At 68.0% G+C, this 111,616-nt stretch carries 106 protein-coding genes and 2 tRNA genes (2 of these 108 cut by a window edge); 63 read left to right on the plus strand and 45 right to left on the minus strand.

Translation table 11 applies throughout. The features are described from left to right. The 7 genes in view from pknB to AC5RVZ_RS08985 are tightly spaced (at most 37 nt apart) and all read right to left on the minus strand, a layout consistent with a single transcriptional unit that may run on beyond the window. Positions 1 to 1,589 carry the 5' portion of a Stk1 family PASTA domain-containing Ser/Thr kinase gene (gene pknB, locus AC5RVZ_RS08955; protein WP_494065382.1) on the minus strand. 334 nt of this gene lie to the left of the window's left edge, so the window shows 1,589 of its 1,923 coding nt (coding positions 1–1,589); it begins with the start codon at positions 1,587 to 1,589; its stop codon lies beyond the left edge, outside the window. 37 nt (positions 1,590 to 1,626) lie between these two features. Beyond that, the gene (locus tag AC5RVZ_RS08960; protein WP_494065383.1) at positions 1,627 to 3,402 is read right to left on the minus strand and encodes a protein kinase domain-containing protein; all 1,776 of its coding nucleotides are present in this window, start codon (positions 3,400 to 3,402) and stop codon (positions 1,627 to 1,629) included. Continuing rightward, on the minus strand, positions 3,399 to 4,847 hold the full coding sequence (locus AC5RVZ_RS08965) for a peptidoglycan D,D-transpeptidase FtsI family protein (protein WP_494065384.1): 1,449 nt from the start codon (positions 4,845 to 4,847) through the stop codon (positions 3,399 to 3,401). The genes AC5RVZ_RS08960 and AC5RVZ_RS08965 overlap by 4 nt, the downstream gene beginning before the upstream one ends. Then, positions 4,844 to 6,262, minus strand: a complete 1,419-nt coding sequence (locus AC5RVZ_RS08970) for an FtsW/RodA/SpoVE family cell cycle protein (protein WP_494065385.1) — start codon at positions 6,260 to 6,262, stop codon at positions 4,844 to 4,846. The genes AC5RVZ_RS08965 and AC5RVZ_RS08970 overlap by 4 nt, the downstream gene beginning before the upstream one ends. Before the next feature lie 3 nt (positions 6,263 to 6,265). Beyond that, the gene (locus tag AC5RVZ_RS08975) at positions 6,266 to 7,795 is read right to left on the minus strand and encodes a PP2C family protein-serine/threonine phosphatase (protein ID WP_494065386.1); all 1,530 of its coding nucleotides are present in this window, start codon (positions 7,793 to 7,795) and stop codon (positions 6,266 to 6,268) included. Between the two features lie 2 nt (positions 7,796 to 7,797). Further along, positions 7,798 to 8,274 (minus strand): FHA domain-containing protein FhaB/FipA, encoded by a 477-nt coding sequence (locus tag AC5RVZ_RS08980; protein ID WP_493978260.1) that lies wholly within the window; start codon positions 8,272 to 8,274, stop codon positions 7,798 to 7,800. Further along, positions 8,274 to 9,011, minus strand: coding sequence for an FHA domain-containing protein (locus AC5RVZ_RS08985; protein ID WP_494065387.1), 738 nt, complete (start codon positions 9,009 to 9,011; stop codon positions 8,274 to 8,276). Before AC5RVZ_RS08985 ends, AC5RVZ_RS08980 begins: the two co-directional genes overlap by 1 nt. A gap of 363 nt (positions 9,012 to 9,374) precedes the next feature. Here AC5RVZ_RS08985 and AC5RVZ_RS08990 point away from each other — a divergent pair. After that, positions 9,375 to 9,457, plus strand: a tRNA-Leu gene (locus AC5RVZ_RS08990). Between the two features lie 117 nt (positions 9,458 to 9,574). Here the strand turns inward: AC5RVZ_RS08990 and AC5RVZ_RS08995 are convergent. Beyond that, a complete protein-coding gene (locus tag AC5RVZ_RS08995) occupies positions 9,575 to 9,925 on the minus strand; it encodes a DUF5997 family protein (RefSeq protein ID WP_494001331.1) in 351 nt (116 codons plus the stop codon). Between the two features lie 60 nt (positions 9,926 to 9,985). Here AC5RVZ_RS08995 and AC5RVZ_RS09000 point away from each other — a divergent pair, with 60 nt between their 5' ends. The 3 genes from AC5RVZ_RS09000 to AC5RVZ_RS09010 are packed head-to-tail and all read left to right on the plus strand — an operon-like array spanning position 9,986 to position 12,461. Then, positions 9,986 to 10,795: a LysR family substrate-binding domain-containing protein gene (locus tag AC5RVZ_RS09000; RefSeq protein ID WP_494065388.1), complete on the plus strand. Its 810-nt coding sequence runs from the start codon at positions 9,986 to 9,988 to the stop codon at positions 10,793 to 10,795. Positions 10,796 to 10,845: 50 nt separating this feature from the next. Beyond that, positions 10,846 to 11,625, plus strand: coding sequence for an inositol monophosphatase family protein (locus tag AC5RVZ_RS09005; RefSeq protein WP_494065389.1), 780 nt, complete (start codon positions 10,846 to 10,848; stop codon positions 11,623 to 11,625). A 38-nt stretch (positions 11,626 to 11,663) separates the two neighbouring features. Further along, positions 11,664 to 12,461: an enoyl-CoA hydratase/isomerase family protein gene (locus tag AC5RVZ_RS09010; RefSeq protein ID WP_494065390.1), complete on the plus strand. Its 798-nt coding sequence runs from the start codon at positions 11,664 to 11,666 to the stop codon at positions 12,459 to 12,461. A 24-nt stretch (positions 12,462 to 12,485) separates the two neighbouring features. On the opposite strand, the gene AC5RVZ_RS09015 is transcribed toward AC5RVZ_RS09010, so the two are convergent. After that, complete coding sequence (locus tag AC5RVZ_RS09015; RefSeq protein WP_494065391.1) at positions 12,486 to 12,908, minus strand: hypothetical protein; 423 nt, start codon at positions 12,906 to 12,908, stop codon at positions 12,486 to 12,488. Between the two features lie 66 nt (positions 12,909 to 12,974). Further along, a complete protein-coding gene (locus AC5RVZ_RS09020; protein WP_494065392.1) occupies positions 12,975 to 14,663 on the minus strand; it encodes a nuclease-related domain-containing DEAD/DEAH box helicase in 1,689 nt (562 codons plus the stop codon). A gap of 226 nt (positions 14,664 to 14,889) precedes the next feature. On the opposite strand from AC5RVZ_RS09020, the gene AC5RVZ_RS09025 reads away from it, so the two are divergent. Beyond that, entirely contained in the window at positions 14,890 to 15,486 is a 597-nt protein-coding gene (locus tag AC5RVZ_RS09025; protein ID WP_494065393.1) for an SRPBCC family protein, read from the plus strand. 26 nt (positions 15,487 to 15,512) lie between these two features. On the opposite strand, the gene pstS (AC5RVZ_RS09030) is transcribed toward AC5RVZ_RS09025, so the two are convergent. Beyond that, a complete protein-coding gene (gene pstS, locus AC5RVZ_RS09030) occupies positions 15,513 to 16,628 on the minus strand; it encodes a phosphate ABC transporter substrate-binding protein PstS (RefSeq protein ID WP_494065394.1) in 1,116 nt (371 codons plus the stop codon). 42 nt (positions 16,629 to 16,670) lie between these two features. Beyond that, a complete protein-coding gene (locus AC5RVZ_RS09035; RefSeq protein WP_494065395.1) occupies positions 16,671 to 18,176 on the minus strand; it encodes an FAD-dependent oxidoreductase in 1,506 nt (501 codons plus the stop codon). Positions 18,177 to 18,300: 124 nt separating this feature from the next. Here AC5RVZ_RS09035 and AC5RVZ_RS09040 point away from each other — a divergent pair, with 124 nt between their 5' ends. Further along, entirely contained in the window at positions 18,301 to 18,867 is a 567-nt protein-coding gene (locus tag AC5RVZ_RS09040) for a cysteine hydrolase family protein (protein WP_494065396.1), read from the plus strand. A 13-nt stretch (positions 18,868 to 18,880) separates the two neighbouring features. On the opposite strand, the gene AC5RVZ_RS09045 is transcribed toward AC5RVZ_RS09040, so the two are convergent. Continuing rightward, positions 18,881 to 19,471 carry a TetR/AcrR family transcriptional regulator gene (locus AC5RVZ_RS09045; protein ID WP_494065397.1) on the minus strand — a complete coding sequence of 197 codons (591 nt, stop codon included), beginning with the start codon at positions 19,469 to 19,471 and terminating at the stop codon, positions 18,881 to 18,883. Positions 19,472 to 19,824: 353 nt separating this feature from the next. On the opposite strand from AC5RVZ_RS09045, the gene AC5RVZ_RS09050 reads away from it, so the two are divergent. Continuing rightward, positions 19,825 to 21,441 carry an MFS transporter gene (locus tag AC5RVZ_RS09050; protein WP_494065398.1) on the plus strand — a complete coding sequence of 539 codons (1,617 nt, stop codon included), beginning with the start codon at positions 19,825 to 19,827 and terminating at the stop codon, positions 21,439 to 21,441. Between the two features lie 91 nt (positions 21,442 to 21,532). Here the strand turns inward: AC5RVZ_RS09050 and AC5RVZ_RS09055 are convergent, their stop codons facing one another. From AC5RVZ_RS09055 to AC5RVZ_RS09065, 3 genes are all read right to left on the minus strand, one after another. Beyond that, positions 21,533 to 23,011, minus strand: coding sequence for an MDR family MFS transporter (locus tag AC5RVZ_RS09055; protein ID WP_494065399.1), 1,479 nt, complete (start codon positions 23,009 to 23,011; stop codon positions 21,533 to 21,535). 96 nt (positions 23,012 to 23,107) lie between these two features. Beyond that, on the minus strand, positions 23,108 to 23,587 hold the full coding sequence (locus AC5RVZ_RS09060; protein WP_494065400.1) for a MarR family winged helix-turn-helix transcriptional regulator: 480 nt from the start codon (positions 23,585 to 23,587) through the stop codon (positions 23,108 to 23,110). 128 nt (positions 23,588 to 23,715) lie between these two features. Beyond that, complete coding sequence (locus tag AC5RVZ_RS09065; protein WP_494065401.1) at positions 23,716 to 25,455, minus strand: CocE/NonD family hydrolase; 1,740 nt, start codon at positions 25,453 to 25,455, stop codon at positions 23,716 to 23,718. A 216-nt stretch (positions 25,456 to 25,671) separates the two neighbouring features. Here AC5RVZ_RS09065 and AC5RVZ_RS09070 point away from each other — a divergent pair, with 216 nt between their 5' ends. Beyond that, on the plus strand, positions 25,672 to 26,613 hold the full coding sequence (locus AC5RVZ_RS09070; RefSeq protein WP_494065402.1) for an MBL fold metallo-hydrolase: 942 nt from the start codon (positions 25,672 to 25,674) through the stop codon (positions 26,611 to 26,613). 77 nt (positions 26,614 to 26,690) lie between these two features. On the opposite strand, the gene AC5RVZ_RS09075 is transcribed toward AC5RVZ_RS09070, so the two are convergent. From AC5RVZ_RS09075 to AC5RVZ_RS09095, 5 genes are all read right to left on the minus strand, one after another. Further along, positions 26,691 to 27,617: an alpha/beta hydrolase gene (locus AC5RVZ_RS09075; RefSeq protein ID WP_494065403.1), complete on the minus strand. Its 927-nt coding sequence runs from the start codon at positions 27,615 to 27,617 to the stop codon at positions 26,691 to 26,693. Continuing rightward, a complete protein-coding gene (locus AC5RVZ_RS09080; protein WP_494065404.1) occupies positions 27,614 to 28,735 on the minus strand; it encodes an FAD-dependent oxidoreductase in 1,122 nt (373 codons plus the stop codon). The genes AC5RVZ_RS09075 and AC5RVZ_RS09080 overlap by 4 nt, the downstream gene beginning before the upstream one ends. Before the next feature lie 110 nt (positions 28,736 to 28,845). Continuing rightward, positions 28,846 to 29,799, minus strand: coding sequence for a phosphotriesterase family protein (locus AC5RVZ_RS09085; RefSeq protein ID WP_494065405.1), 954 nt, complete (start codon positions 29,797 to 29,799; stop codon positions 28,846 to 28,848). 49 nt (positions 29,800 to 29,848) lie between these two features. After that, entirely contained in the window at positions 29,849 to 30,835 is a 987-nt protein-coding gene (locus tag AC5RVZ_RS09090) for a phosphotriesterase family protein (protein WP_494065406.1), read from the minus strand. A 292-nt stretch (positions 30,836 to 31,127) separates the two neighbouring features. Next, positions 31,128 to 31,871 carry a GntR family transcriptional regulator gene (locus tag AC5RVZ_RS09095; protein ID WP_494065407.1) on the minus strand — a complete coding sequence of 248 codons (744 nt, stop codon included), beginning with the start codon at positions 31,869 to 31,871 and terminating at the stop codon, positions 31,128 to 31,130. A 148-nt stretch (positions 31,872 to 32,019) separates the two neighbouring features. On the opposite strand from AC5RVZ_RS09095, the gene AC5RVZ_RS09100 reads away from it, so the two are divergent. Next, positions 32,020 to 32,262, plus strand: coding sequence for a DUF2630 family protein (locus AC5RVZ_RS09100; RefSeq protein ID WP_494065408.1), 243 nt, complete (start codon positions 32,020 to 32,022; stop codon positions 32,260 to 32,262). Between the two features lie 61 nt (positions 32,263 to 32,323). Here the strand turns inward: AC5RVZ_RS09100 and ku are convergent, their stop codons facing one another. After that, entirely contained in the window at positions 32,324 to 33,178 is an 855-nt protein-coding gene (ku, locus tag AC5RVZ_RS09105; protein ID WP_494065409.1) for a non-homologous end joining protein Ku, read from the minus strand. Between the two features lie 82 nt (positions 33,179 to 33,260). On the opposite strand from ku, the gene AC5RVZ_RS09110 reads away from it, so the two are divergent. The 5 genes from AC5RVZ_RS09110 to AC5RVZ_RS09130 all read left to right on the plus strand — a co-directional run bounded on the left by AC5RVZ_RS09110 (position 33,261) and on the right by AC5RVZ_RS09130 (position 39,645). Next, positions 33,261 to 35,804 (plus strand): ATP-dependent DNA ligase, encoded by a 2,544-nt coding sequence (locus tag AC5RVZ_RS09110; RefSeq protein WP_494065410.1) that lies wholly within the window; start codon positions 33,261 to 33,263, stop codon positions 35,802 to 35,804. Positions 35,805 to 35,938: 134 nt separating this feature from the next. Continuing rightward, entirely contained in the window at positions 35,939 to 37,018 is a 1,080-nt protein-coding gene (locus tag AC5RVZ_RS09115; RefSeq protein ID WP_494065411.1) for a LacI family DNA-binding transcriptional regulator, read from the plus strand. Positions 37,019 to 37,041: 23 nt separating this feature from the next. After that, entirely contained in the window at positions 37,042 to 37,827 is a 786-nt protein-coding gene (locus AC5RVZ_RS09120; protein WP_494065412.1) for an alpha/beta hydrolase, read from the plus strand. 41 nt (positions 37,828 to 37,868) lie between these two features. Continuing rightward, positions 37,869 to 38,783 (plus strand): carbohydrate kinase family protein, encoded by a 915-nt coding sequence (locus AC5RVZ_RS09125; RefSeq protein ID WP_494065413.1) that lies wholly within the window; start codon positions 37,869 to 37,871, stop codon positions 38,781 to 38,783. Positions 38,784 to 38,820: 37 nt separating this feature from the next. Beyond that, positions 38,821 to 39,645 carry an HAD family hydrolase gene (locus AC5RVZ_RS09130; protein ID WP_494065414.1) on the plus strand — a complete coding sequence of 275 codons (825 nt, stop codon included), beginning with the start codon at positions 38,821 to 38,823 and terminating at the stop codon, positions 39,643 to 39,645. A gap of 20 nt (positions 39,646 to 39,665) precedes the next feature. Here the strand turns inward: AC5RVZ_RS09130 and AC5RVZ_RS09135 are convergent, their stop codons facing one another. Next, positions 39,666 to 40,346 (minus strand): hypothetical protein, encoded by a 681-nt coding sequence (locus tag AC5RVZ_RS09135; protein WP_494065415.1) that lies wholly within the window; start codon positions 40,344 to 40,346, stop codon positions 39,666 to 39,668. A gap of 114 nt (positions 40,347 to 40,460) precedes the next feature. Between AC5RVZ_RS09135 and AC5RVZ_RS09140 the strand changes: the two genes are divergently transcribed. Genes AC5RVZ_RS09140 through AC5RVZ_RS09150 form a run of 3 tightly spaced genes read left to right on the plus strand, consistent with a single transcriptional unit; the run spans position 40,461 to position 42,851 of the window. Further along, positions 40,461 to 41,198, plus strand: a complete 738-nt coding sequence (locus AC5RVZ_RS09140) for a glycerophosphodiester phosphodiesterase family protein (protein ID WP_494065520.1) — start codon at positions 40,461 to 40,463, stop codon at positions 41,196 to 41,198. Beyond that, positions 41,195 to 42,316 (plus strand): glycerate kinase, encoded by a 1,122-nt coding sequence (locus AC5RVZ_RS09145; RefSeq protein ID WP_494065416.1) that lies wholly within the window; start codon positions 41,195 to 41,197, stop codon positions 42,314 to 42,316. The genes AC5RVZ_RS09140 and AC5RVZ_RS09145 overlap by 4 nt, the downstream gene beginning before the upstream one ends. Before the next feature lie 28 nt (positions 42,317 to 42,344). Then, a complete protein-coding gene (locus AC5RVZ_RS09150) occupies positions 42,345 to 42,851 on the plus strand; it encodes a hypothetical protein (protein WP_494065417.1) in 507 nt (168 codons plus the stop codon). A gap of 49 nt (positions 42,852 to 42,900) precedes the next feature. On the opposite strand, the gene AC5RVZ_RS09155 is transcribed toward AC5RVZ_RS09150, so the two are convergent. The 6 genes from AC5RVZ_RS09155 to pgm form a co-directional block, all read right to left on the minus strand. After that, positions 42,901 to 44,556 (minus strand): SulP family inorganic anion transporter, encoded by a 1,656-nt coding sequence (locus AC5RVZ_RS09155; RefSeq protein ID WP_494065418.1) that lies wholly within the window; start codon positions 44,554 to 44,556, stop codon positions 42,901 to 42,903. Beyond that, a complete protein-coding gene (locus AC5RVZ_RS09160) occupies positions 44,553 to 44,957 on the minus strand; it encodes an ArsR/SmtB family transcription factor (protein ID WP_494065419.1) in 405 nt (134 codons plus the stop codon). Before AC5RVZ_RS09160 ends, AC5RVZ_RS09155 begins: the two co-directional genes overlap by 4 nt. A 180-nt stretch (positions 44,958 to 45,137) precedes the next feature. Continuing rightward, a complete protein-coding gene (locus tag AC5RVZ_RS09165; RefSeq protein ID WP_494065420.1) occupies positions 45,138 to 45,392 on the minus strand; it encodes a hypothetical protein in 255 nt (84 codons plus the stop codon). Positions 45,393 to 45,537: 145 nt separating this feature from the next. Continuing rightward, positions 45,538 to 45,747, minus strand: a complete 210-nt coding sequence (locus AC5RVZ_RS09170) for a dodecin (RefSeq protein ID WP_494065421.1) — start codon at positions 45,745 to 45,747, stop codon at positions 45,538 to 45,540. A gap of 137 nt (positions 45,748 to 45,884) precedes the next feature. Continuing rightward, positions 45,885 to 47,210 carry a uracil-xanthine permease family protein gene (locus AC5RVZ_RS09175; RefSeq protein WP_494065422.1) on the minus strand — a complete coding sequence of 442 codons (1,326 nt, stop codon included), beginning with the start codon at positions 47,208 to 47,210 and terminating at the stop codon, positions 45,885 to 45,887. Positions 47,211 to 47,344: 134 nt separating this feature from the next. After that, positions 47,345 to 48,991 (minus strand): phosphoglucomutase (alpha-D-glucose-1,6-bisphosphate-dependent), encoded by a 1,647-nt coding sequence (pgm, locus tag AC5RVZ_RS09180; RefSeq protein WP_494065423.1) that lies wholly within the window; start codon positions 48,989 to 48,991, stop codon positions 47,345 to 47,347. Positions 48,992 to 49,136: 145 nt separating this feature from the next. On the opposite strand from pgm, the gene AC5RVZ_RS09185 reads away from it, so the two are divergent. Then, positions 49,137 to 49,580 carry a DUF4190 domain-containing protein gene (locus tag AC5RVZ_RS09185; RefSeq protein WP_494065424.1) on the plus strand — a complete coding sequence of 148 codons (444 nt, stop codon included), beginning with the start codon at positions 49,137 to 49,139 and terminating at the stop codon, positions 49,578 to 49,580. Positions 49,581 to 49,771: 191 nt separating this feature from the next. On the opposite strand, the gene AC5RVZ_RS09190 is transcribed toward AC5RVZ_RS09185, so the two are convergent. From AC5RVZ_RS09190 to AC5RVZ_RS09200, 3 genes are all read right to left on the minus strand, one after another. Continuing rightward, positions 49,772 to 51,265, minus strand: coding sequence for a peptide MFS transporter (locus AC5RVZ_RS09190; RefSeq protein ID WP_494065425.1), 1,494 nt, complete (start codon positions 51,263 to 51,265; stop codon positions 49,772 to 49,774). Positions 51,266 to 51,368: 103 nt separating this feature from the next. Continuing rightward, the gene (locus AC5RVZ_RS09195; protein WP_494065426.1) at positions 51,369 to 52,751 is read right to left on the minus strand and encodes an amidase; all 1,383 of its coding nucleotides are present in this window, start codon (positions 52,749 to 52,751) and stop codon (positions 51,369 to 51,371) included. A 120-nt stretch (positions 52,752 to 52,871) separates the two neighbouring features. After that, positions 52,872 to 53,615, minus strand: coding sequence for a Type 1 glutamine amidotransferase-like domain-containing protein (locus AC5RVZ_RS09200; RefSeq protein WP_494065427.1), 744 nt, complete (start codon positions 53,613 to 53,615; stop codon positions 52,872 to 52,874). Between the two features lie 131 nt (positions 53,616 to 53,746). On the opposite strand from AC5RVZ_RS09200, the gene AC5RVZ_RS09205 reads away from it, so the two are divergent. From AC5RVZ_RS09205 to AC5RVZ_RS09215, 3 genes are all read left to right on the plus strand, one after another. After that, positions 53,747 to 54,073, plus strand: coding sequence for a rhodanese-like domain-containing protein (locus tag AC5RVZ_RS09205; RefSeq protein WP_494065428.1), 327 nt, complete (start codon positions 53,747 to 53,749; stop codon positions 54,071 to 54,073). Beyond that, complete coding sequence (gene pheA, locus AC5RVZ_RS09210) at positions 54,073 to 54,999, plus strand: prephenate dehydratase (protein ID WP_494065429.1); 927 nt, start codon at positions 54,073 to 54,075, stop codon at positions 54,997 to 54,999. The genes AC5RVZ_RS09205 and pheA overlap by 1 nt, the downstream gene beginning before the upstream one ends. 82 nt (positions 55,000 to 55,081) lie before the next feature. Continuing rightward, the gene (locus tag AC5RVZ_RS09215) at positions 55,082 to 55,411 is read left to right on the plus strand and encodes a hypothetical protein (RefSeq protein WP_494065430.1); all 330 of its coding nucleotides are present in this window, start codon (positions 55,082 to 55,084) and stop codon (positions 55,409 to 55,411) included. A 99-nt stretch (positions 55,412 to 55,510) separates the two neighbouring features. On the opposite strand, the gene AC5RVZ_RS09220 is transcribed toward AC5RVZ_RS09215, so the two are convergent. Then, positions 55,511 to 56,605 carry a diacylglycerol/lipid kinase family protein gene (locus AC5RVZ_RS09220; RefSeq protein WP_494065431.1) on the minus strand — a complete coding sequence of 365 codons (1,095 nt, stop codon included), beginning with the start codon at positions 56,603 to 56,605 and terminating at the stop codon, positions 55,511 to 55,513. Positions 56,606 to 56,703: 98 nt separating this feature from the next. On the opposite strand from AC5RVZ_RS09220, the gene serS reads away from it, so the two are divergent. Both serS and AC5RVZ_RS09230 read left to right on the plus strand, forming a co-directional pair. Then, positions 56,704 to 57,993 carry a serine--tRNA ligase gene (gene serS / locus AC5RVZ_RS09225; protein WP_494065432.1) on the plus strand — a complete coding sequence of 430 codons (1,290 nt, stop codon included), beginning with the start codon at positions 56,704 to 56,706 and terminating at the stop codon, positions 57,991 to 57,993. Between the two features lie 188 nt (positions 57,994 to 58,181). Continuing rightward, positions 58,182 to 59,024: an HAD family hydrolase gene (locus AC5RVZ_RS09230; protein ID WP_494065433.1), complete on the plus strand. Its 843-nt coding sequence runs from the start codon at positions 58,182 to 58,184 to the stop codon at positions 59,022 to 59,024. Positions 59,025 to 59,117: 93 nt separating this feature from the next. On the opposite strand, the gene AC5RVZ_RS09235 is transcribed toward AC5RVZ_RS09230, so the two are convergent. The 3 genes from AC5RVZ_RS09235 to AC5RVZ_RS09245 form a co-directional block, all read right to left on the minus strand. Next, complete coding sequence (locus tag AC5RVZ_RS09235) at positions 59,118 to 59,543, minus strand: DUF1761 domain-containing protein (protein WP_494065434.1); 426 nt, start codon at positions 59,541 to 59,543, stop codon at positions 59,118 to 59,120. Between the two features lie 100 nt (positions 59,544 to 59,643). Continuing rightward, positions 59,644 to 60,270: a hypothetical protein gene (locus AC5RVZ_RS09240; RefSeq protein WP_494065435.1), complete on the minus strand. Its 627-nt coding sequence runs from the start codon at positions 60,268 to 60,270 to the stop codon at positions 59,644 to 59,646. A 199-nt stretch (positions 60,271 to 60,469) separates the two neighbouring features. After that, positions 60,470 to 60,955 carry an inorganic diphosphatase gene (locus tag AC5RVZ_RS09245; RefSeq protein WP_494001923.1) on the minus strand — a complete coding sequence of 162 codons (486 nt, stop codon included), beginning with the start codon at positions 60,953 to 60,955 and terminating at the stop codon, positions 60,470 to 60,472. Between the two features lie 166 nt (positions 60,956 to 61,121). On the opposite strand from AC5RVZ_RS09245, the gene dacB reads away from it, so the two are divergent. The 21 genes from dacB to AC5RVZ_RS09350 all read left to right on the plus strand — a co-directional run bounded on the left by dacB (position 61,122) and on the right by AC5RVZ_RS09350 (position 82,720). Continuing rightward, positions 61,122 to 62,537: a D-alanyl-D-alanine carboxypeptidase/D-alanyl-D-alanine endopeptidase gene (dacB, locus tag AC5RVZ_RS09250; protein WP_494065436.1), complete on the plus strand. Its 1,416-nt coding sequence runs from the start codon at positions 61,122 to 61,124 to the stop codon at positions 62,535 to 62,537. Positions 62,538 to 62,686: 149 nt separating this feature from the next. Continuing rightward, positions 62,687 to 63,850 carry a zinc-dependent metalloprotease gene (locus tag AC5RVZ_RS09255; protein WP_494065437.1) on the plus strand — a complete coding sequence of 388 codons (1,164 nt, stop codon included), beginning with the start codon at positions 62,687 to 62,689 and terminating at the stop codon, positions 63,848 to 63,850. Positions 63,851 to 63,894: 44 nt separating this feature from the next. Next, positions 63,895 to 64,959, plus strand: coding sequence for a tRNA lysidine(34) synthetase TilS (gene tilS / locus AC5RVZ_RS09260; protein ID WP_494065438.1), 1,065 nt, complete (start codon positions 63,895 to 63,897; stop codon positions 64,957 to 64,959). Positions 64,960 to 64,974: 15 nt separating this feature from the next. Continuing rightward, positions 64,975 to 65,526 carry a hypoxanthine phosphoribosyltransferase gene (gene hpt / locus AC5RVZ_RS09265; RefSeq protein ID WP_494001927.1) on the plus strand — a complete coding sequence of 184 codons (552 nt, stop codon included), beginning with the start codon at positions 64,975 to 64,977 and terminating at the stop codon, positions 65,524 to 65,526. Positions 65,527 to 65,682: 156 nt separating this feature from the next. Next, a complete protein-coding gene (gene ftsH, locus AC5RVZ_RS09270; protein WP_494065439.1) occupies positions 65,683 to 67,722 on the plus strand; it encodes an ATP-dependent zinc metalloprotease FtsH in 2,040 nt (679 codons plus the stop codon). 58 nt (positions 67,723 to 67,780) lie between these two features. Beyond that, entirely contained in the window at positions 67,781 to 68,341 is a 561-nt protein-coding gene (folE, locus tag AC5RVZ_RS09275; RefSeq protein WP_494065521.1) for a GTP cyclohydrolase I FolE, read from the plus strand. Positions 68,342 to 68,366: 25 nt separating this feature from the next. Continuing rightward, a complete protein-coding gene (gene folP, locus AC5RVZ_RS09280; RefSeq protein ID WP_494065440.1) occupies positions 68,367 to 69,272 on the plus strand; it encodes a dihydropteroate synthase in 906 nt (301 codons plus the stop codon). Between the two features lie 8 nt (positions 69,273 to 69,280). Next, positions 69,281 to 69,664: a dihydroneopterin aldolase gene (gene folB / locus AC5RVZ_RS09285; protein WP_494065441.1), complete on the plus strand. Its 384-nt coding sequence runs from the start codon at positions 69,281 to 69,283 to the stop codon at positions 69,662 to 69,664. Further along, positions 69,661 to 70,170, plus strand: a complete 510-nt coding sequence (gene folK, locus AC5RVZ_RS09290) for a 2-amino-4-hydroxy-6-hydroxymethyldihydropteridine diphosphokinase (protein ID WP_494065442.1) — start codon at positions 69,661 to 69,663, stop codon at positions 70,168 to 70,170. The genes folB and folK overlap by 4 nt, the downstream gene beginning before the upstream one ends. Before the next feature lie 22 nt (positions 70,171 to 70,192). Next, positions 70,193 to 70,690, plus strand: coding sequence for a DUF3180 domain-containing protein (locus tag AC5RVZ_RS09295; RefSeq protein ID WP_494065443.1), 498 nt, complete (start codon positions 70,193 to 70,195; stop codon positions 70,688 to 70,690). Then, a complete protein-coding gene (locus tag AC5RVZ_RS09300) occupies positions 70,683 to 71,195 on the plus strand; it encodes a PH domain-containing protein (RefSeq protein WP_494065444.1) in 513 nt (170 codons plus the stop codon). Before AC5RVZ_RS09295 ends, AC5RVZ_RS09300 begins: the two co-directional genes overlap by 8 nt. Next, positions 71,192 to 72,853, plus strand: coding sequence for a PH domain-containing protein (locus AC5RVZ_RS09305; RefSeq protein ID WP_494065445.1), 1,662 nt, complete (start codon positions 71,192 to 71,194; stop codon positions 72,851 to 72,853). The genes AC5RVZ_RS09300 and AC5RVZ_RS09305 overlap by 4 nt, the downstream gene beginning before the upstream one ends. Beyond that, a complete protein-coding gene (locus AC5RVZ_RS09310) occupies positions 72,837 to 73,754 on the plus strand; it encodes a Rossmann-like and DUF2520 domain-containing protein (RefSeq protein ID WP_494065446.1) in 918 nt (305 codons plus the stop codon). Before AC5RVZ_RS09305 ends, AC5RVZ_RS09310 begins: the two co-directional genes overlap by 17 nt. Next, positions 73,751 to 74,656, plus strand: coding sequence for a pantoate--beta-alanine ligase (gene panC / locus AC5RVZ_RS09315; RefSeq protein WP_494065447.1), 906 nt, complete (start codon positions 73,751 to 73,753; stop codon positions 74,654 to 74,656). Before AC5RVZ_RS09310 ends, panC begins: the two co-directional genes overlap by 4 nt. A gap of 65 nt (positions 74,657 to 74,721) precedes the next feature. Then, complete coding sequence (lysS, locus tag AC5RVZ_RS09320; RefSeq protein WP_494065522.1) at positions 74,722 to 76,239, plus strand: lysine--tRNA ligase; 1,518 nt, start codon at positions 74,722 to 74,724, stop codon at positions 76,237 to 76,239. Positions 76,240 to 76,241: 2 nt separating this feature from the next. Beyond that, positions 76,242 to 76,400: a hypothetical protein gene (locus AC5RVZ_RS09325; RefSeq protein WP_494065448.1), complete on the plus strand. Its 159-nt coding sequence runs from the start codon at positions 76,242 to 76,244 to the stop codon at positions 76,398 to 76,400. 221 nt (positions 76,401 to 76,621) lie between these two features. Then, positions 76,622 to 76,954: a histone-like nucleoid-structuring protein Lsr2 gene (locus AC5RVZ_RS09330; protein ID WP_493978319.1), complete on the plus strand. Its 333-nt coding sequence runs from the start codon at positions 76,622 to 76,624 to the stop codon at positions 76,952 to 76,954. Between the two features lie 164 nt (positions 76,955 to 77,118). Next, a complete protein-coding gene (locus AC5RVZ_RS09335) occupies positions 77,119 to 79,617 on the plus strand; it encodes an ATP-dependent Clp protease ATP-binding subunit (protein WP_493978320.1) in 2,499 nt (832 codons plus the stop codon). A 155-nt stretch (positions 79,618 to 79,772) separates the two neighbouring features. After that, complete coding sequence (locus AC5RVZ_RS09340; RefSeq protein ID WP_494065449.1) at positions 79,773 to 81,893, plus strand: S9 family peptidase; 2,121 nt, start codon at positions 79,773 to 79,775, stop codon at positions 81,891 to 81,893. A 9-nt stretch (positions 81,894 to 81,902) separates the two neighbouring features. After that, a complete protein-coding gene (locus tag AC5RVZ_RS09345) occupies positions 81,903 to 82,412 on the plus strand; it encodes an amino-acid N-acetyltransferase (RefSeq protein WP_493978321.1) in 510 nt (169 codons plus the stop codon). A gap of 98 nt (positions 82,413 to 82,510) precedes the next feature. Further along, positions 82,511 to 82,720, plus strand: a complete 210-nt coding sequence (locus AC5RVZ_RS09350; protein ID WP_494065450.1) for a hypothetical protein — start codon at positions 82,511 to 82,513, stop codon at positions 82,718 to 82,720. Positions 82,721 to 82,781: 61 nt separating this feature from the next. Here the strand turns inward: AC5RVZ_RS09350 and AC5RVZ_RS09355 are convergent, their stop codons facing one another. Next, positions 82,782 to 83,747, minus strand: a complete 966-nt coding sequence (locus tag AC5RVZ_RS09355) for an HhH-GPD family protein (protein WP_494065451.1) — start codon at positions 83,745 to 83,747, stop codon at positions 82,782 to 82,784. Between the two features lie 86 nt (positions 83,748 to 83,833). On the opposite strand from AC5RVZ_RS09355, the gene AC5RVZ_RS09360 reads away from it, so the two are divergent. After that, a complete protein-coding gene (locus AC5RVZ_RS09360) occupies positions 83,834 to 84,463 on the plus strand; it encodes a hypothetical protein (RefSeq protein WP_494065452.1) in 630 nt (209 codons plus the stop codon). Positions 84,464 to 84,479: 16 nt separating this feature from the next. Here AC5RVZ_RS09360 and disA read toward each other — a convergent pair whose 3' ends face one another. The 3 genes from disA to AC5RVZ_RS09375 form a co-directional block, all read right to left on the minus strand. Further along, complete coding sequence (gene disA / locus AC5RVZ_RS09365) at positions 84,480 to 85,553, minus strand: DNA integrity scanning diadenylate cyclase DisA (RefSeq protein ID WP_494001944.1); 1,074 nt, start codon at positions 85,551 to 85,553, stop codon at positions 84,480 to 84,482. Between the two features lie 103 nt (positions 85,554 to 85,656). Next, entirely contained in the window at positions 85,657 to 87,024 is a 1,368-nt protein-coding gene (gene radA / locus AC5RVZ_RS09370; protein ID WP_494065453.1) for a DNA repair protein RadA, read from the minus strand. 29 nt (positions 87,025 to 87,053) lie between these two features. Further along, on the minus strand, positions 87,054 to 88,181 hold the full coding sequence (locus tag AC5RVZ_RS09375; protein WP_494065454.1) for an FUSC family protein: 1,128 nt from the start codon (positions 88,179 to 88,181) through the stop codon (positions 87,054 to 87,056). Positions 88,182 to 88,484: 303 nt separating this feature from the next. On the opposite strand from AC5RVZ_RS09375, the gene pstS (AC5RVZ_RS09380) reads away from it, so the two are divergent. From pstS (AC5RVZ_RS09380) to pstB, 4 genes are all read left to right on the plus strand, one after another. Further along, on the plus strand, positions 88,485 to 89,597 hold the full coding sequence (gene pstS, locus AC5RVZ_RS09380) for a phosphate ABC transporter substrate-binding protein PstS (RefSeq protein WP_494065455.1): 1,113 nt from the start codon (positions 88,485 to 88,487) through the stop codon (positions 89,595 to 89,597). Positions 89,598 to 89,746: 149 nt separating this feature from the next. Beyond that, positions 89,747 to 90,673 carry a phosphate ABC transporter permease subunit PstC gene (gene pstC / locus AC5RVZ_RS09385; protein ID WP_493978329.1) on the plus strand — a complete coding sequence of 309 codons (927 nt, stop codon included), beginning with the start codon at positions 89,747 to 89,749 and terminating at the stop codon, positions 90,671 to 90,673. Then, the gene (pstA, locus tag AC5RVZ_RS09390; protein WP_494065456.1) at positions 90,673 to 91,788 is read left to right on the plus strand and encodes a phosphate ABC transporter permease PstA; all 1,116 of its coding nucleotides are present in this window, start codon (positions 90,673 to 90,675) and stop codon (positions 91,786 to 91,788) included. The genes pstC and pstA overlap by 1 nt, the downstream gene beginning before the upstream one ends. Positions 91,789 to 91,813: 25 nt before the next feature. Further along, a complete protein-coding gene (pstB, locus tag AC5RVZ_RS09395) occupies positions 91,814 to 92,593 on the plus strand; it encodes a phosphate ABC transporter ATP-binding protein PstB (RefSeq protein ID WP_494001949.1) in 780 nt (259 codons plus the stop codon). Positions 92,594 to 92,680: 87 nt separating this feature from the next. On the opposite strand, the gene AC5RVZ_RS09400 is transcribed toward pstB, so the two are convergent. The 3 genes from AC5RVZ_RS09400 to AC5RVZ_RS09410 form a co-directional block, all read right to left on the minus strand. Then, a complete protein-coding gene (locus AC5RVZ_RS09400; protein WP_494065457.1) occupies positions 92,681 to 93,691 on the minus strand; it encodes an inorganic phosphate transporter in 1,011 nt (336 codons plus the stop codon). Then, on the minus strand, positions 93,692 to 94,309 hold the full coding sequence (locus tag AC5RVZ_RS09405) for a nuclease PIN (protein WP_494049146.1): 618 nt from the start codon (positions 94,307 to 94,309) through the stop codon (positions 93,692 to 93,694). Between the two features lie 490 nt (positions 94,310 to 94,799). Beyond that, positions 94,800 to 95,447 carry a hypothetical protein gene (locus tag AC5RVZ_RS09410; RefSeq protein WP_494065458.1) on the minus strand — a complete coding sequence of 216 codons (648 nt, stop codon included), beginning with the start codon at positions 95,445 to 95,447 and terminating at the stop codon, positions 94,800 to 94,802. Positions 95,448 to 95,637: 190 nt separating this feature from the next. Here AC5RVZ_RS09410 and AC5RVZ_RS09415 point away from each other — a divergent pair. The 4 genes from AC5RVZ_RS09415 to AC5RVZ_RS09430 all read left to right on the plus strand — a co-directional run bounded on the left by AC5RVZ_RS09415 (position 95,638) and on the right by AC5RVZ_RS09430 (position 98,822). Next, positions 95,638 to 95,710: transfer RNA gene (locus AC5RVZ_RS09415), tRNA-Lys, on the plus strand. 774 nt (positions 95,711 to 96,484) lie between these two features. Continuing rightward, on the plus strand, positions 96,485 to 96,901 hold the full coding sequence (gene ectA, locus AC5RVZ_RS09420; RefSeq protein ID WP_494065459.1) for a diaminobutyrate acetyltransferase: 417 nt from the start codon (positions 96,485 to 96,487) through the stop codon (positions 96,899 to 96,901). 133 nt (positions 96,902 to 97,034) lie between these two features. Next, on the plus strand, positions 97,035 to 98,306 hold the full coding sequence (gene ectB, locus AC5RVZ_RS09425) for a diaminobutyrate--2-oxoglutarate transaminase (protein WP_494065460.1): 1,272 nt from the start codon (positions 97,035 to 97,037) through the stop codon (positions 98,304 to 98,306). 117 nt (positions 98,307 to 98,423) lie between these two features. Then, a complete protein-coding gene (locus AC5RVZ_RS09430; RefSeq protein ID WP_494065461.1) occupies positions 98,424 to 98,822 on the plus strand; it encodes an ectoine synthase in 399 nt (132 codons plus the stop codon). A 131-nt stretch (positions 98,823 to 98,953) separates the two neighbouring features. On the opposite strand, the gene AC5RVZ_RS09435 is transcribed toward AC5RVZ_RS09430, so the two are convergent. After that, the gene (locus AC5RVZ_RS09435) at positions 98,954 to 99,982 is read right to left on the minus strand and encodes a LacI family DNA-binding transcriptional regulator (protein ID WP_494065462.1); all 1,029 of its coding nucleotides are present in this window, start codon (positions 99,980 to 99,982) and stop codon (positions 98,954 to 98,956) included. Between the two features lie 148 nt (positions 99,983 to 100,130). Between AC5RVZ_RS09435 and AC5RVZ_RS09440 the strand changes: the two genes are divergently transcribed. From AC5RVZ_RS09440 to AC5RVZ_RS09480, 9 genes are all read left to right on the plus strand, one after another. Further along, positions 100,131 to 101,777 carry an ABC transporter substrate-binding protein gene (locus tag AC5RVZ_RS09440; protein ID WP_494065463.1) on the plus strand — a complete coding sequence of 549 codons (1,647 nt, stop codon included), beginning with the start codon at positions 100,131 to 100,133 and terminating at the stop codon, positions 101,775 to 101,777. Positions 101,778 to 101,789: 12 nt separating this feature from the next. Continuing rightward, positions 101,790 to 102,731 carry an ABC transporter permease gene (locus AC5RVZ_RS09445; protein WP_494065464.1) on the plus strand — a complete coding sequence of 314 codons (942 nt, stop codon included), beginning with the start codon at positions 101,790 to 101,792 and terminating at the stop codon, positions 102,729 to 102,731. Next, positions 102,728 to 103,603, plus strand: coding sequence for an ABC transporter permease (locus AC5RVZ_RS09450; RefSeq protein WP_494065465.1), 876 nt, complete (start codon positions 102,728 to 102,730; stop codon positions 103,601 to 103,603). Before AC5RVZ_RS09445 ends, AC5RVZ_RS09450 begins: the two co-directional genes overlap by 4 nt. Then, entirely contained in the window at positions 103,603 to 104,493 is an 891-nt protein-coding gene (locus AC5RVZ_RS09455) for an ABC transporter ATP-binding protein (RefSeq protein WP_494065466.1), read from the plus strand. The genes AC5RVZ_RS09450 and AC5RVZ_RS09455 overlap by 1 nt, the downstream gene beginning before the upstream one ends. Continuing rightward, complete coding sequence (locus AC5RVZ_RS09460) at positions 104,490 to 105,350, plus strand: ABC transporter ATP-binding protein (protein WP_494065467.1); 861 nt, start codon at positions 104,490 to 104,492, stop codon at positions 105,348 to 105,350. The genes AC5RVZ_RS09455 and AC5RVZ_RS09460 overlap by 4 nt, the downstream gene beginning before the upstream one ends. After that, positions 105,343 to 106,461, plus strand: a complete 1,119-nt coding sequence (locus AC5RVZ_RS09465) for a C45 family autoproteolytic acyltransferase/hydrolase (RefSeq protein WP_494065468.1) — start codon at positions 105,343 to 105,345, stop codon at positions 106,459 to 106,461. Before AC5RVZ_RS09460 ends, AC5RVZ_RS09465 begins: the two co-directional genes overlap by 8 nt. Beyond that, the gene (locus AC5RVZ_RS09470; RefSeq protein WP_494065523.1) at positions 106,461 to 107,696 is read left to right on the plus strand and encodes a saccharopine dehydrogenase family protein; all 1,236 of its coding nucleotides are present in this window, start codon (positions 106,461 to 106,463) and stop codon (positions 107,694 to 107,696) included. The genes AC5RVZ_RS09465 and AC5RVZ_RS09470 overlap by 1 nt, the downstream gene beginning before the upstream one ends. Before the next feature lie 196 nt (positions 107,697 to 107,892). Then, on the plus strand, positions 107,893 to 108,489 hold the full coding sequence (locus AC5RVZ_RS09475; RefSeq protein ID WP_494065469.1) for a hypothetical protein: 597 nt from the start codon (positions 107,893 to 107,895) through the stop codon (positions 108,487 to 108,489). 122 nt (positions 108,490 to 108,611) lie between these two features. Beyond that, complete coding sequence (locus AC5RVZ_RS09480; RefSeq protein ID WP_494065470.1) at positions 108,612 to 110,081, plus strand: glycosyltransferase family 2 protein; 1,470 nt, start codon at positions 108,612 to 108,614, stop codon at positions 110,079 to 110,081. A gap of 22 nt (positions 110,082 to 110,103) precedes the next feature. Here the strand turns inward: AC5RVZ_RS09480 and AC5RVZ_RS09485 are convergent, their stop codons facing one another. Then, positions 110,104 to 111,006, minus strand: a complete 903-nt coding sequence (locus AC5RVZ_RS09485) for a LysR family transcriptional regulator (RefSeq protein WP_494065524.1) — start codon at positions 111,004 to 111,006, stop codon at positions 110,104 to 110,106. A 183-nt stretch (positions 111,007 to 111,189) separates the two neighbouring features. Here AC5RVZ_RS09485 and AC5RVZ_RS09490 point away from each other — a divergent pair, with 183 nt between their 5' ends. Further along, positions 111,190 to 111,616, plus strand: partial view of a bifunctional proline dehydrogenase/L-glutamate gamma-semialdehyde dehydrogenase gene (locus AC5RVZ_RS09490; RefSeq protein ID WP_494065525.1) — the beginning only. It continues 3,002 nt past the right edge of the window; only the first 427 of its 3,429 coding nucleotides appear in the window; its start codon is at positions 111,190 to 111,192; its stop codon lies off the right edge, out of view.

The raw sequence follows: 111,616 nt of genomic DNA on the forward strand, positions 1-111,616 counted from the left end.
CCGTTCGAGATGACCAGGTCCACCGTGGAACCGGTCTTGACCTTCTCGCCCGGAGCGGGCTTGGTGGTCACCACATTCCCGCGCGGCATGGTGGCGCTGTTCGCCGGGACGTTTTCCCCCGGTTCCAGGCTCAGGTTCCGGAGCTTGTCCCGGACCTCCGCTTCGGTGCGGCCGGCCAGGTCCTTGGGAATGGTGGCAAATTCGCTGCCCTCGGAGATGTAGACAACGACCTGGCTGCCCGGTTCCAGCTGTTCTCCGACGTCCGGATCGGTTCGGGTTGCCATGCCCGCCTCGACGTCGTCGCTGAACTCCTGTTCGACCCGTGGCTGCAGGTCAGCTGCCCAGATGGCGTTGGTGGCGGCGTTTTGGTCCATCCCCGCCACAGCCGGAACCGCAACCGTATCCGGGACGGCGTTCTGCACCAGCATGTTGTAGACGTAGTAGCCCCCGCCGACCAGGACCAGCAGCAAGGCAATGATCAGCGTGACGATCCATGCACGGCGCTTGGCCCGGCGCTCGGGTTCGATGTCGTGTTCACTGCCCACGGCCAAAGCCGTGGGAAGCTGCCCGCGGTCGTAGGAGGCCGTTTCCGGCCCGGCGTCGTCTTCAGGCGAGTAGGCGGTGTGGGACAGTTCCGATGTTTCCCCTGCCACGACGTGGGCCGGCTGGGTGATCAGTTCTGTGGCGGGAGCCAGTGCGGGAAACGCTTCCGTCGCCGGCCCGGCCGCCTGGTGCGGCGTCCCGCCCAGGGCCGCACGCAGCGCGTCCGCGAATGCGGCGGCCGTCTGGAACCGGTCCGCCTTGTCTTTTTGCAGCGCATGTTCCAGCACGGAATCCAAGGCAGGAGTGACGTCAGGATTGAAGCGGCTGGCCGGTTCGGGGAGCTCGCGGACGTGCTGGTAGGCCACGGACACCGGGCTGTCACCGATGAAGGGGGGACGGCCGGCAAGCATTTCGTAGAGCAGGCAGGCGGCCGAGTACAAGTCGCTGCGCGCGTCCACGGCTTCACCCCGGGCCTGCTCCGGGGAAAGGTACTGTGCGGTCCCCAGGACCGCCTGGGTCTGCGTCATCGTCGCGGCCGAATCGGCCAGCGCACGTGCGATGCCGAAGTCCATCACCTTCACGCTGCCCTCGTGCGTGACCATGACGTTGGCCGGCTTGATGTCGCGGTGCACAATGCCCGAGCGGTGGCTGTATTCGAGCGCGGCCAGGACGCCGAGGGCGTAGCGGACCGAGTCCTCGATGCTCAGCTCGCGGCCCTTGATGAATTCACGCAGCGTCCGGCCCCGGACGTACTCCATCACGATGAACGGGACCTTGACGTCGTGCTCCGCCGCGCCGGGAAGATCCATGTCCCCCGTGTCGTACACGGCAACGATTGCCGGGTGGTTCAGTCCGGCCACCGCTTGGGCTTCGCGCCGGAACCGGGACTGCAGCATCGGGTCGCGGGCCAGGTCGGTCCGCAGCTGCTTGACCGCCACCGAGCGGCCCAGGCGGATGTCACGGCCCAGCAGCACATCGGCCATCCCGCCGCGTCCGATGAGTTCCCCCACCTCGTAGCGGCCAGCCAGGATGTGCGGCGAGTCCACTGGTTGTCGTCCTTCCATCAGACCGACCAGGATCCGGTCACGGCTTACCGCCGCGCGTGTCGGGAGCGGAGGTCGGCAGGCCCTTGGCATCCGGCGAGCCCGTCTCTGTCGGCGGCGCCGGAGTTTCCTCTTCTTCAGGCCCGCTGGAGACAACGTAGCTGACGGTGGACCCGACCGGAACGTCACCGCCGTCGGGAGACAGGCTGAGCACGGTGCCGGCCTCTTCATCGCTCGGCTGCGCGCCGGATTTCTGCGGAACCAGGTTCAGTCCGATCAGGGCCTCGCGGACCCGCTGCTCGGACTGCCCGGCCAGACCGTTGGGAATGGTGACAGTCCCGGGGCCGGTGGAGTAGGTGACGGTGATCGCTTCGCCAACGACGACGGCGCCGGTCGGTGCGATGTCGATGACGGTATTCTCGGCTTCGCCGCTTTCCACCGGGTCGGGAACCACCTGGTAGCCCATGTTTTCGAGCTCGGCCCGGACGTCGCTGAAGGGCCGGCCTAAAAATGCATTCGCCGTCAGCTGGTTGGTCTCCGGCGTTGCCGTTTCGCTCGGTTCCTCGGTCTCTTCTTCGGTTGGCGTGGCGGAGGTGGTCTTCGTCGCCGGCTTGGTGGTCGAGCTCGATGCGGACGACGACGACTCTGTACCGCCGGTGGGGGTCAGCATGGGCAGCAGGATCGCACCGGCCACTGCGAACAGAACCAACAGGATCAAACCGACCAACGGCCAGGTCCAGGGACTGCGTTTTTTCTGCTGGCGGCGCGGGGCTTCTTCAGGCTCATCGCTGTCCAGATCCTGATCGGTCCAGTCCCGTTCGGCGCCGAGGCCCGCTGCGGCTGCTGCACCGCCGACGGCGGGCAGCTGGGAGGTCCCGGCGCTGACGGCGCGGGTCGGAGCGGTTCCGGGGGCGGGGACCGGAGCAGTCATCAAACCGGTGCTGTCGTCCCCACCGAACAGCAACATCCCTGGGACAGCTGCCTCGGCGGCACGGATATTGCCGGCACGGATGGCGTCGGCCGCCTCGGCGAGCTTTTCCGCGTTGGCCGGCCGGTCGGCCGGGTCCTTGGCCAGCATGGACATCAGCAGAGCGCGTACCGGCCGGGGCAGGGACTCGGGCAGCGGCGGGGGAGTGTCGTTGACCTGGGCCAAGGCAATGGCAATCTGCGATTCACCGGAGAACGGCCGGGAACCGGAAAGGCACTCGTAGCCGATGACGCCGAGCGAATAGATGTCGCTCTGTCCGGTGGCAGTCTGTCCCGTCGCCTGCTCCGGCGCCAGATACTGGGCGGTGCCCATGACCTGCCCGGTCGCGGTCAGCGGGACCTGGTCGGCCAGCCGCGCAATGCCGAAGTCGGTGATCTTGACCCGGCCCTCGGGCGTGATCAGCAGGTTTCCGGGCTTGACGTCGCGATGCACCAGGCCCTGGGCATGGGCGACGGCCAGAGCCTTGGCGGTCTGGGTGATGATGGACAGCGTCCGGTCGGGCGAGAGCACGCGCTCGCGCTCGATGATGGCCGAGAGCGGATGCCCGGGCACGAGTTCCATCACGAGGTAGGCGGATCCGGCCTCTTCGCCGTAATCAAAGACATTGGCAATACCGGTGTGGTTCAGCAGCGCGGTGTGCCGGGCCTCTGCGCGGAAGCGGTTGAGGAAGCCCGGGTCGCCCGTGTACTCCTCTTTGAGGACCTTGATGGCGACGATGCGGCCGAGGACCTGGTCCTGCGCCTTCCAGACCTCACCCATGCCGCCGATGGCGATACGTTCAGTGAGCTGGTACCTGCCGCCTAAGGTGATACCCGAGGTAGGTCTCACTTATTTAACACCGCCTCTAGGAGTTGCCGAGCACTTGGACTTGAGAGTGAAGAACCGGTCGTTACATCGACGTCCTCGAAGACGACGGATACGACGGCCTGGGGGTCATCCGCCGGTGCGAATCCGGTGAACCACGAGTTGTTGCCTGCTTCGCCGGCCAGCAGTTCTGCCGTGCCGGTCTTGCCGGCCACCTCGACGCCCGGAATGGCGGCCCCGCCGCCGATGCCCCTGCTGACCACATTGACCATCCAGTCCTGAATCAGCCGGGCGTTGTCTGCGGAAAGGGAACGTTGCAGTTCCTGGGGTTCGGGGCTGTCCATGACGCGCAGGTCGGGCGCGCGCACGGTGCGCACGAGGTTCGGCTTCATCAGGACGCCGTCGTTGGCGATCGCACTGGTCATCATGGCCACCTGCAGGGGGGTCACGCGGACGTCGTACTGGCCGATGGCCGACTGGGCGAGCAGGTCATCGCTCATGCCGGTCGGGAACTGGCTCGCGGTGACGTGGGTGGGGATCTGGTAGGACTCGCCGAATCCGAACTTGGCGGCCTGCTCCGCAATGGCGTCTTCCCCCAGGTCCATGGCGATCTGTGCGAAGGGCGTGTTGCAGGATTGCTCCAGGGCAAAGGAGAAGCCGACGGTGGTCCGCGCCGCACAGCCGCCGTTGACGTAGTTCGGCAGCTCAACGTTGGTGCCGGGAAGCGGCAGCGTCGGAGGATTGTCGAGCTTGCTGTCGGCGTCGTACTGGCCGGATTCCAAGGCCGCAGCCGTCACCGCGAGCTTGAACACGGAGCCCGGAGCCAACAGGCTCTCGGTGGCGGGGTTGGTGAACGGAGACAGGCCCGGCACCTTCTCCAGTTCGGCCATGTTCTGCGTGACCTCTTCGGTGTTGTGCCCCGCCAGGTCATTCGGATCGAAGCTGGGCTTGGAGACCATCGCGAGGATGTTGCCGGTGTCCGGTTCCATCACCACGATCGAGCCCTTCACGCCGTCGGGAATCAGGTCCCAGGCCAACTGCTGCAGCTCGGCGTCCAAGGTCAGCTCCACCGAGGCGCCCTCGACCTGGCCGCCGGAGAACATCTGCACGATCTGTTCGTAGAAAAACTCGTCGCCGGAACCGGAGAGCTGATCGTTCATCGCCGACTCCATCTGGGTGGAGCCGTATACCAACGAGTAGAAACCGGTGATCGGCGCGTACAGCGCGGGCTCGTTGTAGACGCGCTGATAGGCGAACTCGTCGTCCGAGGGAACCGATTCGGCGATCGGCTCGCCTCCCACCAGGATGGCGCCCCGGTTCTTGTCGAAGTCTTTGTAGATGGTCCGGCTGTTCCACGGGTTGGCATTGAGGTTTTCGGCCTCGAAGAATTGCACGACCGTGAGCGATCCAAACAGCAGCGCGAACATCGCGATGGCGACGATCCAGGTATTGCGGATGGCCTGGTTCATGGTTGGATCACCTCCGTGGATCCGGTGTTCCGTGCTTCGGTCTGGTTGCGTCGCGCCGGCCGGTCACCCGGCGGACGCCGGCCGGCGGCCGGGCCGGTCAGGGCAGGCCGGCGCGCGGCGTCGGAAATCAGCAGCAGCAGGGCGACGATCAGCCAGTTGGCCAGGAGGGAAGAGCCGCCGGCAGCCAGGAAGGGTGTGGTCAGGCCGGTCAGCGGAATCAGGCGGGTGACGCCCCCGATCACCACGAAGCACTGCAGCGCCAGGGTGAAGGAGAGTCCCGTGGCCAGGAGCTTGCCGAAGGCGTCCCGGCTGCCCAGCGCCGCCCGGATGCCGCGGCTGACCAGGAGGATGTAGAGCATCACGATGGCGCTGAGTCCGATGAGCCCCAACTCCTCGCCGAGTGCGGCGATGATCATGTCGCTGTTCGCGTAGGTCACCAGGTCCGGCCGGCCCTGCCCGAGCCCGGTGCCGGTGAGCGCGCCGCTGGCCAGGCCGAACAGCCCCTGGACGATCTGGTGGCTGCCGCCGATCCGGTTGTAAACCTCGGGGTCGAACGCGTTGATCCACCCGTCGATACGTGCGGTGACGTGCGGGAACAGCCGGAAAGCCACCACGCCGCCCACGGCGATCATGAGCAGGCCGATCAGGACCCAGCTGACGCGGCTGGTGGCCACATAGATCATGGCCATGAACAGGCCAAAGAACAGGATCGAGGAACCCAAATCGCGCTGGAAGACCAAGACGCCGATGCTGACCAGCCAGGCCACCACCATGGGCCCCATGTCCTGCCAGCGGGGCAGCTGCAGCGGGCCGATCTTCTTGCCCGCGAGCAGGATGAGGTCGCGGTTCGTCGATAAATACCCGGCGAAGAATATAGCGAGGGTGATCTTCGCGATTTCGCCCGGCTGGAAGGTGGCGAACCCCAAGCTCACCCAAATCCGGGCGCCGTTGATTTCCATTCCGATGAACGGCAGCAGCGGAAGGATGAGCAGGATGGCGCTGGTGATCAACGATATGTAGGTGAAGCGGCGCAGGACGCGGTGGTCGGGCAGCAGCCAGATGACGGCGACCACGGCGGCGATGGCAACGCCGGTCCACAGGAGCTGGCGCCCCGCGGCGGAGTCGTTGTTGGCAATGTCCAGCCGGTGGATCATCGCCAGCCCCACCCCGTTCAGGGCGGTCACGATCGGAAGTATTACCGGGTCGGCATATTTGGCGCGCAGGCGCAGGACCACGTGTACCACGAGGACCAGCACCACCAGGGTGCCGCCCTGGGTGAAGAAGTCGCTGTCGAAGGCCCGGTCCTGGTCGAGCCCTACCAGCATGTTGGCTCCGATGCCGACGATCAAGGCCAGCACGAGCAGGAGCAGTTCGGTGTTGCGCCGGGAACGCGGCACTGTCTGGATGTTACTCATGGCTTATCCACCTACACATTCCGGCGGCACGCTGGGCTGGGGGCTGGCAACGGGCCCCGGCGTCGCCCCCGGCGAGCCGCTGGGCCGGTCCGTCGGAACGGCACTGGGGCTGGGTTCGGGTTCCGGACAGTTCCGCTGGCTGCTGATCCGCAACTGTTCAACGATCTCCTCGGCATGCCCGAGGTCGCGTGCGGAGATGCTGGAATCCAGCCGCTGTTGTTGGTAGGCGGGCAGGCTTTCCAGCGGGATGTTGTAGACCGTGTCCACGTGGGAAAGCGCGATCGGCCCGAAGTTCTGGGAGACGCCGTTGAAGATGGCCACCCGTCCGTCCGCCGAACCCACGAAGTACTGGGTCTGCGTCCACAGGTAGCCAAACCACATGACCGCCACCAGCAGCAACGACATGACGGTCAGGAACGCCGGGATCAGCCAGGGCTTGCGGGCCGGGGCCGCGGTCTCGTTCTCGGGTGTTTCCGGTTCGTCCGGGGCCTTGTGGGTCAGCATTGCGGCCGCCCGGCGCTTGTTGGAGTGGGCCGTGACGATGGGGATCTGTCCGGTCTCGGTGGCCAATGCCGCGGCGCCCACCAGCACATGCGGGCGGGTCTCCAGCTCGCGGCGGATGGCGTCGGCGCGGATCGCCTCGTGCGGCTGAAGCTGTTCGTCGTCGGCGCCCGCTGCCGCCTGTGCCCCGGGAGAGGCTCCGTCGGCGGGCATTGCCGCGACAGGGGAGGCGGCGCCGTCGTGCTTTAAGGCCGATGCCTTCGGTCGTTTCGGGGCGAGGCCGAGGGAGGCGGTGTCAGCCGCCTCCGGCGCCGCTTCGGCGACCTCGATCATCACGATGGTCACGTTGTCCGGGGAACCGCCGTCAAGCGTTAGCTCCACGAGCTGATCGACGGCGTCCTGCAGCGTGGGCGCGTTGCGCACCACGGATTCCACCACACTGTCCGGCACGACGGCGTTGAGCCCATCGGAGCAGAGCAGCCATTTTTCCCCCGGCTCGGCCTGATGGCTGGCCAGGTCGAGTTCGGGACTGGCATCGACGTCGCCCAAGACGCGCATCAGCACGTTGCGGTGCGGGTGGATTTCGGCTTCCGCGGGAAGGAGCCGCCCTTCGTCGATGAGCCGCTGGACGAAAGTGTGGTCGACGCTGATCTGCTCGAAGACGCCGTTTTTCAGCCGGTAGGCACGGGAATCGCCGATATGGGCGAATTCGAGCCTGTCGTCATGCAGCAGCACGGCGGTGACGGTGGTGCCCATGCCCGCCAGTTTGGGACTGGTCTGCACCAGCTCCGAAAGGATGGAATTGGCGGTCTGGATCTCGTCGGCCAGCACGTTGGCCGGGTCCTGATGGCCCGAGCGGTCCAGGTGGACCAGGTCCAGCACCGTGGACGCCGAGGCCACGTCACCGCCGGCATGGCCGCCCATGCCGTCGGCCACCACGGCAAGATAACGCCCGGCGTAGGCGGAATCGTCGTTTTTGGACCGTGCCTTACCCACGTCAGACCGCGCCGCATAGCGCAGAACCAGAGCCACCGTCAGGGCCTCAACTCAATGACCGTCTTGCCGATCCGGATGGGAACGCCGGGATCAACGGGCAGCGCCCGCGTCAGCTGGTTCTCCGCCAGGTAGGTGCCGTTGGTGGAGCCGAGGTCCTCGATGAACCAGCGGCTGCCCTGCGGAAAGAGGCGGGCGTGCCGGCCGGAGGCGTAATCGTCCTCCAGCACCAGCGTTGCTTCCTGGGCCCGGCCCAACAGGATGGGGCTCGCGGCCAGTTCCAGCGAGTGACCCGCCAGCGGCCCTTCCGTGACCACCAGGCGGCGCGGAGCCACCCGGGGTGCCGGAGCGTCCGCCAGGTCGGGATTCTTCCGGACTTCGCGCGCGGTGGGGGATCCGGTGCGGCTGCGCTTGCCGATCTGCAGGTCCCGCCGCAGTGCGGAGACGATGCTGATGATCATGATCCAGAGGAGGATCAGGAAACCGAACCGCAGCGCGGTGACGACAAGCTCGCCCATTAGGCCCCGCCGCCCCGTGTCGGCAGCAGGCGGAAGGTAATGCGGGTGCGGCCCATCGTGATGACGGAGCCGTCGGTGAGGTCAATCCGGCCGTCGATCTTCTGGCCATTGACATAGCTGCCGTTGGTGGAACCGAGATCCACGGCCACGGCGGACCCGCCTTCGGTGCGAATCTCCAGATGGCGCCGCGAGACCCCGGTGTCGTCCACCATGATGTCGGCCTCGGAGGAGCGTCCGAGCACGATCGATGGCGCGTTGAGCGAGTAGCGCTGCCCGTTGATTTCCAGCACGGGCGTCAGCAGAGTGGGCTGGCGTGACGGCGCCGCGGGGGCACTGCGCTGCGTGGGCTGCGGCTGGTGGCCGTCGGACTTGACGACGGTGGCCTCGACTTCGAAGTCGCCGCCCTTGAGTGCGTCGTCCTTGGTGAAGGAAACACGCACCGGGCCCTGCAGGGTGTACTTCTGGCTGTTGACGTGGCGGATGACCACGTCGCACAGTTCTTCGGCCAGGGTAGCGCCCCATTGTTCAGCCATGGCGTAGTCGGAATCGCCCAGCCTGACGTCGAAGACGTTGGGAGCCAAGGTGCGGCCCTGGGCCAAGGTGATGGAACCGTTGTCCAGTTCGCGGCGCAGGCGGCTTGCGATCTCCACCGGCTGCACTTGGCCCTTGCCGCCGACAGAGAAGGCGCCGCGGACCATCTTTTCGATGCCGCGCTCCATACTGTCCAGAATGCCCATCGGGCCGCCTCCTCCCAGAGTTGTGGTCAGGTCTGCCCCCGCTGCGACAGCGGACAGGGCACACCTGTCTGGCGATTCTTCCCTTCGATACTACTTGGGCGTGTCCCAAAAGGCCCCATTCGGCAGCGATCGCCGCTGGCGCGGCGGCGCCGAGGCGTGGTGAAGCTCACCCTCACGGAATCACGACGGCGGGGCGTGCGGCCCGCGGCGCAGGCCCTCCGATCCCCGTCACTGCGCGGTATCCGGGGGGTCCGGCGCCCCGATTGGGAATTTGGGACTGTTTCACGCTACTATTGATCTCGCTGTTCTTGAGGAAAGCGGACCGGGAAACCGGATGGCTCGCCAAGAGGGCAGGCGAAATGCGCGCGAGTGGCGGAACGGCAGACGCGCTGGCTTCAGGTGCCAGTGTCCGAAAGGGCGTGGGGGTTCAAATCCCCCCTCGCGCACGCAGAGCAAGAGCCCCGGTCTTCGGACCGGGGCTCTTGGCGTTAACGGATACCGGCCCTCTCGCAACCCCTTGATCAGCGGGGGAGGAGGGGGCCGGTGCGCTTGGCGCCTGCTGATCAGCCTTGCTTGCCGGCGGCCTTCACGCGCTGCTCCTCGGCGCGCACGGCGGCGAACGAGGCACGTTCCGCCACCAGCCATTCCGGCGGATCCTGCAGCAACGCGGTGATTTCCGCCGTCGTCAGCGGCTCCGTGATGCCGCCGCGTGCCAGGCCGGAGATGGAGACGTTGAGTTTACGGGCTACCTCCGGCCGCGGATGCGGACCGTTGCGGCGCAGCTCCGCCAGCCATTCCGGCGGATCCGATTGCAGCTGATTGAATTCCTCCCGCGAGATCAGGCTGTCCTGGAACTCCTGCGGGGCCGCGGGCAGGTAGATGCCCAGTTTCTTGGCGGCCGTGGCCGGTTTCATGGACTGTGCCGATTTCGCGCTCATAAGTCCAGCCTAGCCGCCCTGCGCTACGGTGATGAAGTGCAGGATGCAGACCAGGAGCCGACGACCACGGCCCAGTTGGCCGGACTGAAGGTCGGCTATGTCCCGGGCGTGACACCGGGGAAGTGGACCCGCCGATGGGCGGAGCGGCTGCCCGACGTCCCGCTGACCGCCTTCCAATGCGGCGAGGAGGAGCAGACGGCCATCCTGCGCGACGGCCGGGCCGACCTGAGCTTCGTCCGGCTGCCGGTGGACCGCGAGGGCCTGAGCGTCATCCCGCTGTATGCCGAACTGCCCGTGGTGGTCGCGCCGAAGGAACACGATGTGGCCCTCTACGACGAGGAAGTCCCGTACCGGGAGATTGCGCACGAGAACTTCCTGGACCCCGGGGAAATGGGCGGCGCCAAGACCGGCATCGAGGTGGTGGCGTCCGGGGCGGGACTGATGATCCTGCCCATGTCCGTGGCCCGGCTCTACAACCGCAAGGACGTGGTGTACCGCACGGTCACCGATCACCCCGAGACGCAGATCGGCCTCGCGTGGCTGACCGACCGGACCGAGGCCGCCATCGAGGAGTTCATCGGGATTGTCCGCGGCCGCACGGCGCGCAGTTCGCGCCAGCCCTCGGTGCAGGAACAACAGGGCAAGGGCAAGACCCGCAAGACCACGGCGAAGAACGACGGCGGAGCCCCCGGCGCGGGGAAGGGCGCCGCCGCGGGAAAGGGCTCCGCATCGGGGCGGACGCCGGCATCCGGCAAGGGCGCGAACAAGCCGTCCGGCCAGGGCAAAGGCAGGCCGGGCGGCGGCCGCACGCCGAAGGGCCGCGGGCCGCGGCGGGGCCGCCGGTAGCAACTGCCCCCGCATGCCGTGTTCGCCGCGCCGTTGGCTAGGCTTCAGATATGACCGTGAGCAGCCCTGACCATCTAAACGACACCGAACTCGCGGCCTGGCTGGTGCGCGCCGCCGGAACGCTGGCCAACGGCATGCGGTCGGGGGTGACCACGTTCGAGGAGAAGACGAGCATCTCCGACGTGGTCACCGCCGCCGACCACGCCGCGGAGAAACTGGTCGTTGACACCCTGCGCGAGCTGCGGCCGGAGGACGCGATCCTGGGCGAGGAAGGCTCCAGCCACGAGGGGACCTCGGGCCGGACCTGGGTCATCGACCCGGTGGACGGCACCTACAACTTCTTCACCGGCGGGCACTACTGGTGCTCCGCGCTGGCGCTGACGGATGGGGCGGGGAGCCGGCTGGGGGCGGTCTACCACCCCGCCGAGGACGTCCTGTGGATCGGCGGACGCGACCTGCCCACCACCCGGAACGGCTTGCGCGTGGGCGAAATCGCCAGCGCTCCCTTGGCGTCCAGCTGCGCGGCGGCGTACCTGCATCACACGTATTTGCGCGACGACGCCGCGGGCGAGCCGTACCTGCGCACCCTGCTCGGTTCGGCCACCTACCGTACCTGGGGGTCGGCATCGTGTGAACTGGCGGCAACCTCCGCCGGGATTTTCGGCGTCTGGTACCAACAAGGGCTGCCGGACTGGGACTGGCTTCCGGGCAAGACCCTGGTCGAAGCGGCCGGAGGTTCCACCGCCGTCCTGGAGGTCGACGGCTACCGCTGGTCGGTGGCCGGGGGACACCGGCAGGTGGCCGACGTGGTCGCCCTGCTGGGGGGATGACACATCCGGTCTGGGGCCCGGCGTGGCATAGTGGGGCTGTGGAAAAGACCTACGAAACGATTCAGCTTGAATGCCTCGGCGAATTGGCCACCATCGTCATCAACCGCCCCGAGTCGCTCAACTCCCTGAACACCCAGGTCGTGGCAGACCTGGCGCAGTTCGCCGCGGACATCCGTTCGCCGGAAGGCCGGGAAGTGCGCAGCATCCTGATCACGGGTGCCGGCGGGAAGGCCTTCGCCGCCGGAGCCGACATCCGGGAACTGGCCTCCATGGGGCCGGCCGAAGCGGAAGCACACAGTGCGGCCATGCAGGACCTGACCCGGTTGCTGGAGACCCTGGACCTTCCGGTGATCGCCTGCGTCAACGGGTTTGCGCTGGGCGGAGGCTTGGAATTGGCGTTGGCCTGCGATTTCATCTACGCGACGGCCAACGCGAAGTTCGGCTTGCCGGAAGTCGGCCTGGGCCTCATTCCGGGCTTCGGCGGGACGGTCCGGCTGCCGCAGCGGGTGGGCCCCGGAATGGCCAGGGAACTGATTTTCACGGGCCGCAGCATCGGCGCCGAGGAAGCCCTGCGGATCGGGCTGGCCAACGCCGTCTTCGCCAGCAAAGACGACATGCTCGACGCCGCCGCCGCCACCTGCCGGGAGATCTCCGCCAAGTCCCCCGCCGCCGTGGCAAATGCGAAACGAACGGTCGATGCGGCGCTGGGCCGTCCCACCGCCGACGGGCTGCAGGTGGAGCGCCGGGCCTTCGGGCAGGCCTTCACCACTGAAGACTCGCGCATCGGCCGGGATGCCTTCCTGGCCAAGGAGGCGCCCGCCTTCACCGGGCACTAAAGGCGGGCGCGGGCAGGGAATTGATCAGCGACGGCGGTGCCACGCCGGATCGTACTGGGTGGCCAGCCGCGCGAGGGTCAGTCCCGCCAGCAGCAGGCCGACGTCACGCAGTGCCACGTCGTAGAACCCTGACAGCGTCAGCAGGTTGACGATGATGCCTGCCAGCCAGAGGGAAACGATGTTGGCGCCGTACCGCGGCTTGAACCAGACGACCAAACCCGCGGCTATTTCCACCACGCCGACGATCAGCATGGCGGTGTGGGCGCTGAAGGGCAGCAGGTTAACGACCCAAGGGGCCAAATACTGTTCCCAATCAGTGAGCAGATTGAAGAACTTGTCCAGCCCCATCAAAATCGGCAGGACGGTGAAGCCCAGCCTGAGCATCCAGAAAGCACCGTAGGCGGGCTCGGTCCGGACCCGTTGCAGCGCAGGAGTGGTGGTTGCCATGGGAACCTCCGGTAAATTCTAAAAACCGAATAAGTAGTTTTAGAATGCTCCGCTGCGGCGGGAAAGTCAATGGCCGTGCTGTTGCCGCTCAGGATCCCAAGATTCGGTCTGGGTCAGTCTCTTGACCAGGGCGGGGCTGCCGACACTGGTGAGGGCCGATCTTTCGCCCACGATGACCAGCAGGCTGCGCGCGCGGGAGAAGCCTGAATAGAGCATCTCCCGCGCCCGCTCAGGATCGCCGAAGCCGTTGACCGCCAGGACCACCACCGAGCGTTCGAGTCCCTTGAAGCCGAGCACGTCGCCGTAAAACACACCGTCGTCGTCAAAAAAGGCGTCCCAGTATCCGCGCCAGCCCAATGCGTCCACCGCTTGCTGATGGGCCGGATGCTTGCGCTTCGTGGTCAGCAACGCCACCTGCTGCGGGGCCCAGCCTTCACGCTCGACCAGCTGCGCCACCGCGTCGTCGGCCCGCTGGATGACGGTCCCGGCCGTCGCCTCCACCAGCCGGATGCGCGGGCCGGAGAGGCCCCGAGGAATCGACAGCTCGGTGGACAGTGCGCCGCAGAGCGCCGCGATCTGCTTGGTATTGCGCAGGTTTTCATTCAGCACCAAGGGAGGCACTTCAATCGGCGGCCAGCCGTCGCGGCCGAAAAGGCGCTGGTCTTCGTCCATAAACACATACAGGCCGCCGGCAGCAGGTTCCTTCAGGCACTCCAAGACGGCCTCCCACCACAGCGTGCCGAAGTCCTGGCCCTCGTCGACGACGATCGCGTCGAAGAGTTCGCGGACCGGCTGGTTCTTGGCCAGCCGTCTGAGTGTCCGGGGGAGGTAGTGCTCGTAGTACTGGTTGGTGAGCAACCGGGGATCCAGCGGATGGTGCGCGGCCCAGCGGACCGGCAGGTCATAGAACATGCCCACGTGTTCCGGGCGTTCTGCCGGCTTCCACCCGGCCGTCTCGGTCTCGAAGTACCGGGCCAGGCCGCGGCTGGAGCACAGCAGCGCCACCCGCTTTCCGTCGCGCGCCAACCGCCGGGCCTGTTCCAACGCGAGCCAGGTCTTGCCCGTGCCCGCGCCGCCGATGACGCGGGCCCGCGGCTGGTCCTTCAGGACATCAAGGATCGCCGATTGGTCCCGCGTCATCTGCTCGGCGCGGCTTTCGTGCTCGGCCGCCGCCGAGAGCGCCCCGTCGTTCGGCCGGGGGCGCGTCAACCATGCCACGATGCGGTCGGCGACATCCGGCGCAGTTTCGCCGTCCCCGTCGCCGCAGAAGTTGATGGCTTCCCTGACCGTGTCGTCCGGATACTTCAGGTCCTCGCTGCCGATCACCATGGAACGCCTGAGGCCGGGGATGTCCCAATGGCGCGGAAGCCGCGTCTCCGGAAAGGCCAGCAGGTGGGCGAACCGGACCCTGCGGCTGAGCCCCAACTGGGAGCCGAGGTAGCGCTGGAGCATGTGCCGGGCGTCCTGGGCGTGGACCAATGGATCCTTGATGCGGTGCTGCCGGCCGTTGCCGGACTGGTACCACTGGCCCGCGTCGTAGCTGATCTGCCCGCCTTTGACCTCGATGGCCGCGATGCCGACGCCGGGCCAGACAACGAGCAGATCGATCCGCCGGGCGGCGCCGTTTTCGACGATGTCGACCGAATGCAGCAGGGCGGCGGACGGCGGCAGGGTTCGCTTCAGCGCCTCCCAGACCTGCCGTTCGCCAGGCTGGTCCCGGCCGAACTCGGGCTGTTCCGGAAAACAGCGCGGCATACCGCCCCCTCAACATCAACGCAGTGGTTTACCACACAGACTACCCAATGCAGGACATCCTTCCTTCCGCCCCGGAACGCGGGGCCCGGTTGCAGCCAACCCTCCCGCGTGTGGAGGCGTGGCCGTTCATTGCCGCGCCACGGGCCGTTCTGTAGCGTTAACTGCAGGTGGCAACTCATGGAGGCGGTGCCTGCGGCGCCGTTCCCTCGGCGGAATGAGGATCATCATGGCAACCATCGAAGAAACAGTCGAGATCTCGCTGCCCGCCGCAAAGGTTTATGACGAGTGGCTGCGCTTCGAGTACTTTCCCTCCTTCATGCACGGCGTGAAATCGGTGATCCGGACGTCCGACACCACGCACCATTGGGTCACGAAGGTCGGCGGCGTGCAGCGCGAATTCGATACGGCCGTGACCGAGGACGAGCCCGGAGAGCGGATCGTGTGGAGGAGCGAAGGCGGAATCAGGCACAGCGGAACCGTGACGTTCGGGAGAATCGACGCCGACACAACGTCGATGCACGTCCACCTCGATTGGGAGCCGCATTCCCTGCTAGAAAAGGCCGGTTCCGGACTGGGATCGGACCACCGGGAGGTGCGCAACGAGTTGTGGCGCTTCAAGACATTCGTCGAGTCCGGGGGATCGGACATGCACGAGCCGGGCAACCAGCAGTTCTACGGCGGAACCTTCGCCGGCGGATTTCCTCCCTCAGCCTCGGCCCAGCCGGACATTCCCCGAAACGAGGACGCCAACGCCTACGACCGGGAGCCGGACGTCCAGGAGCCTGAGGACCGGGAGAACCGCAGGCCGGGTTCCGGCAGCTAGCCCGCCGCTCGGGCGTGCGGCCGCTGTCAGGAACGCGCGCTGATCCGCTCCACGGAATCCACGGCACGCTTCGACAACTCCTCGGACAGCGGCGCGCTCTTGGCCGAGTCCGCCGCGTCGGTTTGGCCCTCGGGGCTAAGGACATACTGCGCGAACGCCTTGACCAGGTCCACCTTCTCCTGGTCCTCGTACGTGGTGCAGTAGATGTGGTAGGAGACCAGCATCAGCGGGTAGGCGCCGGCGGCCGTAGTCGTCCGGTCCACTTCCAGGGCCAGATCGTATTCCGGCCGCCCCTCGACGGGTTTGGCTTCGTCCAACGCCTTCGCTGCCGCTTCCGCGCTCACCGGGACATAGTCCTGGCCAACCTTGAGGTTGACCTTGCCCAGGGGATCCCCGACGGCGGAATCGTCCGCATAGGTGACGGCGCCCGCCGTGCCGGCGACCATGCTCACAACGCCGGTAGTACCCTGCGCGTTTTCCCCGGCGTATTCTCCGGGCCAGGTATCGCTCGGCTCCGGCGTCCAGACCTCGGGAACCACGGCGTGCAGGTACTCGGTGAAGGTCTCGGTGGTGCCGGAGTCCTCGGAACGGTTGACGGGAGTGACCGCAAGATCGGGCAGCTCCACGCCCGGGTTGTGTTCCGCGATGGCAGGGTCGTCCCAGGACCGGATTTCGCCCTGGAAAATCCTGGCGATGGTTTCGGCGTCCAGGTTCAGCTCGGTGATGCCCGGAAGGTTGAACGCCACGGTGATGGGGGAGATGTAGGACGGGACGTTGAAGCCGCCCTCGGGGCCGCAGACCTTGCGCGACTGGTCAACTTCTTCGTCGTCCAGGTAGGCATCCGAGCCGGCGAACTCGACGGCGCCGGCCAGGAAGGCGGTTCGTCCTGCGCCGGAGCCGTCCGGCGAATACTGGACCTGCGCGTCGGAATGGAGCAGGCCGAAGCCGGCCACCCATGCGTCCATCGCCGCGTTCTGGGATGATGCTCCGGCTCCTGTCAGCGTGCCCGACAGGGAGGAGCCCTGCCGGGCGGCGGCTTCCTGGGCCGGACCCAGCGGGTAGTCGGAGCCGCAGGCGGCCAGGGACAAGGACAATAAAGCGGCGGTACCAAGGGCGGCCGCGCGGCGTTTCAACTGAGGCATCCGCACTAGACTACCGGTGCGGCGGCGTCAGTCCCAAGGGGGCTACCGTGCCTCGAGGTCCTTGACGGCGGGGCCTTCCAGCACCTTGCCGTCCGCGCTGAAGCGGGACCCGTGCAGGGGGCAGTCCCAGCTGCCCTCCGCGTCGTTCCAGGACAGCACGCCGCCCAGATGCGTGCAGACCGCGCTGACCCGGTGCGTGGCGGAGCCCACGGTACAAATGCCCACCGGCCGCGAATTTTCCCGCACCACAGTCCCCTGACCTTCCGGCGGTGCCGCATGCGTGGTCCGGGTCAATCCACCCAGCCATCCGGACAGCAATTCCAACCCGACGGACAAATTGGTGCCGGCCGTGCTGGCGGCGTCCCGCCCGGAGATGCGTGACTTATAGAGATCCTTGGCCCAATGATTGTCGCCGCCCAGGATCGAGGCCGACAGCGCCAGTGCCGCCGCCACCCCGTTGGTCATGCCCCACTTGTTGAATCCGGTGGCCACCATGATCCGCTTTTCTGCGGGCAGGATCGGACCCACGTACGGCACCGCACCGGCCGGTTCATAGTCCTGCGCCGACCAGGTATGCGTGGGCTGGGAACCCGGAAAGTGCTGTTGGGTCCAACGGATCAGGTCATCGACCAGGCCCCGCGTATGGCCGTGGCGGCCGACGACGTGGCCGTTGCCGCCGGCCAGCAAGACCTCCCGGTCGCCGTGGCGCGCGGTCCGCAACGAGCGGGTCGGCCCGTCGATGGACAGGTACATCCCGGACGGGATGCGCCCGGGCACCGTCAGGGCGGCGGCGTAGGAACGCATGGGCTTGAGCACGCTGAAATGTCCGCCGCGGTTAAGCATGGGCGTCCCGGTAGCCAGCACCAGGATGCCGGTCTTAAGGTCGCCCAACCCCGTGCGCACAGTGAGGTTTCGCGGCCCCGCCCCGGCACCGCCGTCGTCCGCGCGGCCGATGCCCGTGACCCGCATGCCCTCGAAGATCAGGCCTCCGCGGCTGCGCAGTTCTGCAACCAGCGCCGCCAGGAGGTGCATCGGATGGAACTGGGCCTGGTCGGCCAGCCGCAGCATCCCGGTGACCTCGAACGGCAGCTCGCCGGCACCGGAGACTTTTTCGACCGGCAGGCCGGCGGATTCGCTGGCGCGCTGCTCCGCCGCCAGATCCTCGGCGCCCTGGGGGGTGGTGGCGTAGGTGAAGGCGTCGCGCCGGTCGTATTCCACCCGGTGTTCGTCGCAGTACCGCAGGATCCACGCCTGGGCTTCACGCTGGCCGGCAACATAGGCTGCGGCGGTGCCGGAATCGTGATGGTTCGCGATGCGCGAAAGCTGGCTGCCCTGCAGCAGGGATACCTTGGCGGTCGTGTTGCCGGTAGTGGCGGCCCCGACCGACCGGGCCTCCGCCACGGCAACCCGCTGCCCGGCCCGCGCGAGCAGGACAGCAGTGGTGAGGCCGGTCAGCCCGGCTCCGGCGACGACGGAGTCGAACCCGGTCTGGCCGGAGTACGTGTCAACCGGAATCTCTTGGGCGGTATCGAGCCAGAGTGAATGCATGACGCTGTCCTTTCGGCCGGATGGTAGTACACACCACACCCTGTCCCTGCTGGCGCGTCAAGACCCAAACTGCGGGTGCACCTGACAGGATGGAAGCGAGGACGACCGGCGGAAGGCGGAGGGCATGAAAACTGCGGTGCTGATGATCGACTTGCAGAACGCGTACTTCGAGGACCCTGCCTTGGCCAAGCGGCAGGAAGCCGTGGTGGAGTCAGCCAATCTGTTGATCAGGACCGCGACGGCGGCGCAGGTGCCGGTGCTGCTCGTCTACACGCAACACCGCAGGGACCGTTCGACCTGGACCCTCAGCATGCTCGACGATGACCAGGGATTCCTGTTCGAGGGGACCGAGCAGGCCGAATTCCTGCCCGGGCTGCAAACAGAGGGCCTCGAGCGCGTCGTCAAGACACGCGACAGCGCGTTTTTCGGTACGGGCCTGGCCGAGCGGCTGCGGGACGCCGGGGTGGAACGGCTGGTCCTGGCAGGCGTGGCGACCCACAACTGCGTGGCGCAGACGGCGGCTGATGCGTTCGCCCACAACTTCCGGGTGGTCTTCGCCAAGGACATGATCGCCTCGACCAATGAGGACTATGCCGGTTCCATGCTGCAGATCCTCAGCGATGAGTACCGCCAGCCCGTGCTGGGCCGCGGCGCGCTGGCCGAATTGCTGGCGGGCGCGCGCGAAGGGTGATCCTGCCTCAGGCTTACCCCTCCGAGAGCAGGTGGCACCAGGAATCCGTCAAGGTTTCCAGGCACATCTCCCGGTCCATGATCCAGCCCGTCCGGATCCACCGCTGCGAGAGGTATTCCAGCTGGCCGAAGGCGAGGACGCAGCGGACCTGGCGGCTGGCCGGGTCGAACCGCCCCGACCGATCCAGCCCGGACGTCATGTCCGCCGCGACATCGCGGAACCAGTCCTCCATGACCTTTGCGACCTCGGGCTCGACCGGGGCCGCCTGATAGACGGCATGCAGATAGGGTCGGGTTGCTTCCCATTGATCGAATTTCCGGCTGATCCAGGCGCGGATCAGGTCGCGGGTACCCAGTTCCACCACGGTCGCTAGGGCCGGGTCGTCCACGCTGGTGAGAATGGAGTCAACCGTCTTCACGACGTCGCCCATCAGCTGCGCCTTCGACGCGAAGTGCAGGTAGAAGGTCGTCCTCGTAGTGCCGGCACGGGCGGCAATGTCGTCGATCGTGGTGGCCGCGTAGCCCTTGGATTCGAAGAGGTCCAGGCCGGTGTCCAAAAGAAGTTGCCTGGTCTGCTGTTTCTGAGCCTCGCGGAGTGTTGCCATGCCACACAGAATAGCCGGTGGCCGCGGCTCCTCCGGACCACCCGGGGCTCCCCTCCGAATTTCCCCGCACCGCTGCAGCACTACCGCCCGCGGTTTGTGGCTCGGAGGCCTTTGAAATGACATGTTGAACCTTCACTTGACACTGTGTATTCCGAATCACTACTGTTAGCCCCATCACGATGAGCCTGTCGCCTGCATCACAGGATGCCGCGGGCAGCACAGGGCGTTGCGGCAGGGTCTCGTCGACCAACCGGTTTCAGCGAGTGCGGACGAATGCGGCCGCCATGCCCCGACCGGTTCCGCCGAGCACCACCCGTTCACCACGCAGCTCACACCATGACAAGGAAGTTCATATGAGCCAGGACCAGGGGACCCACACGTCATCGCCGCAGTCCTATCCGCCGCCCCAGGCGCCGCCCGTGCAAGTCACGCCCGCGCGCACCAGAGGCACACTGGTCGCCGCATCGTTGGCGGTCATGGTGGCGCAGATCGCCAACGCGCTGCCCGGCGCGCTCAATGGCGAATTCCAGGTCACCTTCAACACGTTCGGTTCCCAGCTGACCTGGATCACCGCCGCGTTCATGATTCCGGTGGTGGTTTTCGAGCTGACCTTCGGTGTGCTCGGTGACAAGTATGGCCACCGCAAGCTCGTCGTGGGCGGGGCCGTGCTGGTCATGATCGGCTCGCTGGTCTGTGCCATATCCCCGACGGTCCAGGCCATGTGGATCGGCTCCGCCATCAACGGCCTGGGTGCGGGTGCGATTTTCCCCGCATCGTTGGCCTTGGTTGCTTCCGTGGCGCGCTCCATGCAGGAGCGTGTGCGCGGCATCGCCATCTGGGCGGGCTTCCTTTCGGCCGGTTCGGCCCTGTCGCCCTTGCTCGGCGGCGTGTTTGCCGGCTTCGGCTGGTGGCGAGGGGCCTATGCGGTGGTGGTGCTGACGGCCCTCGCCGCACTGCTGCTGACCGCCCTGCGCTCCGCCGAGGCCAAGGTGGCCCGGGAGCGCCGGATGGACATCTGGGGCCAAATCACCTTCGCACTGGGCCTGATCCTGGTTCTCTTCGGGCTGGTACAGGGTCCCGAAGACGGCTGGACCAGCACCCACGTGGTAGCCGCCCTCGCCGCCGGTGTGGTGCTGTTGGCGATCTTTGTGGCCATTGAACTGCGCGTCGAGTCCCCGCTGCTGGAGCTAAGGCTGTTTTTGAACCGCCAGTTCGCCATCGCGTCGATCGTGGCCGTGGTCGGCATGTTCGCTTTCCTGGGCGCCTGCTTCTCCACGAGCATGTGGCTGGGGCCGGTCCAGCACCAGAACCCGCTGTACCTCGGCCTGCTGTTCCTGCTGCTGCAGGGGCCGGCCTTCGTGTTGATCCCCGTGCTGTCCAGGCTGCAGGCCCGTGTCTCGTCCCGCTGGCTGATGACGTTCGGATTTCTGGCCATGGCGGCCGGCGCGCTGATCAACTCCACTGCCGATGTCACCAGCCGCGACGTGACCGCCTTCATCCTGCCGTCCCTGCTGGTCGGACTTGGTTTCGCCTTCACGCTGAGCCCGATGACCGCTATTGCCGTGAACTCGGTGCCGCGTGAGATGACCGGCATGGCCAGCGCCACCACCAACCTGCTCCGCGACCTCGGGTTTGCGCTCGGACCGGTGCTGGTGGGCGCCATTGCCCTCTCCACCGCCGGCGGAAAGCTCATGACCTCCCTGCAGACCTCCGGTTTGGCTCCGGACCAGCTGGGTCCGGCGATGGGCATTGCGGAAGCGGGCGGTCCGATCGCGCTCAACAGCATCCCCGAGGGCGTTCCCGGATCGGGCGGCACCCAGTTCGCGCTCGAGGCCCTGGGCAGCGGATTCACGCAGGCCTTCCTGGTGGTCGCCATCGCGGCCCTGGCCGCGGCATTGCTCAGCTTCTTTGGGTTGCACGGCGTCAAGGAAACCGAACCGGAAGCAGCGGCACCGCATACGGCCGCGTAGCATCCCGCGGCGCGCGACCGAGACACAGGAAGCCGGCCATCCCGTGGGGGTGGCCGGCTTCCTTTGAGCGTGCGGGCGGGGCAATCGGGCCCTAGTGGTCGGCGTTCTCCTGCAGGCGCCGAACGAACGGTGCGCACACGACGGCCACGAGGCCGAGGATGCCGCCGACCGTGAAGGCGACCCGGACGCCGTCGACCAGGGCGACGTTCGCCGCGATGCCGCTGGGGGCGGCTGCCGCCGCCGTACCGATGGTCATGGCGGCAATGAGAACCGCTGTACCCGCGGCGCCGGCCAACTGCTGCAGGGTATTCATGATCGCGCTGCCGTGGCCGTACTGCGCACGCGGCAGGGCACCCAGGGCCACGGTCATCAGCGGGGTCATCAGCATGGCCATGCCGACGCAGAACACAGTATGGAAGATGACGATCGTCGTCACCGGGGTATCAATATGGACGCTGCCCAGCAGCCACTGCCCGCCGGCCAGCAGGAAGGCGCCGGGAATGACGATGGGCCGGGGTCCCACCTTGTCGTAGATGCGGCCCACGATCGGGGACACGATGCCTTGGATCAGGCCGCCGGGCAGGAGGGCCAGGCCGATGGTCAACGTGCTCAGTCCCATGCCGTTCTGCATGAAGATCGGCATCACCATGACCGTGCCCAGCATGGTGGCCATGGCGATCATCACGATGATGACCGAGATGCGGAAGTTGTGCACCTTGAACGGACGGAGGTCCAGCAGGTCGGACTCGGTCTTGCGCAGGGCACGCTGGCGCTGAATGAAAAGGACCAGCGCGACGGCGCCGACAACCAGTGCCACGACCGGGGCCCAGGAGCCTTCCATCAGGTCGGCGATCGAGGACAGCGCATAGACGATGCCGCCGAAGGCGAAAGCGGAGAGGATGACCGAGAGGACATCCAGCGGAGCCTTGCGCGTCTCCTTGCCGGTCTTGATGGCAATGACGCCGAAGAGGAAGACGATGATGGTCACCGGGACCATCAGGCCGAAGACCCAGCGCCACGTCAAGGAGTTGATGACGGCGCCGGAGAGGGTGGGGCCGATGGCCGGAGCCACGGAGATGACCACGGAGTTAAGGCCCATGACGGTGCCGCGGTGCCGGACCGGCACGGAGGTGAGCGTGGTGGTCATCAGCAGCGGCAGAATGATGGCCGTGCCGGACGCTTGGACGATGCGCGCGATGAGCAGCACCGCGAACGTCGGGGCGATGGTCGCCAGCGCCGTGCCGACGATGAAGAGCAGCATGGCACTGACGAAGAGGCTCTTCGTGGTAAACCGCTGAAGCATGAAGCCGGTGGTCGGAATGACAACGGCCATCGTGAGCATGAAGCCCGTGGTCAGCCACTGCGCCGTTGTGGCCTGGACGCCCAGGTCCGCCATCAGGTCGGGCAGGGCGACGGTCAGCACGGTCTCGTTGAGGATCATGATCAGCGCTGACAGCACCAAGGCGGTGATCACGGCGGCGATGCGCTTGGGCGAGATCCTTTCGGGCTCCACGGCCTCCGCCGCCTCCACCTCTCCGGGCGGAATTTTCTCCTCTAGGACGTCTTTCATGGACACCTTTTCTGGTTGTGGGGTGCGGGCAGACACGGCTCCGCTAATACTTACAAAAGTATAAGTATAACGAAAAACTAAAGCCTGCCCGACGGTTCAGCGCTGGTCCGGCTCGTTGATCAGTGCCGCCAGGCGCTGGAGGGCGGGCAGGCTCGCGGCGATCTGCTCCCGTTCCCCGGGGTGCAGCCTGGCTGCCGCCGTCCCGAGGGTTTCCGCCCACGCGGTTTCCAGCATGATCCTGATCCGCTGGGACTCGTCGGTGGGGTGCAGCGTCACGTAGCGCTTGTCCGCCTCGTCGCGTCTCCGCGTCACGAGCCCGCGGGCCACCAGTTCGCGCAGCTGGGTGCTCACGTTGCTGAACTGGCGGTCGAGCCTGGAGGCGACCTCGGCCACGGTTATGCCCGGGTGCGCTTCGATGACCCGCATGATGTCCACCATGCCGTTGGGCAGCAAGGGGACGCCGGAATTCTCGTGGGATTTTCGGCGGACATCGGAGGAGATGTCGATCAAGGCCACCGCCAGATCGCGGTTTTCCTCGACGGCTTTCCGCGCCTTGCCGCGCTCGGTTGTTTCCATTACCCAAGGATAAGAGGTGCGCAGGGCACCTCCGGCCGTGACGTTCAGGATCGCTGATCACCACGGCCGGGGTGAGGTCCTAGGTGCACCTCGAGGGCGGCCGGCCGGCAGTCGGGGCTGCCGTCGCGTCAGTTCGCCTCATCCTCCGCCGTGCGGGCGGTGAAGGGCAGGACCAGTCGGGACCGGTGCGCGGCGTCGCGGTAGATCTTGTGCGTGACGGGGCGTCCCACCGGGAGGTGGAAGGCGTCCGGCGGCAGCAGTGCGTTGTGCTCGTCGGCCAGCGGCTCGCCGTTGGAAAGTTCGGCCACCAGCCGGTGTCCCGGCTTGAAGGTGTTCGCGAACGGATAGAGGCGCAGGACGTACTCCTCGATCTTCCCCGGCTCCACCGGCACGGCACGGGTGTGCGGGTGGATCGGGTTGCCCTCGCTGGTGCGCTCCTCGTCGAGCTCGCGGTGCGAGGCCTTGAGGTACCCGGTGGTGATCAGCTGTCGCTTGCCGTTCGGGGCGTAGTCCCACAGGCGCAGGATGAAGTTCGAGTCCGGCTGGTCAATCTCGGCGAAAATGTGCGCGGCGCCGGTGCCGATCATCTCCGTGTCCTCTTCGAACGGCCCGGTGCTCCAGCTGATGATTTCCACCTTGTCGGTCACCGTCAGCGGCGCTTGGTAGAAGCCGTCCGGGGCCGCGTACTCGACGCCCATCAGCTCCGGCTCGGCCGACAGCTTGTGGCGCGGACGCAGGTAGAGGGATTTGTACTCGATCTCCTTCGGCGGCCACTGGTCCGCCTCGACGGTCTCGCGGGAGCCTTCCACGAAAACGCTTACGGCCGGCTCGTCCATCACGCCGTTGTCGATGCCCTTGATCCAGTAGTCGTACCAGCGGAACATCTTGTCGTGCTCCTCGATGAAGGGGCGCGACTGCATGGGCGGGTAGGGGCCGATGGTCAGCTTCTTGGGTCCCTTGAGCGAGTTGTACAGCTCGATGGTGCCGTCCATGGTCCAGCCGCGGCCCTGGTCGATTTGGAGCCAGACCGGGATGTCGATGTTCGGGGCGAGCGTGATCGGGTTGCGCTCCTCGTACCACTCGCCGTCCAGCTCGTTCATGACAATGTCGAACCAGGCTTCGTGGTTCTTGGGGTAATGCAGCACGTGGACCAGGTTCGGCCACGCGGCGACGTCCGGGTCCTCGAGGCGCTTGGCGACCAGCTTCTTGAGCTCCTCGGGCGGGTACTTTTCGATCATGCGGGACTTGACGCCGTCGGTGAAGGCCCAGCCGGAGTCTCCGCCGCGGCCTTCGCGGGCGGCGCGGGGCATGAACCACATGATGCCGCCGTGGTAGGTGGTTTCGTAAAAGTCATAGTGGCCGCCGCTGACGAAAATCGCCTTCAGGTGGGGCGGGCGTTCGGCCGCGGCCAGCACTTGCATGGAGCCGAAGTAGGAGATGCCGACCATGCCGACGTTGCCGTCGCACCACGGCTGTTCGGCAACCCATTCGATGAAGTCGTACGCATCCTGGCCCAGCGATACGCCGCCGGCGTTGTAGTTGCCAATGTGCTCGCCGCCGGAGTCGCCGGACCCGCGCAGGTCGCCGATGACGTGGACGTAGTCCTCCTTGACGATGCGGGCGATGTCGCCGGCCTCGATGCACCCGTCCCACATCGGGCTCGGACGCCGCTGCGGGGGAGTGGTCAGCGCCAGCGCCTGCAGCTCCTTGCCGTACGGGCTCAGGGCCACCAGTGCCGGCCGGGGCTTGTCCTCAAGGCCCTGGTAGGTGTCCGCGGCGAGCTCGACGCCGTCGCGCATCGGGATCCGCAGGTCCTTGCGGATCTTGATCGTCTCCCCACCGGCATTCCACGTCGTGAAATCAGTCATGAGTGTGCACTTCCTTGGTGACGTTCGAGTGCCAGGTGTCCCGCTGGCAGGCGTGCTCTCCAGAGCGTGGCTCGATTATATTATTATAATAAAGTGCGTGCAAACGATGGCGACCCCAGGTCCGGGCCGCGACGCCGAAAGGCCGCGCGAGGGCAGGGGTCCGCGCGACCCGTACCATCAGGACCGTGAACGGGTCCCGGAGCTGAGGAGAGAACAATGACGCAAGAAGTGACCATCCATCCGCTGGTCTCGCCCTGGGGCCGCTTCGGTCTCTACAGCTTCTTCATCGACGCGCCCGGGCCGGCCATCGTGGACACGGGCATCACCACGTCACCGGCCGAGGGCATGGTGCCGCAGCTGGAGAAGCTGGGCCGGCGCATCGAGGACGTCAAGTGGATCCTGCTGACGCACGGCCACATCGACCACCTCGGCGGCGCCCACGCCCTCTGGGAGCTCACCGGCCGGAAGGCAAAGGTCGTCATCCACCGGGCGGACGCCCCGTTGCTGCGCTCCCGGCAGGCGCACGTGCAGAACTACCTCGACGTCCGCCGGCAGTACCTGGACAACCCGAACGCCGTCGAGGAGCAGACGAAGGCAGCCGGGCATGCCATCTCGGGCGAGATGGAACCGGACATGCTCCTGGAGGGCGGCGAAACCCTCAGCCTTGGCGGGGACGTCACGGTCTCCGTGCACCACATCCCCGGCCACACCGCCGGCTCCGTGGCCTACGTGGTGGACGGGCAGGACGCGGTGTTTGTCGGCGACTCCGTCCAGGTCCACGGTGCCGCCAACCACTTCCCGGGCTACGAGGACCCGGATGCCTACCGGACCAGCCTCCGCTACCTGCGCGACGAGATCCGTCCCCAGCGCCTGTACCTTGGCCACCCCTACCGCAACACCGAGGGCGTCCCCTTCGACATCGGGATGGACGGCAGCACGGCCCGGCAGGCCCTGCAGGAGAGCCTGGACATCGAGGCCCGGGTCCGCGCCGCCGCGCGCCGCTCCGTGGAGGGCGGCCTGCGGGAGACCGGCTCGCCCTATTCGCCGTTCGCCTCGGTGGCCGAGGAACTCGGCTACACCGGCGATCCGACGCTGGAGCCTTCCCCGTTCTTCACGACGCTGCACGGCTACCGCAAGCTGTACGGCAAGACCGCCTGACCGGTCCCACGCCCCGAACGACGACGGCGGCGCGCACCTGTGGGTGCGCGCCGCCGTTGCGTTCGGGCTGGGTGGGGTCAGCCCCGGTTGAGGAACTCGCCCGTTTCCTGGTAGGCCCGGTACATGTCCGGGATCCAGAAGAAGTTCTGGACGAAGCCGTGGTTGGCGCCCGCGTAGCGGCTGACGGTGGTGTCCACGCCGGCGTCCTTCAGGCGCCGGCCGTAGAGTTCGCCCTCGTCGCGCAGGGGATCGTACTCGGCGGTGATGATCAGGGCCTTCGGCAGGCCGGTGAGGTCCTCGCGCTTGATCGGGGAGACCAGCGGGTCGGCCGGGTCCGCGCCGCTCTCGAGGTAGAAGGAGTTCCACGGCTTCAGCGCCGGGGTCTCCAGGCCGTAGCCGGTGGCGTTCTCCCACAGCGAGGAGTAGCGGTCCTCGTCGAAGTCCAAGTCCAGCGACGGGTAGTACAGGACCTGGTGCGTGATCCGGTCGAAGCCCTCGTCGTGGGCCATCGCCGTCACCGCCGCCACGAAGTTGGCGCCGGAGCTGTCGCCGGCCAAAGCCAGGTTCTTGCCGTCCCAGGCCAGGCTCCCGCCCTGCTCGACGGCCCAGCGGACCACGCCGTAGCACTCCTGCAGGCTGGTCGGGAAGGCGGCCTCGGGTGCCAGCTGATAGCCGACGGAGATGACCTTGTAACCGCTCTCCTTGGCCAGCGCCCGCGCGACATGGTCGTGCGTTTCCAGGCTGCCGGAGAAGAATGCGCCGCCGTGGAAGTACACCAGCAGCCCGTAGGACTCCGCCTCCGCCGGGGTGTAGATCCGCACCGGGACCTCGCCCGCCGCAGTGGCTGCAACGGTGTCCTCGACCGAGTGCAGCGGCAGCCGGTCCTCCAGCGGGGCGACGAACTGCAGGTCTCCGGCGCGCTTAGCCTCGGGGTCCGGCCGGGTACCGTGGTCGAACGGCGGCAGCGTGGCCAGGAGTTTGCCGATCTCGGGGTGGATGGTCACTCGACACCAGCTCCTTTCTCGAAGGACGTGGTCTCCGGGAAGGAGTCGCCGATGTCGAACGGCTTGCGGGAGATGTCCTGCAGCACGTCGGTGATCGGCTTGCGCTTGGCCTGGTAGGTGCGCAGGGCGTCCTGCAGGTCGGCGCCTTCCTTGATGGCGTCTGCCAGCCAGGCGGCGTCCTGCATGGCGGAGTTGGCGCCCTGGCCCTGATGGTGCAGCATGGCGTGCGCGGCGTCGCCCACCAGGGCAACGCTGTTGGTGTGCCAGGTCGGCTGCTTGTCGATGTCGTAGACGCCGCGGTTGGTCATCGAGGCGATGTCCAGCTCCTGGCCGATCTTCTGCAGCCGCTCGTCGAAGCCCTCCAGCAGCTGGCCGATGTACTCGTGGGTGACCTCCGGGGCCCAGGCGGTGTCGTCGCTCGGGGCGGTGATGTCGAAGGACACCTGGTTGCGGTGGCGCAGCGGCAGGAAGTATACGGTGGTGCCGTTCTGGCCCACGTAGACGCGGAAGTTGTCGTTCTCCACCAGGCCGTAGGCATCGTCGGCGGAGATGACGGCGCGCATGGCGATGGTGTGGGAGAACACCGGCTGGACCTCGCCGAAGATCTGGTTGCGGACGCTGGAGCGGATGCCGTCGGCGCCCAGGACCAGATCGGCGGTGACCTCGACGCCGTTCTCGAACTTCACGGTGGCGGAGTCGCCGTTGTCGGTGACGGTGATCATCTTGTGGCCGATGTGCACGCGCTCGGCCGGCAGCAGGCGCAGCAGGGTTTCGATGACGTCGCCGCGGTGGACCATGCGGCAGTGGTTGGTCTGCTCGTACTCGTTGATGCCCGGCCACGGATCGCGGGCGATCAGCTCGCCGTTGGCCTGGTAGACCTCGATGGCGTCGGAAGGGGCGGAGACCTTGGCGAACTCTTCAAACACGCCCCACTTGCGCAGCACCTCGACGGTCGGCGGCCGCAGGCCGATGCCGGCGCCTACTTCACCAAGCTCGGGGGCCTGCTCGTAGACGTGCACGTCGGCGCCGAGCTGCAGCAGTGCCAGGGCAGCGGAAGCGCCGGCGTAGCCGCCGCCCACGACGGCCACCTTCAGGTTCTGGATTTCGGAAGTCTGCATTGTTCTGTTGTTCCTTCACTGGACGCCGCGGGGCGACCTCGGGGGTGAAATTAATGGTGGGGTCCCGCAGCCGTCGTCTGTGGCGGGGCGGGTGGATGAATAGTTGGGGCTTAGGCCTTGATGGACAGGAAGTCGGCCGGGTTGTCCTCGAGGAGGAGCTTGATGGTGGCGTCGTCGATGCCGGCGGCGCGCATGTCCGGGAGCATGTCATTGAAGATGTAGTTGATGGTGTGGCCCTTCACGCCCGGCCAGCCCAGCGGGCTGCAGTTGGCGTCGGCCGAGACGAGCAGCTTGTCCGCGTAGCCCTTGTTCACCAGCTTGACGAAGTGCTCCATCCGCTCGGCGCGTTTGCGGCCCCAGAACGGCGGGTCGGGCAGTTCGAGGTCGTAACCGAAGGTGTCGAAGCCGATGCGGCCGCCCTGCTCGTAAATCCAGTCGTGCGGCGTGATCGGTGCGTTCAGGCCGTCGTCGGCGTGGCCGAAGAGGACGCGATCCAACGGGAGGCCCTCCTCGTTAAAGATGTTCACGGCGGGCTCGGGGTCGATCGCCAGATGCGTGAGGATCGGGACCCCGGTGAGGACGGCGGCGCGGGCGGCCGCGCGGTAGATCCGCTTGTCGAGTTCGGTCATCTTGCCGCCGCGGCTCACGCCGACCTTGATGACGCCGGCCTTGGCGCCCGTGTTGCCGATCCCCACCGTGATTTCGTGGATGAACACCTTCGCCAGGTAGTCCACCGACGCCCGTGCGAAGTGCGGCAGGGCGGTGTCGCCGCCCACGAAGCCGGTGCAGGCCACGATGTGCACGCCGGTCTTGGCCGACAGGGACTTGTAATAGTCGACGTCGCGGCCGTTGCAGATGCCGGTGGCGTCCACGAAGGTGCCGCCACCGTTTTCGCGGAACCTGCGCAGCTTCGGCACGGTTTCCTCGTAGGCCTGCTCCGGCGACTTCCACCATCGCGTGTCGAGCTCGGAGCCGGGCATGCCGTAGCCGATGTGTTCGTGGACTGCCACGATTTCCAGTTCTTCAGCCGGGATTGTTCCCAGCACGGTGTTGACCTTGGTCATTCCTTCACCTCAGGGGTATCGAAAGCTTGTTGATGGCGGGCCGCGGTGCTCAGCGCACAGCCAGCAGGTTGCGCGGATTGTCCACCAGGATGCGGCGGGCGTCGTCGTCGCCCAGGCCCAGTGATTTCAGGAAGGGGACGAAGGTGGTCAGCACATGGCTGAACGGCAGGTCGTAGTCCGGGTGTCCCTTGGCCACGCCGATCGCGTTGGACGAGAGGATGATCTGGTCCGTGTGGCCGGCCCTGACCAGCTCGAGCACCAGTCCGGCCCGCTCGCGGTCGGTGACGTAGCCGCCGTCGTCGTCCAGGCCCACGTGGTCCAGGCCCACGAAGGCGCCGCGGCGGGCCACCTCAAGCGCCGCGCCGGCGTCCGCGGCGTCCCGGCGGTCCAGGCCGCCGACGAGGACCCGCCCGGCGGGCAGTCCCTCGTCGAGGACGACGTCGAGGTCGTGCAGGGCGTCGGCGCCGTAGCGGATGGAGACCGGGATGCCGGTGGTCAGGGCGGTCCGGGCCGCCCCGCGGAACAGGCTCTCGTCGGTGGGGGTCATGCCCTCGCGGGTGGCGGTGCTGGTGACCAGACCGGCGGCTCCGCGGCGCTCGACCCGCGGGACCACCATGCCCTCGCTGACTTCCTTCGAGAAGAGGTCGGCGAACTTTTCGGCCGGCCACGGGGTCGGCGGGTTGGTCTGCGGGGTGAGGAAGTAGCCGCCGAGCATTTCCTCCGGCCCCATGCCGGTGGAGGCGATGATGTGCACGCCGGTCGAGCGCGAGAGCGCCTCGTACAGCTTCACGTCGCGGCCGTGGAACATGCCGGTGCTGTCGACGATCGTCTGGCCGCCGGCCCTGCGGAAGTCGGTCAGCTTTCCGGCCAGGACCTCGAAGATCTCCGCCCGGTCCATGCTGATGTCCGGGGCGTACTGGGCTCCCGGGACCACCGAGAGCAGGGCCTCGTGGACCGCGACCACACCCAGTTCGTGGGCGGGAACGGGGCCAAGAACGGTATTGGCCGTCGGGTGGGGGGTTGTTGTATCCGTCATGGCACAACCTTTCGTCTGACGCCACGCCATGGCAGACGTCACGCGGGGAAGGATCATGCACCGCGACCTCTGGATTCATTCCTCGCCGAAACCGGTGCAGGCGGTAGTAAACGAAGGAGGCAGTCCATCGGGGGGCCTGGCGTTCCGCTACCGGCCGCGGGCCTCCCGCTGATGTGACCTTGATTACCTGTCAACTAGGTTTACATGATGTAGTGCCAAAGTCAAGGCAATTCATCGGAAAACATCCCCGTCGGGGGTGGCGGACTGGGTGGATTTCCCGCATGGCCGCGGCCTACTGGCCGGTGCTGAACCGGTACTTGAATTTCTCTGCCTGGTGCACCGCGGAGCGCCATCCGGCGGGCAGGTCACCCGTGGTGAAGAAGACCGTCTCGATGACGAGCAACGGGCTCCCCACGGCCACCCCGAAGGTCGCGGCCTGTTCGGCGGTGGCCGCGGTTGCCCAGGCTTCGTGCTCGGCGCGGACGTGTGCGATGCCGAATTCTTTCTTGAGGAGTTCGAAGGCGGAGCCAACGCGTTCCAGTTCCGCGGCGGTCGGGCTGAAGTCCTCGGGCGCCCGAATGTAGACGTCGGCTTCGACGAGAGGCTCATCCTCGACCGAGATCAGGCGGGTGAAATGCAGGAGCCGCTCGTGCGCTTCGAGTCCCAGGAGGTCCCGAATCCGGCCGGGCGGTTCCACCCGCTCGATGCCGGCGACCTTCCCCGTCGGATGCAGTCCGCTCTCGGCGAGGTATTGGTACAGGGCCCCCGAGCGCACGTCGGCCGGCCGCTGGACCCTGGTGCCGATGACCGGGAACGTCCCCTTGCCTTGTTTCCGGTAGATGTATCCCTCGCTGGCAAGCTCCTGGAGTGCCTGCCGGATGGGCGCCCGGCTGACCTCGAACCGGCTGAGCAACTGCGCCTCGGTCATTGGCTTCCGGGGATCAGCGATCCCCTCGGCTATTTCCCTGCGCAGGATTTCCCTGATCTGGCGATACAGGGGTACCCCGGACGAGGTGTCGAGCTCGCCATATGCCATGAGTCTTCTGTTCCTCCACGTCGCCCGTCACCGGGATTGCCCTGCAGGAAGTCAACCACAGAACGCAGTCCATTGAGGAGGCGGCAACCCTAGCCCGCGGATGGCGTGCGACGTAGCCTGAGGTGACTACCGCCGGGAGGGGCGTGCCATGGACCAGGACATCCAGAACTACATCAGCGCGTTGGTCGAGAAGGAACAACAACTGCGCGACTCCGCGCCGGAGGAGCCGGACAAGGCCGCCGCCCGCGCCGCCGAGCTGCGCCGCCTGGAAGAGCAGCTGGACCAGTGCTGGGACTTGCTGCGCCAGCGCCGTGCCAAGCGCAAGGCCGGCGAGGACCCGGGCGAAGCAGAGACCCGGCCGGCCGAGGAAGTGGAAAACTACCGGCAGTAGCCGAACGGCAGGCGGTCCCGGCGGTGTGGGCACCGCCCCGCCGTCGTCCGTTTACCGCGCGTCAGGCGCCCTTTGACGCCTCGGACTTGGAACCTGACTTCTTCTTGGACGGGGAGCCGGCGGAAGACTTGGCCTCCCGGTTCTGCTCCACGCTGCGGCGCAGCGCCTCCATCAGGTCCAGAACCTTGCCGCCTTCTTCCTCTTCGTCCGTGCCGAAGGTCTTTGCCGTATCCAGCGCCTCGCCTTGCTCCAGCTTCGCCTCGATCAGGGTCCGCAGCTGTTCCTGGTACTCGTCGGTGTAATCCCCGGGCGTGAAGTCGGAGGAGAACGACTCCACCAGCGCGGCGGACATCTCCTTCTCTTTCGCTGAGATCCGCACGGTTTCCTCGAGCGACGGGAAACTGGCCTCCCGTACCTCGTCCTCCCACAGCAGAGTCTGCAGCATCAGGACCTTGCCGCGGACCCGCAGCGCCGCCAGCCGGGTCTTCTGCCGCAGCGCGAACTGCACGATGGCCGTGCGGTCCGTTTCTTCCAGGGTCCGCCGGAGCAGGACGTAGGCCTTGGACGACTTCGAATCCGGCTCCAAATAGTAGCTGCGGTCGAACATGATCGGATCGATCTGGTCGCTCGGGACAAACTCGACGACCTCGATTTCGCGGCTCTTTTCGACCGGCAGGGACTTGAAATCCTCGTCCGTGATCACCACGGTGTGCTCGCCGTCGTCGTACGCCTTGTCGATGTTCTGGTAGTCGACGGTCTTGCCGCAAACCTCGCACCGGCGCTGGTAACGGATGCGCCCGCCGTCCTTGTCATGGACCTGGTGCAGGCTCACATCGTGGTCTTCGGTGGCGCTGTAGAGCTTGACCGGCACGTTGACCAGCCCGAACGCCACCGCGCCTTTCCAGATGGCTCTCATGCCACTAGTGAACACCCGCGGGCGGTACAAAGCCAGAGGCGAGGGCCTAGCCAAGCGGCCACGCGGCGGACAGACTGGCGGTATGGCCAGCCAGAATTCCAGCCTGAAAACCAGCCAAAGGGAGACCGTAGCCGTCGACGGGCGCCGGCTCAGGCTGACGAATTTGGACAAGGTGCTGTACCCGGAAACCGGGACCACCAAGGCCGAGGTGATCGCCTACTATTCGGAGATCGCCGAGTTCCTGGTTCCGCATGCGGCGGACCGGCCGGTGACGCGCAAACGCTGGGTCCACGGCGTCGGCACGGCGGAGGAACCGGGCGAGGTGTTTTTCCAAAAGAACCTGGACAAGTCCGCGCCGGACTGGGTCATGCGGCACACCATCGAGCACAAGAGCAACATCAATGTGTACCCGCTGGCCAATGACAGGGCCACCCTGACGTGGCTGGCGCAGATTGCGGCCTTGGAAATCCATGTTCCGCAGTGGAAGTTCGGCCCGCGCGGCAAGATCAACAATCCCGACCGGATGGTGCTGGACCTGGACCCGGGGGAAGGGGCCGGGCTGGCGGAGTGCGTCGAAGTGGCCTTCCTGATCAAGGACATCCTGGAGGGGATGGGGCTCGACCCGCGGCCGGTGACCTCCGGTTCCAAGGGCATCCACCTGTACGCCGGGCTGGACGGCAAGCAGACCTCGGAGGACGTCAGCCAGGTGGCGCACGAGCTGGCCCGCCTGCTGGAGGCCGACCATCCGGACCTCGTGGTCAGCGACATGAAGAAGTCGTTGCGCACGGGCAAGGTGCTGGTCGACTGGAGCCAGAACAACTGGGCCAAGACCACGATTGCCCCGTACTCGCTGCGCGGCCGGCCGCACCCCACCGTGGCGGTGCCACGCACCTGGGCCGAGCTGGAAGACCCGGACCTGGCTCACCTCGACTTCAGGCAGGTGCTGGAGCGCGTCAAGGAGATGGGCGACCCGCTGGCCGGCATGGCGGGCGGCACCGCCGACGAGCAGTCCCTGCAGGAGCCGGGGCGGGACCGGCTCAGCACGTACCGTTCGATGCGCGACCCGGACCGTACGCCCGAGCCGGTGCCGGCGGTGATCGAGCGGCGGGAGTCGGACGATGAACCGGTTTTCGTCATCCAGGAGCACCACGCACGCCGGCTGCACTACGACGTCCGGCTGGAGCATGACGGGGTGATGGTGTCCTGGGCCGTGCCCAAGGGCCCGCCGGTCACGACCGGTAAGAACCACCTGGCCGTCCACACCGAGGACCACCCCATGGAATACGCCACCTTCGAGGGCACCATCCCGAAGGGCGAATACGGCGCCGGGGTGATGACCATCTGGGACAGCGGCACCTACGAAGTGGAGAAGTGGCGCGAGGGCAAGGAAGTCATCATCGTGCTGCACGGGCGCCCCGACGGCGGCCTGGCGAACGACGGCGGGCCCCCCGGTCCGCGTCGCTACGCCCTGATCCGCACCGGCGGCGAGGACGGCAAGGACAATTGGCTGATGCACCTGATGAAGGACCAGCCGCGTCCTGCTGCCGGGACGGCGGACGGCGGCGGGTCCGGGCGCGCCGCGCGGGCGGCCGGCACAACCGCGCCGGCGGATGATGCCGGCTCCGCACCGCAGGACGCCGGGGCGCCGCAAGCGGTGAAGCCGATGCTGGCCGTGCAGGGCACCGAGGCCTCCATCGACGAGGAGGAGGGCTGGGCCTACGAAATGAAGTGGGACGGAATCCGGGCCGTCGCCGTCGTTGCCGACGGGGCCGTGCGGTTGGTCAGCCGCAACGGCATCGACATGACCAAGACCTACCCGGAACTGGCAGACCTGCCCGACCACGTCCTGGCCCAAACCGCGGTGCTGGACGGCGAGATCGTCGCGCTCGATGCCAAAGGGCGGCCGGATTTCGGCCGCCTGCAGAACCGCATGAACCTCACCAGGAAAGCGGATATCGAGCGCGCGGCCGCGAAATACCCGGTGGAGTATTTCCTCTTCGATTTGCTGGAACTGGACGGAACACCAACACTTGGGCTGGAATACTCCCAGCGGCGGGAAATCCTCAAGGAAGCGGTGGAGGCGCCGGACGACGGACATATCCAGGTGCCGCCGGAGCTGGATGCCAGCGTGGCCGAAGCGGTCGCAGCCAGCCGGGAGGTCGGCCTGGAAGGCATCATCGCCAAGCGCACGGACAGCAACTACGCGCCGGGCCTACGGACGAGGAGTTGGATCAAGATCAAGAACCAGCTGACGCAGGAAGTGGTCATAGTGGGCTGGCGGCCGGGCAAGGGCTCGCGGGCCCGGAAGGTCGGCTCGCTGCTGGTGGCCGTGCCCGACGGCGTGGAGCTGAGCTACCTCGGCCGCGTCGGCTCCGGCCTGACGGAACGCGAACTGGCCGAAATCGGTGCACGGCTGAAGAAGATGTCACGCAAGACCCCGCCGCTGGAGGGCGTGCCGGCGGCGGACGCGTCCGACGCGCACTGGGTGCGGCCCGCGCTGGTCGGCGAGGTCCAGTTCAGCGAACGCACCGGGTCCGGAAAGCTCCGCCACCCGGTCTGGCGCGGCTTCCGGCCGGACAAGAAGCCGTCGGATGTCGTCGTCGAAATCCCGCAGGTCCAGGCCTGACCCGCGGAGCTGCCGCTCAAAAATTTTGACCCTACCCCTATCATTCTGCCGATGAATCGTTAGTCTTTACCCAGGGGAACTTCTGGGGGGAAGTTTCGGGGGATGATTCTTGGGGAAGAAGGCAGAACTGCATCATGGGGAGTTCATTTAAGCCGACTATTCGCGACGTCGCCGAGCGCGCCGGCGTTTCGCTGGCAACGGTCTCATACGTCTTGTCCGGCCGGCACGGGGGTTCAACGAGGATCAGCGAACCGACCAAGGCCCGGGTCATCGAGGCGGCCAAGTCGCTGGGATATGTGCCCAACCACGCCGCCCGGGGCATGCGCCGGGGGCGGACGGACACCGTGGCCGTCGTGGTGGAAAACCTGGATTCGGCCTGGGACCGGCAATTGGCGGAGGTTGCCAACCGTGTGCTGCCGGAGCACGGGTACCGGGTGGTGGTCCTGCTGGGCCAGGAGGCATGGCGGAACTTCATGCTCTCCGGCGGCGCGGACGGGGCCATCCTGGGTTTCAGCACCGAAACGCCCGAGGAAGACCACACCCTGCGGGACCTCGCCGACCGGGGCGTGGCGCAGGTGGTCGTGTCGCAGTTCCTCCAGCCTGACGGCTTCGACGTGCTGAAAGTGGACGCTGAGGTCGGCATCGCCGAGGCGGCTGCGTATCTTGCTGCCAGGCACCGCCGCATCGCCGTGCTGCACCGGGGCGGGCCGGCCCCGGGCCCCCGGGGTTCCCGGCTGGGGTTGTTCCGGCAGGCGATGGCCGACCTCGGCGCAGAACTGGACGAAAACCTGGTGCGTGCAACGCACGGGTCCTGGCGTGAATCCTACGAGGAGACCGGCAGGCTGCTGAAGTTGGCCGATCCGCCCACGGCGTTCTTCACCACGGCGGACCTGGAGGCCCTGTGCGTCTCCGGCTCCGCCACCGCGGCGGGGCTCCGGATCCCGGAGGAGATGGAGATCATCGGCGTGGACACCTCGGATCTGGGACACCACTCCGAACCGCCGCTGAGCTCGGTGGGACCGGAGCCGCTGGTGGGTACCGTGGTGGACCTGCTGATCGACCGGCTGGAGGGGCGCGCCTCCGCCGGCGGACGCCTGGTGCCGGCGCCGTGGAAGCTGAACCACCGGGGGACCACCGTGGCGGGGATGTCCGGTGACGGCAGCGCGGAAGGCTCGGGCGAGGTGGAGGACAGCGTCTCCAACGGGGCGCCGTAGCGGCGGGCGGCTACAGTGCAGGGATGGAGTACACCCGGCACAGCTACGGCCCGGATCCCAGCCAGTACGCGGAACTGTATGTGCCCGCCCGGCGGCGGCACACCGCCGTCGTCGTCATCATCCACGGCGGGTACTGGCGCGCTGCCTACGGTGCCGAGCTCGGACGCCCGCTGGCCCGGGACCTCGCCGGCCGCGGCTGGGTCTGCTGGAACATCGAATACCGGCGCGCAGGCAACGGCGGCGGCTGGCCGGAGACGTTCGACGACGTCGCCTCCGGCATCGACCGGCTCGCCGACGTTGCGCACGAGTCCGGCTTCCCGCTCGAGCGGGTGGTGGGGATGGGCCATTCCGCGGGCGGCCACCTGGCGGTGTGGGCGGCCGGGCGGGGCCGGTTGCGGTCGGAGGAGTCGGGGGTGCGGGTGCCCGGCGCCGCCCCGCGGGTGGAGCTCGCTGCGGTGCTCAGCCAGTCCGGGGTGCTGGATGTGGCGCGCGCCCACGAGCTGGGTCTGAGCGACGGCGCCGTCGAAAACCTGCTCGGGCGGCCGGAGGACGCTGATCCAGGTGCTGCGCATCCCTACCGGCTCGCCGATCCCCTGCGGAACGTGCCGCTGCCGGTCCCCGTCTACGCCTTCCACGCCGACCAGGACGCCGACGTGCCGAGGGAACTGTCCGAGCGCTATGTCGCCGCCGCCCGGACCGCCGGCGGGACGGCCGAACTCGTGCTCGTTCCCGGTGACCACTATGCGCTGATCGATCCTGCCTCTGCTGCCTTTGCGCGCATCCGCGGGGTGCTGGCCGGCCTGGGCTGATGCCGGTGCCGCAACCGGCGGCGCTCTGCTACGTTGGCACTGTGCTCACGGTCATAGGCGAAGCCCTGGTGGACGTCGTCCGCTCCGACACGATGCCGCCGCGGGTGCACGTCGGCGGGAGCCCGATGAACGTGGCGGTGGGCCTGGCCCGGCTGGGCCACCCGGTCCAGTTCGTCGGCCGGTACGGCAAGGACCGGTTCGGGGACCTGGTCCACGGCCATCTGCGCCGCAACTCCGTGCTGGTGCCGCTGGATCCGGATGCGTCGCCGACCAGCGCTGCCACCGCTACCCTGGATCCCGCCGGCGCCGCCCATTACTCTTTTGACCTGCTCTGGGAACTGCCGGACCTCGAAAAAATTCGGCCCCGGCTGCTCGACGAGACGGTCTGGCTGCACACCGGCTCCGTCGCGGCCATGCTGGAGCCTGGCGCGCACACGGTGTACAGGACCGTCCAGCGGGCCCATCCGCGGGCCCTGGTCAGCTACGACCCGAACTGCCGGCCCACGCTGATCACGGACCGGGACTTCGCCCGGCGGCAGGCCGAAAAGTTCGTGGTCCTGGCCGACGTGGTCAAGGCCTCCGACGAAGACCTGCGGTGGCTGTACCCGGACCGTACCGTCGAAGAGACGGCCCGTGCGTGGTTGAAGCGGGGGCCGGCCGCGGTGGTGGTCACGCGCGGGGCGAAGGGCAGCTGGGGAGTGGTCCGTGCCGGGACGGCAGAGGTCGCGGCACCGGCGTCCGCCGTCGTTGACAGCGTAGGCGCCGGCGACGCGTACATGTCGGGGCTGCTCGATGCACTGCTGAACGCGGGATTCTCCGGTTCGGCCCGCCGCGGGAAGCTGCGCGACATGGCCTCCGCCACGCTCGAAGACGTGATGGCGCACGCTGCCCGTGCCGCAGCCATCACGGTATCCCGGGCAGGGGCGAATCCGCCGCGCCGCCACGAGCTGGGCTAGCCGCCTGCGCCGCCGGCCGCATCCCTAGACTGGTGCAATGCGCCTTATCGCCAGCGACCTCGACGGAACCATCATCGGCCGGGACGGCAAAATCAGCCCCCGCACCGTCCGGGCGTTTCGCAGCGCCGCGGCCGCGGGAGTGGAAATCGTCTTCGTGACCGGCCGGCCCCCGCGCTGGCTGACTCCGCTGGCCGAGCAGATCGGACACCGCGGCCGGGTGATCTGCTCCAACGGCGCCGTGCTCTACGATCTGGTGGCCGAGCGGGTGCTCTCGGCGCAGACGCTGCCCCACGCGAACATCCTCGAGGTTCGCCGGATCATCCTCGGCCTGCACCCGGCGGTGACGTTCGCGGCGGAAACGACCGAGGGATTCCTGCTGGAACCGAACTTTCTGCAGCCCGGCTCGGTGGAGCTTCTGGACGGCATCGTGCCCAAACTGTTGCCGGAAAGCCTGCGCCGCTCCGACTCGGTCGTGAAACTGCTGGCCCGCGGGACGGACATCGACCCCGACGCCTTCCTGGCCGAGGTGGGCCCGGCGGTGGGGCATCTGGCCGCGGTGACGCATTCTGCCCCCGGCAACCCGCTGCTCGAGATGGCACGGCCGGGACTCAACAAAGCGGTGACCCTGGCCGAGTACGCCGGTTCGTTGGGCATCGGCCCCCAGGACGTGGTGGCCTTCGGCGACATGCCGAACGACATCGAAATGCTGCGGTGGGCCGGGGCCGGCTACGCGATGGCCTCCGGCCACCGCACCGCGCTGGAAGCAGCCCCGTTCCGCGCCCCGGCGTTCGCCGAGGACGGCGTCGCCCAGGTGATCGAGGAACGGCTGGCGGGCCGGCGGCAGGCCTCGCACGGGGCCTGAAACCCGCGGGGGTCCCGGGGTCAGGAGCCTCGCGCCGCTCCGGCGGGCGCCGCCTCCCGCCGGGTTTCGGGACGCTCGTCCAGATACCGGCGGGCGAACCAGCTGGGGCCGATGCTCCGGCCGCGCCGGGGCGGTTCTATGTCCGCAACTATCAGCTCTTCATACAGGCCGGCCTGGGCCACCACCCCCGTCTGCGGCGCAGCGATGAAGCTGTGGCCCGGTCCGCTCCAGGCCACCGCCGGCGCAGATGCTCCCCGGCGGGCCAGCGCACGGAACCAGCCGTCCCGGCCGCTGCTGCCGCCGGGCACCACGAGCAGTTGCGCGCCGTCGTCGGAGACCGACCGCCGGGACGTGCCGCCCGCCGGCAGGGCGACCGCGCCGGCGTCGTCCTCCGCAGCCAGCCCGATGAGCAGCCCCTCCAGCGGCACGACCGCGGCGGCGTCCGTGCAGGCCTGGAGCCCGCCGTACGCATCGAACAGCCACAGTTCGGGGCCGTTGCCGTGGGTGCTGCCGCCGGCCGCCACCGCGACCCCTTGTTCTGCCGCGAGGCCGCCCAATTCGCGGCGGAACTCCGGGGCGAACCCGGCGGGCAGCACCAGCAGCCGTGCCTCCAGGCCGGCCGCCTGTTCCAGCCACTTCCGGCACCGCCGCAGCGACCCGTCGCCGAGCAGCCCGGCAGCCTGCACTACGGCAAGACGCATGGATTCCTCCTCATCGGCGGTCGTGGCGGGCCCGGTAGAGTACCGAAGGTGAGCAGCGCCAGCCCGTACCTCAATCCTACGTTTCCCGGTTCCGGGCAGGGCCGGCCCCTGGCCATGTCGCACCGGGGTTTCTCGTTGGATGGTCGGGAGAACTCGATGGCGGCCTTCCGCGCGGCCGTCGATCTCGGTTACGCCTACCTGGAGACCGATGTCCGGTCCACCCGCGACGGCGTGCTGGTGGCCTTCCACGACCGGACACTGGAGCGTACTACCGACGGCCGCGGCGAACTGGCGGCGCACACGGCCGGCCAGCTGGCGCAGGTACGGATCTCCGGCGAGCCGATCCCCACGTTCGAGGAGTTGCTGGCCGCGTGGCCGGACGTGCGACTCAACGTGGACGTGAAAGACATGGCCGCCGCGGACGAACTGGCCCGGCTGATCGAGGCCTACGACGCGCACGACCGCGTGCTGGTGGCTTCCTTTTCCGACCGCCGCCGCTTCCGCGTGCTGCGCGGCCTGAGCCGCCCCGTCGCGGGATCCGGCGGAGTATATGCGACGCTGGCAATATATCTTTCGGGGTATATAGGTCTGGCGGGCCTGTTGGCCCGGCTGGTCCGCGTCCACGCGGTGCAGGTGCCGGTGAAGTACGGTCCGTTCACGGTAGTCACGCCCAGGTTCGTGCGGCGCTGCCGCCGGGCCGGCCTAAAGGTGCACGTGTGGACTATCAACGACCGCGCAGAGATGGAACGGCTGCTGGCACTGGGAGTGGATGGCATAGTCTCCGACCGCGCCGATATTCTGGCCGAAGTGATGGCTGAACGCGGCAGCTGGCCGCAGAGGGAGTCCGCATGAAGGTCTTGATTGCACCGGACAAGTTCAAGGGAACCTTGACGGCCGCCGAGGCGGCCGCCGCAATGGCCGAAGGCGTGCTGCGGGTCTACCCGGACGCCCACGTGCAGCTGCTCCCGGTTGCCGACGGCGGCGAGGGCACCCTGGAGGCTGCCCTCTCCGCCGGTGCGGCCGAGCACACCGAACGCGTCGTGGGGCCGCTGGAGCGTGAGGTCACCGCATCCTGGGCCATGCTGGAGCGGCCGGACGGCAAGACCGCCGTCATTGAAACCGCGCGGGCATCCGGCTTGCTGCTCACCGAGCCCAGCGTGCAGTCGGCGCTCACGGCCCACTCCTACGGGTCCGGCCAGCTGATTGAGGCGGCACTGAACGCCGGCGCCACCGAGATCGTGCTCGGGGTGGGCGGCTCCGCCATGACCGACGGCGGGTCCGGCGCCCTCCGCGCGCTGGGCCTGAAGGTGCTTACCGGCGGCGGCGCCGAAGTCCTGCTCGGCGGCGCGGCCCTGGCCACCGCGGACCACCTGGACGCCTCCGGCCTGGACCCGCGCCTGGCGGAGACCGTGATCCGGATAGCGGCAGACGTCTCGAATCCGCTGTACGGGCCGGACGGGGCGGCGCACGCTTTCGGGGAACAGAAGGGCGCCGACGCGGTCTCGCGCCGCTTGCTCGACGAGGCGCTGCAGCACTGGGCCCAGCTGCTGCTGAAGGCAACCGGCCGCGACGTCAACGTGGCGGGCGCGGGCGCGGCCGGCGGCTTCCCCTCCGGCTTCCTGGCGCTGGCCGGGGTCCGGGTGGAGCCGGGGTTCGACGTCGTCGCCGAACTGGTGGGCCTCGAGGCCGCCCTATCGGACGCAGACCTGGTGCTGACCGGCGAGGGGTCGCTGGATCGGCAGTCCGAATTCGGGAAAGCGCCGCTGGGCATCGCCGGGCGTGCCCAGGCACGGGGCATCCCCGCCGTCGTCGTCGCCGGGCAGATCGACCTGGCGCCGGACCGGCTGGCCGAACACGGGGTGCATGCGGCCGCCAGCGTGGTCGAGGCGGCAGGCAGCCGGGAACAGGCCATGGCCCAGGCCGCGCGCTATGTCACGTTGGCCACGCAACAGGCGCTCGAAGGGGCTTGAGCCCGGGAACCACGCCTATCATGAGGGCATGAGCAGTACCGTCGTCCCGCCGCCCTCGGCCGTCCGCCAGGGTTTTCTCCGCACCCTGGTCCTTTGGCTGGCGATTCCGATGGCGGTGCTGGTGCCGCTGTGGGTGGTGGCCGGACGCGTGTTGTTTGGCATCGGCGGGCAGATGGTGCTCTGGCTGGGCATCAGCCTGGGCCCGGTGCTGCTGGTCTTGCTGTTGCTGACCGGCGTGAAGCTCCTCGAGACCGCCCGCCGGGGCCTGCTGCTCCCGGTGCGGGCCGTCGTGGCGCCGGCGCTGGCCTGGCTGCTGGCGTTCGCCTTCGGCTTCACCGTCCCGGACTTCGGCGGCGGCGCCGGAGAGGGCGCGTCCATCATGTCGCTGCTGGCCGGTCCGTCCGCCCTGGGAATGTCCACCGCGCTGTGCAACCCGTTCGGAATCATCGCCGTCGGGCTGGCCGTCGCGGCCACGGTTTTTGCCTACCGGGCCGCGGGCGAAGCGCGTCGCGGCGGCGGTGCCGACCGCGCCTGACGCAAGCGCCCGTTGGCGCGCCTGACGCAAGCGGGCCCGTTGGCGCGCCTTAGGCCTGCTGTGTGGGCCGGGCTTCACCGCTGCGCCTGACGTGACTGCGGGCATGCTCGACCGCCGCTGCCAGGTCGCCGAACAGGTGCCTGTCGTGGCGCAATGACTCCAAGACGCCCACCCGGCGGGCCAACTCCACATGGCGTTCCTGAATCCCCTTGATCAGCACGGTGACGCCGCGGCGCTCCAGCGCTGTGACCAGGTCGGCCACGACCTTGGCCCCGGTCGCGTCGAGGATCTGCAGCTGGGACATCCGGATGATCACCACCTCCACATTGCGGATGGAAGAGACTCGCTCCAGCACCCGGTCGGCGACGCCGAAGAACAGGGCGCCGTCGAGCCGGAAGACAGCGATCTGCTCGTCGCCGTCTGCGGCCGGTCCGGGAATCTCCTCCCGATGGACCCCGCTGGAATTCCCCAACGCCCTCAGCGCGAAGAACCCAGCGAAGACGATGCCGATCACGACGGCCTGGATCAGGTCGAAGGACACCGTGACGATCGCGGTGACGATGAAGACCGTGGTGTCCGCCCGGGTGGAGCCGAAGACGCTGCGCAAGGTGTTCAGCGAGACCATGCGGACGGCGGTCACCATCAGCACGCCGGACAGCGCCGCCAGCGGGATATGCGATACGGGCCCGGTCGCCAGGTACACGACGCCAAGCAGCACCAGGGAATGCACGACGACGGAGGCCCGGGTCCGCCCGCCGGCGCGGATGTTCACGGCCGTCCGGGCGATGGCCCCGGTGGCAGGCATCCCACCGAAGAAGCCGGAGGCAACCGAGGCCAGGCCCTGGCCCACCAGCTCCCGGTCCGCGTCGTAAGGGCCCGTGTCGGAGATGGATGCGGCTACCCGGGCCGAGAGCAGCGACTCGATGGCAGCCAGTGCTGCGACGGTGAGGGCAGGCCCGGCCAGTGCGCCGATCAGGGCCAGGTCGACGGTGGGCAGGGAAGGGGCCGGCAAGGAGCTGGGAAGTTCGCCGATCCGTGCAACGTTCAAATTCATCAGCTGGGCCACAAGCGTGGCGACGATGATCCCGATGATGGAGCCGGGCAGCTGTGGATTGATCTTCGGCGCGGCCACCATGATGGCGGCCACGATCAACGCCAGGATGACGGGCCAGAACAAGCCCGCCAAGGAAGCGGTGCCCAAGGCCTCGACCGCCGACACGGCCGCGTTGGAGCTGGGCCCCGGTGCGGTCCCGAAGGCCGCCGGCACCTGCTGCAGGAAGATGATGACGGCGATGCCCAGCGTGAAGCCCTCGATGACCGGCCACGGTATGAAGCTGACGGCACGGCCCAGTTTCAGCACGCCGGCGGCAGCCACGATGACGCCGGCCATGAGCGTCAGCAGCGCGAGCGACGACATCCCGTGGCTGGCGATGACCGGCGCAAGCACCACCACCATGGCGCCCGTGGGTCCCGACACCTGGATGTTCGAACCACCGAAAACGGCAGCAACGATGCCGGCCACGATCGCGGTGATCAATCCCGACGCGGCGCCGGCGCCCGAGCTGACGCCGAATGCCAAGGCCAGCGGCAGGGCGACGATACCCACAGTCACGCCGGCCACCAGGTCGTTGCGCCAGGTGCGCGGCAGCTGCGCGTAATCGGCCTTGCCAGGCAGCAGCGCGGCCGCCGTCCTCAACGACTTCATGGCGCCGGCTCCTGCTTGGTGCCCGCCTCCCGGGCTGATGCCGTCGAGCCGTTGCCGGCCGCACCGAAGCCGGCCAGTTGCTGCGTTGCGGTGTGCAGGAGCTGCTGCAGGAGGCTGCGCGCCACGGTCAGCAGGTCGGCCACCTGAGGGTACGCCAGGCGGTAGAAGACCTGCACGCCCCGTCGTTCGGCCAGGACGAGGTTATGCCGGCGCAAGACGGACAGGTGCTGGGACAGGTTGGAAGCCTCTTGGCCCGTCTCGTTCATCAGCTCGGTCACGGTCACCTCGGGAGCGTCCGCGAGCAGTTCCAGCACCCGGATCCTGACCGGATGGGACAGCCCCTTGAACAAGTTGGCCTTGACTTCGTACAGCGGGGCGTCGGCAGCGGCGAATGGGTTCATGAGGGCTCCCTATAGTTCATTACTTTAGAAAGCCATCATATAAAGGGAGTGAAGGCTGCGCTAAGACTCCGCGCACGGCCCACGTGGCGCCTTACAGCCAAGCGTCGCTCGGGCAAGGCCGCGCGGACCCCGCCGCGCGAACCCGAGTCTCGCGGTGCCGCGGTGCCTCGTGCCCGCCTGCTATCCCCCGGTGGAGGCGGAGGGGGGAACGAATCCGTCCTGTCCGGGTTCGTTCTCGTGCTCCGGGTCCTCGCTCTGGCGGTATTCGCCGTCCGGGCTCAGGCCCGGTACGCGCTGCCCCGCATTGAGCAGGCTGGACGTGAAGTGCTCGCCGTCGAACTTGGCGGCGGAGTCGTTCTCCGGTTCGGGGGCGCCGATGTCGTCGCGCAGATGCTCGTCGTCGGGCAGTTTGTCTTCATCGCGTGGCTGGCTCATGGATCAAGCACACCACCGCATCGACCCGGGCACAATGGGCGAGGACGGCCTCCAGTGGCGGGCAGCCCCGTCCACCGTGGCCCGGCGGATGCGTGCATAGCCTGCCACGTCCGCAGGACACCGGGCGCGACCCCGCCCGCGTCGGTCAGCTTTCGTGCCGGAAACCGAGCTTGATGGTCACCTGCCAGTCCGCGATCCTGCCTTCGTTGAGGTGGCCGCGGACGGACTTCACTTCGAACCAGTCGAGGTTGCGCAGTGTCTTGGAGGCCTCGTTGATGGCGTTGGAGACCGCGGCATCGATCCCGTCGGGCGACGTACCCACAATTTCCGTGACGTTGTAGACGTGGTTGGCCATGCTTTCCTCCTCGTGACCGTCCCGGGCCGGACGCCGCGGGAGAGATGGCTGCAACGCTAGCCCCCGACGTCCCCACGGTCTAGGGCGCGGCGGGCCTGAGCACGCCCTCGCCTCCAGGCCGCCGCCATGCCCGGCGGTCAGCCGAGCTTGGACGGCCTGACGCCCTCGTCTTCCACGGAATCCACGGGCTCGGTGTGACGCCAGCGGGCCACCGCGCTCATGCCGTGGAAAATCAGCAGTGCCGCTGCCGAACCCAGCGCGATCCCTTCGAACTGCAGCTCGCCTATCGCCCACTTGAAGTTGGCGATGCCGATGACCAGGGCCACCCCTGCCACGGCGAGGTTGATGGGGTTGGCGAAGTTCACCCGGTTCTGGACCCAGATCCGCACCCCCAGGATGCCGATCATGCCGTAGAGCACGACGCCGGCGCCGCCCAGGACGCCGACCGGAACGGTGGCGATGGCGGCACCGAACTTCGGGAGCAAGCTCAACAGGATCGCGACTATGCCGGCCACCCAGTATGCGGCGGTGGAGTAGACCTTGGAGGCCGCCATCACGCCGATGTTCTCGGCGTAGGTGGTGGTGCCGGAGCCGCCGCCGCTGCCGGCCAGCACGGTGGCCAGGCCGTCTGCCATCAGCGCGCGGCCGGTGACGGGGTCAAGATCCTGCCCGGTCATCGCGGACACGGACTTCACATGCCCGATGTTCTCTGCCACCAGGACCAACACCACGGGGAGGAACAGCCCGATCAGGGAGATGTGGAATTCCGGCGCGTGGAATTCGGGCAAACCGATCCAGGCCGCGTCATTGATCTTGGAAAAATCCACCTCGCCCCGCAGGATGGCCACCACGTAGCCGACCAGCACGCCCAACAGGATGGACAGCCGGCCCAGCAGCCCGCGGAACAACACCGTGACGAGCAGGATCGCGACGACGGTGACCAGCGCCGTCACGGGCCCCTTCTCAAAGTTCTGCTTGGCGGCCGGCGCCAGGTTGAGCCCGATCAGCGCGACAATGGCGCCGGTGACCACCGGCGGCATCACCACGTTGATCCAGCGCGTGCCGGCCTTGTGCACCACCGCGCCGACCAGGAAGAGCAAGGCGCCGGCCATGACGAGGCCGCCGAGCGCTCCGCCCATTCCGTGCTGGTTCATGGCGGCGCCGATCGGGGCGAGGAACGCGAAGCTGGAGCCCAGGTAACTGGGGACCCTGCCTGCCGTGATGATCAGGAACAGGATGGTGCCCACGCCGGAAAACAGCAGCGTGGTCGACGGCGGGAATCCGGTCAGCAGCGGGACCAGGAACGTGGCGCCGAACATGGCGACCACGTGCTGTGCCCCGATGCCGATGGTGCGCGGCCAGGTGAGGCGCTCCTGGGGACCCACTACCGTGCCCGGTGAAATGTTCTTGCCGTCGCCATGCACGGCCCAACGGAACGGGGAAGATTTTGCAGGCGTGCTCATGGGAGGCCTCTTCGGGGGGAGTCAGCGGGAAAATGTCCGGGGGACATCCTACCGCCGGAACGGCGGTGCCGGCTCGTCCCGACCGGTCGCGGAGGCCGGGCGGGACCGGCCCGGCCTCCGTTGTAAGGCGATGATCAGGCGATCACGGCGTCCACGATCGCCTTCGCCTCGGCCTGTACCTGCCGCAGATGGTCCTGGCCGCGGAAGGATTCGGCGTAGATCTTGTAGACGTCTTCCGTGCCCGAGGGCCGGGCCGCGAACCACGCGTTGTCGGTGGTGACCTTGAGCCCGCCGATCGGGGCGCCGTTGCCGGGCGCTTCGGTCAGCTTGGCCGTAATCGCCTCCCCGGCCAGTTCGGTGGCGGCCACGTCGGCGGCGGAGAGTTTCGCCAGCGCGGCTTTCTGCTCCCGGGTCGCCGCCGCGTCGATCCGTGCGTAGGACGGCGCCCCGAACTTCTCGGTCAGCCCCGCATAGAGTTTCGACGGCGAGCTTCCGGTCACCGCCACGATTTCGGAGGCCAGCAGCGCCAGCAGGATGCCGTCCTTGTCCGTGGACCACGGCTTGCCGTCGAACCGCACGAAGGAGGCGCCGGCCGACTCCTCTCCGCCGAAAACACCTTCGCCGGAGAGCAGCCCGGGCACGAACCACTTGAAGCCCACGGGGACTTCCACCAGCTGCCGGCCCAGGCCGGCCGCCACCCGGTCGATCATCGAGGAGGACACCAGCGTCTTGCCCACGGACGCGCCGGCCGGCCAGTCCGGCCGGTTCCTGTAGAGATAGTCGATGGCCACGGCAAGGTAGTGGTTCGGGTTCATTAGCCCGGCATCAGGGGTCACGATTCCGTGCCGGTCCGCGTCGGCGTCGTTGCCGGTGGCGATGTCGAAGGCGGCGCCGCCGCCGCGCACGGCGTTGATCAGCGAGGCCATCGCCGACGGCGACGAGCAATCCATCCGGATCTTCTCGTCCCAGTCCAGGGTCATGAACGCCCATTGCGGGTCCACCGCCGGATTGACCACGGTCAGGTCCAGCCGGTGCCGCTCGGCGATGGCGGCCCAGTAGTCCACCGAGGCCCCGCCCATCGGGTCGGCACCGATCCGCACGCCGGCGGAACGGATGGCGTCCAGGTCCAGCACCTTCGGCAGGTCGTCCACGTACGCGGCCAGGAAGTCGTACGTACCGATGGACCCGGAGAACCGGGCCTGTCCCAGCGTGATCCGCTTGACGCCGCGCAGGCCCGCCTCCAGCAGTTCGTTGGCGCGGGCGGCAATCCACCCGGTGGCATCCGAGTCGGCAGGGCCGCCGTGCGGCGGGTTGTACTTGAAGCCGCCGTCGCCGGGCGGGTTGTGCGAGGGCGTGATCACGATCCCGTCGGCCTGGGCGTCCGGATGAGCGGCGTTATGGGTGAGGATCGCGTGGCTGACCGCCGGCGTCGGGGTCCAGCCGGTGCGGGAATCGACCAGCACTGCCACATCGTTTCCGGCCAGTACCTCGAGGGCGGTGTCCTGCGCCGGGTCCGAGAGGGAATGCGTGTCTTTGCCGACGAACAGCGGTCCGGCGATGCCCTGCCCGGCGCGGTACTCCACGATCGCCTGCGTGATGGCGGCAATGTGGTCCTCATTGAAGGATGCCTTCAGGCTGGAGCCGCGGTGCCCGGAGGTGCCGAAGACCACGCGCTGGGACGGGTCGGCCGGATCCGGCTTGACGCTGAAGTACGCGTCGCGGAGCGCGGTCAAGTCAACAAGGTCGCTGGGAAGGGCCACTGTGCCCGCACGGTTTGCCATCCCTCCAGCATGCCAAAAAACTATCGATCCGTGGCGGTCGGATGGCGGATCCGGCCCGATGGCCCCCGATCTTCCCGCGCGCCTAGACTGGTAAACAGCACTGAAGCTGCGCAGCAGCGAATCAATCCCAGGGGGAATCAACAGTATGTCCGGCACGGAGAACAGGCCGCCCTTTAACGACCCAAAGCATCCGGGGTGGTACACCGATCCCAACGCAGGCCGGGCCGTGCCGCAGCCGCCGCCGCTGCCCGAAGCGGCGAACCCGTACTCCTACCAGCCCGGCCCCGGCGCCCAGCCGTATACCGGGCAGCAGCCGTACGGCGGCCCGGACTACAACCAGCCGATGTACTACACGCCGCAGGCCGAGCCGAAGGGGCTGAGCATCGCGGCGCTGGTGCTGGGCATCGTCTCGGTGGTGACGTTCGGCTTCATGCTGGTCCCGCAGGTCCTGGCCATCGTGTTCGGCCACATCGCGCTGGGCAAGGAATCGGCCGGCCGCAGCATGGCGCTGGCCGGCCTGATCATGGGCTACGCGGTCACCGGCATCTGGTGCCTGCTGATCTTCATCGGCATCCTCGCCGGAGCGTAGGTCCGTCCGGCGCCTCGGTACATCGCTGGTCGGCTTCACCCGCTTCCCCCGCCGGCTATTCAGCACCAGCCCTGCTGAACGCTCAGAAGGGCCGGAGCTGAATAGCGGATGAGGGAAAGGCCCCTCACGACGGCGATGCCCGGGCGGGAGTAAATCCCGGCCCGGGCATCGCCGTCGTCGTTAAGTCCGTCCTAGCGGATGCCGCCCATCAGCTTCTTCAGCGACGGCACGGCCGCGGCCAGGCCGACGCCGAGGATGATCGCCGTTACCCCGATGAAGCCGAAGTACGGGGCTTCATTGGCCGGGTCGTAGTAGCCGGCCAGGATGCCCGCCAGCGTGGTGCCCAGCGAGATGGAGAGCAGGAACAGCGCCACCATCTGAGTCTGGAAGGCCTTCGGCGCCAGCTTGGTGGACACCGAGGAACCGGTCGGGGAGAGGAACAGTTCCGCCATGGTGAACAGGAACAGGATGCCGACCATGGCCAGCAGCGGTGTGGAGTTGGCGCCGCCGCCGGTGAGCGGGATGAACGCCAGGAACGCCAGGCCCATCACGACCAGGCCCAGGGCGAACTTCAGCGGCGAGCTGGGCTGCTTGGGGCCGAGCTTGGTCCACAGGGCAGCGAAGATGCCGGCGAAGATGATGATGAAGACCGGGTTGATGGACTGCACCCAGCTGGCCGGCATTTCCCAGCCGCCCAGCGTGCGGTCCAGCTGCTTGTCCGCGTACAGGGCCACCACGGTGAACTGCTGCTGGAACAGCGCCCAGAACGCGGCGGAGGCGATGAACAGCGGGATGAAGGCGTAGACGCGCTTGCGCTCCACCGCGTCGACCTGCTTGCTGGAGAGGATCACCACGAAGTAGGCCACGGCGGCGATGATCGCCAGCCAGGCCATGATCGGGGCCAGGTTCGAGGCGGTCACCAGGCCGAACGCCACCAGCAGCACCATGACGACGACGGCGGCCGCGGCCACGGCGGCCACCTTGCCGTAGTTGCCGCGGGGCAGCGGGTTGGCCACATGGTGCGCGGCCTCGGGCAGGTTCTTGCGGGTCAGGGCGTACTGGGTCAGGCCGATGGCCATGCCCAGCGCGGCCAGGCCGAAGCCGTAGTGGAAACCGAGCTGCACCTGGGCCAGGCCGGTGAGCAGCGGGCCGAAGAGGCCGCCGATGTTCACGCCCATGTAGAAGATGGAGAAGCCGGCGTCGCGGCGGTCGTCCTTCAGGCTGTAGAGCGAGCCGACCAGCGAGCTGGCGGTTGCCTTGAGGCCGCCGGAGCCGATGGCCACCAGGATCAGGCCGATGGCCAGCCCGACACCGCCCGGGATCAGGGCCAGCGCGATGTGGCCCAGCATGACCATGATGCCGGTGTAGAAGAGGACCTTCTCGGACCCCAGGAGGCGGTCGGCCACCCACGCGCCAAGGATCGAGGAGAGGTACACGCCGCCGCCGTAGGCGCCCACCAGGCCGGTGGCGATTCCCTCGTCGATCCCCAGGCCGCCCTCGGCGACCGAGTAGTACATGTAGTAGAGCAGGATGCCCTGCATGCCGTAGAAGGAGAAACGCTCCCAGAGTTCTACGGAGAAAAGATTCGCCAGCATCCGTGGATGCCCGAAGAAGGTTTTGCCGGTTTGGGTGGACTGTTTTGTTGTTTCCGGCTGCGGATTCCCGGACTGCACGGTATTGCTCACGGTGTTCTATTCTGACAGTCCCCTACATGAAATGTCATATTCTGCGACCGGGACCGGGACGCGTGTTAGTGCAAAACCGCAGGTCAGGCCGGGGTTGCAGGATTCATCGCACGCCCTCCAACTGCGCGGCGGCGGCCAGCAGCATGGCCTCCGAGCCGGGCTTGCCGATCAGCTGGACGCCCATGGACAGGCCCTCCTCGGTGGTGCTGACGGGAACGGCGATGGCGGGCAGCCCGCACACGTTGACCAGCGAGGTGTACGGCGAATACTGGCACTGGCGCATGTAGTCCACGTCCGCGCTGTTGGCGGTGTACCAGCCCACCGGCCGGGGGGTCTGTGCCAGCGCGGGCGTCAGAACCAGGTCGTACCGGCCGAACTGTGCCCGGGTGTCGTCCTGGAAACGCGCCAGCGCGGCCAAGGCGTCCGGCAGCGCCTCCGGCCCGCGCTTCAGGGCCCGGCGGCGGAAGGAGCGGGTGAGCGGCATGAGCTGCGGTTCGCGGCCGGCCGGCAGTTCCAGCCGGGCCAGGCCGGAGGTCCACACCGTGGCAAACGCCTCCGGGTAGCGGTTGTCGTAGCGGATCTCCGCCTCGTCGAGCGCGTGGCCCAGCCCCAGCAGCAGCTCCACCGCGGTGTCCAACGCCTCGCGCGCCTCCGGCTCCAGCGACAGCGGGTAGGCGGACTCGAACGGAGAGTCGGTGCTGACGCCGATCCGGAAGCGCCCTTCGGCGCGAAGCGCTGCGGCCAAGAAGCCGAGTTCCCCCGGGAAGGCGGCGCGGGCCAGCGGTTCGTCCGCCATGGCGTCCATCAGCAGCCCGGCATCGGCCGCCGTGCGGGCCAGGGGCCCGGCGACCACCAGCCGGCCGGCGTCGTCTCCGATGCTGCCGGCCGGGAGCCGGCCGCGCCCCGGTTTCAACCCCACCAGCCCGGTGGCGGCCGCCGGAATCCGGACCGAGCCGCCGCCGTCCGACCCGGGGGCGAAGGGGAGCAGGCCGGCGGCCACCGCGGCCGCGCTTCCGCCGGAGGAACCGCCCGGGCTCAGCGCCGGGTCCAGCGGGTTGCGGGCCGGCGGCGCCACACGGTTCTCGCTGTAGGAGGTCAGGCCGAATTCGGGGACCTGGGTCTTGCCGAGGCTGATGCTGCCGGCGGATTCGAGTACGTCCACCAAGGGGTGGTTGGCCAGGGCGGGGCGATGCTCCAGGGCCGCGCTGCCGTGGGTGGTCGGGACGCCGGCCACATCCGTGAGGTCCTTGTAGGCCACCGGCAGGCCGTGCAGCCGGCCCAGGGCCCCGCCGCGTGCCTGGTGGTCGTCCGCGGCGCGTGCCTGCTTGAGCGCCTGGTCGGCGGTGACGGTGATGAAGGCGCCGAGCCTGGGGTTCAGGGCATCGATGCGCTGGAGGTAATGCTCCGTCAGTTCGAGGGCGGACAGTTCACCGCGCGCCACGGCGTCGCGCTGGGCGACGGCCGTCAAGTCATGCAAAGCAGTCATCGCCCGTAAGCGTAGCCCCGCCCGGCGGTGCGGGCTAATCCGCGCGCCCCACCGGCGCGCCGGGGACGGGACGCGGCCCTGTCCCCCGGCCGCCGCCGCCCGCCGTTGCGGCGCGCCGGTTCAGCCGAGGAACCTGGTGTCGATCGGCTCCTCCACGGCGACGGCGTCGGGCCCGTCCCCGGCCTGGGCCGTCACGCGGTAGGCGAGTTTCCCGTCGGTCTCGCTGACCGCCTCGGCCAGCTCGGTGCCGCGGTAGACCAGTCCGACGCCGTCGTCGGTGCAATGCGTTTCGCCCAAAATGCCGTCCGCCACGAGCCGGTGCACCAACGGCCGGCGCTGCGGTTCCGAGTCGTAATGGACGCCGTTGTCGTAGGGCAGCAACGCCAGCCCGTTCGTGACCGGCCGCAGCTCGGGGCCGAAGGAGTCGGTGGTGCCGCCGCGGAACCAGCAGATGGAACCGGCGGAGACCCCCGCCAGGACCACGCCGGCCTGCCAGACCCGCCTGAAAATGGCGTCCAGGCCGTGGACCCGCCACACCGCGAGCAGGTTCGCCACCGAACCGCCGCCCACCCACACCACATCCTGGCCCAGCAGGTGTTCCTCGATGTCCGCCACGTTGGGCATGGTGAACAAGTTCAGATGGCTCAGGCCGTAACCGGCAACCCTGGCCGCCTCGTCCAGCTCGGCCTGGAGCCAGCGCTGGTCGCCGCCGGCGGTGCCCACGTGGACCAGCCGCGGTGCCCGCCCCGTGGGCCCCGCCAGTTCGACGGCGTGGTGCACCAGGTGGTGGAACGCGATCCGGCTGCGAACGCCGGCCCTGATTCCCCCGGACGTAGCAAGGATGGTCGGCTGGTCTGCGGCCATGGGCGCCCCTGTCTCATTGCGGTGCGGCGGACGATCCCACTATAGGCTTGGAAAGGGGGCAAAACGCGGGTGCGCCCGGAGCAGGAATTCACCAGCGGCGGCAGGGCCCGCCGCGGATCACGGAGGTTGCCATGAGCGATATCGAGAATGTGGATGTCAACAGCATCGGCGGCGACGCCACCATTCTGGACGTGCGCGAAGACTATGAATGGGAAGCCGGACACATTGCGGGCGCCGTGCACATCCCGCTCAACGAGCTGCCGCTGCGCCTGGACGAACTGGACCCCGACGTGGACCTGCATGTGGTGTGCCGCAGCGGCGGGCGGTCCTTCCGCGCCACCGAATGGCTGAACGGGAACGGATACTCGGCGGTGAACGTCGACGGCGGAATGGGTGCCTGGCTGGATGCCGGCAAGCCGATCGTCTCGGAGAACGGGCAGGAGCCCCGGGTCCAGTAATGGCAGGCGTCTACACCTTCCTGGGGCCGGAGGGAACCTTCACCGAGGCTGCCCTCCTCCAGGTTCCCGGGGCGGCTGCCGCGCGCCGGATTCCGGCCGCGAGTGTCGACGCCGCCGTGGACGCCGTCCGCGCGGGCGAAGCCGGCGCGGCCATGGTCCCGATCGAGAACTCGGTCGAGGGCGGCGTCAGCGCCACGTTGGATGCCATCGCGGGAGGCGAGCCGCTGCGCATCATCGGCGAGGAACTCGTGCCCATCCGCTTTGTGCTGGCGGTGCGGCCCGGGACCGAGCCGGAAGACGTCGCGGTGGTGTCCACCCATCCACACGCCTGGGCGCAATGCCGCGCCTGGTCCGGCGCGAATATTCCCAAAGCGGAATATCTGTCGGCCTCCTCGACGGCGGCGGCCGCGGTGGGACTGCTGGAGCCCGGGGCCGGCTACCAGGCGGCGATCTGCTCGCCGCTGGTGGCCCGGCAGCGCGGGCTGCGGGTGCTTGCCGAGGATATCGGCGACATTCCGGACGCCGTGACCCGATTCATTCTGGTGAGCCGTCCCGGTGCCCTGCCCGCGCCGACCGGCGCCGACAAGACCACCCTGGTGGTCCCGCTGCCGCAGGACCGTCCGGGTGCGCTGGGGGCAATCCTGGAACAATTCTCCAGCCGGGGCGTGAACCTGAGCCGGATCGAGTCCCGCCCAACCGGCCAGTTTTTAGGAGATTATTTCTTCAGCCTCGACGCCGAAGGGCACCTGGCCGAGGAGCGGGTGGCCGACGCCGTCCGCGGGCTGCACCGGCTCAGCCCGGGCATCCGGTTTTTGGGCTCCTACCCGCGCGCCGACCGCCGCGGACTGACTGTTCCGCGCCGCAACCAGGACGAGGCGTTCCGGAAGGCCGACAGCTGGGTGCAGGACCTGCTGTTGGCCCGCTGACCGGCCCTGCCGGACTGTCGACCCGCGGTTATGGTCAGTATGCTGAGGAAAACCGCACCTGCGAACCAAGGAACGGAGCACCATGACGCAGCAGAACGACAGGGACCAGTACCAGGACGGGGAGCCGACGCCGGTGGAGGCGCTCAACCAGACCCCGAGTGAAAACCGCGCGGGCGACCTGGGGGACCAGGGCAACGACCTGCGCTTCGCCGAGGAGCAACAGCTGATCGACCAGCAGGCGGCCGGCCAATTCCCGGTTCCCCGGGACGAAGACCTGCAGCAGCCGGATGCGGATGTCCCGGCGCTTGAAGCAGACGAACAGCCCATCGACATTCCGGGCGAGGAACTGCACAACACGGACCGGGCCGATGCCAGCGACGATCCGCTCAACACCGGGGGCGACGACACGTAGGCGCCTCGGCGCTCCGGGCGGCCGCCGCCTCAGGTGGCCGCCCGGCCGCCGCGGGCCTAAGCCCGCGGGCCCTGACTGGCCGCCCGGCCGCTGCCGGCCCTAGCCGGCCGCCGGGTGACTGCCGGTGGAGGGGACCGACTCGGTGCGCACCGCCAGCGACCGCGGCCTGACCTGGACGGTCAGCGACGTGACCGGCCCGGAGGGATCGCCGTCGAGTTGGCTTCCCATCGGTTCGTGCGTGGTGATGCGGACCTTTCGCCCGCGGTGGTACTCGATCACCGGAATCGGCGCGCTGTGCCGCACCAGCGTCTTGGCGGCAATCCACAACCAGCCGATCGCGCTGCGCGGACTGAGCACCACGATGTCCAGTTCGCCGTCGTCGATTTCCGCGGTGGGGATGAAATCGATCCCCGCCGGCAACTTCCCGCAGTTGGCCAGCAGGATGCTGCGAACGCGGCGGGGCCGGGCCGGCCCGTCGTCGATGCTGACCATGACGCGCTCGCGCTGGCCGGCAAGGTGGCGGACGCCGGCTTCCGAATAGGCCATCCAGCCGAACCGGCGCTTCAGGTCGTCGCGGGTGTCGGCCAAGACATCCGCATCCACGCCGATGCCGGCGATCACCAGGAAGCTGTCCTGCGACCATTCGCCGGTCGCCTCGTTCTCCAAGATGATGTCGGCGGTGTCGATCTTGCGGATTATCCCGTGCAGCGCCACGTGGATGTTGGTCCGCAGGGCCGCCGGATCAAGACCCAAATTGCGGGCCAGCAGGTTGCCGGTGCCCAGCGGCAGCACCCCCATCGGCACCTGGGTGCCCGCCAGCTCCGAGGCAACCACCCGGATCGTGCCGTCCCCGCCGCCGGCGATCACCACGTCGGCACGCTCGGCGATGGCCCGCCTCGCTTGGCCGTGGCCCGGGTCCTCGGGCGTGGTTTCCAACACCAGGGGCGGGCTCCAACCGGCCGCCGCGCAGGCTGCCTCCACCTCGCGGCGGGCCTCGGCGGCCGCGTTCTTGACCGGGTTCACGATGAAGACCACACGCTGGTCGGGCAGGCCCGGGGGAGGCGCAAGCGCGGCCGGCACCGCTGTCCGGCGGCGCCCCAGCATGCCGCGGAGGCCCGGCCATCCCACCGCCAAGGCGGCCACCGCTAGCAGGATGATGAGGGCGGGCATCCATTCGGCAGTCATGTTGGTCATAGACTATCCAGCCCCGCCGCTTTGGCCCATTGAGGCCCGCGACCGGCTGCGGCGGGCGCGGATCGAGGCCGGAAAGCCTTTTTCGGTACCCTTAGCAGGTGATCGATGTAAACGAACTCCGCGCCAATCCAGAGATTTTCCGTGCCTCCCAGCGCGCCCGCGGCGCCGACGAGTCGGTGGTCGATGCCGTGATCGCCGCCGATACGGCCCGCCGGGAAGCGATCAATCGTTACGAGGGACTGCGCGCCGAACAGAATCTCTTCGGCAAGAAGGTGGCCCAGGCCACGGGCGGGGAGAAGGCAGAGCTCCTGGCGCAGGTCAAGGAGTTGGCAGCATCGGTCAAGGAAGCCCAGGCCGCGTCGGATGCCGCCCGGAACCAGCAGGAATCGCTGCTGCGCAGCATCCCCAACCGGATCGAAGACGGCGTTCCGGCCGGCGGCGAGGACGACTTCACCGTGCTCAAGACGGTCGGCGAGCCCCGCGACTTCGCCCGGGACGGCTTCGAGCCGAGGGACCACCTGGCTATCGGCGAGCTGATCGGCGCCATCGACATGGAACGCGGGGCCAAGGTTTCGGGCTCCCGCTTCTACTTCCTCAAGGGCGTGGGCGCCCGGCTGGAGATTGCGCTGATGAACATGGCGCTGGACCAGGCCGTGTCCAACGGCTTCATCCCCATGATCACCCCCACCCTGGTTCGCCCCGAAACCATGCAGGGGACCGGCTTCGACGTGGAGCACGACGACGAGATCTACCGGCTGGAACGGGACAACCTGTACCTGACGGGCACCTCGGAGGTGGCTCTCGCGGGCTACCACGCGGACGAGATCCTGGACCTGTCCGCCGGGCCGACGCGCTACGCCGGCTGGAGCTCCTGCTACCGCCGTGAGGCCGGGGCCGCCGGCAAGGACACCCGGGGCATCATCCGCGTGCACCAGTTCAACAAGCTGGAAATGTTCATCTACTGCCAGGTCGAGGAGGCCGCCGACGAGCACGCCCGCCTGCTCGCCTGGGAAGAAGAAATGCTGGCCAAGGTGGAGCTGCCCTACCGGGTCATCGACACCGCTGCGGGAGACCTTGGCATGAGCGCTGCCCGCAAGTTCGACTGCGAGGCCTGGGTGCCCACCCAGGAGGCCTACCGGGAGCTGACGTCCACCTCCAACTGCACGACCTTCCAGGCCCGCCGGTTAAACATCCGCGAACGCCAGGCGTCGGCGGACGGCGAAAAGAAGGGCACCAGGGCGGTGGCCACCCTGAACGGGACCCTGGCCACCACCCGCTGGATCGTCGCCATCCTGGAGCACCACCAGAACGCCGACGGCTCCGTGAATGTGCCGGCCGCGCTGCGGCCCTACCTGGGCGGCCTGGACGTCCTTCCGGTGCTCTCCTAGCGCGCCGTTCCGCCCCGGCGGCGGCACTGCGGTGCCGTCGCGGCGGGGGCCGCGTTCACCGGCACTTCATTCGCCCGTAGAAAATTTCCTACCCGGGTGTCTGCCGCCCATGTTTGACTAGGGACATGACAACTACAGCTGACAAGGCTAACGCTGGCATCGACGACCAGCGGATTGCTACGGAAGATATGACAAACGATAAAAACGAAGCCCGGCGCCACAATTTCGTGGAGAACGGGTCCCGCAAACTGGTCGCGCTGGATGTGGACGGCACCCTGGTCAACCACGACGGCCACATGAGCGATGCCGTGCGCGAAGCAGCGCGCGCCGTCGTCGACGCCGGCCACGAGGTGGTCGTCTCCACCGGGCGGTCCCTGAACGCAACGCTGCCGATCATCCAGCTGATCGGCGTCACCAAGGGGTACGCCGTCTGCTCCAACGGCGGTGTCACCCTTCGGATCGACACGTCGCTGGAGGACGGCTACGAGGTGATCGACCGGGTGACGTTCAACCCCGGACCGGCCTTGCGGGTGATGCGGGACAAGCTGCCGACCGCCAAGTTTGCGCTCGAGGACGAAGAGGGCAATTTCCTGGCCACGGAGCGCTTCCAGGACGCCAGCTTCGGCATCGAGGCCAGGGGCGTCGACTTCGAGGCGCTGCTGGAGTCCACGGCCGTGCGCGTGGTGGTTTCCAGCGCCGAAAACACTCCCGAGGAGTTCAAGGAAGCCATCGACACGGCGGGGCTCAAGGGCGTGACGTACTCGGTGGGCTGGACCGCGTGGCTGGACATCGCGGCCAACGGCGTGACCAAAGCCAGCGCGCTGGAATCCCTGCGCCGGAAGCTGGACGTCGAGCCGTCGCATACTGTCGCCATGGGCGATGGCCGCAACGACATCGAAATGCTGGACTGGGCCGCCCGGGGCGTGGCGATGGGGCAGGCGCCCGAGGAGGTCCTGGCCGTCGCCCACGAGGTCACGGGAACCGTGGAGGAAGACGGGGCAGCAGTCGTGCTGCGCAGCCTGCTGGACTGAGGCTCCCGGCTGATCCACCCGGCGGAGGTGCCCGGATGAACCCACCCGGGCACACCGGTTGCCGCCGGCTGCCTTGTGGTGCGGTGCCGGTCCTCAGGCTCCGCTGATCCCGAAGAGGCCGATGACCAGTGCCATGACCAGGAAGGTCACGAGTTCGTGCACGATGTTCAAGACGGTCAGTCCGACCGGCCGGCCCTCGAAGGCATCGTGCGTGGCGAAGCGGGCGGCGGTGAAGCCGGCCCAGAGGATGATGGCGGTCAGCACCGTGTTCCACAGGAAGTTGCCGCCGTAGAAGTCCTGCGCGATGGCCGCCGAACCCGCCAGCACCCACGCGCTGATCAGGCTGACGATCACCGTGATGATGATCGGGCGTACGGCGCTTTTGCCTTCGCCGGGGCTGACGTTGGCGACCCTCATCCAGTAGTTGCCAAAGACCTTCGGCGTGTACCAGACAGATCCGACGATCAGGGTCGACAGGGTGGCCACGATGACCGCCCAAATGTTGATCTCCGGAACCATATAAACACTCCTTTTGTCGTTGACCCGCCGGCGGAGGCAGGCGCCGTCTCCCTCGGAGTCTAGACGCCGCGGCCGGTATTGCCGTAGCGGCCGGGGCCGGTCAGCGCGGCGGGGCGACGGCGGCCGGGGAGGCGGGCCCGTGGACAAGGTCCAGCAGCCGGGCGGCTGCCGGACGGCAGGCCCACTCCTCCACCCACTGGGAGCGGACCACCGCCTTGCTCACGGCCTGGCTGGTGATGCCCAGTTCCTCGGCAATGTACCTTTGCTGGCCGCGCGCTCCGGGCGTCATCAGGTCCAGCACCTTCCACTCCGCGTCGGTGCGGGTGGCGACGATGCGGCCGATGAGCCGCAGCACGGCCTCTGCTTCCGCGGCGACCTCCGCATCGGGCCCGGACACGGCCAGCGGAACGCGCTCGCCGGTTTTCCGGGCCCGGTTCACCGCGCGCCGTGCATAGACCAGGCCGTGCCCTTCGGCGTCCTTGATGTCCTCCGGAAGCGGCGGCCGCAGTTCGCCCACGCCGATTCCCACATTCCAGCGCCGGCCGCGAAGCGCGATCAGGGCCGCGTCGATGGCCGTGGACGGCTTCTCGACCGCGCCGATCGCTTCGTCGCCGACAGACCGCTGAAAGGGGATCGCCGCGGGCAGGTGGCGCAGCGCCCTGATCAGGGCGGGCACCTGGTCGCCCGCCTCGCGGGAATCGCGCTGGTTGATGGTGAGCACGTACATGGCACCAGTATTGCGCCCGTCCGGGCAGGAACAACCGATTCCGGTTGGCTGGTGTGTCCCGCCGCCGGTCGCTCCGGGGCAAGCAAAAGCGGCCCGGACCTGAAGGGTCCGGACCGCCGTCGCCGTTCCCGCCGGTTTCCGGCGGCAAGGCTTAGTTCGGGCCGGGCGTCGCTGCCCGGCGGTTCGTCGCCGGTTGGCCTTAGCCCTGGGCGGCGAAGCGCCGGATGGAGGCTTCCAGTTCGGCCTCGGCGGCGGCGCGGTCGGCCCAGCCCTCGGCCTTGACCCACTTGCCCGGCTCCAGGTCCTTGTAGCGGGTGAAGAAGTGCTCGATTTCCTTGACCAGGAACTCCGGCACGTCGGACAGCTCCTGGATGTGGTCAAAGCGCTTGTCGGCCGGAACGCACAGCACCTTGGCGTCGCCGCCGCCGTCGTCGGTCATGTTGAAGACGGCGATCGGGCGGGATTCGACCACAACACCCGGCAGCAGGTCGTAGTCCTGCAGCATGACCATCGCGTCCAGCGGATCGCCGTCTTCGCCCAGCGTGTCCTCGAAGAAGCCGTAATGGGTGGGGTACTGCATGGAGGTGAACAGCACCCGGTCCAGGCGGAGGCGGTGGGTTTCATGGTCGATCTCGTACTTGACGCGCGAACCCTTGGGGATCTCGATGGTGACGTCATGCTGCATGGCTTCGCTCCTTGAAGGCGTTCGGAAAATTGGCTTCGGCGCCGCCGATGCACGGCCGTGGCCCGGCGCCGGACTACGCTTAACGATATAGGTCTTGCCCTTCCGTACCGGCATCGGGGTTGGAGCGGGGCATTCCCAACACTTCAAGATCCTCAGGAGGGGCAGCATGGGGCGTGGCTTCCGCGTGCTCACCTCCGGGCTGCTGGCAGTCGTCTTCGCCGTGCTGGCCGTGCCCGCCGCCCTGAACCTCGGCCAGGTTATCGATTGGCCGGAGCCGGAGCCGGTGATCAGCACCCCTGCGGCGCAGTTGCCGCCCACCGAGCTGGCGGAGCCGCTGCCGGTTAAGCCGGCGGGCGAGGCGCCGGTGCCGGATCCGGCCGTGCTGGATCCGGCCCTGGACCGGGCCTTGGCGTTCGACGGCGCCGGCGGCTTCACCGGGATCGTCACCGACGCGGCCAGCGGCGACGTGCTGTACGACGAGGCCGCCGCCGAGCCGCTGGTGCCGGCGTCCAACCTGAAGCTGCTGACCGCCGTCGCCGCCCTGGACACCATCGGCGCCGGCCACCGGTTCACTACCTCGGTCAAGCGCGGCAGCAAGCCGGGCGTGGTGTACCTGGTCGGCGGCGGGGATGCCTTGCTGGGTGCCGGGGAATCCAAGCCCGGCGCGGTCTGGGGCGAAGCCGGGCTGGCAACGCTGGCGGCCGAAGCGGCCGGGCAGCTGGCCGCCGACGGGTACAGCGGTGAACTCTCGGTGGCGGTGGACGACTCCCTCTACTCCGGGGCAGCCATCAGCGCCGCCTGGGATCCGGGCGACGTGAAGAACGGCGAAATCTCCGCCGTGTACCCGCTCGCCCTGTATGCCGGGCGGGAACAGGCCGACGGCGGCGGCGACCTGGTGGCCGATGCCGCCGCGCTGGCGGGGGCGGCGTTCCGCGACGCGCTGGCCGAAGCCGTGGCCGGGCAGGGACTCACCGTCAACGGCGCGGTGGCACGGGAGGCGGCACCGGCTGACGCGGATGTGTTGGCCGAGGCGGATTCCGCGCCGGTGGCCGACCAGGTGGCCTACATGATGCAGCACTCGGACAACTACGTGGCGGAGGTCCTCGCGCGCAACACGGCCGTGGCGGCGGGCAAGCCCGGCTCCTTCGCGGGCGGCACCGAAGCCGTCCGCGAGGCGGCGGCCCTGGCGGGCATTCCGGTGGAGGGCATGGTGCTCGCCGATGCCAGCGGCCTGTCGATGGAGAACCGGGTCAGTCCTGCCCAGCTGGCCGCGGCGGTCAGGCTGATGGCCTCATCCGATGACGCGGACCTGCGGGCCGGGATCGGCTCCCTGCCGGTCGCCGGCCTGACCGGCACCCTGTCCGGGCGCTACCTGGACAACAACCCCGCCGGCGCCGGGCTGGTCCGGGCCAAGACCGGCACCCTGAACACCGTGACGTCGCTCAGCGGCTATGTGGCCAGCGCCGACGGACGCCTGCTGGTGTTCGCCTTCGTGGCCAACGGCCTGAAAGGCTCGACCGACGCCGCGCGCGTCGCCGCCGACCGGGCGGCGACCGTGCTGGCCGGCTGCGGCTGCCGCTGAGCCGGAGCCGGGAAGCCGCGGCCCGGAAACCACGGCCGCCGGCCCACCCTTTCCGCCGACCTCGGCCGCTGAGCCGCGGCCGCCGAGCTGCTTCACTCGATGCCCGCCGGTAGTGACCGGCTCGCCGCTGATGTGATCTGATGGGACGCATGGACAGTAGCGCACCGACCCCCAGTGAATCCGGCGCCACCCCAGGCCCCGCCCCGCGGTTGGTTAACTGGGAACTGGCCGCGTCCACGGCAGCCACGCTGACCCCCGCCGGCCCCCGGATGAAGGCCGCGGAAATGCGCGCCGCCGTGGCCGAAATGCGCCGGCTGGCGGAAGAGTCGGTGGACCACGTGCACCGCATCACCGGGTTGGATGCCGCCCGCGACCTGCGCGACTCCGAGGTGCTGATCGTGGACCGCGCCGCCTGGTCCAGGGCAAACGCCCGCAGTTTCGAGGTCATGCTGGCCCCGGCCATCGCCACGCTCGCCGAAAAGCGCCCGGATCAGCTCAAGAACGCCACCACGGCCGTGGGCAGCGTGCTCACCGGCACCCAGATGGGCGCCATCCTCTCCTTCCTCTCCAGCAAGGTGCTGGGCCAGTACGACCCCTTCTGCTCCCTGTTGCCCGGCGGCCCGGCAGCCGGGCGGCTGATGCTGGTGGCGCCGAACATCGTGACCGTGGAGCGGGAACTGAATGTGGTGCCCGCCGACTTCCGCCTCTGGGTGTGCCTGCACGAGCAGACCCACCGGGTGCAGTTCGCCGCGGCCCCCTGGCTGCGCGACCACATGATGGAGCAGATCGGCGGGCTGTCGTCGTCGCTGGTGGAAAAGGCGGACACCCTCGGCGAGCGGCTGCAGCAGACGGTCAAGGCGGCCGTCGCCGCGGCCAAGGACAGCGGAAAGGACGACGGCGGGGGGCCGGGTTCGGCGCTGAAGGGTTCCCTCCTCGATCTCATCCAGGGGCCGGAAGAGAAGGCCGTGTTCTCCCACCTGACCGCCGTGATGAGCCTGCTGGAGGGCCACGCCAACGTGGTGATGGACGCGGTCGACTCCTCGCTGGTCCCGACGGTCAAGACCATCCGCCAACGTTTCAACGCGCGCGGCAAGAGCCGCGGCGCGCTGGAAAACTGGATCCGCAAACTCATGGGACTCGATGCCAAGGCCCGGCAGTACTCCGACGGGGCCAAGTTCGTCCGCGCGGTGACCCGGCAGATCGGCATGGAGGGTTTCAACCAGGTGTGGGAGCGTCCCGAAAACCTGCCCACCGAAGAGGAGATCCATCACCCCGACCTGTGGGTCAGCCGGATGGACCTCAGCCGCGCATGAGCGGCGTTGCAGCGGACCGGCGCAAGCCCCGGTTGCATCCGCGAGTGGCAGACGCCCGGCACCAGCTGCGCCAGGCGCTGGAACAGTTCGGTCCGCCGGCAGCGACCGCCGCGGGCGCCGAACCGCAGCTGTTGCTGGTGGCCTGCAGCGGGGGGCCGGATTCGCTGGCCCTGGCCGTCGCGGCGGAATTCTTCAACCGGCCGGCCCGCAACGGCGTCCGTCCCTATCGGGTGGGGGCCGTCGTCGTCGACCATGGCCTGCAACAGGGCAGCGCGGAGGTGGCCGAGGGTGCCCGGCTGCAGCTCGAAGCGCTGGGACTGGCCCCGGTCCAGGTCCGCCGGGTGGCCGTGGAATCGTCCGGCATGGGGCCGGAGGCGGCCGCCAGGACGGCACGCTACGCGGCGCTGGATGCCGCCGCGGCGGAACTCGGGGCCGCGGCGGTGCTGCTGGGGCACACCCTGGACGACCAGGCCGAGCAGGTGCTGCTGGGCCTGGGCCGCGGTTCGGGCACGCGGTCGTTGGCCGGGATGCCGGTGCAGCGGGGCCGGTACCTGCGTCCGTTCCTGTCGCTGCGCCGGGAAGACACCGAGGAGGTGTGCGCGGTGGCCGGGCTGCAGCCCTGGCACGACCCCGCCAACAGTGATCCGCAGTACATGCGCTCCCGGATCCGGATGCGGGTGATGCCGTTCCTGGAGGACGAGATGGGTCCCGGCGTCGCCCAGGCGCTGTGGCGGTCGGCACAGATCCTGGCCGCCGACGCCGACTACCTGCAGGCACGGGCGGCCGAGGAATACCGCCGGCTGCGGGTGGCCACACCGGACGGGCTGGAGCTGCCGCGGGAAGGCATGGAACAACTCCCGGCCGCCATGAAGCACCGCGTGATCGCCCTGGCCGCCGCCGAACTGGGCGGCGAAAACCCCAGCTACGAACGGCTGCAGGCGGCCGAATCGCTGCTGCGCCGCCAGGGCTCGGCCGGCCCGGTGCAGTTGGCCGGATTCGTCAGCGTCTACCGCCGGACTGCTGCCAACGCGGTTCACCAAGATGGCACAGGCTATGGCAATCTTGTGTTGAGAACAACTGGCCGCAGCCCCGGCCAGACAGACCGCTAGACCCGGGAGCATGTGGTGGATTCCAACGACGTCCAGGCAGACCTCAAGCACGTCCTCTACACCAAGGAGCAGATCCAGCAGCGCGTCGCCGAGCTGGCTGCCGAAATCGACAGGGACTATGAAGGGCGCGACCTGCTGATCGTCGGCGTCCTCAAGGGCGCGGTGATGGTCATGGCGGACCTGGCCCGGGCACTGCACAGCCACGTCAAGATGGACTGGATGGCCGTCTCCTCCTACGGCTCCGGCACCCAGTCCTCCGGCGTCGTGCGGATCCTGAAGGACCTCGAGACGGACTTGATGGGCAAGCACGTGCTCATCGTGGAGGACATCATCGACTCCGGCCTCACCCTGTCCTGGCTGAAGACCAACCTGATTTCCCGCGGTCCGGCCAGCGTGGAAATCTGCACCCTGCTGCGCAAGCCCGACGCCGCCAAAGTGGAAATCGACGTCAAGTACGTCGGCTACGAGATCCCGAACGAGTTCGTCGTGGGCTACGGGCTGGACTACGCCGAGCGCTACCGCAACCTGGACTTCATCGGCACCCTGGCACCGCACATCTACGAATAACCGCCGCACCGTCCGCCGCAGGCTAGGCTACGCCCAGAGGGAACTAATGCCCTCCCTTGAGCGTGAAGGAAGACGGACAGTGTATAGCTGTAGTAGCCGAAGGGCTGCCATCACGCGCGGACAAGCAGGAGGGACGGGCGCAAGCCCCCAAGTCGCATGAAATTGAAGAACCTTTTCAAGGGACCGATCATCTGGATTGTCCTGGTCCTGGTCATCCTCCTGATCGCCGTGCCCAATCTAGCCGGTCCGCAGTCTTCACGGGTCGACACCAGTGTGGGACTTGAACTGCTGCGGGACAACAAGGCGGAACAGGCCCGGATGAACGACGGCGCCCAGAGCGTCGACCTGACGTTGCGCGAAGACCTGGTCATCGACGACGCCAACAAGGGCAAGTCGATCACCTTCTTCTACAGCCGCGACCGCGGTCCGGACATCGTGGACGCGATCAACGCCTCCGACGTGGACACCTTCACCGACCAGCCGGTGGAGAACAACTGGTTCATGAGCTTCATCAGCCTGATCCTGCCCATCCTGATCATCGGCCTGATCTTCTGGTTCCTGCTCTCGCGCATGCAGGGCGGCGGTTCCAAGGTCATGCAGTTCGGCAAGTCCAAGGCGAAGATGATCACCAAGGACATGCCGCAGGTGACCTTCGCCGACGTCGCGGGCGTGGACGAGGCCGTGGAGGAACTGCACGAGATCAAGGAGTTCCTCTCCGAACCGGCCAAATTCCAGGCCGTCGGGGCGAAAATCCCCAAGGGCGTGCTGCTCTACGGCCCGCCCGGTACCGGCAAGACCCTGTTGGCCCGGGCCGTGGCCGGCGAAGCCGGCGTCCCCTTCTTCTCGATCTCCGGCTCCGACTTCGTGGAAATGTTCGTAGGCGTCGGCGCCTCCCGCGTCCGGGACCTGTTCGAACAGGCCAAGACCAATTCGCCGGCCATCATCTTCGTGGACGAAATCGACGCGGTCGGCCGGCACCGCGGCGCCGGCGTGGGCGGCGGCAACGACGAGCGCGAACAGACGCTGAACCAACTGCTGGTCGAGATGGACGGCTTCGACGTCAAGACCAACGTCATCCTGATCGCCGCCACCAACCGTCCCGACGTGCTGGACCCGGCGTTGCTGCGCCCGGGCCGGTTCGACCGGCAGATCGCCGTCGAGGCCCCCGACCTGGAAGGCCGCCACCAGATCCTGCAGGTGCACGCCGCCGGCAAGCCCATGGCCCCGGGGGTGGACCTGCGTTCCCTGGCCAAGCGTGCGCCCGGATTCACCGGCGCCGACCTGGCCAACGTGCTCAACGAAGCCGCCCTGCTGACCGCCCGGTCCAACGCCCAGCTGATCGACGACCGGGCGCTGGACGAAGCCATCGACCGCGTGATGGCCGGGCCGCAAAAGCGCTCCCGCGTCATGAAGGAGCACGAGCGCAAGATCACCGCCTACCACGAAGGCGGACACGCCCTGGTCGCGGCCGCGCTGCGCTACTCCGCGCCGGTCACCAAGGTCACCATCCTGCCCCGCGGCCGCGCCCTGGGCTACACCATGGTGGTGCCCGAGGACGACAAGTACTCCGTGACCCGCAACGAACTGCTGGACCAGCTCGCCTACGCCATGGGCGGCCGGGTGGCCGAGGAGATCGTCTTCCACGATCCGTCCACCGGCGCGTCCAACGACATCGAGAAGGCCACCAGCACGGCCCGCCAGATGGTCACCCAGTACGGCATGAGCGAACGCGTGGGTGCCGTGAAGCTGGGCCAGGGCGGCGGCGAACCGTTCCTGGGCCGCGACATGTCGCACGAACGCAACTACTCCGACCACGTCGCCTTCGTGGTGGATGAGGAAGTGCGCCGGCTCATCGACGACGCCCACGACGAGGCCTACGCGATCCTGACCGAGAACCGCGACGTGCTGGACCGGCTGGCACTGGCCCTGTTGGAACGCGAGACGCTGAACCAGCGTGAGATCGCCGAGATCTTCCACGACCTGCGCCGCCGCGAACTGCGGGACGTGTGGCTGTCCAAGGAAACCCGGCCGGTACACAACATCCCGCCGGTGGTCTCCCGCCGGGAGCGGGAAGCGGCCGCCAACGGCCAGCAGCAGGAAGGAAGCCACGCGGCCGTGATCGTGGACCCGAATCCGGCCGGCGGGGACCTTCCCGGAGATGACGGCCGAAGCGGCGTACCCGGCGCCAGCAGCTAGGATCACATACGTGACCGAATACGATGACGTTGTCGCAGAGCTGGATTTTGACCCGCTGATCGACCTGCCCAGGATCGAGAAGGCGGTGCGCGAAATCCTCATCGCCGTCGGCGAAGATCCCGACCGCGAAGGCCTGCGGGACACCCCGCAGCGGGTCGCCCGTTCGTACGCGGAGGTGTTTGCCGGCCTGCATCAGGACCCGGCGGACATCCTCGGCACCACGTTCGACATCAACCATGAGGAAATGGTGCTGGTCAAGGACATTCCGTTCTATTCGACCTGCGAGCACCATCTGGTCCCGTTCCACGGCACCGCTCACATTGGCTACATTCCGTCCCATGACGGTAAAGTGACCGGGTTGAGCAAGCTCGCCCGCCTGGTGGAAATCTACGCCCGGCGCCCGCAGGTGCAGGAACGCCTCACCACGCAGATCGTCGAGGCCATGGTCAAGTACCTGGAGCCCAAGGGCGCGATCGTCGTCGTCGAATGCGAACACATGTGCATGTCCATGCGCGGGGTCCGCAAGCCGGGGGCGAAGACAGTCACCTCGGCCGTGCGCGGCCAATTGCGCGAGCAGGCCACCCGAGCCGAGGCCATGAGCCTGATTATCGGACGATAGCGAAGAGAAGAGACGGTACAGATAGATGGATTCACTCGCCGCAGTCCCCGGAACCGGACCCGCCACGTCGCCGCTGCCCGTGCTGCGCAAGGCGCGCGAGCCGAAGAAGTTCGCGGACCTGCCCACCGACCGTGCCGTCGTCATGGCCATCCTGAACGTCACCCCGGACTCGTTCAGCGACGGCGGCGACCACGCCAACAAGGAAGCGGCGATCGCCTACGGGCTGAAGCTGCTGTACGGCGGCGCCGACATCATCGACGTCGGCGGTGAATCCACCCGCCCCAACGCCGACTCGATCACCCCCGAGGAAGAGCAGAAGCGCATCCTCCCGGTCATCGAGGCACTGGTCAAGGCCGGCGCCCTGATCAGCGTGGACACCATGCACGTGGACACGGCGGCCAAGGCGCTGGACGCCGGGGCGGCCATCGTCAACGACGTCTCCGGGATGACCCACGACCCGCACATGCCCGCCCTGGTGGCCGAGCGCAAGGTCCCCTACATCCTGATGCACCGGCGCGGGGACGCCCGGGAGGTCGACCCCAAGGCGGACTACCAGGACGTGGTGGCCGAGGTCCTCGCGGAGCTGACCGAACTGCGGGACAAGTTCGTCGCCGCCGGCGTGGCGCCGGAGCAGATCATCCTGGATCCGGGACTGGGCTTCTCCAAGAACGCCGAACATAACTGGGAGCTGCTGCGCGCCACGGACCGGATCGCGGAACTGGGGCACAAGGTGCTGGTCGGCGCGTCCCGCAAGCGGTTCCTCGGTTCCCTGCTGACCACCGCCGGCAAGGCCGCCGCACCCAAGGAACGCGACGAGGCCACGCTGGCGGTTTCCGCGCTGGCCGCCGCCAACGGCGCCTGGGGCGTGCGCGTGCACGACGCCGGGGCCTCGCTGGACGCGGTCAAAGTCGCCGCCGCCTGGACCAAGTAGGCCGGGACGTGACGCCAGCACCTCCGGCACGGCCGGACCTCATCAAGGTTTCCGGCATCAGGGCCACGGGCTACCACGGCGTGCTGGAGCATGAGCGCCGCGACGGCCAGCCGTTCATCGTCGACGTCACCCTGCACACCGACATCCGGGCCGCCGCGGCCGACGACGACCTGGCGAAAACCGCAAACTACGCCGAGCTCGCCGACCAGGTGGACGCGATCATCGCCGGCGAGGCCCTGCAGCTGATCGAAACACTGGCCGAACGGATAGCCGACCACGTGCTGCGCACGTTCGCGGTGGCGGCGGTCGAGGTCACGGTGCACAAGCCGCAGGCGCCCATCCAAGTGAAGTTTTCCGATGTCACGGTCAGCATCTACCGGGAGCAGCCATGAGCGTCCGCGCGGTCCTGGCGCTGGGCAGCAACCTCGGCGCACGCAGCGACACCCTCTCGCACGCGGTGGCGGACCTGGTGGACACCCCCCACGTGCGGCTGCGCGAAGTCTCGGCCGTGGTGCAGACGAAGCCGGTCGGCGGCCCCGAGGACCAGCCGGACTACCTGAACATGGTGCTCGAGGTGGAGACCGACCTGGACCCGCACCAGTTGCTGGCCCATTGCCAGGCCGTGGAAAACAAGCACCACCGCACCCGCGACGTGCGGTGGGGGCCGCGGACGCTGGACGTGGACATCATCACCTACGGCGACCTCACGCTGAACGACGAGGACCTGGTCATCCCGCACCCGCGCGCGCACGAACGCGCCTTCGTGCTGGCGCCCTGGGCCTGGATGGACTCGAACGCCACGCTCAACGGCGTCCCGGTCGGCGAACTGGCCCAGGCGGCCGGCGACCTGGACGGCGTGGAACCCTACGAGTCCGAGCCGTTCGAAGCCGGTCAATAGTGTCCGGCGGGGTGGGGGCTTCGTGAGGACCATCAGATACCGCGCTCTGGCGACCATCGCCGTCGTCACGGCAGTGCTGGGCTGGCTGGGCAACCTGCTCGCCGGGCGCGGCGGGCTGCCGGTGCCCGTCCTGCACCTCTCCTCGCTGGCCACGATGGCCGCCATCGCCGTCTTCACCCTGGTGCTCGGCCTCAAGGTGCGCCGCTGGCGCAACGGCAACCGGGACAAGGAGCTGAATCCGGTACTCGCCGCCCGCACGCTCGTGCTGGCCCAGGCCTGCGCCTATGCCGGGTCGCTGATCTTCGGCTGGCACAGCGGCATCATGGTGGATCAGCTCATGCTGCTGCTGTACCGGCCCGGCCTCGGGGCGCTGCCGGCCGTGCTGGCTATGATGGGCGGTGGCCTGGTCATGGTGGTGATCGGGCTGGTGGTGGAGCGTTTCTGCAAGCTTCCGCCCGAGGACACCGAAGCGGCCCAGGACAACGGTACCGAGGCCCAGGGCGAGGGGGAGTATGCCTAGCGAAGCGATCGATCCGGCCGGCATCAGCTGGATTCGGGTCTCGCCCAAGTACGTCACCGTGCGACTGGTCGGCTGGGCCATTTTCACGGTGGTCGCCGTCGCCCTGCTGTCCGCCCCGCTCGTCCTGGCGCTGACCGGCCTCTGGCCCGGCTTCCCGGCGTGGCTCGGCTGGCTGCTGAGCCTGGGCACGCTCGCGCTCTGCGTCTGGGCCGGGCTCCTGATCCCGCGTCAGGTCAGGGCCATCGGATATGCCGAACGCGACGAGGACCTGCTGATCCGGCGCGGACTGTTTTTCCAGCGCGTCATGGTGGTTCCCTACGGCCGGATGCAGTACGTGGATGTCGGCGTGGGGCCGCTCGAGCGGGCCTTCGGCCTGTGCTCGGTGAAGCTGCACACCGCCAGCCCGCAGACCAACGCCGGCATTCCGGGGGTGCCGGCGGTAGAAGGAGCCCGGCTGCGCGAACAACTCTCCGACCGCGGGCAGGCAAGGCTGGCCGGGCTATGACCGTTCCCGGCAGCAACGGGCAGGCCCCGCTGCCCGGGCAGGGGCCGGACGCGCCCGGCGAAGTAGTGCCGGCCTCCCAAGGGGTGCCCCTGACGCCGGACGCCACCGGCATCTGGCACCGCGTACACCCCGTCTCGCCGCTGGTCCGCGGCTGGCTGGCGCTCGCGGCGATCGCCTACTTCTTCGGCCGGGACTGGTTCGAGGCAATGTTCCGCGGCGACGAGTTCTGGGGCCTGAGCGGAGGCCGCGCCGTCTGGACCGTGCTGGTCATGGCCGTGGTCGCCGTGCTGCTGGTGGGCGGATTCTTCCTCTCCTGGTGGTTCACCCGGTACCAGGTCACCGACGACCATGTCCGGGTGAACTCCGGCGTCCTGTTCCGCCAGCACCGCCAGGCGCGGCTGGACCGGGTGCAGGCGATCGACGTCATCCAGCCGCTGCTGGCACGGATCTTCGGCCTGGCCGAACTCAAATTCGAAGTGGCCGACGCCGGCGAATCGGCCGTGCGGCTGGCCTACCTGCCGCTGGCCTCGGCGCAGCAGTTGCGCGCCACCATCCTGGCCCGGGCCGCCGGCCTGGGCAGCGATCCCGCGCACCCGCAGGAAGCGGTGGCCGAAGCCCCCGAACAGCAGATCCTGGCCATCCCGGGCGGCCGTATCCTCGGCGCGGTGCTGCTGTCCGGAACCACGCTGTTCCTGCTCATCATGCTGATCGCGGCCGGGCTCTCGACCTTTGTGTTCGGTGCCGCGTTCGGCCCGGCCTTTTTGGTCCCCGCGGCGTTCGGCGTGGTGGCCGGCTACTGGTCCACCTTCAGCACCGGCTACAACTTCCGCGCCGCCATCTCCCCGGACGGCATCCGGCTCCGCTACGGCCTGCTGGAGACCCGGGCGCAGACCGTCCCGCCGGGGCGCGTGCAGGCCGTGGAGATCATGCAGTCGCCGCTGTGGCGCCTCAAGGGCTGGTACCGGATGCGGGTGAACGTGGCCGGCTACGGCCTCAGCGCGGAGAACGCGGGCGCCCGCACCACGTTGCTGCCGGTGGGCACGCAGCAGGAAGTCATGCAGATGCTTGCGCTGGTGCTCCCGGACCCGGGCACCGAGGATCCGTTTACCGTCTTCGGGGCGGGCCTGGACGGGATAGCGGCCAAGGACCCGGACGACGCCGGCGCCTCCGACGGCGGATTCGTCACCTCGCCGCGGCGGGTGCGGTGGCTGTCCTGGCTGACTTGGCGGCGCAACGGCTTCGCCGTCACCGGGACCGCCTTGCTGGCCCGCAGCGGCCGGCTCTGGCGCAGCCTCTCGGTGGTGCCGCACGAGCGGACCCAGTCCATCGCGCTGCACCAGGGCCCGCTGGCCCGCCGCCTGCGCGTGGCGGACCTGCGCCTGCACACGACCGCCGGACCGGTCACGCCGGTGATCTACCAGGTCGACGCCGACACCGCCCGCCGGCTCTTCGACGAGCAGTCGGTCCGGGCCGCCGCGGCCCGGCGCCGCAGCGTCCCGGAGCGCTGGCTGGAAGCCCGGGGGGCCGGGGCCGGTCCCGTCCCCGAGGCGGCGGAGGGCCCCCCGGGCGGCATCCGCTGGCCGGCGCAGCAGGACGAACCGGCGCAGCAGGACGAACCACAAGGGAACAAGGAGGGCCGCGATGGTGGGCAGGAGTAGGCCCGGACGGCTGGGCATCGGAGTCATCGGCGCCGGCAAGGTCGGCGCCGTCCTCGGTGCCGCGCTGCGCGGCGTGGGGCACGCCGTCGTCGGGGTGTCAGCGGTGTCAGAGGACAGTCGGGAACGAGCCGAAAACCTGCTGCCCGGCGTTCCGGTGCTGCAGATCCCCGAGATCGTGGAACGGGCCGAACTGGTGCTGCTGGCGGTACCGGACGACGCCCTGCCGGAACTGGTGGACGGCTTGGCCGCGGCCGGGGTTTGGCAGCCGGGCCAGCTCGTGGTGCATACCTCCGGGCGCTACGGCACCGCGGTGCTGGCGCCGGCCCGGGCCAAGGGCGCCATCCCGCTGGCCATCCACCCGGCCATGACCTTCACGGGCATGAGCCTGGACCTCGCCCGGCTGAATGACTGCAGCTTCGGGGTGACGGCCGAGGCCACGGTGCTGCCGATCGCCCAGGCGCTGGTCGTGGAGATGGGCGGCGAACCGGTGGTCATCGCCGAGAAGGACCGCACGCTCTACCACGCCGCCCTGGCGCACGCCTCGAACCACCTGGTGACCATCGCGGCCCAGTCGGCGCAACTGCTGGCCGAGGTCGGCGTGGAGCAGCCGGACCGGGTGCTCAGCGGGCTGATGCGGGCCTCCCTGGAGAACGCGCTGGCCTCCGGGGAAGCGGCTTTGACCGGGCCCGTGGCCCGCGGCGACGCCGGCACCGTCCGCAGCCACCACGAGGCGCTGCTGCGCCGCGAGGTGGATTCGGGCGGCACCGACATCCGGCTGGCCTACGAGGAACTGGCCCGGGCAACGGCCCAGCGGGCCCTGCAGCGCGGCCTGCTGAAAGAGGCCCGCGCAACCGAAATCCTGGACATCCTTGCCCAGTCCCGTCCGGAGGAGAACGCGTGACGACCCGCCCCCGCCTGGTGAAAACCCGCAGCGAATTGAAGGACGCCACGGCCGGCCTGCTGGCGGCAGCGGGAGCCGCCGGGCGGCCTTCGCTGGGACTGGTCCCGACCATGGGAGCGCTGCACGCAGGCCACGCAGCGCTGGTGCGGGCCGCGCGGCAGGCGTGCGACGTCGTCGTGGTTTCCGTGTTCGTGAATCCGCTCCAATTCGGCGAGCAGCAGGACCTGGACCGCTACCCCCGCACGCTGGAAGCCGACCTGGACCTGCTGGCGGCGTGCGGGGCGGACGTGGTGTTCGCCCCCGCAGTCGAAGAGGTCTACCCGGACGGCGAGCCGCTGGTCAGGATCGACGCCGGCGCGCTGGGCGCGAAGTTCGAGGGCGCCTCCCGCCCTGGCCACTTCGACGGCGCCCTCACCGTGGTGGCCAAGCTGCTCCATTACGGGCTGCCCGCGGCGGCCGGCGCGGCCGGCTACCGCGCCTACTTCGGCCAGAAGGACGCGCAGCAGCTCGTGCTGGTGAAGCGGATGGTGGCCGACCTGAACTTTCCGGTGGACATTGTGGGTGTGCCCACGGTGCGCGACGACGACGGGCTCGCACTCTCCAGCCGCAACCGTTTCCTGAACGACGCCGAGCGGGAAGCGGCGCTGGTGCTTTCCCGCAGCCTGGCGTACCTCCGCGGACAGGCCGACCGGCACGAACCGCTGGACGTGGACGGCGCACTGGCCATGATCGAGTCGGTGCCGCTCGTCCGGCTGGACTACCTGGACGTGGTGGATCCCCGCACGCTCGAGCCGCTGGCCTTCAACTGCAGGGAAACCCCGTTCACCGGCGAGGCCCTGGTGCTGGTCGCCGCGCAGGTCGGCCCGGTTCGGCTGATCGACAACGCGCAGCTCGGCTACTGACGCCCACGGACGAAGGCCAGGGACGTTTGGCTGGCCCGGCCCCGGTACCGGTACCCTTAACTACCGTGACCCGCGATAATTCCCCCACCCCACATCCCGCAGCCGAGGCTGCCGACGCCTCCGAGCAGATGCACGTGCGCATGGCCAAGCGCGCCAAACTCCTGGAGCGCGGGGCCGAGGCGTACCCGGTGGGCGTGGACCGGACCCATACGCTGGCCGAGGTGCGCGAAAAGTACGGCCACCTCGAGGCAGACGAGACCACCGGCGACGTCGTGGGAGTGTCCGGGCGCGTGGTCTTCATTCGCAACACCGGCAAACTCTGCTTCGCGACCCTGCAGGAAGGCAGCGGGGTCCGCCTGCAGGCAATGTTGAGCCTGGCGAACATCGGCGAGGAAGCGCTCGCGGACTGGAAGGCCCTCGTGGACCTGGGCGACCATGTGTTCATCCGCGGCGAAGTCATCAGCTCCAAGCGCGGCGAACTGTCCGTCATGGCCGATACCTGGCAGATGGCCTCCAAGGCGTTGCGTCCGCTGCCCGTGCTGCATGCCGGCCTGAGTGAAGAGACCCGCGTGCGGCAGCGGTACGTGGACCTCATGGTGCGCGACGAAGCACGCCGGATGGTTTACACCCGCGCCGCCGTCATCCGCTCCATCCGGGAGACCCTCCACTCCCACGGCTACGTGGAAGTGGAGACCCCCATGCTGCAACTGGTGCACGGAGGCGCGACGGCCCGTCCCTTCGAGACCCACCTGAACGCCTTTGACCAGGACATGACCCTGCGCATTGCCACGGAGCTTTACCTCAAGCGCGCTGTGGTCGGCGGCATAGACCGGGTCTTTGAGATCGGCCGGATCTTCCGCAATGAAGGCGTTGACTCCACCCACAGCCCCGAATTCACCACGCTGGAAAGCTACGAGGCGTATGCCGACCAGTTCGTCATGGGGGAGCGCATGAAGGAAATGATCCTGAATGTGGCCGACACCATCGGCACGCGCGTCATTGAAACCCCGCAGGGCACCATTGACCTGAATGGGGAATGGCGCTGGCTGGGCGTCTATCCCGGTTTGTCCGAAGCGGTGGGCCGGGAAATCACCCCGCAGACCGGCCGTGAAGAGCTGCGCGAAATAGCCGAGCAGCACGGCGTGAAGATCGACCCGAAGTGGGATACCCAGAAGGTGGTCGTCGAGCTGTTCGGCGAAATCGTCGAACCCACGCTGCTGCAGCCGACCTTCGTGTACGATTACCCGCCGGCAGCGCAGCCGCTCGCGCGCAACCACCGCGACAATCCGGAGTTGATTGAGGCCTGGGACCTGATCATTGGCGGAATGGAACGCGGGACCGCTTTCTCCGAGCTGATTGATCCGGTGATTCAGCGCGAACGCCTGACCGAGCAGTCGCGAATGGCGGCGGCAGGAGACGAGGAAGCGATGCAGCTGGACGAAGACTTCCTGCGTGCCCTCGAATACGGCGCGCCGCCGATGGGCGGAATCGGACTGGGCATCGACCGATTGGTGATGCTTTTCACCCAGGTGGGAATCCGCGAAACGATTCTGTTCCCGCTGCTGAAGCCGGAGCTGGGCTGAGCATGGAATATCTGTGGGTACTCGCGCCGTCGGTGGGTGTCGGGCTTTTGTTCTATTTCGTGATGAAAGCCATATTCAACGCCGACCGGAAAGAACGCGAAGCGCTGGCCGAGGCGGAGCGCGAAGCCGAAAGGCGCGCGGCCGAAGGCCGCGAGGAATAGGGGAAGGCCCCGGACAAGCATCAATTGTCCGGGGTTTTTCCTTTAATCACATTCGCGCGCGACATACCGGTATTTCCCACACGGTCAAATCCGCTCTGATCCATGCCGGATTGCAGGACGATCGAATCCGGCTGTATTGCCTTGAAATGGAGTGTAGGACATAATAAGCATGGTTCGGATTATGCCGGACATATAGATACACCCACCCAAAGGAGCCTTCTGTGGCGCAAGAAGTAAAAATCATTCTGGTTGATGATCTGGATGGTGGCTCGGCCGATGAAACGGTCCGGTTCAGCCTGGATTCCAGCAGCTACGAAATTGATCTTTCTTCATCGCATGCCGAGGCGCTTCGCGACGCGCTCAAGCCGTACATTTCTTCCGGCCGGAAGATTCCTGCCCGGGGCTCCAAGGCCGCCAAGCCGGCCGGCGGCACACGCAACCAGGACGCCTCGGCGATCCGCGCGTGGGCACGGGAGAACGGTTACAACGTTAGCGACCGCGGACGTGTGCAATCCGAAATCATCGAGGCCTACAAGGCCGCCCACGGGGGATAACGGGCGGCCCGTTCCATCACGGGCAGATCGATCGGCGGGGCGGACAGGCAACTGTCCGCCCCGTTTGCCGTCCTGCAGAGGGCATTACCCCTAGGGCGAACAGAACGCACAACAGCCATCCGGGCACGTAGCATCAAAGTACGCAGTAGCTAGGAGTGTGCGAGATGTTTGAGAGATTTACCGACCGTGCCCGTCGCGTTGTCGTGCTGGCTCAAGAAGAAGCCCGCATGCTCAACCACAACTACATCGGCACCGAACACATCCTCCTCGGATTGATCCACGAGGGTGAGGGCGTTGCCGCCAAAGCACTGGAGTTCCTCGGCGTCTCCCTGAACGGCGTTCGTGAGCAGGTCCAGGAGATCATAGGCCAGGGCCAGCAGGCTCCGAGCGGCCACATTCCGTTCACGCCGCGCGCCAAGAAGGTTTTGGAGCTGTCGCTGCGCGAGGCCCTCCAGCTTGGCCACAACTACATCGGCACCGAGCACATCCTGCTGGGCCTGATCCGCGAAGGCGAAGGCGTGGCCACGCAGGTGCTGGTCAAGCTGGGCGCCGACCTCAACCGCGTGCGCCAGCAGGTCATCCAGCTGCTCTCCGGCTACCAGGGCAAGGAGCCGGTCACCGCCGGCCAGCAGCAGGAAGGCACTCCTGCCGGATCGGTGGTGCTGGACCAGTTCGGCCGGAACCTCACACAGGCTGCGCGTGAATCCAAGCTCGACCCGGTCATCGGCCGCGAGCACGAAATGGAACGCGTCATGCAGGTGCTCTCCCGCCGCACCAAGAACAACCCGGTGTTGATCGGCGAGCCCGGCGTCGGCAAGACCGCCGTCGTGGAGGGCCTGGCCCAGGCGATTGTCCGCGGCGACGTGCCCGAGACCATCAAGGACAAGCAGCTCTACACTCTGGACCTGGGGTCCCTGGTGGCCGGGTCACGCTACCGCGGTGACTTCGAGGAGCGGCTGAAGAAGGTCCTGAAGGAAATCCGGACCCGTGGCGACATCATCCTGTTCATCGACGAGATCCACACCCTGGTGGGTGCCGGTGCCGCCGAGGGCGCGATCGACGCGGCCTCCATCCTGAAGCCGATGCTGGCGCGCGGCGAACTGCAGACCATCGGTGCCACCACCCTGGACGAGTACCGCAAGCACATCGAGAAGGACGCCGCGCTGGAGCGCCGGTTCCAGCCGATCCAGGTGGAAGAGCCGTCCGTGGAGCACGCCGTGCTGATCCTCAAGGGACTGCGGGACCGCTACGAGGCGCACCACCGCGTGTCCATCACCGACGGCGCCCTGGATGCCGCCGCGCATCTGGCCCACCGGTACATCTCGGACCGCTTCCTGCCGGACAAGGCCATCGACCTGATCGACGAGGCCGGGGCGCGGCTGCGCATCCGCCGGATGACCGCACCGCCGGAGCTCAAGGACATCGACGAGCGCATCGCCGAGCTGAAGAAGCAGAAGGAATCGGCCATCGACGCCCAGGACTTCGAGGGCGCCGCGACACTGCGGGACCAGGAAGGCAGGCTGCAGGACGAGCGGGCCGAAAAGGAACGCGCCTGGAAGTCCGGGGACCTGGATGAGATCGCCGAAGTGGACGAGGACTTGGTGGCAGAAGTGCTGGCCAACTCCACCGGCATCCCCGTGTTCAAGCTGACCGAGGAAGAGTCCAGCCGCCTGATGCACATGGAGGCCGAGCTGCACAAGCGCGTGATCGGCCAGGACGAGGCGATCAAGGCCATCTCGCAGGCGATCCGCCGTACCCGTGCCGGCCTGAAGGACCCCAACCGTCCCTCCGGCTCGTTCATCTTCGCCGGCCCCACCGGCGTCGGCAAGACCGAGCTCGCCAAGGCCCTGGCGGAATTCCTCTTCGGTGAGGAAGACGCGCTGATCACCCTGGACATGTCCGAGTACTCGGAGAAGCACACGGTCTCGCGGCTGTTCGGTGCCCCTCCGGGCTACGTGGGCTACGAAGAAGGCGGTCAGCTGACCGAAAAGGTCCGCCGCCGCCCGTTCTCCGTGGTGCTCTTCGACGAGGTGGAGAAGGCGCACGCCGACCTGTTCAACTCGCTGCTGCAGATCCTCGAGGACGGCCGCCTGACGGACAGCCAGGGACGCGTCGTGGACTTCAAGAACACGGTGATCATCATGACCACCAACCTTGGCACCCGCGACATCTCGAAGGGCGTCATGACCGGTTTCCAATCCGGCACGGACACCAAGACCGGGTACGAGCGGATGCGCGCCCGGGTCCAGGATGAGCTCAAGCAGCACTTCCGGCCCGAGTTCCTCAACCGCGTCGACGACACCGTGGTCTTCCCGCAGCTGAGCGAGGAAGAAATCGTCCAGATCGTGGACCTGTTCGTCGAGCGCCTGCGGAAGCGGCTCGCCGAGAAGAGCCTCAAGATCGACCTGACCGACGCGGCCAAGGTGCTGCTGGCCACCCGCGGCTACGATCCCACCATGGGTGCCCGGCCGCTGCGCCGGACCATCCAGCGGGAGATCGAGGACCAGCTCTCCGAGAAGATCCTCTTCGGCGAGTTCCACCCGGGCGAGACCATCCACGTGGATGTCGAGGGCGAAGACGACGCGGCGACGTTCGTCTTCAGCAGCACCGGAGCACCCAAGGCAATCGAGGGAGTCCCGGACACCCCGGCACTTTCCCAGTAGCCTGCACCGTACTGCGCAGGGAGAACCCCGGCTTCGGCCGGGGTTCTCCCGGTTAACCGGAGGGCGCCTCGTCGCAGGGCATGCCGCGGCGTAGCAAAACCGCGAATTGCCGCCACTTCCTGTGATCCGTCACACAAGTAGTGTTTACTTACTCCATGCGTTCTGAAGCAATGACTTCCGAAATGCGGCCCGAGCTGCCCCTCCAGCAGGGTGCCGCCACCCCGTTCCACGACCTGGACCGCTTCATCGCGTTGCCGCGGCTCGGCTCCCTGGCCCTCAGTCCGGACGGCAGCCGCCTGGTGACCTGCGTCGGCGTGCTGAATCCCGCCTCCACCGACTACGTTTCGGCCCTCTGGGAGGTCGATCCGGCCGGTCAACGCCCGGCACGCCGGATTACGCGCAGCTCCAAGGGCGAGTCCGGCGCGGCTTTTGCCCGCAACGGCGACCTGTACTTCACGTCCGCGCGCCCGGATCCCGAGGACTCGGAGAAGGAACCGGTCCCGGCCCTGTGGCGCCTGCCGGCCGCCGGGGGTGAAGGCCGCGTGGTGCTCTCCCGGCCGGGCGGGGTCGCGGCGGTGCGCTGCGCGCGGGAGGCCGACACCGTGGTGGTCGACGCCCAGGTGTTGGGCGGGGCCGTCGACGAAGAGGACGACGCGGACCGCCGTGCCGCGCGGAAGGACAAGAAGGTCTCGGCGGTCCTGCATTCCGGGTACCCGGTGCGCTTCTGGGACCACGATCTGGGTCCGGGACAGAAGCGGCACTTCGTGCTGGAGGACAATGCGGAGGAGGCGGCCCGAACCATAACAGTGGACGACGAGCCGCAAGGCCGGCTGCGCAACATCACCGGCTGGGCGGGAAACGCCTTGCTGGAAACCGCCGCCGAGCTGAGCCCGGACGGCGCCACCCTGGTGGTCAATGTCCGCCGTCCGCTGGCGCGGGGCGACGCCCGCAGCGTGCTGGCCGCCGTGGACACGGCCACCGGCGGGCAGCGGATCCTGCTGGAGAGCCCGGACACCGATTATGCACCGGGCCCGGTCAGCCCCGACAACCGCACCGTAGTGGTGGTCTGCGAGACCGTCTCGGGGCCGCAGACCATTCCTTCCGTGACCCTGGGCCTGCTCCCGCTGGCCGGCGGCGAGTTGCGGCCGCTGGCTGCCGACTGGGACCGCTGGCCCAGCCCCGCAGCCTGGCTGCCCGACGGTTCGGGCCTGCTGGTCACCGCCGACGACGGCGGCCGCACCCCGGTGTTCTGCATCGACGTCGTCACCGGTTCCGTGCGGCGGGTGACGCACGACGATGCGGCCTACACCGACGTCGTGGTCAGCCCGGACGGGCAGTTCGCCTACGCGCTGCGCAGCTCCTACCTGTTTCCGCCCGAGCCGGTGCGCATCGACCTGTCCTCCGGCGAGGCCACGGTCCTGCCCTCGCCCGCGCCCCGCCCGGAGTTGGGCGGGAGGCTGGAAGAGATCACGACGACGGTGGCCGCCGGGGGCGCGGACATCCCGGTGCGTGCCTGGCTGGCCCTGCCCGCCGATGCGTCCGCGCAACAGCCGGCGCCGCTGGTGCTGTGGGTGCATGGCGGCCCGCTCGGCTCGTGGAACGCGTGGAGCTGGCGCTGGTGCCCCTGGCTGCTGGTGGCGCAGGGGTACGCGGTCCTGCTGCCGGACCCGGCCCTGTCCACCGGCTACGGCGACGACTTCATCCGGCGGGGCTGGGGGCAGTGGGGGCAGGCGCCCTATGAGGACCTGATGGCCATCACCGACGCCGCCGTGCAGCGCGAGGACATCGACGGGACGCGGACGGCCGCGATGGGCGGTTCCTTCGGCGGTTACATGGCCAACTGGATCGCCGGGCATACCGACAGATTCCGGGCTATCGTGACCCACGCCAGCCTCTGGGCGCTGGACCAGTTCGGGCCGACGACGGATGTTTCCCCGTACTGGGAGCGGGAGATGACGCCCGAGATGGCGCTGGAGAACTCCCCGCACCTGCACGTGCAGAACATCAACACACCCATGCTGGTGGTGCACGGGGACAAGGACTACCGGGTGCCGATAGGGGAGGGGCTGCGGCTCTGGTACGAACTGTTGTCCCGCTCGCAGCTGGCCGCCGGAGCGGACGGGAAGACCCCGCACCGGTTCCTGTACTTCCCGGACGAGAACCACTGGGTGCTCTCACCGCAGCATGCCCGGATCTGGTATTCGGTGGTGTGCAACTTCCTCGCCCGCCACGTGCTGGACCAGCAGACGGAGTTGCCGGCCGAACTGGGGCTTTAGACTGACTGGGTGACCGACGCCTTCAGTATCCGCCCCGCCCGCACCTCCGACGTCGTCCAGATCCGCCGGCTGGTCAAGCCGCTGGCCGACAAGCGGGTGCTGCTGGAGAAGGAGGCGGTGGCGTACTTCGAAGGCATCCAGGAGTTCCGGGTCGCGGAGACCCCGGCGGGTGAGATCGTGGGCTGCGGGGCGGTGCACGTCATGTGGGAGGACATCGCCGAGGTGCGCACGCTGGCCACCGCCGCACACTGGCGCGGCAAGGGAGTGGGCCGGGCCTTGCTCGACGAGCTGATCGCCGCCGCCAAGGACCTGGGCGTCAGCCGCGTGTTCTGCCTGACCTTCGAGGTGGACTTTTTCACCCGGCACGGGTTCGAGGTGATGGCCGACCAGTCGGTGGTGGACCCCGAGGTGTATTCCGAGCTGCTGCGTTCCACGGACGAAGGCGTGGCGGAGTTCCTCGACCTGGCCCGGGTCAAGCCCAATACCTTGGGCAACACGCGGATGATCCGCAGGCTCTGATCGGCCGCCCGTCGACACGTTCCGCCCGGGCCCCTAGGGTGGAGGCGTTGGGGAGGGAACAGCCGGCCCCTCGCGCCGGCGCGACGGTAAGGATGACCATGGGTGTGGGAGATGTCCCCGGCGGCGGCAAGGCAGAGCAGCAGGACGGCGCCGCCAAACTGCAGGGAGACAAGCTGGACGGCCTCAAGGACAAGGCCGGTGACGCCGACGACGACCCGCAGGAGCAGAGCGGCGCAGCCGGACCGGGCGGCCGGGCCGACGGAATTGTCGGGGGCCGGCAGGAGCCTCCCGGCGGCGGGGACAACTAGCGGACCCGCCGGCCGCCGCGCAGGCTGCGCTCTCGCTCGCTGGCCGGCAGGAGCCGGTTTCCTACCCGGGCAGGCCGATGCCCCCGCCCGACGCGACGGCCAAACCGTCCGCGATCAGCCCGTCCAGGGCGCGGCTTAGTTGTTCGTCCCCGGCAGGCAGCGCGCGCAGTGCCGCGAGCGGCGTCCGGTAAGCCGCCGGCAGATCGGCCGGTTCAACGCTGCCGAGCAGGACCTCGCGCGGAACCGATGACTCGGCCTCGCGCAACACGGCCATCATGGCCCCGCGCACCTGCCGGTCGGTACCCGCCCAAGCCTGGCCTCTGGGCACGTAGTGGGCCTCGGGCCGGCCGGCCCTGACCCAGGCACAGCGGTCCAACACCGGGCAGGCATCGCACTGCGGCGACCTCGCCGTGCAGATCAGCGCGCCGAGTTCCATGACGCCGGCATTCCACTCCTTGGTGCCGTGGACCGGCATCAGCGCCTGCGCCGTGCGCATTTCGGCGGCATTCAGAGACGGCGCGGGCAGCGCAGCTCCGGTGACCAGCCGGGCGTGCACGCGACGGATGTTCGTGTCCACCACGGTTTCCGGCAGCCCGAAGGCGAAGGAAGCGACGGCGGCCGCGGTGTAGGTTCCGACGCCGGGGAGCTGCAGCAGGCTGGCATGGTCATCCGGCACGCGGCCGCCGTGCCGGTCCACGATGGCGGCAGCTGCGGCATGCAGGCGCAGCGCGCGGCGCGGATACCCCAGCCTGCCCCAGGCCCGGACCGCTTCCCCGGCCGGGTCGGCGGCGAGGTCGGCCGGGCGCGGCCAGCGCCGCATCCACTGCTCCCAGACAGGCAGCACCCGGACCACCGGGGTCTGCTGCAGCATGAATTCGCTGACGAGGATGCCCCAGGGGCTGCAGTCAGCGCGGCGCCAGGGCAGGTCCCGCGCGCTGGCCGAGAACCAGGTCCGGATACGCGAATGCAGCAGTTCGGCTTCAGCCGGTTCGGTGGAAGGCGCCGATGCGGGGGCGGGGCGGGGCATGGAACTCCTACGATGTGACCAACCAATACTGTACTGCCCGGCGTGGTGGTAACGGCACGGGCCGCCGCTGTCCTTAGCCTTAAGGCATGGCAGGCAACGGCACATCCGGCACCCGCGGGCAGGTTCCCGTCCGGCGGCCCAGCCCTGCCGTCTACCGCCGCCGTCGTTTGGTGGTGCTGGCCCTGGCCGTGCTGCTGCTGGCCGCCCTGGTGGCCGCCGGATGGTGGGTCGCCGGCCTGTTGGGCCGGGGAGAGCCCGAAGCAGCGGCGGAGGCGCCGGAACCGACGGCCTCCAGCCCCGCGTCCGCCAGCCCGGCATCCCCGGGGCCGGCAGGTTGCGAAGACCGGGACGTCGTCGTCCGGGCGGAAACGGACGCCCCGGCGTACGGGAGCGGGGAGAACCCCACCCTGATCCTGGAGGTGGCCAACGAGGGCAAGGGGCCGTGCGAAGTCAACGTCGGCACGGACGCCATGGAATTCCTGGTCACCAGCGGCGAAGACCGGATCTTTTCCTCCAAGGACTGCCAGGTGGACCCCGAGCCGTTGATGATGACCCTTGAGCCGGGCAAGGCCGAGCAGGCCCGTTTCGTCTGGGAACGGAACCGCACCGCACCGGGCTGCACGCCGGTGGAAGCCAACCCGCAGCCGGGCACCTACGTCCTGGTGACCAAGCTGGACAAGAAAAGCAGCGACAAGACCGTGTTCGAACTGCGCTAGCGAACGCCCGAAGGGATCAGAGGAACCGGTCCAGCAGGCTGGTTTCGGCGATGCGGGACAGGCCCTCGCGGATCACGCGGGCCCGCTGTTCGCCGATGCCGTCCACCGCCATCAGGTCGTCGATATTGGCCGCCATCAGCGACTGCAGTCCGCCGAAGTGGTCGACCAGCCGGTCCGCCACCGCCCGCGGCACGGACTTGACTGCGGCCAGCAGCCGGTAGCCGCGCGGCTGGACCACGGCGTCGAGGGAGTCCTGCCCCACCTGGATGCCGATCACGCTGGCGACGCGGCCCAGGTCGATCAGGTCGTTCGAGGTGAAACCGCGCAGCGTGTGCAGGGCGGCGTCGACGTCGATGCCGCCCTTGATGTCCGCGTAGTCACGCAGGATCATCTCGCTGTCCGGGCCCAGTCCTGAGGTCAGTTCATCCAGCTGCAGGGAGAGCAGGCGCCCGTCCACGCCGAGCTCCAGCACGTACTGGGAGATCTCGTCGGAAATGCGGCGGACCATTTCTTGCCGCTGCAGGGTGACCGCCACGTCCCGCACGGTGACCATGGCCTCGATCTCCAGTGCGGACAAGGAGCTCGTGACCTGGTCCAACCGGGCGCGGTACCGCTCCAACGTGGCCAGCGCCTGGTTGGCGCGGGCGAGCACCGGCTCCGAGCCCTCCAGCACATGCCGGATGCCTTCCACATACAAGGCGATGATCTGCATGGATTGGCTGACCGAGATGACCGGCAGCCCGGTCTGGATGGCGACCCGTTCGGCGGTGCGGTGGCGGGTGCCCGACTCCTGCGTGGGAATCGACGGGTCGGGGACCAGCTGCACGGCGGCCTTGAGGATGTTCGCCGCGTCCTTGTCGCAAACGATCGCCCCGTCCATCTTCGCAAGTTCGCGCAGCCGGGTGGGGGAGAAGTCGATCCCGATGTCGAAGCCGCCGCTGCTGATCTTTTCCACCTGCTGGTCGTAGCCGAGCACGATGAGCGCGCCGGTGCGCCCGCGGAGAATCCGTTCCAACCCGTCGCGCAGCTGCGTTCCCGGAGCTACACGGGCCAGGGTCGCCTTGAGGGCGTCCTCGGGGCTCTTGACCATGGGGGAGTTTCCTTAGGGCAGGCGGGCATGGGGACGAGGCCGCCGTCCTGACAGCCCCAGGGTCCATGATAATGCCGGACCTCGGCTAATCTGCTCCCGGCGCTCAGCGGAACAGCGTGGACAGCGCTTCGGAGACGGTATGGACTTCCTTGACCGTGAAGCCGGCCGGCACCTGGCCTGCCCCGTCGGGGGACGCCGGCACGATCGCGTGCGTGAATCCGAGCCGTTCGGCCTCCTGGATCCGCCGCAAGATTCCCGGCACCGGCCGCACTTCGCCGGCCAGGCCGACCTCGCCGAAGGCGATCAGCTGGGCCGGGAGCGGCTGGTTGGTCTTGGCCGAGGCGATGGCCAGCACGGTGGCCAGATCCGTTGCGGGTTCGCTGAGCCGGACCCCGCCCACGGTCGCCACGTAGCTGTCGTCCTTGTGCAGCGACATGGAGGCGCGGCGCTGCAGCACGGCCATCATCATGGCCACCCGGGAAGAATCCAGCCCGCTGGTGGCGCGCCGCGGCTGGGCGTTGGAGGTCTCGGCCAGCAACGCCTGCACCTCGGCCACCAGCGGCCGCCGGCCCTCCAGCGTCACGGTGATGCAGGTGCCGGAGACCGGATCCTTGGTCCGGGACACGAACAGGCCGCTCGGGTCCGTCAGCCCTTCGATGCCGGCCTCGGTCAGGTCGAAGCAACCCACCTCGTCGGTCGGGCCGTAGCGGTTCTTGACCGCACGGACCAACCGCAGGCGCGAGTGCCGGTCGCCGTCGAACTGGCAGACCACGTCCACGAGATGCTCCAGCAGCCGCGGCCCGGCGATCGAGCCGTCCTTGGTCACGTGCCCCACCAGGATGGTGGTCATGCCCTTGCGCTTGGCGGCGTTGATCAGCGAGGCCGCGACCTCGCGCACCTGCGTCACGCCGCCGGCGGCGCCCTCCACCGCGCTGCTGCTGAGCGTCTGGACCGAGTCGACGATCAGCAGCGCCGGCTCCATTTGCTCCACGTGCCCCAGCGCTATGCCGAGGTCTGTCTCGGCGGTCAGGTACAGGTTGTCCGCCACCGCGGAAATCCGTTCGGCCCGCAACTTCACCTGGGCCGCCGACTCTTCGCCGGTGACGTAGAGCACGTCGCGGTCCAGCCGGGCCACCCGCGCGGCAACATCCAGCAGCAAGGTGGACTTTCCGATGCCCGGCTCGCCGGCCAGCAGGATGACCGCACCGGGGACCAGGCCGCCGCCGAGCACCCGGTCGAGTTCGCCCACGCCGGTGGCCCGGAAGGCCGCGGTGGTGGCATCGACGTCGGCGATTCGTTCCGCGGGCCGCGAGACGGCGGCCGCGGCCGTGGTGCGCGCCACCACCTGGGTGGCCTCTTCAACCGTTCCCCACGCCTGGCACTCGCCGCACCGGCCCACCCATTTAGCCGTGCTCCAGCCGCACTCGGCGCAGCGGTAGGCGGGGGCCTTGGAACGGGTCTTGGTGCTCATGGACCCACAGTAACCGGGGCGCCGGACAATCAGAGCCTGGGCAGGTAGGACGTGGCGTCGTCCTGGCTGAGCCCGGCGGCCTTGAGCAGGTCCACCATGAGCGGGCGGAAGACCAGGATCAGTCCCTCGCCCTCCAGCGTGACGACGCCGAGGGTCTTGGGGTGCAGGCGCGTGGCAATCTCCGCCAAATCGTTGCGCGCGCCGGAAAGCCGGCGTTCGCGGGCACCCGGGTCCCGGTCGGAAAGCCCGGCAGCGAGGATCTCGACGGCGTCGGCGGTCTCCTGGAGCACCTCGGCGAAGCGCGCGATCGCCTCGTCGGACATGGCCGCGTGGTTGATCACGGAGGTGAGGCGCCGGGAGAAGACCCGGCTGTTGCGCATGGCCAAATCCGCCATCTCCGCAGCATCCTGCAGGTCCCCCACTTCGTCCCGGTGGCGCCGGTGCACCGGCGAAATCCGGGCCACTTCCCGGGCCGAGCTGAAGCTGCCGCGGACGTCGTCGATCAGGTTTTGGCTGCCCCGAGCCCGGACCAGGGCGTGCCAGGCCTTGGTGGAGTCGCTGTGGGAGAGGGCGACGGAACACTCGCGCAGCACCGAGGCGAGTTCGTCCAGGAGCTTCTGCAGCTTGGAACGCGGTTCGGAGCGCGGGTCGCCGGGGATCAACATGGTCACGAGCATCGCGAAGGACCCGCCGATGACGGCATCGAGGCTGCGGGTGAACGGCCCCCCGTCCGGGGCGGGCAGCAGCACCACCAGCACCGACTGCAGCGCCATCTGCGTGGTGAAGATGGTGCCGCTGTCCAGGAACCGGGCCAAGAGGATGGAAACCAGCAGCACCAGGGCTGCCTGCCAGATGCCCGGCCCGAGGAAGTGCAGCAGCAGATCGCCCACCGCGATGCCCAGCGTGCAGCCGATGGCGACTTCGAGCACTTTGCGCGCCCGGGGTCCGGTGGAGAAACCGAGCGCAATGATGGACGAGGTGGCGGCGAACAGCGGGCCTTCGTGGCCCAGGACCTGCTCGGCCACGACGTAAGCGGCAACGGCGCAGAAGGTGATCCGCACCGCCGGCATGACCGAGGACTTGCTGCGGCTGAAGCCGGCGCGCCCGCGTTTGCGCAGGAACGACCGGGCCTGTGCCAACCGGGTGCCTGCGCTCATGCCCCCAGTCTAGGCGGGGCTTGCGCGGCCCCCGGACGGCCTGCAAGACCCCCGCACGGCCCGGCCCGCGGCCCCCTCGCGGGCGCCCCGCCCGCCTCGGCCCCCGCCATTAGTATGAGTGCGCTCACAAAGGCAAGGCCCGCACGCCGTCTGTTAGCGAACCGTCCGGTGTTGTTCACCTTGCGTTCACTTTGGCCGTGCACATTCTTTACGTGGCGCCCATAGCCTCGAGGGAGCACGACGCCAGGGCGGAAACACGTCCGGTCGTCCTGATCCGTTCTCACCCTGAAAGGGACCATACACGTGAAGGCATTTCGCATCGGCCGCGCGGCCGCCGTCCTCTCCGTCGCAGCACTGGCGCTGACGGCCTGTGGCTCCGACAACGCCACCGGCAGCCAGGCCGCCGCCGGCAGCACCGAGACCGCAGCAACGGTTTCGGGCACGCTCTCCGGCGCGGGCGCTTCCTCGCAGGATTCCGCCATGCAGGCCTGGATTGCGGGCTTCGGCGCGCAGAACCCCGAGGCCAGCGTGCAGTACTCGCCGGACGGCTCGGGTGCCGGCCGCGACGCCTTCCTGGCCGGCGGCGTGCAGTTCGCCGGCTCGGACGCCTACATGGACGAGGAAGAATGGGAGCAGGCCAAGGAGGTTTGCGGCCCCGACGGTGCCATGCACATCCCCGGCTACGTCTCTCCGATCGCCGTGGCCTTCAACCTCGAAGGCGTGGACTCCATCAATATGGACGCCGAGACCATCGCCAAGGTCTTCCGCGGCGAAATCGCCAAGTGGAACGACGAAGCCATCGCTTCGCAGAACGAGGGCGTGGAACTGCCCGACACCCCCATCACCGTGGTCCACCGCTCCGACGAGTCCGGCACCACCGAGAACTTCGTGGAGTACCTGGCTGCCGCCGCCGGCGACGTCTGGACCGACGAAGTCTCCGGCGAATGGCCCTCCAAGCTCCAGGCAGAGAACGCACAGGGCACCTCCGGTGTGGTTTCCGCCACCACCGCGACCAACGGGGCCATCACCTACGCCGACGCTTCGGCCGTCGGCGACCTGGGCACCGTGAAGGTCAAGGTCGGCGAGGAATACGTCGAACTGAGCCCCGAGGCTGCGTCCAAGGCCGTTGAGGCTGCCACCCCGGTCGAGGGCCGCGGCGACGTTGACATGTCCCTGGACCTCGACCGCGACACCACCGAATCCGGCGCGTACCCGATCGTGCTGGTTTCCTACCACATCTACTGCTCGACATATGCTGATCAGAACACCGTTGACCTGGTGAAGGCCTTCGGCAACTACGTGAGCAGCGAAGAAGGACAGCAGGCCGCACAGGACTCGGCCGGCAACGCGCCGATCTCCGAGACCCTGCGCGAGCAGGCCAAGGCGGCTATCGACTCCATCTCGGTGAAGTCGTAGCCCACACGAAGTCCGGTTGGCCCCGCGCCGTCGCAGTTTGACGCGCGGGGCGCAGCCGTGTTCCGGCCGGGGCGAAATTGCCCGGACGGAACGAAGCCGCAAGACTGGCAGAACAGCTAGACGAAGTACAGAACCCGAAGGGTTATGAAGTGTCCCAAACATTGACCGAGACCGGCCAGGGCCGCGCCGGCGACAAGGTCTTTTCCGGCCTTGCGCTTGCCGCGGGGTGCCTGATCCTCTTCGTGCTGTTCTGCGTGGCGGCGTTCCTGCTGTGGCAGGCCCTGCCGACGTTCGGGGCAGACCCGGCCGCCATTTCCGGCGGGAACGGCTTCTGGGGCTACATCTGGCCCATCGTCATCGGCACGCTGATCGCCGCGGCGATCGCCCTGCTGCTGGCGACCCCGGTCGGGGTGGGGGTCGCACTCTTCATCTCCCACTACGCACCGCGGCGGCTCTCTCAGGGCCTCGGCTACGTGGTGGACCTGCTGGCCGCCATCCCCTCGGTGGTCTACGGAGCCTGGGGCATGACCGTGCTGGCCCCCGCGCTCGTCGGTCCCTACACCTGGCTGGCGGAGAACGCCGGCTGGATCCCCATCTTCGAAGGCCCCGCCAGCCAGACCGGCAAGACCATGCTGACGGCCGGAATCGTGCTGTCCGTGATGATCCTGCCGATCATCACCTCGCTCAGCCGCGAAATCTTCCTGCAGGCGCCCAAGCTCCACGAGGAAGCGGCCCTGGCCATGGGTGCCACCCGGTGGGAAATGATCAAGATGGCCGTCTTCCCCTTCGCCCGGCCGGGCATCGTCAGCGCGGTGATGCTGGGCCTGGGACGCGCGCTCGGCGAGACGATGGCCGTGGCCATGGTGCTCTCCGGCGGCGGGCTCATCGCCAGCCTGATCAAGTCGGGCAACCAGACGATTGCCGCCGAGATCGCCCTGAACTTCCCTGAAGCGTACGGGCTGCGCTTGTCCGAACTGATCGCCGCCGGCCTGGTCCTGTTCGTCATTACCCTGGCCGTGAACATGGTCGCCCGCTGGATCATCAGCCGGCACAAGGAATTCTCGGGAGCCAACTGATGTCCAAACTGCTCACTGAAACCCCCGCCCCGACCAAGCGCAACACGCTCACCAAGAACCAGCTGCCCGGCTGGGCCATCTGGGCCGTCGCCGCCGGCTCGCTTATCCTCGGCGCCGCGGCCTCGTCGCTGATCGGTTTCGGGCTCGTCTCCTGGGCCTTGTTCTCGGCCGTGATCTTCGTGGTCGCCGGCTACGTGGTGACGCTCTCGGTGGAGGGGGCGCGCAAGGCCAAGGACCGCTTCGCCACCAACCTGGTCTTCGCGGCGTTCATCATCGCCGTCGTGCCGCTGATCTCCGTGATCTGGACCGTGCTGCAGAACGGCGTCGCCGGACTCAGCTACAACCTGGTCTTCACGTCGATGAACGGCATGACCGGCATGATCGACAACGAAACGACCGCCAACGGAGGTGACGTGCTCGGCGGCGCCTACCACGGCATCGTCGGCACCCTGCTGATCACCCTCTGGGCCACCATCATTTCGGTGCCGATCGGGCTGCTCACCGCGGTCTACCTGGTCGAATACAGCAAGGGCGGAGCGCTCTCGCGCGGCATCACCTTCTTCGTGGACGTCATGACGGGCATCCCGTCCATCGTGGCGGGCCTGTTCGCTGCCGCGCTGTTCGGGCTGATTTTCGGGCCGAGCACCCGCACCGGTTTCGTGGCCGCCGTCGCCCTCTCCGTGCTGATGATCCCGGTGGTGGTCCGCTCCACCGAGGAAATGCTCAAAATCGTCCCGAACGAGCTCCGCGAAGCGTCCTACGCGCTGGGCGTGCGCAAGTGGCGCACCATCCTGAAGGTGGTGGTGCCGACGGCGATCTCCGGCATCGCCTCCGGCGTCACCCTGGCCATCGCCCGCATCATCGGCGAGACGGCCCCGCTGCTGGTCACCGCGGGCTTCGTGAACAGCATCAACTGGAACGTGTTCGGCGGCTGGATGACCACCCTGCCCACGTTCATCTACCGGCAGCTGATGAACCCGACCTCGCCCACCAACGTGGACCCCAGCATGCAGCGCGCCTGGGCCGCTGCGCTGATCCTGATCATCTTCGTCATGCTGCTGAACCTGATTGCCCGGCTGATCGCCCGCATCTTCGCCCCCAAGACCGGCCGCTGAGCCAGAACCAAAGAGAAGGAACCCCATGTCCAAACGCATCGACGTCAAGGACCTGAACGTCTACTACGGCAACTTCCGGGCGGTGGAAGACGTCAACATCAACATCGACGCCCGGTCCGTCACAGCTTTCATCGGCCCCTCCGGCTGCGGCAAGTCCACCTTCCTGCGCACGCTCAACCGGATGCACGAAGTGCTGCCCGGCGCCCGGGTGGAGGGCGAAGTCCTGCTCGACGGGGACAACCTCTACGGCCAGGGCGTGGACCCGGTGACAGTGCGCAGCCAGATCGGCATGGTCTTCCAGCGCCCCAACCCGTTCCCCACCATGTCCATCCGCGACAACGTGCTGGCCGGGGTCAAGCTGAACGACAAGCGCATTTCCAAGTCGGACGCGGACGCGCTGGTGGAGAAGTCGCTGACCGGCGCCAACCTGTGGAACGAGGTCAAGGACCGGCTGAACAAGCCCGGCTCCGGCCTTTCCGGCGGCCAGCAGCAGCGCCTGTGCATCGCCCGCGCCATCGCGGTGTCCCCGCAGGTGATCCTGATGGACGAGCCATGCTCCGCGCTGGACCCCATCTCCACGCTGGCCATCGAGGACCTGATCGAGGAACTTAAGACGGAATACACCGTGGTGATCGTGACCCACAACATGCAGCAGGCGGCGCGCGTGTCGGACAAGACGGCGTTCTTCAATATCGCCGGCACCGGCAAGCCGGGCAAGCTGATCGAATACGGCGATACCCCGTCGATCTTCAGCAACCCCACCCAGAAGGCCACGGAAGACTACGTCTCCGGCCGCTTCGGATAAGAAGGCGGCAGTACGACGGCGGTGCCTCCCCGCGGCGGGAGGCACCGCCGTCGCTGTTAACAGGCGCCAGGGAAGGCCGCGGCCCGGCTAGAGCATCGGATCCAGGGCCAGCAGCAGGATGGCCCCGACGAGCGAGGTTGCCAGCAGGGTCAGCACCCAGGTGGCCAGCACGCGGATGGCCACCCGCCAGCGCACCGCATGCATCCGCTGGGTGGACCCGGCGCCCAGGATTGCCGCCGTCATGGTGTGCGTGCTGGAGAGCGGCATGTGCAGCCCGATGGCCCCGACGAACAGCATGGCGGAGCTGACGCCCTGTGCGGTGGCGCCGTGCAGGGGATCGATCCGCACCAGCCGCGACCCCAGCGTGTGCGAGATCCGCCAGCCGCCGAAGAGCGCCCCTACGGCCAGCAGCACCGCCGCGAACAGCTGCACCCACAGCGGCATCCGGTCGCCGGAGGCATAGCCGGCCGCGGCCAGTCCCAACAGCACCACGGCCATGGTGCGCTGCCCGTCCTGCAGGCCGTGGCCCAGCGAAAAGGTACCGGCAAAGACCGCCTGCGCCAGCCTGGTGGTCCGGCCGACCTCGCGCGGCGTCCGGTAGCGGGCCAGCCACGTCAGCGGGACGATCGCCAGGTAGGAGAGCACGAACGCCACCAACGGCGACAAGAGCAGCGGCAGGATCAGCTGGCCCCAGATCGGGTTCTCCGTGGCACTGATGTTCTCGCCGCCCAGCAGGGTGGACGCCGCCCCCGCCCCTATCAGGCCGCCGAGCAGCGCATGCGTGGACGACGACGGCATCCGCTGCCACCACGTGAAGACTCCCCACGCGCAGGCGCTCAGCAGCCCGGCCAGCAGGATGCCCAGCCCGGACCGGCCTTCGGGCAGGCCGATCCAGCCGGTACTGATCACCAGGGCCAAGGTGCTGGAGATCAGGGCACCGGCCAGGTTGCAGACGGACGCGAGCACGACGGCGACACCCGGGGTGAGCGCGCGCGTGCGGACCGAGGTGGCGACGGCGTTGGAGACATCATGGAAGCCGTTGATGAAGGCAAAGCAGCCGGCGAAAGCGACCACCAGCACCAGGAGGAACAGCTCCACCTACGATTCCTTGACCAGGATCTGGCCTACGTGGTGCGAAGCCTGGCGCAGCGTCTTGGTGGCGGCGATCAACTGGTCGGCCACGTCGCGGTGCCGCGCCAGCGTGGCGCCCTTGTGTTCCGACAAAAGCTCCGAGACCCATACCCGGTGGGTGCGTTCGGCCCGCTTGGCCAGCCGGACCATCTCGATGCAGTACTCCTCGAGGTCCTCCAGGGAGTTCAGCCGGGGCATGGCGTCCCGGGTCATCTCCGACATGCGCCCGATGACCTCCAGCTGTTCCGAGGCCCGGGTAGACAGGCGCTTCACCCGGTTCAGTGCGATCAGTTCCGCGGCGCCGTCGAGGTGTTCAAAGGTGTGCACCAGATGCAGCGAGAGCTGGAACATGTCCTCGCGGGGGAGCGGATTGACGAAGCTGGTCCGCAGCGTGGTCAGCAGGGCGTTGCGCAGGCGCGAGACGTTCGCGTCGCGGTCGTGCAGTTCTTCGGAGAGCTTGTCGTAGTCGTCCGCAGGCGCCCCGAGGATCTCCGAGAGGGTCTTGACTCCCGCCATCAGCTCGGCGGCCGTGAGGGCGAGCAGTTCCAGGCTCTTGGTGTCCTGCGGGAAGAGGCTTAGCTTCATGTCACCGGCGGTTTCTCACTGGTCCGTACGGCGGAAGGGAAGCATCCGCCGTGCCTAGATTAGCGCCTCTTCGCGAACAAAAATTAATGGTGCCGAACTGGGAGCGCCTCTCGGCGGAAGGCCGCTCGAGGCGGCTAAGAGTTGGAGCCCGGGGCTGCCACAGTTCGACACCACCTTCAGTTTTCTACGCCTCACTGCGGATGTCAACAGCCCCGAATATACGGGGAAAAACGTGTCAGCAGAAGCTATCTGTGGTACACGCGCGCGTCGTTCCCGGAGCGCCTTGCCCGGACGGTCCTGCCGGTGAGGGCACCACCGCGTGGCCGACGGCCGCTGGCGGTCGGGGCGGGGTGCCGGCGGGCGGCTGGTCGGTGCTTGGGGTGCCGGCGGGCGGCTGGTCGAGTTCGCCGCGACGCGAGGTGGTTGGTCAGGTTCGCCGCGCCGCGGCGAACCTGACAACGCAGTTTCGGGCCGTTGGCCCGTCCGGCCGCTAGTCGAGTTCGCCGCGCCGCCAGGCGACGGCGGCCGCTTCCAGATCCTCGGCGGTCTTCACGAGCCGGTGCGAGTTGAGCGTCAGCTTGGTGGCATGGTTCTCGTTGGCGGACTCGGCAGAGTCGGCGTGGTGGGTCTGGCCGAGCGCGACGATCCGGCAAAAGGCCGCCGACCGGTCAAGGGCCACGTCGAAATCACCGTCGAAGGCGCCGGAGAGAATCGTGTCGGCCATGGCCCGCACTTCGTCGGCGCCGGGCGGTTCAGCTACTCCGGCGATGACCTTGGACACTTCTGCCGATGCCGTCCCGGCCTTGAAATAGGCTGCCAGCTTGTCCGGATGGGACTGGGCCGCGGCGCGCAGGGCGTACAGGCGCCAGAGCGCGCCCGGCAGGGAACGGGCGGGGCTTTCAGCCCACATTTCAGCAATGGCCTCGAGCCCCTGCTGGTCTGCCAGCTTGACCAGCCTCGCGGTCACCTCGGGATCGTCCGAGCCGCGTCCGCGGTGCACCAGGGCCTGAGCCGCGAGGTGGGCTGCCTCGGACACGCGTGCCGGGTCGGCACCCCCGGCGAAGTCCTCAAAATCCACCGGGGCGAAAGGCTTCGGCTTATGCGGCCGGGGGATATCGTTTCCGTTGTTCGGGCTCATGCCTCGACCTTACTCCCGCCTCTGACGCCGGTACAGAGACGGGATGCCTCCCGGCGACGGGACGTTTTGGGGCGGCCGGCAAGGCGCACGCCGGAGCGGATTCGGGTGCTCGGTGTGGGTGCGATAAACTGGGAACCGGTCAAATCCGGCCCCGCCTTAGTTTCAACCCGGGCAGGGTGGAGTGGCTGGCGGGCCTTTAGCTCAGTTGGTAGAGCATCGGACTTTTAATCCGCGGGTCGCGGGTTCGATCCCCGCAGGGCCCACCGCGAAGGCGGCTCCGACCGGTTTGCCGGTCGGAGCCGCCTTTTTCATGGGACGCCCCGCCTTACAGGCCGGGTCAGCCGCCCACGTCACGCAAACTTGTCCACGTTCAGGCCAAACTGTCCACGTCTTGGCTATCCACAGGCGCGTGACCTGCGCTTATGTCCACAGGCGCTCCAAAACATGGACAACGCACGACGGGGCTTCTTCCCCGGCGCCCTAAGTGGCTGCAGCCTGCTCGACTGACCGGATCGGAAGGGCCTCCAGTCGGAGCGTCGGGCCCGGTCCACCCTGAAGGCCAGGAGCGCCGTGAGTGTCCACTGCCGCCGGGTTTCCAGTAGCCGGATTCCCAGCAGCGTCGCCGTAACGGCCTTCAAGGCTTCCCGTGCGGCGTGGAGAAGCCCGCCGCGGGATCCTGGCGGGGCCCCGGATAACGGCCTTCCGGGCGCTCCTTGCGCGGCCGAGGCCGCATGTTTTACCGGCCGTCACACAGCGAATGTCACGAAATGGTAACGATAAAAACGCGCAAGGGCACCGCCGTCGTCATTCCGCCGGAGGGCAACTGGCACACGGGATCCGCCGGAATCGGGCCGGGGCGGCAGGGGCGTCGAAAGCGTCCGGACCGCTGTCAAGTCGGCAGATTTCGGGTTGATAACCGCTCTGATCTCGTTACGTTTGAAGGGATGGTTGAAGAACTAGCAGAAACCCAGACCAGACCGAGGATCGAAGCAAACTTCCGTAAACCAACCCTGAACGACGGGCAGTCCCTGTGGCGCATGGCCAGGGATTCCCAGGTCCTGGACCTGAACTCGTCCTACTCCTACCTGCTGTGGACCCGCGACTTCGCCGAGACGTCGATCATCGCCACAGTGGACGGCGAGCCGGCCGGTTTCATCACCGGCTACATGCGCCCCGGCGAACCGGGCACCTTGATGGTGTGGCAGGTGGCCGTGGACCAGCGGTTCCGCGGCCGCAGGCTGGCGGCGGACATGCTGGACCGCCTGGCCTGGCAAGTCCTGGCCGAACGAGTGGAAACCACCATTACAGCGGACAATGAGGCATCCGTCCGGCTGTTTGCCGGCTTCGCGTCGCGCCGCGAGGCGCCAATGGAACGCGAGCCGCTCTTCACCGAAGAGCTCTACCCGGACGGGCACGACACCGAGTACCTGTTCCGGATCGGGCCGCTCAATTGATCCCGCCGACCCCCGCGGCCGGCCAAGCACAACCTCCACCAACGCACATCCGCATGAATCGACCTGCGGCTGCTGTGGCGCTGTCCCGTACCCGGGGCCGCCCGCTGCCGCACTGAGGAAGGAAGCGTATTCCATGACTGATATTTTCGAGACCCTCGAGTCCGAGGTCCGCGGCTACTGCCGCAGCTGGCCCGCCGTCTTCACCCGCGGCGAGGGCAGCACCCTGACGGCCGAGGACGGGACCACCTACCTGGATTTCTTCTCCGGCGCCGGTGCGCTCAACTACGGCCACAACAACCCGAAGCTGCTGCAGCCGCTGCTGGAGTACCTGGCCAGCGGCGCCGTCGTGCACTCGCTGGACATGAAGACCCCGGCCAAGCGCACGTTCCTGGAGACCTTCCAGGAGGTCATCCTCGAGCCGCGAAACCTCGATTACAAGGTGATGTTCCCCGGCCCCACCGGCACCAACACCGTTGAGGCCGCCCTGAAGCTGGCCCGCAAGGTGACGGGCCGCCAGCACATCCTCTCCTTCACCAACGCGTTCCACGGCATGACGCTCGGTTCGCTGTCGGTGACCGGAAACTCGATGAAGCGCCGGGGCGCGGGCATCCCGCTGACCAACAGCTCCAAGATCCCCTACGACGACTACTTCTCCGGCGAAACGGCAGATTTCCTGTGGCTGGAGCGGGTGTTGGAGGACAGCGGCTCGGGCGTGGACAAGCCCGCGGGCATCATCGTGGAGACGGTCCAGGGCGAAGGCGGCCTCAACGCCGCCCGGGCGGGCTGGCTGCGCGGCCTGGCCGACCTGTGCAAGAAGCACGAGATCCTGCTGATTGTCGACGATGTGCAGGCCGGCTGCGGCCGCACCGGAACGTTCTTCAGCTTCGAGGAAGCCGGCATCACCCCGGACATCGTCTGCCTGTCCAAGTCCATCTCCGGCTACGGCCTGCCGATGGCGCTGACCCTGTTCCGCCCCGAGCTGGACGTGTGGGGAGCCGGCGAGCACAACGGCACCTTCCGCGGGCACAACCCGGCGTTCGTGACGGCGACGGCGGCGCTGGAAACCTACTGGCGGACCGGCGAGTTCCAGAAACAGATCCAGGCCCGGGCCGTGCAGCTGCACGAGGGCCTGGAGCGGATCGCCGGGCTGGTGGAGGGCGCCAGCGTGCGCGGCCGCGGCCTGCTGGCCGGGGTGAAGTTCCCGGAGAACGAGACCGCCGGCAAGATCGCCGCGGAGGCCTACGACAACGGGCTGCTGGTGGAAACATCCGGCCCCGAGGGCGAAGTGGTGAAGCTGATGCCGGCCCTGACCATCAGCGCCGCCGAACTGGACCGCGGCCTCGACATTCTGATCGACGCGACCCGCGCGGTTACCGCGGTGCCGGAACTGGTCGGAGCCCTCTAGGGCGGGGCGCCCGCACGCTGACGCCCGCTCCGCGTGTGCGGCGCCCGTCGCGGAGTGTGGCCCAGCCGCCCCAGCACACCAAACGCAACTTCCTGACGACCTACCCAAGGAGTACCGATGCTTGTTACCAACCTGAACGACCTGAACGACACCGACCGCGACGTGAAGTCCGAGACCTGGCGGAGCCGGCGCATGGTGCTGGCGGGAGAAGGCGTGGGCTTTTCGTTCCACGACACGGTGATCTACGCGGGCACCACCTCCACGTTCCACTACGCCAACCACATCGAGGCCGTCTACTGCGTCCAGGGCGAGGGAACGCTGACCAACGAGGTCACCGGCGAAGTCCACGAACTGCGCGACGGAACCATGTACCTGCTGGACGGGCACGAGAAGCACACCGTCCGTGCCACCACCGAACTGCGCATGGCCTGCGTGTTCAACCCGCCGGTCACCGGCCGCGAAGTCCACGACGAGAACGGCGTGTACCCGCTCATTGAGGCCGAGCCGGCTCACTGACTGCGGTTCCCGCGCCCGGAGAATTCGCCCCGGCCGGCCGGTAGCACCGGAATGCCCTCATTGAATTAAACGGCAGACAACGACGGCGCTGGCCCGCCTTCTGCAATAATCCTGCGGAAGGCGGGCCAGCGTCACGTCTTATCGCTGCCGGAGTCGAGCGTGCTCTCGCGCAGGATCAACCGGGCGGAAAGCTTTGCCGGAATGCCGGACTCCCCGAGCATCTTCCGGCACAGGTGGCTGACCGCGGCCGCCGCGATGAGCTCCGGTTCCAGGTCGATGGCGCTGATCGACGGGCTGCTGTTGCGCGACTGTTCTGAATCCGAACCGGCGATCAGCTGGACCCGCCCGGGCACAGCGATGCCCCGCGCCGCCAGTTCCTCCAGGGCGCCGCGCGCATGCCGCCCGGTCAGGCAGTAGACCGCGTCCGGCATGTCCTCGCCTGCGTCCAGCAGTTCCCGCATGGCGGCCCTGCCGCCCTCGACGCCGTCGGACTCCGGCCGGCTGGCGATGCGTGGCCTCATGCCGTGACGCGCTGTCCAGCTGCCGTAGGCCGCCGCGGAGTCGAGGTTCCAGGCGTTGCGGTCCATGCCGGTGATGAGGCAGATGGACCGTGCCCCCGATCGGTGGAACCTGGACAGCACTGCCTCCGTTTCTCCCGAGTCGTGGGAACCGACCCAATCGAGAAAGTCGGGCCGTGCAGGATCGCGCCCAATGGTGACGAAAGGAGCGGCCAGCCCCAGTAACAGGTCGATGACCGGATCCTCCTCGAGCGGATCGTCAATGATGTAGCCGTCCAGCGACAAGGCGAGCGGGGAGCGCGGCAGCCGCGTCAGGTCTCGGACGAGCATGACGCTCAGCCCGCGCTCCAGGCACTCCACGGCGACGGCGCCGGAGAGCCTGGTGAAGTAGTCCACGCCGTGCGGGCGATACGTCCCGAGCGAATCCAGGGGCCGGAGCATCAGGCCAACGACCCCGATCGGGCTGTTGCGCAGTCCCCGCGCCATCGGATCGGGCTGGTACCCCAGCCTTTCTGCCGTCTGCCGCACGCGCTCGCGGGTTTCGGCCGACAGTGTGCCCTTGTTGTTCAGGCTGTGTGAGACAGCGGTGATGGACACGCCGGCTTCCCGGGCCACATCGTGGATCGTGACTCGCCGGCGCATCGTCCACCCTCCGTGATTCAGGTCATAACGGTTGGATAACAGAACAGCTAAAACGTTATATAAAAGGTTTTGTCCCCGTAGCTTACTGGAATACGCAGAGCAAGCGTCCCATCGGAACCACACACTGTGAAGCAAAGGGGATTGCAGGATGAAGAAAGTCACGCTGGCCACGTCGGTGGCCCTCGCGATGCTGCTGACCGCATGCAGCAACGGCGGGGGCGGAGCGGCCGCCCCGGATGCGGAGGCAGGCGGCGGCCTGGGGGAACTGCAGACCACCACCGAACCGGCGGCGGGCGAACTGGATACCGTCACCTGGAACCTGCCGTTCGGCGAACCGGCGTCACTGGATCCGATCAAGGCCTTCAACTACCCGGAAAACACCGTCGTGGCCAACCTGTGCGAAGGCCTGATGGTGATGGAACCGGACTACACGATTGCACCCAACCTTGCCGAATCCTTCGAGAACGTCGACGGCAAGACCTACATCTACCAGCTGCGGGATGACGTGACCTTCTGGGACGGCACGCCGATGACGGCCCAGGACGTGGTCTTCAGCTTGAACCGGCACCTGGACCCTGACGAGGGCAGCTACTGGGCCAGCGACGCGGTCAGCGGCAACGTGGAATCGATCAAGGCCACGGGTGAGTACGAAGTGACCGTGAGCCTGAGCTCTCCGGACGTCACGTTCAACTCCTACATGGCCACTCCGCTGGGCGTCATCGTGCAGGAGGCGCAGCGCAAAGAGGCCGGCGAAGCGTATGGCACCCCGCAGGAGGGCGTCATGTGTACGGGACCCTTCTCGGTTGATCAGTGGGACAGCGGCCAGAGCATCTCCCTGGCCAAGAACGATGCCTACTGGAACAGCAACCGCATGCCGAAGGTGCAAAACCTCGACATCCAGTTCATCGTGGACCCCGCGGCCATCACCAACGCGCTCGCATCCGGGGCCGTGGACGGGTCCTACGACGTCCCGCTCAGCGCGGTGCCGCAACTTCAGTCGGCGACCAACGGCGAGCTGATCCTCGGCAAGTCCCTGCAGCTTTCGGCCATCATCGCTACCGGCGACGGCCCGCTGGGCGATCCTGCTGTGCGCAAGGCACTGTGGACCGCCGCGAACACAACGGCGCTGGCGGAGACGGTGTACGAGGGAACGGCGATGCCCGCCCGGTCCCTGATTCCCGACGGCGGCTGGTCTTACGGCGACGACGTCTTCAGCGCAGCGCGCGAAGAACTGCCGCCGGTTGAAGCGAACGTCGAGGAAGCGAAGAAAATCCTCGCGGAGGCAGAAGCTGATCTGAGCAAGCCGATCACCATCGTCTACCCGAGCGAACGGTCGTTCTACGCGGACATCATTTCCGAACTGGCGCGCGCCGGTCAGGAAATCGGGCTGACGGTCAAGCCCCAGGGCGTGCCGAGCGCACAATTCGGCGCCTTCTTCTCGGACCCCGAGGCCCGTGCCGGGCATGGCGCCTTCGTCACCACCAATTACATGGACGTTCCGGATCCGCTGGTGTTCCTGCGCACCATCGTGAAGGAAGGCGGGTCGCAGAACTTCTCCGACTACAGCAACCCGGAGATTGAAAAACTCATCGCCGAGGCAGAGGTTCTGACCGACGACGCGGAGCGTGCCGCGAAGGTGGCCGAAATCGAGGCGCTGGCCATGGCCGACCTGCCCTGGCTGCCCATCGTCGATCCGGCAGGACGGCTCTTCCTAAACGAGCGGGTGACCGGCGTGCCGGCGTCCTTCGTCTACCTCTACTACCCGTGGGGTGCGGACCTGGGCGCCGCGGAGTAACAGAAAGCCGTCATGATCTATATCGTCAAAAGGCTTTTGGCACTGGGAACGATCCTGTTGGCCTCCAGCTTCGCGGTCTTTGGCGGACTGTACCTTGCACCAGGAAGCCCCGAGCAGTTCCTGGTGCAAGGCCGGACCGTAACGCCGGAGGTACTGGCGTCCATCAGGGCGCAGTACTCCCTGGACGACCCCTTTCTGGTCCGCTACATCAACTGGCTGTGGGGTGTCATCCAGGGAGACTTCGGCCAGTCGCTGGCCAACCGTCAGGAAGTCGCCGACCTCATTGCGGGCCGTTTGCCCACCACCCTGTCCCTCACCCTCTACGCCGCGCTGATCATCGTGATCGGCGGTATCGGACTCGGTTGCCTTGCCGGGCTTCGGCCGGGCTGGCTGGAGAACGTGGTGCTTTTCGGGTCGAACCTCGGCTTTGCCGTACCGACATTCTTCGCGGCCTTGCTGCTGATGAGCGTCTTCGGGGTCATGCTCGGCTGGTTTCCGGTCTTCGGCTCCGGCGAGGGCCTGGCCGGCAGGCTCCATCACCTGACCCTGCCGGCGTTGGCGTTGGCGTTGCCCTCGCTGGCGGTGGTGGCGCGCATTACCCGCACCGCGGTCAAGGAAGAGCGCGAGTCCGAGCACGCCCAGACGGCCCGATCCCGGGGAGTGCTGGAACGGATCGTCATACGGCGCCACGTCCTGCGCAATTCGATGCTTCCCGTATCCACGGTTTCCGGCGTCCACGTCGCGGCCTTGCTGGCCGGCGCCTTCGTGGTCGAGTACGCGTTCACACTCGACGGCATCGGCGCACTGCTGGTGGCAGCCGTCCAGCAGAAGGACTTCGCGGTGGTGCAGGCAGTGTCGTTGATCATGGTCGTTGCCTTCGGCCTCATCAACCTGGCCGTCGACCTGCTCTATGTCGTGATCGATCCAAGAGTGCGTTTGGGGGCGGCGTCATGAGCACGCTGGAAGAAACCGGACGCCCCGGAGCACTTAAGCCGAGCCCGTCACGGAAGACCCGGTCGAAGCCTGATGTCCTGACGGCCGTCTGTCTGGGCTGGGTAGTGCTGATTGGACTGTTCGCCCTGATCGGGCCGGCCCTCACACCGTTCGATCCGACAGCCGGCAACGTCGTGGAGCGCTATCTTCCTCCCGGAGCCGAACATTGGCTCGGAACGGACCAGGCCGGACGGGATCTGTTCTCCCGGCTCGCCACCGGCGCCCGCTCCAGCATTCTCGCCGCCCTCGCCGTCGCCGTGCTCACCGCCGTGATGGGCGGAACCCTCGCCCTGGTCGCCGTCTGGTTCGGCGGCTGGGTGGACAACCTCATCAGCAGGGTCCTGGATTTCCTGTTCGCGTTTCCGAACCTGCTGCTGGCCGTGCTGGCGGTGGCAATGTTCGGCACGAAGGTGGAGACCGCCGTGATTGCCCTGGCGATCGGCTTCACCCCGTATACCGCACGGGTGATCCGCAGCGTGGCCCTGCGCGAGCGGAATCTGCCTTATGTGAAATCCGCGGAGTTGCAGGGTATCTCTGGCTTTTCCATCACCGTGCGGCATCTGCTGCCGAACGTGAAACAGCAGGTCATGACGGGAATGAGCATCAACTTCGGCTACGGCATGATCGACCTCGCCGCCCTGTCCTACCTCGGCTTTGGTGTGCAACCGCCCGACGCGGACTGGGGGCTCATGGTTTCCTCCGGCCAGTCCTCACTTCTGGCCGGCTACCCGCAAGAGAGCCTTTACGCCGGCCTGCTCATTGTGCTGACCGTTGCCGCGCTGGGGTTCCTGGGCGAAAAGCTCGGCGGGCGCCGGGCAGCAGGGAGGATCTAATGCTCGAACTGTCGAACGTCACCGTGAAGATCGGGCCGGAGCATCGTCAGGCGACCCTGCTGTCCGAGATCAACATCATGGTGGAGAAGGGCGAGTCCGTCGGCCTGGTGGGGGAGTCCGGCTCCGGAAAATCCATGACCATGCGGACGATCCTCCAGACCCTGCCGGCACGGACGGACATTACCGGCAGCGTCCTCTACAAGGGGGAGGACACCCTGGCGTACTCTGGCGAGCGGCTCCGCGCCTTCCGGGCCGGTGCCGTCTCAATGATCTCCCAGAATCCGCAGGCTGCCCTGAATCCGGTGCTGCCGGTCAGCAAATTTCTGGTGGAAGGCATCCAAGCCGCCAGGCCTGCAGTGACCGCCCAAGAGGCCCTGCGGCTTTCCGGGGAAGTGCTCGAGCAGGTGGGCATCCACAACGTCGCCCGCTGCCTGCGTTCCTACCCCCACCAGCTCTCCGGCGGCATGCTCCAGCGGGTGGTCATTGCCGGCGCGGTGGCCAGGGGCACCGAACTCCTGCTGGCGGACGAACCGACCACGGCCCTCGATGTCACGACGCAGTCCGACGTCATGGCCATCCTGGACGAGGCGCGGACCGAGGCCGGCATGGCGATGATCTTCGTGACCCACGACCTGGACCTGGCCGCGGCGGCGTGCGACCGGATCGCCGTCATGTCGGGAGGCCGGATCGTCGAATCCGGCCCTGCGGACCGGGTGCTGAACCGGCCCGAACACGAATACACCCGGAAGCTGGTCGCGGCCAAGCCCAGCCTGGATCACCGCATCGACGCCGGGCCAGGCGCCGACCCCCAGCCCCAGGCCGGTCCACGCCCGGAGGCCAGCGTTCCCGGTCCACCAAGCCGCGAGGCATCCCGAGAGGCGAAGCGATGACCGGCGTGCAGACGCAGACCACGGCCCCCGCCGTCGTCATCAGCAACCTGAACAAGAAGTTCACCGTTGGTTCCGGCCGCAACCGCACGCACGTCCACGCCGTCAAGGACGCGTCCCTGGCCATCGAGCGCGGACACTGCCTGGCCGTGGTGGGGGAATCCGGTTCGGGAAAGAGCACCTTGGCCAGGATGCTCGTGGGGCTGGAAACCCCGGACAGCGGGTCCGTCTTCCTCAACGGCAAACCGGTCAACCCGCGGACCAGCCGCCGAATCCGGCGGGAACGGTCAAAGGACATCCAGATGGTCTTCCAGGACCCGCAGGGGTCGTTGAACCGCCGGCTGCCGGTCTCCGAGGCAGTGGCCGAGGTGCTGAAGGCCCACACCTCCTTGGACTCGGCGGCACGACGCAGGCGCTGCCGCGAGTTGTTCCTGGAAGTCGGACTGACCGAAACCCACATGTCCGCGCTGCCGGACGAACTCTCCGGCGGGCAGAAGCAGCGAGTGGCGATAGCGCGGGCGCTGGCGGCATCGCCGGGGGTCATCGTGCTCGACGAGGCCGTCTCCGCGCTGGACGTCACCGTCCAGGCGCAAATCCTTCGGATGCTCGAACAGCTGCGGAGGGAAAAGCAGCTGACCTATCTGTTCATCACGCATGATCTGGCGGTGGCGCGCCAGATAGCCCACTCCATCGTGGTGATGCGCCGCGGGGTCATCGTCGAAGCCGGCACCGCCGACCAGATCCTCGACAGCCCGGCACACCCGTACACCCGGCGGTTGATCGACAGCGCGCCGCGGCCCGGCTGGAAGCCGCGGCGCCGCGACAGCGAGACATTGGATGAGGAGCACGACATTGACTGACCCCGCAGGCACCATCCCGCAGGTGCTGACGCTTCAGGGCGGGGACCCCCGCCAGCTGGGCGTGCAGCGCGGCACCGAAGGACGCAGCGGCATCGCCGGCTGCTGGGACGTCTACCGCCGGTTGTTCCAGGCCCACGGCATCAGCGAAACCATCGTGGAGCGGGAAGCCACCCGCAGCCTGGCCGCCATCGAAGCCTGGGCGACGCACTTGGCGGCCGAGATCCGCGGCACCGCGGAGGGAGCGGGCCTGCCCGTCTGGCAGGTCAGCGCCCTCAATGCCCGGACCGAGATCCTCTCCCTCTCGGAACTCGCCCGGCCGGGGGAGTGTTCTACCGTCGTCAGCGCCGGAGTCCGGCCCTTCTCCCTGCAGACCTGGGACTGGCACGAAGAACTCGCCGGCGCCTGGCACCTGCAGTCGGTTGACACCGGTCAGGGCCGGTTCGTGGGACTGACCGAGTACGGAATCCTCGCCAAGATCGGGCTGAACGACGCCGGCGTAGGCGTACACCTCAACGTGCTGGGTCACAGGCAGGACCGTCCGGGGGCGGTGCCCGTCCACATCGCGGCCACCCAGGTGCTGCACCGGGCGGCTTCGCTGGACGAGGCGGTGGACATACTCCTCGACGCGCCGGTGCAGACCTCCAGCGCCATCACCGTGGTTACCAGGGCCGGCACAGCAATCGTCGAGCTCAGCCCCGAGGGCGCCGAGGTGATCAAGCCGACCGGCGGCCATCTGCTGCACACCAACCATTTCCTGGCTCCACGGCTGGCGACAGGGGAGAAGACCGAGCTGTACCAGCCGGACTCCCAGCAGCGGATCGACTTGCTGGACAGGCGGGTCAGCGCAGCGTTCCAGCCCCGTCAGCCGCAGGATCTCGTGCCCTACCTGTGCTCCGTTCCCGGTGACGGGGCCGAACTGTGCTGCGTGCCGGATCCCGGTGCCGGCCTGGGATCCCGCTGGGCGACCCTGGCAACCGTGGGCATCGACCCGGCGACCAGCACCCTGCTCGCGTCCCCCGGCGCGCCCACCGAGGTGACGGCGACCAGCTGGTTCCGCCTGAGTCCCGGGCCTGCCGGCAGCGACAGCCACGACAACCCCAAGAGAGCATGATGCGGATTCTGTGTATTGGAGCAGGCGGAGTGGGTGGCGCCGCCGCAGGCATTGCCGCCCGGCGGGAATTCTTTGACGCCTTCGTCCTGGCCGACTACGACCCGGCACGGGCCCGAGCCGTAGTCGAGGCACTGCCGCAGGGCCGGCGCGGACGGTTCAGCGCGATTGCCCTGGACGCGTCAAGCAGGGAGGCCGTTGCCGGTGCCATCAGGGACCACGGCATTACCCACGTGCTCAACGCCGTTGACCCCCGTTTCGTCATGCCGGTCTTCGAAGGTGCCGCGGACGCCGGAGCCACCTATCTGGACATGGCCATGTCGCTGTCCACGCCGCACCCGGAACGACCCTACGAGCTCACCGGCATCAAGCTGGGGGACCAGCAGTTCGGCCGCGCCGCTGAGTGGGAGGAAGCCGGACGGCTGGCTCTGGTCGGGATCGGCGTGGAACCGGGACTCTCCGACGTCCTGGCCCGGTACGCCCGGGACCACCTCTTCTCCGTCATCGACGAAATCGGCGTCCGCGACGGCGCCAACCTGAAGGTCGAAGGCTACGATTTCGCGCCGTCCTTCTCCATCTGGACCACCATCGAGGAATGCCTCAACCCGCCGGTAATTTATTCCGCCGACAGCGGTTGGAGCACCACAGAGCCCTTCAGCGACCCCGAAGTCTTCGACTTTCCCGAAGGCATCGGCCCCGTGGAGTGCGTCAACGTCGAACACGAGGAAGTCCTGCTGATGCCCCGGTGGCTGGACGCCGGGAAGGTCAATTTCAAGTACGGGCTGGGCGATGAATTCATCGAGGTGCTCAAGGTCCTGCACAAGCTCGGCCTCGATTCCACCACACCGGTCAACGTCAAGGGAACGTCGGTCAGTCCCCGCGACGTCGTGGCCGCCTGCCTGCCGGATCCGGCCACGCTCGGGCCCAGGATCACGGGCAAAACATGCGCTGGGGTCCTGGTGACAGGCAAGGACAAGGACGGGGCCCCGCGGCGGACCTACCTCTACCATGTCGCCGACAACGCCGACACCATGGCCGAATACGGCAGCCAGTGCGTGGTGTGGCAGACGGCCCTGAACCCGGTCATCGCCCTGGAACTCCTGGCCTCGGGGGTGTGGAGCGGAGCCGGCGTCCTGGGCCCGGAAGCCTTCGACGCCAAGCCGTTCCTGGACCTGATGTCGGCGCCCGCCCCCGAGGGCTACGGTTCGCCGTGGGGGATGCGGGAGGAAGCGATATAGGAGCCCGGAGGCCGGCCGAAGGGCCCGAGGCGATGCCGGGGAATCCTGGCACACCGGCTTTGTACGAGGTGCTGCCGGCTTTTTGGTTAATAGTTGCAGCAGGCGCAGGTGCGCTGCAGAATGCAGTAACGGCAGCAGTCAAAGGGGACGGGGCAGACCGGTGGCAACAAATTCACGGACCGAGCCAAAGGGGACCGTGCTCAAGGAAAAGTCGGGCACGTGGACAGCAATCCTGATCTGGGTCTCCGCCGCGGCGGCGCTCGTGTTGCTCTTCGCCCAGTCGCAGGAAGAGTCCTTCCTGCGGTGGATGGTGTGGCCCTTGCTGGCGGCCTCGTTCGCCTACATCTTCCTGTGGCTTCCTCGCCTTGCCTACGATGACGAGTCCGTTCTCATCACCAATAGCTTTCGGTCCCATGCCATTCCCTTTGCCGTCGTTGATGACGTCAGCGTAGGCAGTGCCGTGAGGATCAGGACCGGGGCCAGGACCTACACAAGCTGGGGTGCGCCCTTTCCCCAGAATGCACGGGCCGCCGGCAACGAGCACAGTGCGTCAGTGGGACCGGCCACGATCACCCCTTGGGACCGAACTGCCTCCTCCGGCCAACGGCAGGGGCTGGAGCAGCATCCGCTCGTCCGCGTGTGGACAAGATCAAGGTCCAGCCTCCTGAAGTCCGAACCGTCACTGGGACCTGCAGTCGTCACCAGTTGGAACAAATCCGCCGTTGTGATGGCTGTCCTGGGCGTCCTCGTGGTCAGCGGACAGCAGGTCGCGCTCTTGGTGCTCAAGAGCTGAGAGCAGTTCGTGCCCCGCGCGGCCCTTTGCTGCGGAAACTCCGTCACGATTCCGCTTTCGCGGACCTTCCGGCCGATCGCAGTGGCAGAATGCCTTAACTGCTGCCGATCAAAGGGGACCGAGTGGCTATCAAGGACAAACTGGCAGGCGCACGGCGCAAGCTGAAAAGGATCGCCGCGCGCGCCGGGCAGTTTCGCGTGCGCGAGAGCGACTCCGGGCCGACGGACAGCGCGCAGACCGCGCGGGTGGCCGTGGTGATCCCGGTGTTCAACGCGTTGCCCTACCTGAGGGAACTGCTGGAATCGCTGGTTGCACAGGACCTGGACCCGGCGCTCTTCGAGATCATCGCCGTGGACGACGGCTCCACGGACGGCGGAGGCAAGCTGCTGGACGAGTACGCCGCGCAGCATCCGAACTGGCGGGTCATCCACCAGCAGAACAGCGGCTGGCCGGGAAGGCCCCGCAACGTAGGCATCGCCGCCAGCAGTTCCGACTACGTCTTCTTCTGCGATGCGGACGACAAGCTGGGGCCCGAAGCGCTGCGCCGGATGGTCGACTTTGCCGACAAGCACCAGGTCGACGTGCTGGCCCCGCGTATGGTCGGAATCGGCGGCCGGCGCGTACAGTCCTCGCTCTTCACCGAGACCGTGCCGGACGTGCCCGTGCGAAGAATCCTGGGCACGCTCTCACCGCAAAAGCTGATCCGGCGTGAGCTGCTGGACACACACGGCATCCGCTTCCCGGAAGGCAAAGTCCGGCTGGAAGACGGCATGATGCTCACCCGCTGCTATCTGGCCTCCCGGAGGAATGCGATCGCGGCCGACTACGACTATTACTTCATCCGCACCCGCGACGACGGAACCAACATCAGCTCCGAGCGGGCCATCCCCGAGGGGTACACCGGATCCGTCGCCGAAATAGCGCGGATCATCAGGGAGAACCATCCGGACCCTGAACATGCCGAGCTTCTGGTGCTGGACCTGTACCGGCGCAAACTCCTTCGCCTCTACGTGCCCGGCCGCTACCGGTCGATGTCCCCGGGCACGCGGCAGCGGTGGGTGGCGGCGCAGGCCGCCTTCGTGGACCAAAACATTCCGCAACGGCTGGAGGAGCACCTGACATTTCCCTACCGGCAGCGCTCGCAGCTGGTCCGGGCGCGGGATGCGGAAGGCCTGCTAAGGCTGGCCGCCACCGAGGAAGCACTGAAACCGGCGCCGCGGGCCGTGCTGCCGCAGGTTGACGGGGAGTCCGTGTCGTTCGGGCTGGTGTTCGAACCGGCGGCGGAGTACGAATCGGTCCGGCTAGTGGCACGCGCCCGCGGGACAGACGCCGAACTCGGCTTTGACGTCCGGCACGACGGCGGCGGCTACCGTGCCGTCCTGCCTCGGAGCGAACTGGCCGGCCTGGGCCCGGTGCTGGTGGACCTGTTCGTGCAGCTCCGGTTGGACGGCATAACCGGTCCGGCCCGCAGGATCCTGGCACCGGAACAGGGGTTGCCGCTCATTGCCGCAGGCCTGCGCGCGTACGCCACGGTGCATGGGAACCTTAGCTTGGACCAGCGCAAACAGCACGCGGCGCAGGGCGTGGCCTAGGGGAGGCGCCGGGGCCCGAACCTCAGACCGCAATTTCCCGGGCCGTTGCCTCCAGGACTGCCCGGAACGCCAGGATGGCCGGTCGGTTCGCAGAGCCGCGGCGGACCGAGGTGAAGACCGTGCGCCGCGGCAGGCCCGGCAGGTCCAGCAGCAGGCAGGTGGTGTCCCGGCCGGTCCAGACCAGGTCCGGCATGAACGCCACCGCGTTGCCGGATTCAATCAGCCGGATCTGCGCCTGCAGGTCGGCCGTTTCATACCGCACATCCGGCTCGAATCCGGCTTGGCGGCACGCCTGTTCCGCCCAATGCCGGGAAGCTGCGCCATGCGGCTCCATCACCCACGGCAGGCTCCGGGCGTCGTCGACCGAGGTGACGGCGGTTCCGGCCACGGCGGCGGGCGGTGCCGCGAGCCGGATGGCGTCGCTGGTCAGTTTCTGTCGATCCAGCTCCGCATGGTGCGGCGCCGCGTGGCCGGGGTATTGCTCGGCGATGACCAGGTCGAAGTCGCGCGCCCACGTCTCGTACAGCGCCGTCTCCGGTTCACGCTGGACCATCTCGATCCGCACGTCCGGGTGCCGCTGCCGCATGGCGGTGAGGGCCTCCGGCAGCAGGGCCAGCGCCGCGGATTGGAACGCCGCCAGCCGGACGGTTCCGGTTACCGCGGTCAGCGACGCCGCCAAGTCCGTTTCGGCCTGCTCGAGGGTGGACAGCAGCGACTCGGTGTGCCCCACGAGGATTTCGGCCTGCGGCGTGAGCTGCACCCGGCGTCCGGCCTTTCGCAGCAGCGCCACCCCTGCTTCCTTTTCCAGCAAGGCCAGCTGCTGGGAGACGGATGACGGGCTCAGGCTCAGCGCGGCGGCCGCCTCCGCCAAGGTGCCGCGGACTTTGACCTCGCGCAGCAGCCGCAGTCTCCGGACATCCAGCACGGCAACTCCACTCATCAGGAAAACCAATGATTATCGGTCGGAAAAGATCGCTTTTACTTCACGAAGTCTAGTTCCATACTGGTCCTGAGGGAACATTGCAATTTCGTTGAAGGGACAGATGCTGCCATGAACGATGCCCTGAAGGAGGCTCCGGTGCAGACCACTAAGCTGCCCGATGAGCAGATGGCCGACCTCGCCGCCGACTCCATCAAACTGGTCCGCCACTGGCTGACCGAGGCCGAGAAAGTCCCCGCTGACGCCTCCGCCCGCCAGCTGGCCGGCGTCTTGAATGATCCGAACGGGCTGGATTTCACCGTGGGATTCGTCGACGGCGTGATCCGCCCCGAGGACCTGAGCGTTGCCGCCCGCAACCTGTCCGCACTGGCACCGAAGGTTCCGGCCTTCCTGCCCTGGTACATGCGGGCCGCGGTGCGCGTGGGAGGCACCATGGCCCCGGTCCTCCCGCACGTGGTCATTCCGGTGGCCCGGCGGGTGCTGCGCGAAATGGTGGGCCACCTGATCGTGGACGCGACCGATGCCAAGCTGGGCCCGGCCATCGCCAGGATCCGCCGGGAAGACGTCAGGCTGAACATCAACCTGTTGGGCGAGG

This window comes from Arthrobacter sp. Cza30 (genome assembly GCF_059090765.1).

Excerpts from the sequence above, each read along its gene's own strand:
- AC5RVZ_RS08965 (WP_494065384.1), bottom strand. The coding sequence starts at position 4,847 with ATGAACCAGGCCATCCGCAATACCTGGATCGTCGCCATCGCGATGTTC.
- AC5RVZ_RS08970 (WP_494065385.1), bottom strand. The coding sequence starts at position 6,262 with ATGAGTAACATCCAGACAGTGCCGCGTTCCCGGCGCAACACCGAACTG.
- AC5RVZ_RS08980 (WP_493978260.1), bottom strand. The coding sequence starts at position 8,274 with ATGGGCGAGCTTGTCGTCACCGCGCTGCGGTTCGGTTTCCTGATCCTC.
- AC5RVZ_RS08985 (WP_494065387.1), bottom strand. The coding sequence starts at position 9,011 with ATGGGCATTCTGGACAGTATGGAGCGCGGCATCGAAAAGATGGTCCGC.
- AC5RVZ_RS08995 (WP_494001331.1), bottom strand. The coding sequence starts at position 9,925 with ATGAAACCGGCCACGGCCGCCAAGAAACTGGGCATCTACCTGCCCGCG.
- AC5RVZ_RS09005 (WP_494065389.1), top strand. The coding sequence starts at position 10,846 with ATGACCGTGAGCAGCCCTGACCATCTAAACGACACCGAACTCGCGGCC.
- AC5RVZ_RS09015 (WP_494065391.1), bottom strand. The coding sequence starts at position 12,908 with ATGGCAACCACCACTCCTGCGCTGCAACGGGTCCGGACCGAGCCCGCC.
- AC5RVZ_RS09020 (WP_494065392.1), bottom strand. The coding sequence starts at position 14,663 with ATGCCGCGCTGTTTTCCGGAACAGCCCGAGTTCGGCCGGGACCAGCCT.
- AC5RVZ_RS09025 (WP_494065393.1), top strand. The coding sequence starts at position 14,890 with ATGGCAACCATCGAAGAAACAGTCGAGATCTCGCTGCCCGCCGCAAAG.
- pstS (WP_494065394.1), bottom strand. The coding sequence starts at position 16,628 with ATGCCTCAGTTGAAACGCCGCGCGGCCGCCCTTGGTACCGCCGCTTTA.
- AC5RVZ_RS09035 (WP_494065395.1), bottom strand. The coding sequence starts at position 18,176 with ATGCATTCACTCTGGCTCGATACCGCCCAAGAGATTCCGGTTGACACG.
- AC5RVZ_RS09040 (WP_494065396.1), top strand. The coding sequence starts at position 18,301 with ATGAAAACTGCGGTGCTGATGATCGACTTGCAGAACGCGTACTTCGAG.
- AC5RVZ_RS09045 (WP_494065397.1), bottom strand. The coding sequence starts at position 19,471 with ATGGCAACACTCCGCGAGGCTCAGAAACAGCAGACCAGGCAACTTCTT.
- AC5RVZ_RS09050 (WP_494065398.1), top strand. The coding sequence starts at position 19,825 with ATGAGCCAGGACCAGGGGACCCACACGTCATCGCCGCAGTCCTATCCG.
- AC5RVZ_RS09055 (WP_494065399.1), bottom strand. The coding sequence starts at position 23,011 with ATGAAAGACGTCCTAGAGGAGAAAATTCCGCCCGGAGAGGTGGAGGCG.
- AC5RVZ_RS09060 (WP_494065400.1), bottom strand. The coding sequence starts at position 23,587 with ATGGAAACAACCGAGCGCGGCAAGGCGCGGAAAGCCGTCGAGGAAAAC.
- AC5RVZ_RS09065 (WP_494065401.1), bottom strand. The coding sequence starts at position 25,455 with ATGACTGATTTCACGACGTGGAATGCCGGTGGGGAGACGATCAAGATC.
- AC5RVZ_RS09070 (WP_494065402.1), top strand. The coding sequence starts at position 25,672 with ATGACGCAAGAAGTGACCATCCATCCGCTGGTCTCGCCCTGGGGCCGC.
- AC5RVZ_RS09080 (WP_494065404.1), bottom strand. The coding sequence starts at position 28,735 with ATGCAGACTTCCGAAATCCAGAACCTGAAGGTGGCCGTCGTGGGCGGC.
- AC5RVZ_RS09085 (WP_494065405.1), bottom strand. The coding sequence starts at position 29,799 with ATGACCAAGGTCAACACCGTGCTGGGAACAATCCCGGCTGAAGAACTG.
- AC5RVZ_RS09090 (WP_494065406.1), bottom strand. The coding sequence starts at position 30,835 with ATGACGGATACAACAACCCCCCACCCGACGGCCAATACCGTTCTTGGC.
- AC5RVZ_RS09095 (WP_494065407.1), bottom strand. The coding sequence starts at position 31,871 with ATGGCATATGGCGAGCTCGACACCTCGTCCGGGGTACCCCTGTATCGC.
- AC5RVZ_RS09100 (WP_494065408.1), top strand. The coding sequence starts at position 32,020 with ATGGACCAGGACATCCAGAACTACATCAGCGCGTTGGTCGAGAAGGAA.
- ku (WP_494065409.1), bottom strand. The coding sequence starts at position 33,178 with ATGAGAGCCATCTGGAAAGGCGCGGTGGCGTTCGGGCTGGTCAACGTG.
- AC5RVZ_RS09110 (WP_494065410.1), top strand. The coding sequence starts at position 33,261 with ATGGCCAGCCAGAATTCCAGCCTGAAAACCAGCCAAAGGGAGACCGTA.
- AC5RVZ_RS09115 (WP_494065411.1), top strand. The coding sequence starts at position 35,939 with ATGGGGAGTTCATTTAAGCCGACTATTCGCGACGTCGCCGAGCGCGCC.
- AC5RVZ_RS09120 (WP_494065412.1), top strand. The coding sequence starts at position 37,042 with ATGGAGTACACCCGGCACAGCTACGGCCCGGATCCCAGCCAGTACGCG.
- AC5RVZ_RS09130 (WP_494065414.1), top strand. The coding sequence starts at position 38,821 with ATGCGCCTTATCGCCAGCGACCTCGACGGAACCATCATCGGCCGGGAC.
- AC5RVZ_RS09135 (WP_494065415.1), bottom strand. The coding sequence starts at position 40,346 with ATGCGTCTTGCCGTAGTGCAGGCTGCCGGGCTGCTCGGCGACGGGTCG.
- AC5RVZ_RS09140 (WP_494065520.1), top strand. The coding sequence starts at position 40,461 with ATGTCGCACCGGGGTTTCTCGTTGGATGGTCGGGAGAACTCGATGGCG.
- AC5RVZ_RS09145 (WP_494065416.1), top strand. The coding sequence starts at position 41,195 with ATGAAGGTCTTGATTGCACCGGACAAGTTCAAGGGAACCTTGACGGCC.
- AC5RVZ_RS09150 (WP_494065417.1), top strand. The coding sequence starts at position 42,345 with ATGAGCAGTACCGTCGTCCCGCCGCCCTCGGCCGTCCGCCAGGGTTTT.
- AC5RVZ_RS09155 (WP_494065418.1), bottom strand. The coding sequence starts at position 44,556 with ATGAAGTCGTTGAGGACGGCGGCCGCGCTGCTGCCTGGCAAGGCCGAT.
- AC5RVZ_RS09160 (WP_494065419.1), bottom strand. The coding sequence starts at position 44,957 with ATGAACCCATTCGCCGCTGCCGACGCCCCGCTGTACGAAGTCAAGGCC.
- AC5RVZ_RS09165 (WP_494065420.1), bottom strand. The coding sequence starts at position 45,392 with ATGAGCCAGCCACGCGATGAAGACAAACTGCCCGACGACGAGCATCTG.
- AC5RVZ_RS09170 (WP_494065421.1), bottom strand. The coding sequence starts at position 45,747 with ATGGCCAACCACGTCTACAACGTCACGGAAATTGTGGGTACGTCGCCC.
- AC5RVZ_RS09175 (WP_494065422.1), bottom strand. The coding sequence starts at position 47,210 with ATGAGCACGCCTGCAAAATCTTCCCCGTTCCGTTGGGCCGTGCATGGC.
- pgm (WP_494065423.1), bottom strand. The coding sequence starts at position 48,991 with ATGGCAAACCGTGCGGGCACAGTGGCCCTTCCCAGCGACCTTGTTGAC.
- AC5RVZ_RS09185 (WP_494065424.1), top strand. The coding sequence starts at position 49,137 with ATGTCCGGCACGGAGAACAGGCCGCCCTTTAACGACCCAAAGCATCCG.
- AC5RVZ_RS09195 (WP_494065426.1), bottom strand. The coding sequence starts at position 52,751 with ATGACTGCTTTGCATGACTTGACGGCCGTCGCCCAGCGCGACGCCGTG.
- AC5RVZ_RS09200 (WP_494065427.1), bottom strand. The coding sequence starts at position 53,615 with ATGGCCGCAGACCAGCCGACCATCCTTGCTACGTCCGGGGGAATCAGG.
- AC5RVZ_RS09205 (WP_494065428.1), top strand. The coding sequence starts at position 53,747 with ATGAGCGATATCGAGAATGTGGATGTCAACAGCATCGGCGGCGACGCC.
- pheA (WP_494065429.1), top strand. The coding sequence starts at position 54,073 with ATGGCAGGCGTCTACACCTTCCTGGGGCCGGAGGGAACCTTCACCGAG.
- AC5RVZ_RS09215 (WP_494065430.1), top strand. The coding sequence starts at position 55,082 with ATGACGCAGCAGAACGACAGGGACCAGTACCAGGACGGGGAGCCGACG.
- AC5RVZ_RS09220 (WP_494065431.1), bottom strand. The coding sequence starts at position 56,605 with ATGACCAACATGACTGCCGAATGGATGCCCGCCCTCATCATCCTGCTA.
- AC5RVZ_RS09230 (WP_494065433.1), top strand. The coding sequence starts at position 58,182 with ATGACAAACGATAAAAACGAAGCCCGGCGCCACAATTTCGTGGAGAAC.
- AC5RVZ_RS09235 (WP_494065434.1), bottom strand. The coding sequence starts at position 59,543 with ATGGTTCCGGAGATCAACATTTGGGCGGTCATCGTGGCCACCCTGTCG.
- AC5RVZ_RS09240 (WP_494065435.1), bottom strand. The coding sequence starts at position 60,270 with ATGTACGTGCTCACCATCAACCAGCGCGATTCCCGCGAGGCGGGCGAC.
- AC5RVZ_RS09245 (WP_494001923.1), bottom strand. The coding sequence starts at position 60,955 with ATGCAGCATGACGTCACCATCGAGATCCCCAAGGGTTCGCGCGTCAAG.
- dacB (WP_494065436.1), top strand. The coding sequence starts at position 61,122 with ATGGGGCGTGGCTTCCGCGTGCTCACCTCCGGGCTGCTGGCAGTCGTC.
- AC5RVZ_RS09255 (WP_494065437.1), top strand. The coding sequence starts at position 62,687 with ATGGACAGTAGCGCACCGACCCCCAGTGAATCCGGCGCCACCCCAGGC.
- ftsH (WP_494065439.1), top strand. The coding sequence starts at position 65,683 with ATGAAATTGAAGAACCTTTTCAAGGGACCGATCATCTGGATTGTCCTG.
- folP (WP_494065440.1), top strand. The coding sequence starts at position 68,367 with ATGGATTCACTCGCCGCAGTCCCCGGAACCGGACCCGCCACGTCGCCG.
- folK (WP_494065442.1), top strand. The coding sequence starts at position 69,661 with ATGAGCGTCCGCGCGGTCCTGGCGCTGGGCAGCAACCTCGGCGCACGC.
- AC5RVZ_RS09300 (WP_494065444.1), top strand. The coding sequence starts at position 70,683 with ATGCCTAGCGAAGCGATCGATCCGGCCGGCATCAGCTGGATTCGGGTC.
- AC5RVZ_RS09305 (WP_494065445.1), top strand. The coding sequence starts at position 71,192 with ATGACCGTTCCCGGCAGCAACGGGCAGGCCCCGCTGCCCGGGCAGGGG.
- AC5RVZ_RS09310 (WP_494065446.1), top strand. The coding sequence starts at position 72,837 with ATGGTGGGCAGGAGTAGGCCCGGACGGCTGGGCATCGGAGTCATCGGC.
- AC5RVZ_RS09325 (WP_494065448.1), top strand. The coding sequence starts at position 76,242 with ATGGAATATCTGTGGGTACTCGCGCCGTCGGTGGGTGTCGGGCTTTTG.
- AC5RVZ_RS09335 (WP_493978320.1), top strand. The coding sequence starts at position 77,119 with ATGTTTGAGAGATTTACCGACCGTGCCCGTCGCGTTGTCGTGCTGGCT.
- AC5RVZ_RS09340 (WP_494065449.1), top strand. The coding sequence starts at position 79,773 with ATGCGTTCTGAAGCAATGACTTCCGAAATGCGGCCCGAGCTGCCCCTC.
- AC5RVZ_RS09350 (WP_494065450.1), top strand. The coding sequence starts at position 82,511 with ATGGGTGTGGGAGATGTCCCCGGCGGCGGCAAGGCAGAGCAGCAGGAC.
- AC5RVZ_RS09355 (WP_494065451.1), bottom strand. The coding sequence starts at position 83,747 with ATGCCCCGCCCCGCCCCCGCATCGGCGCCTTCCACCGAACCGGCTGAA.
- AC5RVZ_RS09360 (WP_494065452.1), top strand. The coding sequence starts at position 83,834 with ATGGCAGGCAACGGCACATCCGGCACCCGCGGGCAGGTTCCCGTCCGG.
- disA (WP_494001944.1), bottom strand. The coding sequence starts at position 85,553 with ATGGTCAAGAGCCCCGAGGACGCCCTCAAGGCGACCCTGGCCCGTGTA.
- radA (WP_494065453.1), bottom strand. The coding sequence starts at position 87,024 with ATGAGCACCAAGACCCGTTCCAAGGCCCCCGCCTACCGCTGCGCCGAG.
- AC5RVZ_RS09375 (WP_494065454.1), bottom strand. The coding sequence starts at position 88,181 with ATGAGCGCAGGCACCCGGTTGGCACAGGCCCGGTCGTTCCTGCGCAAA.
- pstA (WP_494065456.1), top strand. The coding sequence starts at position 90,673 with ATGTCCAAACTGCTCACTGAAACCCCCGCCCCGACCAAGCGCAACACG.
- pstB (WP_494001949.1), top strand. The coding sequence starts at position 91,814 with ATGTCCAAACGCATCGACGTCAAGGACCTGAACGTCTACTACGGCAAC.
- AC5RVZ_RS09405 (WP_494049146.1), bottom strand. The coding sequence starts at position 94,309 with ATGAAGCTAAGCCTCTTCCCGCAGGACACCAAGAGCCTGGAACTGCTC.
- AC5RVZ_RS09410 (WP_494065458.1), bottom strand. The coding sequence starts at position 95,447 with ATGAGCCCGAACAACGGAAACGATATCCCCCGGCCGCATAAGCCGAAG.
- ectA (WP_494065459.1), top strand. The coding sequence starts at position 96,485 with ATGGCCAGGGATTCCCAGGTCCTGGACCTGAACTCGTCCTACTCCTAC.
- ectB (WP_494065460.1), top strand. The coding sequence starts at position 97,035 with ATGACTGATATTTTCGAGACCCTCGAGTCCGAGGTCCGCGGCTACTGC.
- AC5RVZ_RS09430 (WP_494065461.1), top strand. The coding sequence starts at position 98,424 with ATGCTTGTTACCAACCTGAACGACCTGAACGACACCGACCGCGACGTG.
- AC5RVZ_RS09435 (WP_494065462.1), bottom strand. The coding sequence starts at position 99,982 with ATGCGCCGGCGAGTCACGATCCACGATGTGGCCCGGGAAGCCGGCGTG.
- AC5RVZ_RS09440 (WP_494065463.1), top strand. The coding sequence starts at position 100,131 with ATGAAGAAAGTCACGCTGGCCACGTCGGTGGCCCTCGCGATGCTGCTG.
- AC5RVZ_RS09445 (WP_494065464.1), top strand. The coding sequence starts at position 101,790 with ATGATCTATATCGTCAAAAGGCTTTTGGCACTGGGAACGATCCTGTTG.
- AC5RVZ_RS09450 (WP_494065465.1), top strand. The coding sequence starts at position 102,728 with ATGAGCACGCTGGAAGAAACCGGACGCCCCGGAGCACTTAAGCCGAGC.
- AC5RVZ_RS09455 (WP_494065466.1), top strand. The coding sequence starts at position 103,603 with ATGCTCGAACTGTCGAACGTCACCGTGAAGATCGGGCCGGAGCATCGT.
- AC5RVZ_RS09460 (WP_494065467.1), top strand. The coding sequence starts at position 104,490 with ATGACCGGCGTGCAGACGCAGACCACGGCCCCCGCCGTCGTCATCAGC.
- AC5RVZ_RS09470 (WP_494065523.1), top strand. The coding sequence starts at position 106,461 with ATGCGGATTCTGTGTATTGGAGCAGGCGGAGTGGGTGGCGCCGCCGCA.